Raw genomic sequence first — 111,396 nt, 5'->3', positions numbered from 1 at the left:
AGGTGTCGACCCGCTCGGCGAGGGAGCGGACGGTGAGGTCCCACGGCTCCCACAGGACGAACGTGGCGGGCAGTCCGGTGCGCAGGGTGCCGGGATGGCGCCTCCCGGCGACCCGCTGGCCGCCGCGGCTCGCGGCGAGGAAGGCGGCGCGGTCGCTGAGGCGCTGCGCGGCGGTGGCGGTGCGGGCGGCGGCGCGGACCCAGGTCCACGGATCGGCGGCCTCGTCCCGGCCCGCGGAGCCGAAGGCGAGCGGGGCGCCGTCGCTGACGAGGTCGAGGAACGCGGCGTCCTCGGTGACGGGGGCGATCACCTGCACACCCTCGCGCGTGCCCGTCGGCCCGGGCAGGCGCAGCACGATCCCGTGCGCGGCCGCGGCGGCGTCGCCGGCCGGGTCGGGGTCGGTGCCGTCCGCGGTCGCGGCGGCGTCGACGAAGCCGGGGGTGACCAGGCAGCCGGTCGCATCCACGTGCTCGGCCTCCGGGTGGAGCACGAGGGCGCTGTCCTCCGGGCCGGTCCAGGCGATCAGCCCGTCGGCCACCAGCATCGCGGAGGCCTCCGGGTCGTCCGCGCTGTACAGGACGATGCCGGTGTAGAGGACGGCCGCCGTGGGCTGCGCGAGGGGCCGTGCGGGCTGGTTCTGGGCTCTCACACGCCCCATCCTCCCCGCTCCCCCTGGGAGAACGCTCATCGACCGATCTCCTGGGCGACAAGGCCGCGGCGCACGCCGTCGATCGCGGCGCGCGCGGTCCTGCCCAGGCGCTCGTCGGCGGTGAGCTGGTCGAGCAGGTCGATCACCTGGCGGCAGTGGCGCACGAAGTCGCCCGGCGGCAGGTCGTTGCCCTCGAGCGCGGCGGCCAGGTGCGCGCCGCGCGCCCAGCGGTGCACGATCGCCGCGATCGCGGGATCCGGCGGGAGGGTGGGGTCGATGCCGTGCCGCGCCTCGGCGGACTGCAGCTCGGCGGCGATCCGGCTCGAGGCCTCGAGCGCCGCGCCGACGGCAGGATCGGGGATCAGCTCCGGCGCACGGTCGTCGCGGCGGGTCTCGTGGACGGCGGCGGAGACCACGGCGGCGAGCCCCGGCGCGTCCAGACCGTCCCAGGCGCCGTGCTCGAGGCATTCGGCGATCAGCAGGTCCCGGTCGCTGAACAGGTGTCGCAGCCGCATCCCGCTCGTCGTGGGCACGAGCTCCTCCCCGTCCTCGCCCGTGTGCTCGAGATAGCCGAGCTCGAGCAGCAGGTCGGTGAGGCGGTCGAAGCGGCGGGCCAGCGAGCTGGTGCGACCGCTGATGCGGCGCTGGACGCCCTCGAGCTCCCCGCGGGACTTCCGCCACCGGCCCACCCAGCGCAGGTGCGACTCGAGATCCGGGCAGGCGGCGCAGGGGTGCTCGGCCAGCTGTGCGCGCAGCTCCTGCAGGCGGGGGTCCTGGGCGGCGGTGGAGGGGGTGCGGCCGGCGCGCCGGCGCACCTCGCGGCGGACGTCGTCGTCCTGGCCCGCCAGGCGCTGTCGGAGCGCGGAGGCGGTGTCCTTGCGCGCCTTGCCGCTGCCGAGCGCCTCCTGGCGCGGCAGGCGCAGGGTGTCGATGACCGCGGGCGGGGAGGGCACGTCCCCGGGGCGGAGGCTGCGGCGGCGTCCCTCGGTGTCCAGCAGATCCACCTGGGGGCCGCCGAGGACGTGCCGGTCCACGTCGAGCACGACGGCGTAGCCGCGGCGCTTCCCGCCGGGCAGTGCGATGATCTCGCCGCGGCGCAGGTCGCCGAGGACGCTGCGGGTGCGGTCGCGGTCCGCGGCGGCCCGGGCCTGGGAGAGCTCCTTCTCCCGCGCGCTGATCGCCTCCTGGATCCCGGCGTACTCGAGCAGGTCGCCGCGCTCGCAGGTGACCGCCGCGCGGTAGTCCTCGACGGTGTCCTCGAGCTCGCGGGCGCGCCGGGCGAGCCCCACCACGGATCGGTCCGCCTGGAACTGGGCGAAGCTGGTCTCGAGGGTCTCGCGGGCGCGGGAGAGGTCGAAGCGGTCCAGCAGGTTCACCGCCATGTTCGGGGTGGGGCGGAAGGCGGAGCGCAGCGGGTAGGTGCGGCGCGAGGCGAGGGAGGCGGCGGCCGGGGCGTCGAAGCGCGGCCCGCCGACGATCACGGCATGCCCCTCGGTGTCGATGCCGCGCCGTCCGGCACGTCCCGTGAGCTGGGTGTACTCCCCGGGCGTGAGGTCGGCGTGCTCGACGCCGTTGAACTTCACGAGCTTCTCGAGCACCACGGAGCGGGCCGGCATGTTGATGCCGAGGGCGAGGGTCTCGGTGGCGAACACGACCTTGAGCAGCCCGCGGGCGAAGAGCTCCTCGACGACGGTCTTCAGCAGCGGCAGCATCCCGGCGTGGTGGGCGGCGTAGCCGTCCAGGACGGCGCGGCGGAAGGCGTGGAGGCCCAGCACCTCCTCGTCCTCGACGCCGATCTCGGCCAGGCGCTCGTCGAGGACGGCGCGGATCTCGCCCCGCTCGTGGTCGTCGGTCAGGCGCAGCCGGGCCCGGGCGCACTGCTGGACGGCGCCCTCGCAGCCGGCGCGGGAGAAGATGAACATGATCGCGGGCAGCAGCGCGGCATCATCGAGCAGCTCGACCACCTCGGGGCGGCGCATCGGACGGCCACCGGCCCCGCCGCGAGAGCCGCCGTGCCGACCGCCCTCGTGCCGCGAGCCGTCACGTCCCGAGCCCGGACCGTGGTGGCGCGGCCCCTCGTGCTCGCCGCGCCGGTCCCCGCCCCGCTCGCCGCGCGGCGAGCCGTGGCGTCCGGCGCCGCGGGGGCGGTGGCGGCCGCGGGTGCCCTTCCGGCCGCGATAGCCGCGGCCGCGCTGTCCCCCGCTGCGCTCGTCCACCGGCAGGGAGAAGGAGGTGATCCGCTCGATCTCGGGGTTGACCTGACGATCGCTGCGGGCACCGGGGCCGTGGGAGACGACGGCCTCCCCGTCGGCGTCGACGAAGAGGTCCAGCAGCTCCTCGCCGACGATCACGTGCTGCCACAGCGGCACCGGCCGCGTCTCGGAGACGACGATCGAGGTCTCGCCCCGCACCTCCTGGAGCCAGGCCCCGAACTCCTCGGCGTTCGAGACCGTCGCCGAGAGCGCGACCAGCTGGACGGAGCGGTCCAGGTGGATGATGACCTCCTCCCACACGGGGCCGCGCAGCCGGTCGGCGAGGTAGTGCACCTCGTCCATCACCACGAAGCCCAGCCCGTCCAGCAGGTCGGAGTCCGCGTAGAGCATGTTGCGCAGCACCTCGGTGGTCATCACGACCACCTCCGCGGTGGGGCGGATCGAGGTGTCGCCCGTCAGCAGGCCGACGCGCTCCGCGCCCAGCCAGTCCGCGAGCTCGCCGAACTTCTGGTTCGACAGCGCCTTGATCGGCGCGGTGTAGAAGACCTTGCGGCCCTGCGCGAGCGCGAGATGCACCGCGAACTCGCCGACGACGGTCTTGCCGGCGCCGGTCGGGGCGGCCACCAGCACGGAGCGGCCGTCCTCGAGGGCGCGGCCGCCGGCGAGCTGGAAGTCGTCCAGCGCGAAGTCGTAGCGGGCGGTGAACGCGGCGAGCTCGGAGTTCTCCCGCCGCTTCTCCTCGGCCCAGGCGGCGTACTTCTCGGAAGGAGAGGTCACTGCGCTCCCCCGTCGACCGCCCTCTCGCCGCGCAGCGCCGAGAGATCGGCGAGCAGGCGCACGGCGCCGGGCAGCACACGCGCGGTCAGGGGCAGCAGGGAGCGAGCCTCCCCGTCGGCGTAGGCACGCAGCGAGCGGCCGTGGCGCAGTCCCACGGTCACCTCGCGCACCGGGCGGATCCGCACGCCCTCGAGCCCGGTATGGGTGCCCTTGAAGACGCGGGGGAAGAAGCGCAGTAGATCGCGCCTGCCCAGTCCCTCGACGCTGAGCAGCTCGAGCTGCCCGTCGTCGATGCGGGCGTCCGGGACCATCTGCATCCCGCCACCGTAGACCCCGGAGCTGCACAGGGACAGCAGCGTCGCGTCGATCTCGAACCGCTCGCCGCCGTCGATCTCGAGCCAGTACGGCAGCGGGGTGAAGGTGGGCAGCTCCCGCAGCACGGCGGTGGTGTAGCGGACGGTGCGGGACGCCCGGGAGCTGTTGGCCCGGGCGTTGACGATCGCGTCGAAGCCGAGGTTGACGTTGCCGAGCGCGAGGGACCGGTGGGGCAGCGCGTTCTCCCCCGCGGAGGTCACCTCGATCGCGTCGATGGTGACGACCGGGCGGGACAGCGCGTGCAGCAGCGCGCGGGTGGACTCCTCGGGATCGTTGATGCTGAGCCCCAGCGAGCGGGCGAAGTCGTTGCCGCTCCCGGCGGGCACGATCCCGAGCCGCACGGGGGTGCCCGCGACGATCTCGGCGCCGAGCGAGACGGTGCCGTCCCCGCCCACCACCACGAGGGCCGTCAGCGAGTCGCGGACCTCCTCCGCCCGGGCCCGGGCGACGTGCGCGCTGGGACCGGAGAGGTCCACGACCGAGATGCCCGCGAGATGGAGCAGATGCCCCACCTGCCGGCCCACGCGATGGGCGGTGCCCTGGGCGGCGGTGGGGTTCGCGAGCAGGCCGACGCGGAGTCTGCTCACCGTCCGCCCTCGTCGGGCTCGTCGAGCCGGGAGGGGCCGTCGATCTTCTCGACCTCGTCGTCGATGCGGCTGGCCTCGTCGTCGTCGAGGTCCTCGTCGCCGCTGCGCTTCGCCCGGCGCCGGTCGTGGAGCATCGAGATGACGATCGCTCCGAAGAAGAGGCTGGCGATCGTGGCGGACATCGCGATGAGGGTGATCGGCTCGGGCGTGGGCACCATGACTGCGGTGAAGGCGAAGCTCAGGAAGATGATCCAGCGCCAGGCCTTCAGCATCGCGCGGCCGCTGACCAGGCCCATGAAGTTCAGCAGCACCATGACCACCGGCACCACGAAGGCGACGCCGAAGGCGAGCATGGTCTTGACCAGGAGCGAGAGGTACTCGTCGTAGCGGATCAGCTGCTCGACCTGGTCCGTCTGGGGCGTGAACGTCAGCAGCACGGGGACGAGCTGGTTCACGGCCCAGTACCCGGCGAGGCAGCCGAGGAAGAACAGCGGGATCGCGGAGCCGAAGAAGCCGATCGCATACTTGCGCTCGTTCTTGTGCAGACCCGGCATCACGAACAGCCAGATCTGCAGCATGATCATCGGCGAGGAGAGGATCAGACCCACGTAGGCCGACATCTGCAGGCGCACGTTCAGCCCGGTGCCGACGCCCTGGAAGTTCAGGTAGGCGTTCAGGCCCTGCTCGGAGGCGAGCTCGAAGGGTCGCTTGAGCGCCTCGAACACCCACGGGAAGACGATCCATCCGACGATCGCGAGCAGCAGCACCGTGACCGCGCTGATGACCAGGCGGTTGCGGAGCTCGGTGAGGTGCTCGCCGAGGGACATGCGTCCCTCGGGATCGCGTCCCCTCTTCGTCGCGGGTGCGCCCTGCGCCTGGTCGTGTCCCTGTGTATCACTCGCCACGGATCAGTTTCCTCCCAGCCCGGCAGGACGGGACGGGCTCACGGCCCTGCCTCGTCCCGGCGCGGAGCTCAGTCGCGGCGGTAGGGCTCGTCGTCCTCGCGCGGGGCGCGGACGGTCTCGCGGTCCTCGCGGAGATCGCGGTCGCGGGGGTCGTACTCACGGTCCTCACGGGCACGGTCGTCACGGGCGCGGTCCGAACGGGCGGGACGCTCGTCCTCCGTCTCGTCGTCCCCGCCCTTGTCGTCACCGCGCATCTCCTCGACCTCGCTCTTGAAGATGCGCATGGACTTGCCCATGTTGCGCGCGAGTCCCGGAAGCTTGTTGGCCCCGAACAGCAGGATCACGAGCACGATCAGCAGCACGATCGCCCAGGGGTTGCGGAAGAAGTTCATGGAAGTCCCTTTCAACAGCGCCATGACTCAGCGCAGGCGCGCCCATCATCCCACAGCGGACTGGGCGTCGGACGGGCCGCCACGGCGACGGCTCGGCCCACCGCACGGCGGGTCGTCCCAGGGTAGCGCCTAGCGAGGGGTGTGACGTGCAGCGCCCGCGCGCGCCACAGTCACGATCGTGTCTCTGAGCGCGGCAGGGGACAGCACCTCGGCGGCGCCGGCGGATTCCAGCACCGCGTCCACGAGCGGTGCCCGCACCGGGCCCTCGAGTCGGGCGTAGGTCGCGCCACCACCGGCGCCGGCGCCGTCCGTGCCGTCCTCGCCGGGGCCGCCCCCGCCGTCGCGCAGCTGGGTGGCGGCGAAGGACTCGGCGATCCAGTGCCCGGCAGGCTCCAGGCGCAGCCACACCTCGCCCTCGACACGGCCGGAGAGGTCGGCGTCGACCCCGGGAGCGGGCCTGCTCATCGGGGTCCCGGCCGGCAGGATCTCCACGATCCGGTCCAGGCGGAAGCGGCGGCGGCCGCCGGCGAGCTCGCAGTCGGCCACGAGATAGGAGCGCGCCCCGTCGGACTCGATCCGCTCCGGACGGATCCTGCGCACGCTCGTGCCCGAGCGGTCCGTCGAGGAGTAGCGGATGGTCAGCGTCGCCTCGTCGGAGCCCTGCTCGGCGCGCAGCGCGGCGCCCACCGCGGCGAGCACCGTCTCGGCACGGTCGGCGGTGCGGGCGGCCCGCTCGTCGGCCGAGATCGCCTCGGCGATCTCCTCGCGGCGCGGGACGGGCGGGGCGGGGGCACCCTCGGCCGGCGCCTCACCGGACATCGCAGCCAGCAGCTTCGCCCGGGCGGAGTCGACGACCTGCTCCGCCTCGCCCGCGGCGGGCTCGAGGGCGGCGAGCCCGGCCAGCAGCGCCGTGATCTCGACGGCGCTGAGGCTGAGGGCACGGCGCAGCGGCTCCGCATTGCGCACCCGCACGGTGCCGTGCTGCCACTCCGCCTCGATGAGGTCCTCCCAGCCGGCGCCCATGTCGCCGCAGACGAAGAGCACCTGCAGGTCGTCCACCAGCTGCTTCTCGCTGACGCCGAGCGCCTCGGCGAGCTCGGCCAGGTCCGCCTCGCCGCGGCTCATGACGAAGGACGCGGCGGAGATCAGGCGCGAGAGGTGGTCGCCGCTCTGCGGGCTCACCCGGATCCGGGGGGCGGGGCGCGGCGCGGCGGCCTCGAGAGCCTCGAGCGCGGCGGTGCCCTCGTGGCGCGCGGCGACCGCCTCCAGCACCTCGGCGATCTCGGCGCGCCAGGCGGCGGGCTCGAGCAGCTCGACCCAGCGCACGTCGGCGAGGACCAGGCGGCGGGTCGCCGGGCGGGGCAGCTCGGGCAGGCGCAGCTGCTCGGCCTCGAGCGGGGCGACGGCGCGGTCGCGCAGGGCGAGCGCCTTGTAGGGGGCGGCCTGCAGCAGCGCGGAGGCCCGGTCGTCGCTGTCGAGCATCCGCTCGAGCACGTCGGCGAGGTCGATGTCGTCGCGGCGGGGCGCCTTCGCGGCGGGGCCCTCGGCGGGGAAGGACTCGATCCTCGAGGCGCGGAACACGCGGGGCGCGTCGCGGTCGCGGTCGTGGCCGTAGACGTACCAGTGCCCGTCGTGGACGCCGACGACCCACGGTTCGACATGGCGCTGAGCGGGGGCGCCGTGCGTGCCGCGATAGGTGAAGCGCACCGAGCGCCCGGTCACCACGGCGTCCAGCAGCGGGGAGAGCACGGGCAGGGACTCGACGGCGCCGCGCGGTGTGCGCCGCAGCAGGTCGGGGTCCGCGTCGTGGCCGAGGCTCAGCAGCTTCGCGCGCACGCGCCGGGCCGCTCCCCCGGCGGTCGCATCGTCCCAGGCGCGGCTCGCGGCGAGCAGCACCGTGTACTCCTCGGTCGTGAGATCGAGCACCGCCGTGGAGGGCGAGGCGTCGATCCGGTAGTGCACGGTGTTCTCGTCGAGCACGTCCCGCTCGGCGACGAGCGGGAGCCCGAGCTCGAGGATCGCGGCCTTGTCGCGCTCGAACATCCGCTCCGCAGCCTGCTCGGACGTCGCCTCGGCGTAGTCGGGGATGACGGAGAAGAGCTTCGCGCGGTCCATCCGCCGTCGCGAGCCGATCGTCATGATGACGTTGAGCAGTCTCTCCACGTTCTTCGAAGCCACCCGCCCAGACTAGCCGGACGGGATCACGGGGATGCGGAGCTTCCGCCGCGCGCCTCTAGGCTGGGGCCATGCTGCGATGGGAACGGGGCACCGTGAGTGCCGTGACCAGCTCCTGGCCCGGAGTGGACCGACTCGAGATCGATCTGGACGACGGGGAGGGGACGCTCAGCGCGATCGCCTACGAGGAGCTCACCGGGCGTCCGCGCGCCGGCGAGCAGGTGCTGCTGAACACCAACGCCGTGCGGCGCGAGCTCGGCACCGGCGGCGACGCGATGGTCGTGGCCCGCACCGAGGTGCTCCCCGAGGCCGCCGAGGTGCGAGGCCACATGGTCAAGGCCCGCTACACGCCGATGCAGACCATGGTCGACGCGCTCGACGACCCGGACAGCGAGCACTACGAGACGGTCCGGGCGGCCACCGGCATCGACGGGATGCCCGTGGTGGTCGCGGACCTGCACTCCTCCCTCCCTGCGATCGTCGCCGGGATCCGGGCGCGGCGCCGCTCGGCCCGGATCGCCTACGTGCACACCGATGCCGCGGCGCTGCCCGCCGTCTACTCGAGGAGCGCGGCCCGACTGCGCGAGGCGAACCTGCTCACCGCAGTGATCAGCGCCGGGCAGTCCTTCGGCGGCGACCTCGAGGCGGTCACGGTCCACTCGGCGCTGCTGGGTGCCCGGCACGTGGTCGGCGCGGACGTCGCGATCGTGATCCAGGGCCCGGGCAATCTCGGCACCGGCACCGGCTGGGGCTTCTCCGGCATCCAGACGGCGGAGTCGCTCCACGCGACCTCGGTCCTCGGCGGCGTGCCGATCGCGACCCTGCGGGTCTCGGAGGCCGACGAGCGGGAGCGGCACCGCGGCCTGTCCCACCACTCCTCCACCGCCTACGGGCGGGCGCTGCTCGCCCCGGTGCACCTGCCGGTGCTCCCCCGGACTGACTCCCGGTACAACTCTTTTCATGAGTCAGTGCGGAAACAGGTCAAGAGCACGATCCTGAAGCCGGCGAAGAAGCGCGGCGTGCTGCACCACCTCACCGAGGTCGATGCCAAGGGACTGCGCGATGCGCTCGAGGAGATGCCCGTGCGGATGACCACGATGGGACGGACCCTCGCCGAGGACTACGCCTCCTTCCAGTACGCGGCCCTCGCCGGGCGCTGCGCGGCCGAGCACGTCCGCGGCGCCGGCGGCGGCTCGGGCGGCGCGAAGGGCGAGTCCAAGGGGCCCAAGGGAGGCGCGAAGCGCTAGAGGCCCCGGCGCCGGCACGGGCCCGACGGGGTTGCCGGGACAGGCGACCGACGGAGTTGCCGGGACAGGCGACCGACCGAGTTGATCGACTCGAGGTACCAGGAAAGTGGTACCCGACGTCGAACAACTGGCCGTCCTGCCCTGCGCCGCGGCCGGCGGGGCCGTCCCGTGAGGTTGATCGACGTGAGGTACCAGGAAAGTGGTACCTGAGGTCGAACAACTGGCCGGGCGGAACCGCGGCGGTGCGAGCCGGGCTGCACCGTGGGGTTCTTCGACGAGAGGTACCAGCAAAGCGGTACCTGAGGTCGAACAACTGGCCGTCCGGCCGACCGATCCATGTCGGCCGTCCGATCCGCGTCAGCCGCGTCAGCCGCGTCAGCCGCGCTGGGCGTCGCCCTCGCCGTGGGCCTCGCCGCGCTCCTGGACCAGGTGCAGCAGGCGGTGCGCGGCGGAGATCGCCCGCTCCCCGTCGTAGCGCTGGATCGCGTGCAGCGGATGGGTGCGCCCGTCCGCGAGGTCGAGATGGGCCCAGGGATCGCCCATCGGGAAGCTGATCCCGAGCACCTCGGGCCATTCGAAGGTACGGGTGCGCATGAGGTTGCGGACCTCGAGCCCGTCGGGGCGGGCGACCACGCGCACCGAGGCCTCGAGATGGCAGAATAGCGCGATGAGCAGGCCGATCATGAGCAGGCCGAGCCGTCCGCCGAGCTGGAAGCTCGTGATCATGACCGCGCCGCCGATCATCCCGGCCATCACGATGGCGGCGGTGATGTAGGCGGCCCAGCGCACCGCCCGCGGACGGAACACCTCGACGGCGCGTGCGTCGTCCAGGCCCGGGGTCCCTGCGGCACTGCTCATCGGGATCTCAGATGCGGCAGGCCTGGATCGCCGTGACCAGGATGGCGCGGGCGCCGGCCTCGTAGAGCTCGTCCATCATGCGGTGCGCGGAGCGGCTGTCGACCATGGCGCGCACGGCCGACCACTCCCCGCCGTGCAGCGGAGAGACGGTCGGGGACTGCAGGCCGGGGGTGATCTCGACCGCCCGCTCCAGCAGCGCGGAGGGGATGTCGTAGTCGAGCATGACGTACTCGCGGGCGACGAGCACGCCGCGGATGCGCCGCTCGAGCACCTCGAGCGCGTGCTGCGCCTCGTCGTCCAGCTCCATGCCGGGGCGGGAGAACAGCACGGCCTCGCTGGTCATGATCGCCTCGCCGAAGGGCTCCAGACCTGCCTCGCGCAGCGTGGTGCCGGTCTCGACGACGTCCGCGATCACGTCGGCGACGCCGAGGCGGATCGAGGACTCGACCGCGCCGTCGAGGTGGACCACCTCGGCGCTGATCCCCCGCTCGGCGAGGTAGTCCTCCACGAGGTTCTCGTAGCTGGTGGCGATGCGGGAGCCCTGCAGCTCCTCGACGGTGCTGTGCGTCCCGGCGGGCGCGGCGAAGCGGAAGGTGGAGCGGGCGAAGCCCAGCGAGAGGATCTCCTGGGCCGGGGTGCGGGAGTCCAGCAGCATGTCCTGGCCGGTGATGCCGACGTCGACCGTGCCGGAGCCGACGTACACCGCGATGTCCCGGGGACGCAGATGGAAGAGCTCCACCCCGTTGTCCTCGTCGACCACGACCAGCTCCTTGGAGTTGCCGCGGCGGCGGTAGCCGGCCTCCTGGAGCAGGTCGGCGGCGGGGTCGGACAGGGCGCCCTTGTTGGGCACGGCGATGCGGAGCACGGATCCTCCTCGGCCGATGCGGCGGCCTCGAGACGGGTGGGACGGGAAGTCGGGGGCGAGCGGCGCGGGGCCGGCTCAGAGATGTCGGTAGACGTCCTCGAGGGAGATGTCCTTGGCGATCATCATGACCTGGAGGTGGTAGAGCAGCTGGCTCATCTCCATGGCGGCGTCGTCGGTGGACTCGTGCTCGCAGGCCATCCACACCTCGGCGGCCTCCTCGACGATCTTCTTGCCGATCTGATGGACGCCGGCATCGAGCTCCGCGACGGTGCCCGATCCCTCGGGTCGGGTGCGTGCCTTCTGGGTCAGCTCGGCGAACAGTGCCTCGAAATCCTTCACGGGACCAGGGTACGCGTCCCGGCAGGTGCTCCGCGGTGCGGACCGCCTGCCGGGCACGCGCCCCGCCCGTGGCTCAGCCGCGGCGGACCGTCGGGTCCAGGTGCGCGGTCTCGACCGTGACCCGGTCGGCCTCCGCGTCGCGGCGACGGCGCACCCGCCACCAGACGAAGAAGCCGGTGAGGGTGAACGCGCCGTAGAAGAGGTACATGAACGCGCTCGCGTAGTAGCCGGCGCTCCACAGCAGCGGCACGCCGACGAGGTCGACCGCGACCCAGATCAGCCAGAACTCGACCCAGCCCTTGGCCATGCCGAAGGTCGCCAGCAGGCTGCCCATGAAGATCCAGGCGTCGGCCCAGACCGGCTCGTAGGAGCCCAGCGCCCGGAACAGCGGGGTGAGCGCCGCGGTGCCGCCGACGAGCACGACGAGCAGCAGGGCGCGGGTGCCCCAGGAGGCCCAGACGGGCTCGACGGCGGTGCCGTCCTCGTGCTTCGCCTGGCGCCAGCGCACCCAGCCGTAGACGCTGGTGGCGATGAACATGATCTGTCGGCCGGCCTGGCCGAGCAGGTCGACGGAGTTCGGGTTGCCGAAGACGCTGCCGAGGAAGACGGTCAGCAGCAGGGCGTTGCCCAGGATGCCGATGGGCCAGGCCCAGACCTTGCGGCGCATGCCGCCGAGCGCGCTGAGCAGTCCGAAGACGTTGCCGAGCACCTCGCGGAGCAGGAGGAACTGGCCTCCGCCGAATTCGATCTTGGTGTCGAAGAGCCACTGCAGGAGATCCATGTCGGTCCTTTCACCTCGGATGCAGTGGCTCCGGGGGAAAAGGGTTGCCTGCGGGGCTCGGGGAGGCGTGCGCCGTCCCGGGACCTGCGGGACGTGCGCCTCTCATCCAGGCTGTACTGTCGGTGCCGGAGTTCCACCGGCTCCACCGCAGGATGCGGGTCGCGGACTGTCACCGCCGGCTCGGACTTTCACCGACCCCGGAGCACGTCACAGGATGTGACGGAGCAAGGATAGGTCAGTGCGAGGCGTGGGCGCCCGCCAGTTCGCGCAGGGCGGAGATCTCCTCGGCGGCGTCCTGCGCCTTGTAGATCGCGGAGCCCGCGACGAAGACGTTCGCGCCCGCCTCGGCGCAGCGCTCGATCGTCTCGCGGCTGACGCCGCCGTCGACCTGGATCGAGACCTCGAGGTTCGCCTCGGAGATCGCGCGGCGGGCCCGACGGATCTTCGGGAGCATCGTCTCGAGGAAGCTCTGCCCGCCGAAGCCGGGCTCGACCGTCATGATCAGCAGCATGTCGAACTCGCCGATGATGTCGATCAGCGGCTCGACCGGTGTGGCGGGGCGGAGGGCGACGCCGACCTGGGCGTTCTTGCGACGCAGGTCGCGGGCGAGCTTGACGGGGGCGCGGGCGGCCTCGAGGTGGAAGGTCACCGAGGAGGCGCCGGCCTCCGCGAAGACGGGGGCCTGGTTGTCGGCGTCCTCGATCATCAGGTGCGCGTCGATCGGGATGGGGCTGCGCTCGACGATCTGCTCGACCATGCTCGGTCCTAAGGTCAGGTTCGGCACGAAGTGGTTGTCCATGACGTCGACGTGGACGCTGTCGGCGCTGGAGATCTTGTCGAGCTCGGCGCCGATGGACATGAAGTCGGCGTTGAGGATGCTGGGGTGGATGAAGCTGGAGTCGGTGGAGTACGAGATGCTCACGAGCTCGGGGTTCCTTCCTCGGTGGGGACGGGGAGCCTGCGCAGCAGGCAGATGAACATGGCGTCGGTGCCGTGGACGTGGGGCCACAGCTGCACGTCGGGGCCCTCGCCCAGCTCGACCTCCTCCCGCACGGCGGGCAGCAGGCCGGCGCGGACGGCGGGGCGGGCGTCGAGGCGCTCGACGTCGTCGCGGCGCTTGAGGACGTCGGCGACGATCAGGCGGGTCTCGGCCAGGTGCGGCGAGCAGGTGACATAGGCGACGACGCCGCCGGGCGCGGTCGCGTCCAGCGCGGAGGTCAGCAGGTCGCGCTGGATCGCGCCGAGCTGGCCGACGTCCGCGGGGGTGCGGCGCCAGCGGGCCTCGGGCCGGCGGCGCAGCGCACCGAGCCCGGAGCAGGGGACGTCGGCGAGGACGCGGGAGAACTCCCCGGGCCGCTCGGCGCCGATGGTGGTGCCGTCCGCGGTGAGGGTGGTGATCTCGCAGCCGGCCTCGCGCAGGCTCGCCACCGCGCGGTCCACCAGCTCGGTGCGGTGCTCCTGCAGCTCGACGGCGAGGAGGTCGGCGTCGTGGTCGATGGTGAGCCCGCCGAGCAGGGCGGTCTTCCCGCCGGGGCCCGAGCAGAGGTCGAGCCAGTGGGCGTCGTCGGTGAGGACGAGGTCGTCGGCGCCAAGCGCGAGGGAGAGGGCCGCGAGCTGGGAGCCCTCGTCCTGGACGGCGACGCGGCCCTGCTTGACCAGGTCCATGCCGCCGGGGTCGCCGGAGGGCCAGGCGGCGGCGAAGACGGAGAGCCGGCCCTGGCTCGCGCCGTGGTCGATCAGCTCGTCGAGGTCGGTCAGCCCCGGGCGCATCACGAGCGAGACCGCGGGGGCCTGGTTCTGCGCCTCGAGCAGCTGGTCGATCTCGTCGCGGGAGCGGCCGTTCCCGGCGAGGGCGTCGGACAGGGCCCGCACCACCCAGCGGGGGTGGGAGTGGACGACGGCGAGATGCCCGGTGGGGTCCTTCTCGCGGTCCGGGGCGACCTCCGCGATCCAGGTGGCGAGGTCCTTCTCCCCCACCCGGCGCAGCACGGCGTTGGCGAAGCTCGCACCTCCCGCGCCGACCTCGGCGCGGGCCAGGGCCACGGTCTCGGAGGTCGCGGCGTGCGGGGCGACGGTCATGTCCAGCAGCTGGTAGGCGCCGAGGCGGAGCACGTCCAGCAGCGCGGGCTCGACCTTCGCCAGCGGTCGGTCCACGCAGGCGGCGATGATCGCGTCGAGCCGGCCCTGGGCACGCAGCGAGCCGTAGAACAGCTCGGTGGTGAAGGCGGCGTCGCGGCCGGAGACGCGGTGGCTGCGCAGCAGGCGGGGCAGGACGAGGTTCGCGTAGGAGTCCTCCTCGCGCACCAGGCGCAGCCCTTCGAGGGCGACCTGGCGGGAGGGGGTGGAGGCGCGGGAGCGCTCGGAGGGGCGGGAGGAGGACCAGCCGCGGCGCGGGCCGCCCTGACCGCGGGAGCCGGAGCGCTCACGGCCCTGCGCGTCGCGGGGTAGATCACGACGGTCGTCCCGCCGACCGCCCCGGTCATCGCGCCGGTCGCCGCGATCGTCCCGTCGACTGCCGCGGTCGTCCCGGCCTCGGCGATCGTCGCGGCCTCCGCGGTCGTCCCGGCCGCGCCGGCTGTCGTCGTGGCGGCGCCCGCCGCGTCGGTCCTCGCTCATGCGCGTGCTCCGTCCTGCTGGTCGTCCTCGAAGCGGGCGTCGGGGCCGAGTCCCGCCCCGCGTGCCCAGTCCGCCGCGCGCATCGGACGCTTCCCCGCCGGGGCGAGGGTCGCGATGGCGAGCGGGTCGGTGCCGGTGCCCACGAGCACCTGTCGCTTGGTGGCCGCGAGCGCGCCGGGGTCCGACGGGGCGCTCGCGCGCGAGGCCTCCTCGACGGACTCGAGGCCGAGGATCTTGGTGCGGGCCCCGTCCAGGAGCGTCCACGCGCCGGGCTGCGGGCTCATGCCGCGGATGTGCGCGGAGACCTCGTCCGCCGAGCGGGTCCAGTCGATCCGGGCCTCGGCGGTGGTGAGCTTCGCGGCGTGGGTCGCGGCCGCGTGGTCCTGCGGGGTGAGGGTCGCGGTGCCGTCCTCGAGCGCGTCGAGGGCCTCGAGCAGCAGCGCGGCGCCGTCCTCGGCCATCCTCTCGAGCAGCTCTCCGGAGGTCTCGAACTCGCCGATGGCGGTGGGGGCGGCGGCGATCACGTCGCCGGTGTCCAGGCCCTTCTCGAGGCGGAACACGCTCATCCCGGTCTGGCGGCGGCCGGCGAGCACGGCCCGCTGGGCGGGGGCGGCGCCCCGCAGCTCGGGCAGGAGGGAGAAGTGGAGGTTCACCCATCCGTGGCGCGGGATCTCGAGAGCCGCGGGCGGCACGAGGTTGCCGTAGGCGACCACGGGCGCGGCGTCCGGGGCGAGATCGCGCAGCTGCTGCTGCACCGCCTCGTCCCGCAGCGTGGCGGGGGTGAGCACCGGCACCCCGGCCTCGAGGGCGAGGGACTTCACCGGGGACGGGGTGAGCCTGCGCCCGCGGCCGGAGGGGGCGTCGGCGCGGGTGAGCACGCCGACCACCTCGTGGCGGGAGTCGAGCAGGGTGCGCAGGGAGGGGAGGGCGGCCTCGGGGGTGCCGGCGAAGATCAGACGCATGATGGCCCGAGTCTACGGTCCCACCGGCGGCTCCTGCCGGGCCGTGCCTACAGTGGAGGCCATGAGGCAAGCGCGGTGCGAGGGATGAGCGGGATCGACCCGATCCCGGGCCATGCGCTCGGCTCCCCCGCCTATCGACGGATGCAGCTGGCGCTGGTCTGCGCGGGCATCGCCTGCTTCGCCCAGCTGTACTCCCCGCAGGGGATCCTGCAGCTGATCTCCGCCGATCTCGGCATCGGGCCGGAGCAGGCGGCGCTGACGGTCTCCGCCGCGACCGCCGGGCTCGCGCTGGCGGTGATGCCGTGGTCCTTCGTCGGCGATCGCCTCGGCCGGCGTCCCGCCATGATCCTCGCCGTGATCGCGGCGACGGTGCTGGCCCTGGCAGCGGCCTGGTCGCCGAGCTTCCCGCTGCTGCTCGTGCTGCGCCTGCTGGAGGGGATGGCGCTCGGCGGGGTGCCGGCCCTGGCCATGGCGTATCTCTCCGAGGAGGTCGATGCGCGCTCGCGCGCGGTCGCGGCGGGCTGGTTCGTGGCGGGGACGACGCTGGGCGGCCTGTCGGGCCGGGTGCTGGCCACCCCGGTCGCCGATGTGCTCGGCTGGCGGGCGGGGATGACCGCGGTGGTGATGCTGGCGGTACTCGCCGCGGCGGGATTCGTGGCCCTCGCCCCGCAGGAGCGGCGCTTCGTGCCGCGGCGGCGGGCATCGGGCGGGTCCGTCCCGGGTGGACGGGCGGGCCGGCTGCTCGCCCCGCTGCGTGATCCGGGCCTGCTGGCGCTGCTGGCCTGCGCGTTCCTGCTGATGGGCGGGTTCGTCGCGGTCTACAACTATCTCGCCTTCCACCTCAGCGGCCCGCCCTACCTGCTGCCCGCCTCGCTGATCGGGCTGATGTTCCTCGCCTACCTGGGCGGCACCGCCTCCTCCCCGCTCGCGGGCCGGCTCGCGTCCCGGCACGGGCGCCTGCCCTTGATGCTGGGCGCGATGGCGGTGATGCTGATCGGCCTGCTGCTGACGCTCGCCGCTCCCCTGCCGGTGCTGATCCTCGGCCTGGTGCTGATGACGGCGGGCTTCTTCGGCGCGCACTCGGTCGCCAGCGGCTGGGCGGGCACGCGCGTGCCCGGCGCACGGTCCCAGGCGACGGGGCTGTACAACCTCGCCTACTACGCAGGCTCGAGCGTGCTCGGCTGGGCGCTCGGCTTCGTGCTCGCCGGGGCCGGCTGGGGCGGGGTGGTCGCCGCGGTGAGCGCGGCCGTGGTGCTCGCGGGCCTCGTCTCCGCGGCGCTGCTGCGCGACGTGGACCGGCCCGCCGCGTCGGCCGGGATCTCCTGAGCACCCGCACGCGGCGCCGTGACCCGTCGCCCGGGACCAGGGCGCCGACGTCACGGCCCCGGGCGTGCCCGTCCCGGCTCAGTACACGAGAGAGAACACCCACACGGCAAGGGTCATGGTCGTGGCGCAGATCAGCACGATGCCGATCAGGTTCAGCCACAGCCCGGCCGCCGCCATCTGCGGGATCCGCACGTAGCCGGAGCCGTAGGCGATGGCGTTCGGCGGCGTCGCGACCGGCAGCATGAACGCGCACGTCGCGGCGAGCGCCACGGGGATCGCCAGCAGCATCGGGTCCACGCCGATGCCGACGGCGACCGCGGTCGCGACCGGGAGGAAGGTCGCGGCGGTGGCGGTGTTCGAGGTGAGCTCGGTGAGGAAGAGGATCCCCGCGGCGACGATCGCGACGATCAGGACCACGGGCAGGCCGCCGATCCCGGCGGTGACCTCGCCGATCCACTCGGTCAGGCCCGAGGAGCTGAACTGGGCGCTGAGGGCGAGACCGCCGCCGAACAGCAGCAGCACGCCCCAGGGCAGCTTCACGGCCGCGTCCCAGTCCAGCAGGCGCACCCCGCGGGCGGCGCCGGCGGGCAGCACGAACAGCAGCAGCGCGACGACCATGGCGATGCCCGCATCGCCGATCGGCGGGTCGCCGGCCCCTGCGATCTGCCAGATCAGCGGGATGAACACCCAGCTCAGCGCCGCGAGCACGAACACGGACAGCACGCGCACCTCGCCGGAGGAGATCCTCCCGAGTCCGCGCCGCTCCTCGCGGATCAGCTCCGCACCGCCGGGGATCTCGGAGATCTCGGGCTTGAACACGACCTTGGTCAGCAGCAGCCAGGCGATCAGCAGCAACACCACCGCGATCGGGGCGCCGACGACCATCCAGCGGCCGAAGCCGATCGTCACCCCGAACTCCTGGCTCATGTGGGCGGCGAGCAGGGCGTTGGGCGGGGTGCCGATGATGGTGGCGAGGGAGCCGATCGAGGCCGCGTAGGCGATGCCGAGCATCAGGGCGGTGCCGAACTTCGAGCGGACCGCTGAGCTCGCGGTGCCGGCCGATCCCTCGGCCTCGAGGTCGGGGTCGACGCCCTCCCCCGGCTCCTCGCCCTTGCGGGCGGCGTCCTCAAGCCGCAGCCGGTTCACGAGCACCAGCACCGAGACGCCGATCGGCAGCATCATCACGGCGGTGGCGGTGTTCGAGACCCACATGGAGATGAACCCGGTGGCGATCATGAAGCCGAGGATCAGCAGGGAGGGGCTGGTGCCGATGGCGCCGACGATCGCCAGCGCGATGCGCTTGTGGAGGTTCCAGCGCTGCATGGCCAGGGCGAGCATGAACCCGCCCATGAACAGGAAGATGATGTTGTTGCCGTAGGAGGCGCCGACGTCGTCGAAGCGCACCTCGGGGTTCAGCACCGGGAAGACCACCAGCGGGACCAGCGCGGTCGCGGGGATCGGCAGCGCCTCGGTCATCCACCACACGGCCATCAGCACCGCGGTCGCGGCGGTCAGCTTCGCGGCGTGCGGGACGTCCGCGGGCATGACGAGGTAGACCAAGAGCGCGGCGACCAGGCCGACGGCGAGGCCGAGGCGGCGCACCAGCAGCGTCCGGTGGGTCTCGGCCGGGGCGCGCTCACCTTCGGAGACGTCCGAGCGTCCCTCCGGCGCGGTGCGGTCCTCGGGGTCGGCGGCGGGGTCCGGGGCGTGGTGGTCGGACGTCGGGGAGGCGTTCGAGGCCATGGTGGGGGTCCCTTCAGCGCATCGTCGCGGCGGCAGGCGGTGACCCAGAACACTAGCGGATCGTTCAGAACACGTCCGGCGGATCGAGGCGGACGCGCAGGGAGCCGCGGTCCTTGCGGGCGCTGCGGGCCGCGACGCCGGACCGCAGCGCGGCGGCGAGCTCGCGGGAGCGGCGCGGCTCGATCCGCAGCACCGCACGAGCGCGTCCGGCCTGGTCGGGGCCCTCGAGGTCCACGGGGCCGAGCACCTCGGTCCCGTCCGGCAGCTCGGTCGTCTCGAGGAAGCCGCGGCAGGCCTCCCGCTCCCCCACCACCTCGGCGACACGCCGGAACGGGGGCAGGTCCAGCTCGCGCCGGTCCTCCAGCACCCGGTCCAGGAACAGCGCGGAGCGGTGGGCGACGAGGTCGCGGATGGCGGGGAGGGTCGAGGTGCCGACGACGAGCACCTCGCCGCCCTCCTCCGCGGTGCGGACCAGGGAGATGGCGCCGCGCCAGCGGCGGACGGCCTCGACGTCGGCGTCGAAGGCGGCGCGGCCCAGCATCGCGTCGGCGTCGAGCAGCAGGCAGGCGCTGTACCGGCCGGGCGGGGCGGGCTCGGCGCCGGGGGTCGCCACGACGATCCCGTGCTCGGGCACGGCCTCGTCCTCGAGCGGGCCGTGGGCGCCGCCGGCGACCTTCAGCGGCGCGTCGGGGAAGGCGCGGTGGAGCTCCTCGGCGGTGCGGGTGGAGCCGATGACCATGGCGCGCACGTGGGTGCGGTCGCACTCGGGGCAGCGGTAGCCGTCCTCCCGTCGGCCGCAGACGGTGCAGTGCAGAGGCCCGTTCCGGCCGCGCTGCGACAGGGGCGCCGCGCACTCGGGGCAGCGGGCGCGGGTGCCGCAGAAGGTGCAGGCGATCGCGGGGGCGTAGCCGGTGCGCGGCACCTGGACGAGCACGGGGCCCGTCGCGAGGCCCTTGCGCAGCACGCGCATCGCCTCCTGCGGGAGGCGGGAGCGGCCGGAGGGGCCCTCGCGGTCGCGGAGGTACTGGTCCATGGCCACGATGCGGGGGCGGACCGCGGTGACGGGGGCGGGCACGGGATCTAGGCGTGCGAGATAGCCGGCATCGGTGAGGGCGCGCATGGTGACCGACTCGCTCGCAGCGAGGAAGAGGAGGGCGCAGCGCTCCTCGGCGGAGCGGCACTGGAGCACGGTGCGGGTGTGAGGGTAGGGGGCGCGGGGCTCCTCGAGAAGATCGTCGGCCTCGTCCCAGCAGATCACGACGGCGAGGTCCTGCACGGGGGCGAAGGCGGCGGAGCGGCTGCCGAGCACGACCCGGGTCGCGCCGCGCAGGATCCGGCGGAAGGTGCGATAGCGCTTCTCGGGTCCCTCGGTGCCGGCGAGGACCTCGTGGGCGATGCCCCGCTCCGTCAGGACGCGGGAGAGCCGGGCGACGTCGCGCTGATCGGGGGCGATGACGAGGGCACCGCGGTCGGGGCCGAGCGCGGCGATCGACTCGGCCGCGATCGCGGTCCACGGGTCCACGGGGTCCAGCACGAGGGAGGCGCGGGGCACGGGGCCCTCCGCGCTCCCGGCACGGGAGAGCAGGGCCGCCAGGCCCGGGTAGCGGTCGCCGTGGCGCGGTGCGGCGAGGGTATCGGGAGGCGCCGCGGCCCGGTCGTCGCCGTCCGACGCCGCCGGCTCCTCCCCCGACGCGGCCTCATCGGCCGGCGCGAGCCCTGCGGTCGCCGCAGTCTCCTCGGAGGTCGCGGTGACCTCGTCCTCGGCAGGTGCTGGTGCGTCTGCGACCGCCTCCTTCTCCGCCGCGGCGCGGTCGGCCTTCTCTGCGCGGGCGTGACGGGGCGGGAGGGCGAGGCGCAGCACGTCGCCGACGGTGCCGGCGCTGCGCTCGGCGACGTCCTCGCACACCCGCATCATCGCGGGCGGGACGACGACGTCGTCGGAGACCAGGCGGTGCAGCGGGGCGAGGGCCCGGTCGGTGGTGGGCTCGGCGCGGCGCTCGAGCACGATCCCCTCGGTGTCCTTGCCGGAGAAGCGCACCCGCACACGCATGCCCGGACCGGCCGCGGCGGTGTCGGGGGTGACCGCGTACTCGAAGGGACGGTCCAGGTGGGGCAGCACGCCGACGAGGCGCACGCTCGCGACCGGCAGCTCGCTCACGACCTCGAAGCCGGCGGTGGTGCGCAGGCCGGGACCCCGGACCGTATCGGGGCGGTCCGGGGAGGTGGTGGCGTTCTCCGCGGCGGCGGGGACGGAAGCGGCGGGGGCCGCGAAGAGGGGTGCCTGGCCGTCGGCCGGTCCCTCCTCGCGCTCCCCCGCCGCTCCGTGGGCGGTGCTGGTCAGCGCTTGTGCACCGCCACCAGGTCGCACACGAAGATCAGGGTCTCACCGGGGGCGATGACCGGCGGGGCGCCGCGATCGCCGTAGGCGAGGTGGGCGGGGATCTCGAGGCGGCGGCGGCCGCCGACCTTCATGCCCTGGACGCCCTGGTCCCAGCCGGTGATGACCTGGCCGACGCCGAGCTGGAAGCGCAGCGGCTCGCCGCGGTCCCAGGAGGCGTCGAACTGCTCGCCGGTGGAGTGGGAGACGCCGACGTAGTGGACGTCCACGACGTCGCCGCGGCCGGCCTCCTCGCCCTCGCCGAGGATCTCGTCGGTGCTCACGAGCTCGGTGGGTGCGGGGCCCTCGGGGGCGTCGATCTCGGGCTTGGTGCGATCGCTCATGCGATGTTCCTCCTGTGGTGGATGAGAGGGTGCAGGGGTCAGTCTGCCGTGTGGGCGGCGTCGAGGACGTCGACGACGAAGATCAGAGTCTCCCCGCCGAGCTCGTGCGCCTCGGCGTCCTCCCCGTAGGCCTCGGCGGCGGGGATCACGAGCATCACCTGGGAGCCGACCTTGAGGTCCAGCAGGTTCTCGTCCCAGCCCTGGATCACCTGGCCGCCGCCCTGGACGAAGGAGAAGGGCGCGCCGCGCTCCCAGGAGGAGTCGAACGCGGAGCCGTCGGACCACTTCCAGCCGGAGTACTGCATGGTGAGGTAGTCGCCGGCGAGGGTGGTGTCGCCGGTGCCCTGGATCAGCAGCTCGCGGACGGTCTTCGCGGGCGGCTCGCCCTCGCCGGGGCCGGCGATCGACGGCACGCCGTTCCCGTCGAGGGACACCTCGGGATAGGTGCCGGAGGGCGAGCCGGCCGTGCCCTCCGCGCGCAGCGGGGAGACGACCCGGTCCACGTCGGCGACCTGGAGCAGGGAGCGGGCCTGGCCGCTCGAGTCCTGCTGCCATCCGGCCATCACGAAGCGGGAGCCGACCGTCGTGGTGGTGAGCACGTCGAAGGCGGCCTGTCCGATCGTGTCGACCGTGACCTGCACGCCGCCCGCCGGTGCGCCCTGCCACCACGACTGCAGCACCTCGCCGGAGCTCGCGTCGACGTAGAGGTCGCGCCAGATCACGGTGTCGCCGTCGGCGATGGTCGCGCCGTCGCCAGGGACCACGACCTGGGCCTTCGCCTCGGAGATCTCGAGCGGGGCGGTGAACTCGACCGTCGGCTCGGCGCCGAGGTCCTCGCTGACGGTCACGCCCGACAGGGCGTCGCCCCCGCCGTCCGAGGCACCGCCCGCGTCGGAGGCGTCGGAGCTGCTCCCGTCGTCGGTGCAGGCGGCGAGGCCGATGGCGGCGGTCGCGGCGAGGGCGGTGGTCAGCAGCGTGCGGCGGCGGATCAATGGAGGACCTTTCGGATCGGCAGCCCGTGAGCGGGCACCGCACCAGGGTACGGGGCGCTCGGTGGGCGGCGCCTGGGGCAGGGAGTGGCTGTCGTCTCAGGCGGCATGCGCCCGACGGCGGTGCTCAGGCGAGCGGCGGCTCGGCGGCGGGAGCGTCCTGCTCCCGGATCTCCGCCAGCAGGGCGTCGACGGCGGGCAGCTCGGTCGCGAAGGGGTCCATGACCTGCACCGGCATCGCGCCGCGGCGGGTGAGCCGCAGCGTGGTCCAGTCCACGACGTGGTCCACGCCGTGCTCCTGGGCGGCGGTGACCACCTGGCCGCGCAGGTGGGCGCGGGTGGTGGTCGGGGCGACGGTGCGGGCCCGCTCGATCCGCTCCTCGGGCAGGATCGCGGGGGCGAGGCCCCGTCGCTGCAGCGCGAAGAACACGCCGCGGGCGGGGTCGATGTCGTGATAGGCGAGGTCGAGCCGTTCGATCGCCGGGTCCTCGAGGTCGATGCGGCGACGCTCCCTCACCTGGGTGAACAGCCGCTCCTTGATCGCCCAGTCGAGGTTCTGCGCCGCCCAGGTCCGGTCCCCGGTGCGCACCGCGTCCAGGGCCTTCTGCCAGCTCTCGAGCACCTCGGTCTCCTCCCCTTCGGCGAGGTCGGCGACGTGGTCGAGCCAGCGCTGCTGCACCTCCAGCGCGCTGGTCGTGCCGCCGCCGGCGGTGGGCAGGGGTGCGGCGCCGGTGAGGTCGCGGGCCACGGCGCGGATCGCGGCGATGTCGTCGGCCAGGCCCAGCTCGGGCAGGGCCCTGCCCGATTCGATCGCGCGCAGCACCAGGTCGGTGGTCGCGAAGCGCAGGTGTGTGGAGACCTCGCTCATGGTCGAGTCGCCGACGATGACGTGGAGGCGGCGGTAGAGGTTCGCGTCCCCGTGCGGCTCGTCGCGGGTGTTGATGATGGGGCGGGTGCGGGTGGTGGCGGAGGAGACCGCCTCCCACATGTGGTCGCTGCGTCGGGAGAAGACGAACTGCGCGCCCGCCCCCTCGCCCGCCTCGCCGGGGACGGCGGGGGCGACGCCGCCGGCGCCGGTGACGATCTGGCGGGTGACCAGGAAGGGCAGCAGGTAGCGGGGCAGGCGGGTGAACTCGCCGCGCCGGTCCACGAGGAAATTCTCGTGGGAGCCGAAGGCGTTGCCGGCGGAGTCAACGTTGTTCTTGAGCAGGTGGATGCGGGCGTCCTGGCCGGCCTCGGCCAGGCGCGCATCGGCCTGGGCGGTGAGCTCGGCGAAGATCCGCTCCCCCGCCCGGTCCTGGGCCACCAGGTCCCACCAGTCGTCGCACTCGGCGGTCGCGTACTCCGGGTGGGAGCCGACGTCGAGGTAGAGCCGGGCGGCGTTGCGGAGGAACACGTTCGAGGAGCGGCCCATCGCGACGACGGGCCGGAACAGCTCCCTCGCGGCCTCCTCCGGCTCGAGGGCGCGGCTGCCGTCGGCGCGCACGCACACGAGCCCGAACTCGGTCTCCAGACCTCCCACTCGGCGCTTCATCGGGTCACTGGCCGCCCTTCTGCACGAAGGAGCGCACGAAGGTCTCGGCGTTGGACTCGAGGACGGAGTCGATCTCGTCGAGCAGGTCGTCGGTGCCCTGCACGGAGGCGAAGGTCTGGCCTCCGGTCAGCGTCTCGTCGTCGGGCGCGTTCTCGTCGGGGCCGCCGCCGGGGGCGTTCAGGGACTGCTGGGACATGGCGTCCTCCTTCAGGGGTGCGGGTGGGTCAGGATGCGGTGACGGCCCGGCGCAGCGCGTCGAGCACGTCGTCGAGGTCGGAGTCGGGGTCGATGCCGTGGCGGGCGCACCACTCGGCGCTGCCCAGGCGCGGGTCCGCCAGGCGCAGCCGGTGTCCGCCCGCGGGGCCCGCGACGGTGATCGCGTCCCAGCCGGCGGAGGGGACGTGAGCGCCGTGGGCGGAGATCAGCCCGCCGCGCAGGTGGGCACGGGTGCTGGTCGGGGCGGTGGTGATCGCGTCCTCGACCTCGTCGGCGCCCACGAGGGTGCCGACGGCGCCGGCGGCGCGGAGCCTGTCGAACAGGCCCTTGCCGGGGCGGAGGTCGGAGTACTGCAGGTCGACCATGGCCAGCCGCGGATCGGACCAGTCCAGGCCGTGCCGGGCCCGGTAGCGCTCGAGCAGGGAGAGCTTGGCGACCCATTCGACGCGGGAGGCGGCGCGCATCGGGTCCTCCGCGAGGAGGTCGAGGATCTCGCCCCAGGCGCGGAGCACCTGCGCGGTCTCCTCGTCGGCCGCATCGGCCGCGGCGGAGAGCGCCTCGAGATGGGCGCGCTGGATCTCGAGGGCGGTGAGCTCGCGGCCGTCCGCGAGCGGTACCGTCGCCCGCAGGCTCGGGTCGTGGCTGATCGTGCGCACGGCGGCGACCGGGTCGGCCAGCGCCAGGTCCGGCAGGATCCGCTGCCCGGTGCGATGCTCTGCCTCGAGCGCGGCGAGGACGAGGGAGGTGGTGCCGAGCTTGAGGAAGGTGGACTCCTCGAGCAGGTTCGCGTCCCCGATGATCACGTGGAGGCGGCGGAAGCGGCCGGGGTCCGAGTGCGGCTCGTCGCGGGTGTTGATGATCGGGCGGTTCAGGGTGGTCTCGAGCCCGACCTCCGCCTCCATGAAGTCCGCGCGGGAGGAGAGCTGGAAGCCGGGCTCCTGCCCGCGGGTGCCGAGGCCGACGCGGCCCGCACCGACCAGCACCTGCCGGGTGGCGAAGAAGGGCAGCAGCGCCTCGACGATCCGCTCGAAGGGCACGTCCCGGTCCACGAGGTAGTTCTCGTGGGTGCCGTAGGAGGCGCCCTTGCCGTCGGTGTTGTTCTTGTACAGGGCGACCTCGGGGATCCCGTCGGCGCCGGCGAGGATGCCCATCGCCCGCCGGGCGATCTCCTCCCCTGCCCGGTCCACGACGACTGCCTCGCGGGCGCGCAGGACCTCCGGGGCGGAGTACTCGGGATGGGCGTGGTCGACGTACCAGCGGGCGCCGTTGCGCAGCACCGCGTTGCCGATGGACCGCTGCGAGGCCCAGGCGAGGACCTCGGCGTCATCGCCCTCGGGCGCGACCTCCGGGCCCGTCACGGGCGCGTCGAGCTCGACGCTCGGCACATGGGCGTCGCGCACCTCGTCCGTGAGCTGGGTGGGATGGGCGGCGGCGCGCTGCATCTCGAAGCCGCGCGCGTCCCGCAGCGGGGTCTCGTCGCCGTAGTCCCAGCGCACGCGCCGGCCGCGCTCCCCCTCGGCGGGGTCGAGCAGGGCGTAGGCGCCGACGACGAGATGGGACAGCAGGATCGAGCTGCCGGCCCCGGCGCGGGCGCGGTCCTCGACATCGGCGTGCAGCACGCCGAACTCGGTCTCGATGCCCATCACCCGTTCGGTGGTGAGGGCGGGTCGGTTCTGCTCGGTCACGCGGAGACCTCCTCGGCAGCGGCGGCGTCCTCGGGCCGGCTGCGGTCCTGCAGCGGGACCACGGCCTCGACCCGGCGGCGGGAGCGGCCGGGCAGGCCGGTCACCCGCGCCCAGTCCTCGGCGTGGGCGGCCGAGGGCATGTCCTCGTTCTCCGCGAACTCGACCCGGATCGCCTCGGTCAGGTGCTCGGAGCCGACGCCGACCTCGCCCGTGGCGATCTGGTCCTTCACGGCGAGCTTCTTCGCCCGGTCCACGATGTTGCGCAGCGTCGCCCCGGAGACGAAGTCGCGGAAGTGAAGTGTGTCGTGGCCGCCGTCGGCGTACTCCACGCGCACGTAGGCGGTGGCGGGGCCCTCGGCGTAGATCTCGCGCACGGCGAGGTCCAGCAGCGACTCGCGGTCCTCCCGCACGGGCACGTCCTCGCCGAGGTACAGGCCGAGGATCTCCCGTCCGGCGCGGGCGTTCGGGCGGCGCACCCGGATCTTCACGTCCAGGCGGCCGGGCCGCAGGATCGCCGGATCGATCATGTCCTCGCGGTTCGAGGCACCGATGACGATCACGTTGTCCAGGCCCTCGACGCCGTCGATCTCGGCGAGCAGCTGGGGCACGATCGTGGTCTCGACGTCGCTGGACATGCCGGTGCCGCGGGTGCGGAACAGCGCCTCCATCTCGTCGAAGAAGATCACCACGGGGTGGTCGGCGGCGGCCTTCTCCCGCGCCCGCTCGAACACCAGGCGGATCGACCGCTCGGTCTCGCCGACGTACTTGTTCAGCAGCTCCGGGCCCTTGACGTTGAGGAAGGCGGAGTTCGCCAGCGCGTCGTCGACGCTCACCCCGCGCACCTCGGCGCTGCGCAGCACGAGCTCGTGCGCGACGGCCTTCGCGATCATGGTCTTGCCGCAGCCGGGCGGGCCGTAGAGCAGCACGCCCTGCGGGGGCCGCAGCCCGTAGGTGCGGTAGAGGTCCTGCTGCAGGAAGGGCAGCTCGACCGCGTCGCGGATCGCCTCGATCTGCTCGCCGAGCCCGCCGATCTCGTCGAAGGACACCTCCGGCACCTGCTCGAGCACGAGGTCGGTGATCTCGGCGCGGTCGATCCGCTCGAGCACGAGCTGGCTGCGCAGGTCCACGAGCACGTGGTCACCGGGGTGGAGGGTCTCCTCGGCGAGGGCGCCCGCGCGGCGCAGCACGCGGGTGTCGTCGGGCGCGACCGCGACGAGGACGCGCGAGTCCGCGAGGGCCTCGACGACCGGCACGACGTTGCCGGAGTCGCCCTGCGGCACCGCCTCGACCGCGGCGAGGGCCTCGTTCAGGCGCAGCTCGGTGCCGGGGGTGAGGGCGTCGAGGTCGAGGCTCGCGGCGGTCGCGACGCGCAGTCGTCGGCCGTTGTGGAGCACGTCGATGGTGGTGCCCTCGCAGCGGCGCAGGAAGGTGGCGTAGGAGTTCGGCGGGTCCCCCACCCGCTCGAGGTCGTTCTTGAGCTCGACGATCTGGGCGCGGGCGGAGCGCAGCCCGCTGACCAGTCGCTCGTTGTGGGCGGCGAGCTTCTCGAGCTCGGCGGTCATCTCCGCGTAGGTCATCATCGTCGTCTCCTCCCCGTGGGGCGGGTTCCTCGGTGGTCTGTGATGGTGCCGCTCAGCGGTCCCGGCCCTGGCGGATGTCGCGCAGGGCGCGCTTGAGCTTGCGGGGTGCGACGCCGCGCTCGCCGACGTCCTGGGCGGTCCACTCGCCCGAGCCGCCGCCGAAGCCCTCGTTGTCGGGGTGGTTCAGCTCCTCCTCGTCGCGGGAGCCGGGCGCGGGCCGGGTCGCGCGGCGCAGCGCCTGGGTGCCGTGGGCGGTGCGGCGGGCGGTGAGCAGGAAGCCGGTGTGAGCGTTCATGCGGTGCTCGGGGCGCACGGCGAGGCCCTCGAGGTGCCAGGGACGCACGAAGGACTCCCAGGCGTGGGGCTCGGTGAACTCGCCGTGGTCGCGCAGCGCCTCCGCGGTGCGGGAGAGCTGGGTGACGGTGGCGACGTAGGCGAGGAACACGCCGCCGGAGACGAGCACGTCCGCCGCGGCCTCCACGCACTCCCAGGGGGCGAGCATGTCCAGGACCACACGGTCCACCGCGGCAGTGCCGAGGGTGGGGGCGACGTCCTGGAAGTCGCCGACGGTGAGGTCCCAGCGCGGGTGCAGCGCCTCCTCCTCGAGCCCGAAGAAGGTGCCGACGTTCTCGCGGGCGACCTCGGCGAAGTCCTCGCGACGCTCGATGGAGTGGACGGAGCCCCCCGGGCCGACGGCGCGCAGCAGCGCGGTGGTCAGCCCTCCCGAGCCGACGCCGGCCTCGAGCACGCGCGCCCCGGGGAAGATGTCGCCCCACATGAGGATCTGCGCGGAGTCCTTGGGGTAGATGATCGCGGCGCCTCGCGGCATGGCGAGCATGTAGTCGGCGTACAGGGGCCGCAGCGCCTGGTAGCGGATGCCGTGGCTGTTCTCGACGACGGTGCCGTCCTCGGCGCCGATCAGCTGGTCGTGGTGGAGCACGCCGCGGTGGGAGTGGAACTGCCCGCCCGGCTTCAGGGTGATGGTGTGCAGGCGGTTCTTGGAGTCCGCGAGCTGGACCTTGTCGCCGAGGGCGAAGGGTCCGGTGCGGTCGAGGCCGCGACGGGGCGCGCGGGGCGCGGGGCCCGACGCCGTGTCGTCGGCGGCGGGCGGCGGCTGAGAAGTCATGCTCTCCAGCATAGGGCCGGACCAGCGCGGTGACCGGGCCTGTTCACCGTCCGCGCAGGAGCGTGTTCACGTCGGCGCTGAGGATCACGCCCTGCGGCCGCCCGTCGGGGTCGACCACGAGGTAGACCGGCGCGGGGCGCGCGAGCATCGCGGAGACCAGCTCCTCGCCGCCGAGGCCCGTGCGCAGCGCGACCACGTCCCCGACGGGCTCGGCGACGGCGGAGGCGGGGACCTGCTCGCGGTGCTCGGGCGGGACCGCGGCGACGGCCTCGGGCTGGAGGCGCAGCGCCCGGCCGACGGTGCCGGGGCGCGGGGAGGCGGGATCGAGCAGCAGCACCTGCTCCGCCCCCGGCGCGTCGGGCAGGCCGGCGAGCGGGGTGTGCGGGGCGAGCAGGCGCACCGGGCGGGCGAGCGCGGCGGCGTCGAGCGCCCCCACCCGCTCCTGGGCGCGCGCCTCCTCCAGGGCGCGGCTCGCCCCCTGCCAGAGCAGGCCCGCGATGAGCAGCGCCCAGACCAGGGTGAGCAGGGAGAACCCGCCCGCCCCGCCGAGGCGCACGATCCGCGACAGCGGCAGCACCACCACGCCGACGGCGATGGCCCGTCCGATCCAGGCGGTGATCCGGGTGCCGAGGACCGGACGGCGCAGGACCGCGCCGAGCAGGGACTCCAGCGCCCGCCCGCCGTCCATCGGCAGGCCGGGGAGCAGGTTGAACAGGGCGAGGACCACGTTCAGCCAGGTCGCGAAGGAGGCGGCGACCGAGAGCACCGTGCCCTGTGCCGCGATCGCGGCCAGGGCGCCGGTCGCCGCGGCGAGCAGGCCGTTGCTCGCGGGACCGGCGAGGGAGACCAGCACGGACCCGATCGCGGGCATCCGCTCGGCCCGGTACTGCGTGTGCCCGCCCCATAGGGTCAGCGCGATGTGGTCGACCCTCGCCCCGAAGGCGCGGGCGACGAGCGCATGGGCGAGTTCGTGGACCAGCACGGAGAGGATGAGGAACAGGCCCAGGCCGAGGGCGACGAGCGCGCTCCGCCCGACGGAGAGGCCCGGGCCCTGCAGGGAGGGGAACATCAGCACGGCCACCAGCAGCACCGTGACGAGGGTGGCCGGGCTGACCTGGAGCGGCGGCAGCGCGCCGATCCTCAGCATCGTCCGTGGCATGGGGCCTCCTCGATCGCGGGGCGGCTCCCCGGTGCAGGGCGAGGATAGTCCCTGCTCCTGCGTCCCGGCTCAGGACGGGCCGGCCCCGGCAGGAGGGGCCGACGAGCCTATGATGGAGTGATGAGTCGAATCGCCATCACGGCCTTCAGCGGGTGGAACGACGCCGGCGAGGCGGCCACCGGGGTGATCGAGCATCTCCTCGAGGTGTGGCCCTCGCGGCCCGTCGGCGCGGTCGACGCCGAGGAGTTCATCGACTTCCAGGTCAACCGGCCCGAGATCCGCACCACCGAGGAGGGGCTGCGGGTCGTGGACTGGCCCGACACCCGCCTGCACCTGATCACCCCGCCGCGGGGTCCGGAGATCGTCGCGGTGCTCGGACCGGAGCCGTCGCTGCGCTGGAAGAGGTTCTGCGACGAGGTGCTCGAGCAGCTGCAGGCGCTCGACGTCTCCTCGGTGGTATCCCTCGGCGCGCTGCTCGCCGACTCCCCGCACAGCCGTCCCCTGCCGGTCTCCTCGCAGGTCGAGCCGGTGCCCGCGCAGCGGGTCGAGGACTCCGAGCTGTACTCGGGACCCATCGGGGTGCCGACGATCCTCGCCCGCCGCACCGCGAGCGCGGGGCTGAGGACGACGAACATCTGGGTGCAGGTCCCCCACTACGTCTCCCAGAACTCCTCCCCGAAGGCGGTGCTGGGACTCGTGCGCGAGGTGCAGGAGCTGATCAGCGCGCCGATCCCGGTCGGCGAGCTGGTGGAGGACGCCGAGGCGTGGGAGCGCGGGGTGGACGAGCTGGCCCGCACCGACGAGGACGTCGCCGAGTACGTGCGGCGCCTCGAGCGGGCGCAGGACGCGGCCGAGCTGCCCGAGGCGAGCGGTGACGCGATCGCGAAGGAGTTCGAGCAGTTCCTGCGGCGCCGCCGCGAGACGGACTGAGCCCCTCCCCGCAGGCTCAGCCGGCCAGCGTGATCCCGAACAGGGCGTCGACCGCGGCGGCCACATCGCCCGGGGCGTCCGCGGGCAGCTCGCGGCCCGCGGTCCCCGGGAGCTCGTCGCCCGCGCACCAGGCGTCGAGGGCCGCGAGCGCCGCGGGGGTGTCGAGGTCGTCGCGCAGCGCGGCGCGGAGAGCCTCGACGACGTCGGGGCGGAGGTCGCGGCGACGGGAGGCGGCGCGATAGGCCTCCAGGCGCTGCTGCGCGCCCTCGAGCTCCGTGTCCGACCACTCCCAGTCGCTGCGGTAGTGGTGCGCCATGAGCACCAGGCGGATCGCCATCGGGTCGACGCCGTCGCGGACGAGGCGGTGGACGAAGACGAGGTTGCCGAGCGACTTGCTCATCTTCTCGCCCTCGTGGGCGACCATCCCGGCATGCGCGTAGGAGGTCGCGAAGGGACGGCCGAGGCCGACCGCATGGGCGGCGCTGAGGTCGTGATGGGGGAAGACGAGGTCGCTGCCGCCGGCCTGGATGTCGAAGGGCAGGTCCAGGCCCTCCTCGGCGATGGAGACGCACTCCACGTGCCAGCCGGGGCGGCCCCGGCCGAGGGCGCCGCCGTCCCAGGCCGGCTCCCCCTCGCGCTCGGCGCGCCACAGCAGCGGGTCGAAGCGGCCCCGCTTGCCCTCGCGGTCGGGGTCCCCGCCCCGGTCGGCGAAGACCTCGAGCATCTGCTCCTCGGTCCAGCCGGAGACGTCGCCGAGGGCGCCGTCGAGGGAGAGGTCGTGGTACCAGTCGTCGCCCTCGGCATCGGGGGTCGGCACCTGGTAGGCGCGGCCCCGCTCGCGCAGGGTGTCGACGGTGGCGATGATCTCGTCCATCGCCTCGCTCACGGAGCGGTAGGTCTCCGGCGCGATGATGCGCAGCGCCGCCATGTCCTCGCTGAACAGCGCGACCTGGGACTCGGCCAGCTCGCGCCAGTCGACCCCGTCACGGTCGGCGCGCTCCAGCAGCGGGTCGTCGACGTCGGTGATGTTCTGGGCGGTGGTGACCCGGAGTCCGGAGTCCACGAGCGCACGACGCATGAGGTCGGCCGCGTGATAGGTCGCCGCATGGCCCAGGTGGGTCGAGTCGTACGGGGTGATCCCGCAGACGTAGAGGCGGGCGTGTCCCGGCACGAGCGGCGTCACGGGGGCGATGCGCCCGGTGCGGGTGTCGAACAGCCGCAGCGGCGTCGTGGAGGCGGGCAGCGGGGTCAGCTCAGGGGTGGTCCAGGATTGCACCACTCGATCATACGGTCGACGCCCTCGACGTGGGATCAGGCACCGCCCAGCGGTTCCACCGCCCCGAACCACAGCAGTGCGAGGAGCAGCAGACCCGCCACCACGCGGTAGACCACGAACATCATGTAGGAGTGGTTCTCGATGATCTTCATGAACCACACGATCACCGCGAAGCCCACGCCGAAGGCGACCACGGTCGCGACCAGGATCGCCAGCAGCGAGGGCTCCCCCGCCGCCGCGGCGGCGGCGCGCCCGTCGGCCGTGAAGAGCACCGGGACCTCCTTGGCGGCCTTGTAGAGGCCGGAGGCGAAGACCGCGGGCACGGCGAGCAGGAAGGCGTAGCGGGCCGCAGCCTTGCGGGTGTATCCCATCAGCAGACCGGCGGTGATGGTGCCGCCGGAGCGGGAGACTCCGGGGATGAGCGCGAGCGCCTGGGCGAGGCCGAACAGGATGCCGTCGCGCACGCTGAGCTCGGTCAGCTCCTTGCGCTGGGGAGCGAAGCGGTCCGCGAACCCCAGCAGGATGCCGAAGACGATCAGCATCGTCGCCGTGATGTAGAGATTGCGCAGGTTGTGGTCGATCTGACTCTCGAAGAGGAGGCCGAGCACGCCGATCGGGATCGAGCCGAGGATCACCAGCCAGCCCATCCGCACGTCGGGATCCGAGTGCGGGACCTTGCCGGCCAGGGCCCGGAACCACTTGCCGATGATCCGGGTGATGTCGTTCCAGAAGTAGATCAGCACCGCGGTCTCGGTGCCCAGCTGGATGATCGCGGTGAACGCGGCGCCCGGGTCCTCCCCCGGGTTCATCAGCTCCCCGACCACGCGCACGTGCGCGCTGGAGGAGATCGGGAGGAACTCGGTCAGACCCTGGACCAGGCCCAGGATCACCGCCTCGATGAAGGACATGGACTCTCCTCGATGGACTCGCGCTCGGGGGTCGCCGCGGACGGCGTCGCGGTCGCGGCAGCGCCGCGATCGACCCCGCACAGCGTACGCGGCGCCGGGCCGATGCCCGGCGCCGCGCGGCGCTGATGAGGTGAAGACTGCGTGGAGGTCCGGCGGACGAGCTGGGACCGCCCGCCGGGCGGTGCGCCCGGACCGGCCGGAGCCTCAGCCGAGCGCGACCTCAGCGGTCCTCGTCGTCGTCCTCGTAGTCCTCGTCGTCATCATCGTCGTAGTCGTCGTCGTCCTCGAAGTCGTCGAGATCGTCGAAGTCGTCGTCCTCATCGTCCTGGTCGTCATCGTCCCCGTCGAAGACGATCAGCGGGGTGGCGATGTCGTACGCGTCGAAGAGGGCGTCGTCGTAGGTGTCGAAGGCCGTGGAGAGCTGCTCGGTGGCGGCGTCCAGGGCCGGGTCGTCGTCACCGCGGGAGGCGGCGGCCGCCTCGTAGTGACGCTCGAGGGCGGCGATCAGCGCAGCGAGAGCGGAGCGAGGATCCGTGTTCATGGTTGGACCGTACATCGTCCGAGGGCACAATGGACAGGGGAGAACGGCGGGCCGTCCCCGTGATCCCGCGCCGGGATGCGCAGGCGACCCCCCGCACCGCAGCGACCGTGCCGCATCTCACGCCGCGACGGCCCCGTCGCAGGTCATCGCACTCAGGAGGAACTGTTGATCCGACCCCGCACCCCGCTCACCGCCGAGGTCCAGCACGTGAGCGATCCCCGTGGCCGTCGCGACCTGCCCGTGGAGCGAGGGCGCCGGCTCGAGGACTACGAGTACCAGATCATCACGGTCCCCCGCGGCAGCTCGATCGGCCAGGTCCGCGCCGAGCTCGCCGAGCAGGCGGAGTACGGGCGCTGGGAGCATGCGCGCACCCGCCTGTACATGGGCGGCGGGAAGAAGGTCTGGATGCGGCGGCGGATCATCCGGGTGCAGTCCACGCTGTAGGGCAGTCTCCGGGCGGCGGCAGCCCGTCGTCCACATCCCTCGCGCCGGCCGGGCGCGGACCGTGCGGATCTGGTGGGATGGGCCCGTGCCCGTCCCCTCCCCGCTCCTCCTCGCCGTGCTGCTGGTGGTCTACCTGCCGCCGGCGGCGGTGCTCGCCTGGCACGACGGCACCTCGCACCGTCTCCCGAACCGCTGGGTCGCCGGGCTCACCGGCGGGGTCGGCCTCGCCCTCGCCGTTCTCGCGCTGCTGGTCCCCGCACTGCGTCCCGCCCTGTCCGCGGCGTCGGTCCTCGCCCTGGTGCTCGGGGCCGGGGCGATCCTCCTGGGGCTCCTCGCCCCGTCGCTGCTGGGGATGGGGGATGCGAAGACGGTGCCGGTGGTGGTGCTGATGGCGGCGGCGCTCGGCGGGGAGGTGCTCCTGGCGGGGCTGCTGGCAGGGATGCTCCTGGCGGGGGTGCTGGGCGGCATTGTCCTGCTCGCGACCCGCCGTGCGGGGGCGCGCATCGCCGTCGGACCGGTGCTGCTGGCCGTCCCGTTCCTGGGGCTGCTGGGCGCTCCCCTGGTCGCCGCGGCGCTCGGCACCGCCTGAGCGGCAGCACCCGGACGGCAGCGCCTGGACGGCACCGCTCGGACGGCACCGCCTGGGCGGTCGCGGGCGGGCCCGGGCTCAGCGGCCGCGCCGGCGCTGCCGGGCGACCTCGTAGAGGGCGAGGGACCCGGCCACGGAGGCGTTCAGCGACGAGGCGCTGCCGCTCATCGGGATCTCCGCGATCGCGTCGCAGGCCTCCCGCCACCCGGCGCTCATCCCCACGGTCTCGTTGCCGACGACCAGCAGCGTCGGACCGGTCAGGTCGACGTCCGCGACCTCGTGACCGCCTGCCTCGTCCAGCCCCAGCACCGTCCACGGCTCCCCCGCGGCCCGACGACCCTCCACCCACTCGAGCACCTCGCGGTGCGAGGGCGCGCGCAGGACGGGCACGGCGAAGACCGAGCCGGTGCTCGCCCGGATCGCGGCGGGATCCCAGGGATCGGCGGCGTGGCCGGTGACCACGAGCCCTGCGCCGCCGAGCGCGTCGACGGAGCGGGCGAGGGAACCGATGTTCCCCGGCCCCGTCGGCCGGTCGAAGACGACCACGGTCGAGCGCGGCCCGGCCTCGAGGCGGGAGAGGTCGTCCTCGGGCATCGCGGCGACGGCCAGCAGCTCGGGGGCCCCGTCCTCCTTCTCCCCCAGCTCGGCCATCAGCTCGGGGGCGAGGTGGACGACGGGCGCCGGCGAGGACTCGAGCAGCTCGCGCGCCCAGCGGGAGGGGTTCTCCCTCGAGTCGGTCAGCAGCGCGCGGATCTCGTGGCCGTGGTCGATCGCCTGGGTGATCGGGCGGACACCCTGGACCAGCATCTCCCCGGCCCGGCTGCGCTTGGTGCGGTTGGTCAGCAGGGCCTGCCACTGCTGGAACTGCGCGTTGCGGCGCTCGACGCGGCGCGCGGTGCGGTGCGGGGCGCGGCGGGGGTCGCGAGGGCTCATGCCCCGGCCCCGTCGTAGCCGAGCTGGCGCCAGGCCTCGTAGACGGCGATCGAGACCGAGTTGGCGAGGTTCAGGGAGCGGCGGGCCGGGAGCATCGGGATCCGCACCCGGGAGGTGATGCGCGGATGGGCCATGACCTCCTCCGGAAGCCCGGTCGGCTCGGTGCCGAAGAGCAGCACGTCCTCCCGCCGGTACCGGACCTGTCCGAAGGCGGTCTCGGTGCGCGCGGTGAAGGCGAAGACCCGCGCGTCGGGCACCGCGGCGAGGGCGGTCTCGAGATCCGGGTGGATGCTCACCTCGGCGAGGTCGTGGTAGTCCAGTCCTGCTCGGCGCAGCTTCGCGTCCTCGAGGTCGAAGCCGAGCGGCTCGATGAGGTGGAGGCGGGCGCCGGTGACGGCCGCGAGACGGATCGCGTTGCCGGTGTTCCCGGCGATCGCCGGCTCGTGGAGGAAGACGTGGACCATGGGGAGGATTCTCCCACGCACCGTCCCCGTCCCCTCACCAGTGCGCCGCCTGCCGGATCCCGGCGTCGCGCAGCGCCTCCCACCACTGCCCGTCGCGCAGCAGCTGCGTCTCCCGCTCCCTCACCGCAGGGACCCCGGCGCCCGCTGCGGAGGGATGCATGACGAGCTCGGAGGTCCCCGGCGGGAGCAGTGCGAGCCCGCTCGTGAGCGACGTGCGCAGCGCGTCGACGGAGGGCGCGGTGCCGTGGTGGGAGAGCAGCGCGGCAGGCAGGGGCACGCCGAGGGCGTCGGCGAGGTGCACTGCGGCGGAGTGGACCCCGCGGGCCGCGACGGGGAGGGCGTCCGTGCCCGGGAAGGGGTCCATGCTCCGCGGCAGGCGGAAGCCGAGTCCGTGCCGGGCGCACCAGCGCAGCGTCGCCTCCAGCAGCGCGCCCGACCGCAGGCTGTACAGCGCCGTGGTGTGGAAGTCCGCCGCGCCGGGCTCCAGGCCCCGCCCCCGCATCCAGGCGAGCTGGGCGTCGAACTCCTCGACCGCCTCGTCGAGGTCGAGCTCCCTGGCGAGGCGTCGCGGGTCCGTGGTCATCGCGCCGCCCCGCTCCCGCAGGCTCGCTCCGTCGGACAGCGGCCGCCACGGGGGCAGGTCCGCCTCGCCCATGAGGGCCAGGTGCAGACGGGGCGTGAGGCCCGCATCGCGCAGTCGTGCCGCGGCGCGCGGCGACTCCTCGGTCACGGTGAGCAGCGTCGCCGCGCTGATCAGCCCCTCCTGTCCGAGGGCGATGATCACCGCGGTGCCGGCGGGGTCGCGTCCGAGGTCGTCGGCGGTGACGACCAGGCGCCGCTCGTGCTCCTCGGCCCTCATGCACGCCGCCCGGTCCGCACGGCGACGTCCGCGGACGGCTCGGCGGCGCTCCGCTCCGGCGAGGGGACTCTGACCAGGTGCGCCGAGAGAGCGCCGAGGGCGCAGAGCAGGAAGGGATAGACGCAGAGATAGACGCGGAAGGCCTGGCCCGGGTCAGTGCCGGGGCTGTTCCCGGAGTGATACCCGAAGAAGGTGCCCAGAGAGGCGAGGGCGAGGCCGCTCACCGCGCCGCTGAGGCGTCCGAGGGCACCGGTCACCTAGAGGAACAGGCCCTCGCGGTGCAGGCCGTGCACCGCCGCGTCCCGGTCCACGACGCGGGCGACGACGAGGTCGTTGGTGGCGAGCAGCCCGGCCCAGCCGATCCCGAGCACCGCTCCGGCCAGCAGCGCGGTGGTGAGATCGCGGGCGAGGTACAGCAGGGCGAAGGAGCCGGTCAGGGCCCAGAAGGCGAGGCGCCAGGTGCGCAGCGCACCGAGCCTGCGCACTGCCGCGAGCCAGGCGAACAGCGCTGCCGCGCAGGTCAGCAGCACCACGCCCTGGACGAGGAAGACGGTCGCGACGGGCAGGCCGAGGGTGTGGCGGACGTACAGCTGCACCCCGGAGAGCACGATCGCGACCGCGCTGCCGTAGCAGAGGCTGGGCAGCGCCACCTTCCACAGCAGCGGGGTGCGGAGGATCTGGATGAGGGAGGGCAGCAGACGCGGCCGCTCCCCCTGCCCGCGAGCCGGCACCTCGTGCGCGCCGAGCGTCATCACCACGATCGCGGCCACGGCGATCACGGCGTACAGCGCCGCGGTGCGGGAGAAGCCGCCCACCTCCTCCTCGGAGCCGAGCAGCGAGGTGGTCAGGACCGGGGTGAGGGCGAGCGAGATGACCATCGCCACGAGCTGGAACCCCTGGCGCAGCACGTTCGCCAGCGCGCGGCTCCGCTCCTCGGGGAACAGCTCGGGCAGCAGGGCGCCGTAGTTGGCGTTCAGCATCGAGTCGAAGAGCTCCGACAGGATCGCGAAGAGCGCGAACCAGGCCACCAGCCCCGGCCCGTCCAGGGAGCCCGGCGGGCTGAACAGGGCGATCATCGAGGCGGCGAGCAGGGGCGCGCCGAGCAGGAGCCAGGGGCGGCGTCTGCCGAGCCGGGTGCGGGTGCGGTCCGAGAGGTGGCCGAGGACCGGGTTGTCGATCGCGTCGATCACGGCGTAGACCGCCATCACGGCCGCGTAGGCGCGCACGTCCATGCCGAGGATGTCGACGTAGAGCAGCACGATCGAGCCGCGGATCAGGTTGATCGGGATCGAGGTGCCGAACATCCCCAGCGCGTAGCGCCAGGCGGGGGTGCGCACCGGGGCGGGCGCGGGGAGCGGGACGTTCGAGGACGCTGCGGCCACGGCGGCCTCCTCGACCTCGGGGCGATGCTGCCCCACTCTAGACCGGCGCCCGCTCCCCCGCGTCCCGGCCCGCCTCCTGCTCAGAGGATCAGGAACAGGGCTCCGGCCATGACGAACCCGATCACGGACTCGAGGGTCTGCTGCACGGTCCAGGTGCGCAGCGTCGTGGCCACGTCCATGTTCAGCAGCCGGCCGACGAGCCAGAAGCCGGAGTCGTTCACGTGCGAGGCGAAGACGGAGCCCGCGGCGGTCGCGACGGTGATCGCGGCGATCTGTCCGGCCGAGTAGCCGGCCGCCTCCACCGCCGGCGCCATCAGGCCGGCGGCGGTGACCAGGGCGACGGTCGCCGAGCCCTGCGCCACGCGCATCACCACGGCGATCACGTAGGCCGCGAGGATCAGCGGAAGGCCCAGGTCGCTGAGCACGCCGGAGAGCGCGTCGCCGATGCCCGAGGAGCGCAGCACCCCGCCGAACATGCCGCCCGCGCCGGTGATCAGCACGACGGAGCAGATCGGGCCGAGGGAGGAGTCCACGATCTTCTCGAGCGCGGAGCCGTGATCGCCGCGGCGGGAGCCGAGCACCACGAGGGCGACGAGCACGGAGATCAGCAGCGCGACCGCGGAGGAGCCGAGGGTGGTGAGCACGCCGTACCAGACGGCGTTCTCGTCCACCACACCGGCGGCGCGCAGGAAGTCGAGGCCGGTGTTGAGGAAGATCAGCGCCATCGGGAGCAGCAGCACCGCGATGACGGTGCCGACCTTCGGCGGGTTCGCGACCGGCTCGCCGTCGCCGCCGCCGAAGATCCCGCCCATGGTCTCGGGGGTGAAGGGGAACTTCCTGGCGGTCACGCGGCCCCACAGCACGCCGGTGAGGTAGAAGGTGGGGATCACGCAGACCAGGCCGATCAGGAGCACGATGCCGAGGTTCGCGCCGTACAGCTCCGTCGCGGTGACGGGTCCGGGGTGCGGCGGGACGAAGACGTGCATGGCGGAGAAGGCGACGGCCGAGGGCATGGCGTAGAGCAGCACGGGGCCGCCGAGCCGTGCGGCGACCGCGAAGACGATCGGGAGCATGACCACGAGCCCGGCGTCGAAGAACATGGGGAAGCCCATGAGCAGGGAGGCGACGCCGAGGGCGAGCGGTGCCCGCTTCTCGCCGAACATGCGGATCATCGTCTCCGCCAGCACGGTCGCGCCGCCGGAGTGCTCGATGAGCTTGCCGAGCATCGCGCCGAGGCCGACGAGCAGGGCGACGCTGGCGAGGGTGCCGCCGAAGCCGTCCAGCATCACATCCACGACCGAACCGGAGGGGATGCCGGTCGCGAACGCCGTCAGCAGGCTGACCAGGACCAGCGTGAGGAAGGCGTGGAGCTTGAACCGGATGACGAGGACGAGGATGAGCGCGATGGCGCCGGCCGCGATCGCGAGCAGCGGCGCGGCCCCGAGCGTCTGGGACCAGCCTTCGATCTCCATGGGGGTCTCCTTGGGGAAGGGACGGAGGGACGCCGCACGGCGCGGGGTCCTGGGAACGCGGTCGGGCTGCGGGCCGGCGCCGACGCCGGACGGGGCAGCCGCCGACTGCTCATCCTGTCAGACAGGTCGCCTCGCCGCCCGGGACCGGTCGTCCCCCGGGACGCAGGGCCCCGGACATTCGGAAGGCCCCGGCTCATCGAGTGAACCGGGGCCTTCCCTGTGGTGTCCGAGGGGGGACTTGAACCCCCACGCCCTAAAACGGGCACTAGCACCTCAAGCTAGCGCGTCTACCAATTCCGCCACCCGGACAGGTGATCGTCGTGCTGACTTGAGAACCGTAGCACGGTCCGGACTTCGCTCCGCACCAGAAAGCGCCTCTGCCAGGGTGAACGTGAAGACAATCACGCCGGGGCGGCCACCCGGCCCCGATCCATCACGGCGTGAAGGAGGACGAGGGCGAGCTCGATCCGCACCTCGAGGCCGGCCGGCGCCGGGACCGGCAGGCGATCGGCGAGGTCCTGGAGCGCAGCGGCGGCGAGCACGACCATGGTCGGATCGGGGTCGACGAGTTGCGACGCCTCCCAGCTCCCCATCTCCTCGAGGAGCGCGGCGAGCTGGGCGGCGGCCTCCTGCCGGCTGCGCGTGAGCAGATCGGCGCGGGCGTGGGCGGCAAGGGCGGTGCAGCGGCGCAGCGCGGCCGTCGAGAGCTCAGCGGGGATCGATGTCGCGGTCACGGCATCCGCGGAGGGGATCACCTGCCGCGCGGCCTCCGCCCCCTCGGCGCCCTGCGCCGTCGCGCCGCCGTTCAGGCCGTCCTTCGCCAGCTCCATGCCGCCCGTCCCCTCCCGTTCGTCCCGGGGCCCGGACGGGCCCCTGCGACGCACGTCACTTTACTCCGTCTTTACCTGAGCGGGCAAGAGCGGCCCGGAGGGCGTTCAGCGCCCGGCGCTCCCCCGGCGCCGTGCGAGCTCGTCCCGGGCGGCGGCGAGCATCGTCGCGACCGGGGCGGCGGGGACGTGCAACATCGAGCGCACCTGCATGTCGGCCTGGTGGGCGAGCATCTCGAGGCCGTCGGCGACCTCTCCCCCGGCCCGCTGCGCGACGGCGGCGACGGGGGCGGGCCACGGGTCGTAGAGCACGTCGAGCAGCACCCGCGGCGGCGTGATCCCGGCGTCGCCGCGGGCCTCCCAGGCGGCGGCGACGGCACCGGCGCCCTCGGCCGCGAGGGCGCTGACGACCGCATCCGCCCAGAGTACCTCGTGGTGCGAGGACCAGGGGATCTCGACCGCCTCGGCGCCGGCCTCCTCGGCGAAGCGGTGCAGCGTCGCGAGCTTCTCGGCGCTGCGGGCGGTGAGCAGGACGGTGGTGGCGCCGAGGTCGAGCAGCGCCGCGAGCGCGCTGAGCGCGGTCGCCCCGGAGCCCAGCACGCCGCCGGTGGTCACGGACGGCGCGCCGTGGTCGCGCAGGGTCGCGGCGATCCCGTGCACATCGTGGTTCTCGGCCCGCCAGGTGCCGTCGGGGCGGCGCAGCAGGGTGTTGGCCACGCCGAGCCGCCGGGAGACCTCGTCGTGCTCGGCGGCGAGGGCGAAGGCCTCGGGCTTGCCGGGCATGGTGACCGAGAGGCCCTCGAGCTCGCGCCCGGGCCCGTCGGCGAGGAAAGCGGGCAGCCCCCCGGCCCCGACCTCGAAGCGCTCGTAGCGGGCGTCGTCCACGCCGAGCGCCCGGTATGCGGCGCCGTGCAGCACCGGGGAGAGCGAATGGCCGACGGGAGACCCGATCACCGCGAAGCGGCGCAGTGGGGCCGCGGAGGTCATCCCTTCGACGCCGCCCATGCCTGCCACTCCTTGACGTTCTCCTCATGCTCGGCCCAGGTGGCCGCGAACTTGGTCTCGCCGGTGTCGGTGTTGACGGCGACGAAGTAGAGCCAGTCCCCCTCGGGCGGGTCCGCGGCCGCGTCGAGCGCCTGGGCGCCGGGCGCGGCGATCGGCCCCGGCGGCAGGCCGTCCTCGAGGTAGGTGTTGTAGGGGCTGTCGGTGGCGCGCTCCGCATCGGTGGTGCCGACGCTCGCGGACTTCCCCGTCACGTAGTGCACGGTCGAGTCGAACTGGAGCTTCATCGGCGAGCCCTTGGCCTCGCCGGTGCCCTCGAGGCGGTTGTGGATCGTGCGCACGACCTTCCCGTAGTCCTCCGGGTTGCGCACCTCCATCTCCGCGAGGGAGGCGTAGGTGAGGGTGGTGTGCCACTGGTCCTTCGGGATCTCGCGCTCGGTGAGCTGCTCCTCCATCCGGCCCCACATCATCTCGATCACGTCCTCGGCGGTGTGCTCCTCGAGGATGTCGTAGCGGCCGGGCCAGAGGTAGCCCTCGAGGGTGCCTGCCTTGTTCTTCGGGATGCCGTAGGAGGTGTAGTCCTTCGCGGCGGCCTCGAACTCCTCCACCGGGATGCCGGTCTCCTCGGAGAGCAGGGCCCAGATCTGGGTGAGGCGCAGCCCCTCGGGGACGATCACGCGGTGCCCGGCGAGGTTCTCCGGGTCCATCAGCATGGTCAGCGCATCGGCGGAGGTCATCTCCTGCTTCAGCCGGTACACGCCCGGCTCGATCTTCGAGGCGTCCTGGGTGGAGGAGAACAGCGTGACGAACGGCGCGGAGGACTTGATGACGCCTTCCTCGACGAGGGTCGCGGCGATGTCGGTGCCGGTGTCTCCCTCGCCGACCTCGACGAGCACCTCCCCGCTGCCGGGCCCCTCGAACTCGGGGGCCTCGTCCTCGACGCTGACGTTCGCGGTGACCCACCGGTACCCCTGGAAGCCGCCGACGGCGAGGGCGCCGACCACGGCGAGGACGAGCAGCACGGGCAGCAGCGAGCGGAAGAATCCGCCGCGTCGGCGGCGCGGCTCGCCGCGGTGCCCGCCGCGGCGGGGACGAGGAGCGCCCGACCCGCCGTCCTCGGAGTTCTGCGCCTCGGCGAGGTCGTCGAAGGAGTGGTGCTCGTCCTTCATCAGCTGTCCTCCTCGGTCGGGTCCTGCGAGGTCGCGCCCGGCGGCTCCTCGACGAGCTCGCCGCCGCGCCGCCCGGTGGACCTCTCGAGGTCCAGGGCCTGCTGGAGGATCATCACGGCGGCGACCTGGTCCACGACCTGGCGATGGCGACGCCCCTTGCGGCCGGAGCTGTGCAGCGCCCTGTGCGCGGACACGGTGGTCAGTCGCTCGTCGATCAGACGGACCTCGGTCTGCCGTGAGGCCGCGACCAGCAGCGTCACGAGCTCCGCGGCGAACACACGCGCCTTCGTCGCGGCTGCGCCCTCGGTCCCGTCCAGGGACCTCGGGAGCCCGACCATGATGACATGGGCGTCGAGCTCGAGAGCCTCCTGGACGACCCGGCGCGCCGCCGTGTCGCGCTCGAGGGTCTCGACCGGTGTGGCGATGAGCCCGTCGAGATCGCTGCGGGCGAGCCCGACGCGGACGTCTCCGACGTCCACGCCGAGCCTCACCCCGCGCGGGAGGCCCGTCGGCGCCTCGGCGTCGACCGGGCCGCTCATGCGGTCCGCGTCTCCTCGATCGCGCCGCGCACCGCGCCGAGCGCCTCGGCGATGCGGGCCGGCTCGCCTCCGCCGCCCTGGGCGAGGTCGGGCTTGCCGCCGCCGCGGCCGCCCATGGCCTCCGCGCCGGTGCGCAGCAGGGTCCCGGCCGCGAGGCCGAGGTCGCGGGCGCCGGCGCTGGTGGCGATCACGAGGGCGGCGCGACCGCCCTCGTGCCCGGCCACGGCGACGACGACGGGCGCGTCCTCGCCGAGGCGGGCGCGCAGGTCGGTGGCGAGGGTGCGCAGGTCGCCGGCGGCGACCCCCTCCCCTGCGTCGTGCAGCAGCACGCGCACGCCGGAGACGTCCTGGGCGGTCTCGACCAGGCGGCCCGCCTCGGCCTGCAGCTGCTGGCCGCGGAGCGTCGCGAGCTGCTTCTCCATGTCCTTCATCCGCTGGGTGAGGGAGCGGACGCGCTCGGGCAGCTCCTCGGCGGAGCCGACCTTCAGCATCTCGGAGAGCTGGGAGACCAGGGCGTGGGACTTGGCCTGGTGACGGTAGGCGGACAGGCCGACGAGCGCGTCGACGCGGCGCACGCCCGAGCCGATCGAGGCCTCGCCCATCAGCTGGACGGTGCCGATCGCGCCGGTGCTCGCGACGTGGGTGCCGCCGCAGAGCTCGCGGGACCAGTCCCCGCCGATGGAGACGACGCGCACGATGTCGCCGTACTTCTCGCCGAACAGCGCCTGGGCGCCGAGCGCCCTCGCCTCGTCGATCGGCATCTGCTGATCGGTGACGGAGAGCTCCTCCTGCAGGAGGGTGTTGACGCGTCCCTCGATCTGCTCGAGCACGGACTTCGGCACGGCCTGGCCGTAGCGGAAGTCGAAGCGCATCCGGCCGGGCGAGTTCTCGGAGCCGGCCTGGGTCGCGCCGTGGCCGAGCTCCTCGCGCAGGGACTCGTGGACCATGTGCGTGGCGGTGTGGGCGCGGGCGATCGCCCCGCGTCGGTCGCGATCGATCGACGCGATGGCGGAGACGCCGGGGGCCAGCTCGCCCTCGACGAGGCGCCCGCGGTGGACGATCAGGCCCTTCACCGGCTTCTGCACGTCGTCGACCTCGATCAGGCCGCCGCCGGTCAGGGCGATGCTGCCCTGGTCGGCGAGCTGGCCGCCGGACTCGGCGTAGAACGGGGTCGAGGCGAGCACGACCTCGACCTGCGCGGGCGCCCGGACGGAGTCCACGAGCGCGCCGTCGACGAGCACGGACTCGACGGTGGTGGCGACGGTGTCCTCGGTGTAGCCGAGGAACGGGACCTCACCGCCGCGCTCGGAGAGCAGGCGGTTGTAGAGACCGGTGTCGGTGTGGCCGGTCTTCTTCGCGGCCGCGTCGGCGCGGGCGCGCTCGCGCTGCTCCTGCATCGCGGAGCGGAAGGCGTCCTCGTCGACCTGGAGCCCGACCTCGGCGGCCATCTCCATGGTCAGGTCGATCGGGAAGCCGTAGGTGTCGTGGAGCTTGAACGCCTCGTCGCCGGGCAGCACGCGCCCGCCGTCGGCCGCGGCGCTCCTTGCGACCTGGTCGAAGATCGCGGTGCCGGTCTCGAGCGTGCGCCGGAAGGTCTCCTCCTCCGCGTAGACGATCTCGGCGATCCGCGGGAAGTCCGCCTCGAGCTCCGGGTAGGACTCGGCCATGAGGTCCTTGGAGATCGGCAGCAGGTGCGGCATCGACGGCTCGGCGTAGCCCAGCAGGCGCAGGGAGCGCACAGCGCGGCGGATCAGGCGGCGCAGCACGTAGCCGCGGCCCTCGTTGCCGGGACGCACGCCGTCGCCGACCAGCATCAGCGCGCTGCGCACGTGGTCGCCGATGATGCGCAGGTGGACGTCGTCCTCCTCGTCCGCGCCGTAGCGGCGGCCGGAGAGCTCCTGCGCCTTCTCGATGACGGGGAAGATCTGGTCGATCTCGTACATGTTCTGCTTGCCCTGCAGCAGGTAGGCGAGGCGCTCGACGCCGAGGCCGGTGTCGATCGCCTTCTGGTCGAGCTCGCCGAGCAGCTCGTAGTCCTTGCCCTTGCCCGGACCGCGCAGGAACTGGTCGAAGACGAGGTTCCAGATCTCGAGATAGCGGTCCTCGGCGCGCTCGTCGCCGGGCCACTGGGGCAGGCGGCCGGTGGGGGCGTCGGGGCCGTACTCCGGGCCGCGGTCGTAGTACCACTCCCCGGTGGAGCCGGCGGGGCCGGGCTGGCCGGTGTCCCAGCAGCTCTCCTCCCAGGGCAGCTGCACGATCCGCGCGGGGTCCAGGCCGACGACCTGCACGAGGTGGTCATAGGACTCCTGGTCCTGCTCCCACAGGGTGATCCAGAGCCGCTCGGGCTCGAGGCCGAAGCCGCCGTCGTCGACGGAGGAGGTCAGCAGCTCCCAGGAGAAGTCGATCGCACCGGTCTTGAAGTAGTCGCCGAAGGAGAAGTTCCCGGCCATCTGGAAGAACGTGCCATGGCGGGTGGTGCGCCCGACGTTCTCGATGTCGTTGGTGCGGATGCACTTCTGCACGCTCACCGCACGGTCGTAGGGCGCCTTCTCGGTGCCGACGATGTACGGGATGAACGGGACCATGCCGGCGATCGTGAAGAGGATCGAGGGGTCGTTCGAGACCAGCGAGGTGCTGGGCACGACCTCGTGCGCCTTCTTCTCGAAGTGGGCGAGGAACCGCCGGTGGATCTCGGAGGTGCGCATGGGTGCGGGATGTCCTTCCTGGAGCCGCGTCGGCGGCGCGGCGGGATGCTGTGGGGCGGACGGCCGTGATGCGGCCGGCACTGCGGACACGAAGGCCCCGGTCAGGGTACCGGAGTACACCCGCCGGGGCCTGCCGCGCCGCGGAGAGGAGAGGTCAGCGCGCGTAGTACTCGACGACCATCTGGACGTCGACCGTGACGGGGACCTCGGCGCGCTTGGGGCGCGAGACGAGCTGGGCCTTCAGCTCGGGCAGCTCGACGGAGAGGTAGGAGGGGACCGAGGCGAGCACGTCGGAGTTCCCGCCCTCGGCGGCGATCTGGAAGGGCTCCATGGCCTGCGACTTCGGCTTGACCTGGATGGTCTGGCCGGGCGCGACGCGGAAGGAGGGGCGGTCCACCAGCTGGCCGTCGACCAGGATGTGGCGGTGCACGACGGCCTGGCGGGCCTGGAGGATGGTGCGGGCGAAGCCGGCGCGCAGGACGAGCGCGTCCAGGCGCATCTCCAGCAGCTCGACCATCGACTCGCCGGTCAGGCCCGGCTGCTTCTTGGCGTCCAGGTAGGCGCGGTGCATCTGCTTCTCGCGCAGGGCGTACTGCGCGCGCAGACGCTGCTTCTCCTTGAGGCGGACCGCGTAGTCGGACTCGGTGCGGCGACGGGCGCGGCCGTGCTCGCCCGGGGGGTACGGGCGCTTCTCGAAGTACTTGACCGACTTCGGGGTGAGCGGGAGCCCGAGGGCTCGGGACAGACGCGCCTGGCGGCGCGCACGGGTGACGTTGGTCACGAGGTATACCTCTTGTTCGCGTGTGGTGAATCCAGTCTTGCAGCCGCGGATTCAGCGACCGACTCTACCGCACGCCCCCGTCCGGGTCCATGTCCGACGGGGCTGGTCACCCCGGGCTTCCTGTGCAGTGCCTCACGCGCCCGCGCCGGGCGGGGGCGGAGCCTGGTCCAGGATGCGGCGCAGCGCCTCGACCCGGCGGCTCGTGACCTCCTCGTGCCCGTGGCCCTTGGGATGGTAGTAGCGGGTGCCGACGAGGTCGTCGGGCGCGTACTGCTGGGCGACCACGGCGTGCGGGGCGTCATGGGCGTACTGGTACTCGACCCCGTGTCCGAGCTTCTTCGCTCCCGAGTAGTGGGCATCGCGCAGGTGGGCGGGGACGCCCTGGCCCTTCCCGGCGCGGACGTCCGCGATCGCGGCGTCCAGCGCCTTGTAGGAGGCGTTGGACTTCGGGGCGGTGGCGATGTGGACGACGGCCTGGGCGAGCGGGATGCGCCCCTCGGGCATGCCGAGCATCTGCACGGCCTGCATCGCCGAGACCGCGACCTGCAGCGCGGCGGGGTCGGCCATGCCCACCTCCTCGCTCGCGGCGATCACGACGCGTCGGGCGATGAAGCGGGGATCCTCCCCCGCCTCGATCATGCGGGCGAGGTAGTGGAGGGAGGCGTCGACGTCGCTGCCGCGCATGGACTTGATGAAGGCGCTGGTGACGTCGTAGTGCTGGTCACCGCCGCGGTCGTAGCGCAGCGCGGCCCGGTTCACGGCCTGGGAGAGGGTGGCCGCGTCGATCTCCTTGGACTCCTTCATCAGGGCCGCGGCGGCGGCCGCCTCGAGGGAGGTGAGGATCTTGCGGGCGTCCCCGCCGCCGAGCCGCAGCAGCGCCTCGCGGGCGTCGCCCGTGAGGGTGACGGCGCCGCCGAGCCCTCGCTCGTCGGTGAGCGCGCGGTCCACGAGGGTGTCGAGGTCCTCCCGCGCGAGCGGCTCGAGGGTGAGCACGATCGAGCGCGACAGCAGCGGGGAGATCACCGAGAAGTAGGGGTTCTCGGTGGTCGCGGCGACGAGGGTGACCCAGCGGTTCTCGACGCTCGGCAGCAGCGCGTCCTGCTGCGACTTCGAGAAGCGGTGGACCTCGTCCACGAAGAGGACGGTCTCGCGGCCGACGGTGCGCAGCCGGGAGCGGGCCTGGTCCACCACGTCGCGGATGTCCTTGACCCCGGCGAGCACGGCGGAGACCTCGACGAACTCGCGGTCGCCGGACTGCGCGACGACATAGGCGAGGGTGGTCTTGCCGGTGCCGGGCGGTCCCCACAGGATCACGGAGCTCGGCGCGGTGCGGGAGTCGTCGGTGGAGACCAGGCGGCGCAGGGGGCTGCCGGGCTCCAGCGCCGCGTGCTGGCCGACGATCTCCTCGAGGGTGCGGGGGCGCATCCGCACCGCGAGCGGGGCGCGGTGGTCGACGTTGCGGTCCGACAGCGTGCGCGGCGCGGGCGCATCACCACCCAGCGAGAAGAGGTCCTCGTCCATCCCTCCAGGGTAGGCCCGGCGCCCGGGCGGGGAGGGCCTCGCCCGCGGTGACTCCCGTGACGGCAGGGGTCAGCGGCGCAGGGCGCGCGCGATCCGGCCGGGCCAGGACGGGCCCTCGTAGATGAAGGCGGTGTAGCCCTGGACGAGGTCGGCGCCGGCGGCGAGGCGCTCGCGGACGTCCTCGGCGGTGGTCACGCCGCCGCAGCTGATGACCACGGCCTCCTCCCCCAGCTCGGCGCGGAGCAGTCGGAGGATCTCGAGGGAGCGGCGGGCCAGCAGCGGGCCGGAGAGCCCGCCGGCGCCGATCCGCGCGATCTCGGCGCGCTCGGCGCGCAGCTCCTCGGGCCGGGAGATGGTGGTGTTGGTCGCGATGACGCCGGCGAGCCCCACCTCGGCGGTGAGGCGGGCCACCGCTGTGACGTCGGCGTCGTGGAGGTCGGGGGCGATCTTCACGAGCACCGGCACCTCGCGGCGCAGGCGACGGGCGGCGCTGCGGCTCTCGTCGACGACGGCCTCGAGGATCGGGCGGAGCATCTCGACGCTCTGCAGGTCGCGCAGCCCCGGGGTGTTGGGGCTGGAGACGTTGATGGCGAGATAGGAGGCGTAGGGCGCGAGCAGACCGGCGGAGAAGCGGTAGTCCTCGGCCGCGTCCTCGAGCGCCGTGATCTTCGACTTGCCGATGTTCACGCCGATCACCGCGCGCTGGCCGCGCTCGGTGCGTCGGGCCGCGGCGAGGCGGTGGGCGAGGGCCTGGGCGCCGTGGTTGTTGAATCCCATGCGGTTGATCAGAGAGCGGTCCCCCACCAGACGGAAGGAGCGCGGGCGCGGGTTGCCGGGCTGCGCCTTCGCGGTGACGGTGCCGACCTCGACGTGGCCGAAGCCGAGGTCGAGGAACGCGAGCGGGAGCTCCCCGTCCTTGTCGAGACCCGCCGCGAGTCCGAGCGGGGAGGAGTGCTCCGCGCCGAGCACGCGACGACCGGTGCCCGCGGGCCGCATCGGGTCCGGCGTGCCCGTCGCGCGGCGCAGGAGCCGCGGCGCGCCGGGGACCGCGTGCGCGAGCGACAGCGCCCGCAGGGTCAGCAGGTGCGCCTGCTCGGGGTCGAGACGGGCGAGCACGTGACGGAACAGGACGTCGTAGGGCCCGCGACGGGCGGCGGTGTCGGTGGTCACGGACATACGGTACGCGGTCCGGGCCCCGCTCCCCGGGTCCTAGGGCTCTTCCGGACGCGCCGCAGGGGTGCTCCGGCCGGGCCGCAGGGGCCCGATCGTCAGGCCTCGGGGCGCTTCCGGGCCCCGAGGAGCATGTAGACCAGCGCGAGCACGGGCAGCGCGAGCGGCACGTAGCCGTAGCCCTGGCCGTACACGCTCCACACGGTCGCCTCGGGGAACAGCACGGGGTCGAGCACGGTCAGGGTGCCGACGGCGAGCACGCCGATCAGCTCGATCACGACGAGCACCCGGGCGACCCTCGAGCGCCGTCCGCCGCGCACGAGGGCGACGGTCACGGCGATGTAGGTCGCCGCCGCGAGCAGCGAGAGGGAGTAGGCCACCGGTGCGCGTTCGAAGTCCCGCAGCACCTGCACCAGGCTGCGCGCGGTCGCCGAGAGGGCGAAGATGCCGTAGACGGCGACGAGGACGATCTCGAAGCCGCGCCCGCCGCGGCTCCTGCCCGCCGCGGTACCGCGTCCGTCGCGGCCCGCAGGGCGGTCGTCGGTGCGCGGTGCGGTCATGCGAAGCCTCCCGGCCAGATCTGGTGGATGCGCATCAGGAGCACGAGGGTCACCGCGCAGGTCACGGCGATCACCACACTCCCCCAGCGCGTGCGCTCGAAGGCGCCGAGCCAGCCCCCGCCGACGACGAGCATCAGCCCGGTCAGCACGTACCCGTAGAGCGTCACCCGCTCGGGCGGCGGGCCTGCGGAGGTCGCATCGCGCACGCCTAGGGTGATGCCGAGCACGATCCAGCCGATCGCGGTCAGCGCCGCGGCGCCCAGCAGCACGAGGTCGGCGCTGAGATCCTTCGCGGCGTAGTAGATCGCGAGCGCGGCGGTCAGACCGCCCAGCACGGCGACCACGATGCTCAGCAGGCTCATCGGTGCGGCTCCCTCATCGTGCGGTCGGTCCTCCTCCACGGCCGCGGACGGTCGGTCGGTCGGGGCCGAGACCTACGATAGGCCCATGCCGATTCTGGAACTGACCGCTGAACCCTTCGTCGACGTCGCCGCCGACGTCCTCGTGCTCCCCCTGGTCGCCGGCGCGGGCGATGCCCCCGCCTCCGTCCCGGGATCCCCCGAGATCTCCGAGGCCCTCGCGGGCCTCGCCCCCTCCGCCGCGCGCGGGGACCTGCACCGTCTGCCCTCCACGGGCCTCGCCGCCGCGACCACCCTGCTCCTCGTCGGCGTGGGCGAGGAGGATCTCTCCGCCGTGTCCGCCGAGGACCTCCGCCTCGCCGTCGGCGCCGCGACCCGCTCGCTGACCGGCGTCGCCCGCGCCGCGCTCGCCCTGCCCACCGCCTCCGACGCCCAGCGCGCCGCCGCCCTCGAGGGCGCCGCGCTCGGCGCCTACGCCTTCACCGCCCACAAGACCGGCACCGGTGAGAAGGCCCCCAAGGGCGCCCTGGCCGAGATCGTCCTGCTCGCCGGCGAGGCCGGGACCGATGCCCTCGAGCCCGCGCTCGAGCGGGCCCGTGTGCTCTCCGGCTCCGTCGACCTCGTGCGCGACCTCGTGAACACCCCGCCGAACCTGCTGCCCCCGGCGGAGTTCGCCCGCCGCGCGGAGGAGCTCGTCGCCGACCTCCCGATCACGGTGACCGTGCTGGACGAGGCCGCCCTCGCCGAGGGCGGCTACGGCGGCATCGTCGGCGTCGGCCAGGGCTCGACGCGCCCGCCGCGCCTGGTCCGCCTCGAGTACGCGCCCGCCGGGGCGAGCCGCTCGGTCTCGCTGGTGGGCAAGGGCATCACCTTCGACACCGGCGGCATCTCCCTGAAGCCGGCGCCCGGCATGGAGGACATGACCTCGGACATGGCAGGCGCGGCGACCGTGCTCGGCGCGACCCTCGCCGCGGCCCGCCTCGGGCTGGACGTGAAGGTCACCACCTTCCTCGCCCTCGCCGAGAACATGCCCGGCGGCGGCGCCCAGCGCCCCGGCGACGTGGTCACCATGCGCGACGGCACCACCGTCGAGGTGCTGAACACCGACGCCGAGGGCCGCATGGTCATGGCCGACGCGCTCGTCGACGCGGTCGCCGCGGAGCCGGACCTGGTGATGGACGTCGCGACCCTCACCGGCGCGGCCGTGGTCGCGCTCGGCAAGCGCACCGGCGGCGTGATGGGCACGGAGACCGGCCGGTCGGCCGTGGTCGCGGCCGCCGAGCGCTCCGGCGAGCCCTTCTGGCCGCTGCCCTTCCCGCAGGAACTGCGCGCCGACCTCACCGGCCGCGTCGCGGACCTGCGCAACATCGGAGAGCGTCCCGGCGGGGCGCTCTCGGCGGGCATCTTCCTCAAGGAGTTCGTGGGGTCGACCGAGTGGGCGCACCTGGACATCGCCGGCCCCGCCTTCGCGAGCGCACCGCTGGGCTACATGGGCAAGGGGGCCACCGGGATGAGCGTCCGCACCGTCCTGCAGGTCCTCGAGGACCACGCCGGGGCCGCGGGGGCGTGATGCTCGCCGCATCGACACCCTGACCGTTGCGCGCAACAGGTCCGCCCGGCGCCGCCCGGTGCCCTAGCATGGGGCACGCAGGCGGCGCCGTCGGCCATCCGGGTCCGAGTGCGCTGCGGAACACCCAAGACACCGAGGAGCACACAGGTGGCGGACACAACCACTGACCAGTTCGACGTCGTGATCCTGGGCGGTGGCAGCGGCGGCTATGCGGCCGCGCTGCGCGGAGCCCAGCTCGGCCAGAAGATCGCCCTCGTGGAGAAGGACAAGCTCGGCGGCACCTGCCTGCACCGCGGCTGCGTCCCGACGAAGGCCCTGCTCCACGTCGGGGAGCTCGCCGACGCACCGTCCGAGGCCGCCGCGGCCGGTGTGGACCTCACCCTCAACGGCGTCGACGCCGCGAAGGTGCTCGGCTTCAAGGACAAGATCATCGGCCGCCTGTACAAGGGTCTCCAGGGCCTGGTGAAGTCCCGCAAGATCGACTACGTCGAGGGCTTCGGCAAGCTCACCGGCCCGAACACCGTCACGGTCGAGACCGAGTCCGGCACCCGTACCCTGACCGGCAAGAACGTCATCCTCGCCTCCGGCTCCTACTCGAAGACCCTCCCGGGCATCGACCTCGGCGGCCGCTTCCTCGACTCCGAGACGGCGCTGCAGCTGCCCGAGCTGCCGAAGAACCCGATCATCCTCGGCGGCGGCGTGATCGGCGTCGAGTTCGCCTCGATCTGGAAGTCGCTCGGCGCGGAGTCCGTGACGATCGTGGAGGGTCTGCCCCACCTGGTCGCCAACGAGGACGAGGCGATCTCCAAGGCCCTCGAGCGGGCCTACAAGAAGCGCGGCATCGCCTTCTCCCTCGGCGTCTTCACCGAGAAGGCCGAGCAGACCGAGACCGGCGTCAAGGTCACCCTCGCCGACGGCAAGGTCTTCGAGGGCGACTACCTCCTGGTTGCCGTGGGCCGCGGCCCGAACACCTCCGGCATGGGCTACGAGGAGCAGGGCATCGAGATGGATCGCGGCTTCGTGCTCGCGAACAAGGAGACCCTCGAGACGAACGTCCCCGGCGTCTACGCCGTCGGCGACATCGTCCCCGGCCTGCAGCTCGCCCACCGCGGCTTCGCCCAGGGCATCTTCGTCGCCGAGCGGATCGCGGGCCTGAACCCCGCCCCGATCGTCGAGTCCGGCATCGAGCGCATCACCTACTGCGAGCCCGAGGTCGGGTCCGTCGGCGTCACCGAGAAGCAGGCCAAGGAGCAGCTGGGCGAGGACGGAGTCGAGGCCTACGAGTACAACCTCGGCGGCAACGGCAAGTCCCAGATCCTCGGCACCACCGGCTTCATCAAGCTGGTGCGCGAGAAGGACGGCCCGATCATCGGCGTCCACATGATCGGCTCGCGCACCTCGGAGCTGATGGGCGAGGCTCTGCTCATCGTCAACTGGGAGGCCTACCCCGAGGACGTCGCCTCCCTCATCCACGGCCACCCCTCGCAGCACGAGGCCATGGGCGAGGCGGCTCTCGCCCTCGCCGGCAAGCCGCTGCACGCCCACGCCTGAGTCTTCCCAGAGGAGAGAACCCCATGTCTGAAACCGTGAAGATGCCGGCACTCGGCGAGTCCGTCACCGAGGGCACCGTCACCCGCTGGCTCAAGGCCGTCGGCGACACCGTCGAGGTCGACGAGCCGCTGCTCGAGGTCTCGACCGACAAGGTCGACACCGAGATCCCCTCCCCTGTCGCGGGGACCATCGAGAAGATCCTGGTCGAGGAGGACGAGGACGCCGAGGTCGGCGCCGATCTCGTCGTCATCGGCGACGGCTCCGGCGCCGAGGGCTCCGGCTCCGACGACTCCGGTGCCGAGGCCCAGGCCGAGCAGGCTCCCACCGAGGAGCAGGGCGAGGACCTCGCCTCCGACGAGACCGTCGCCCCCTCGACCGACGAGGAGACCCCTGCCGGGGAGTCCGAGAAGCCCGCGGACGCCTCCGGCGATGCCGGTTCCGGCGCCTCCGGCGGCGCGGCCGAGGGCGAGGAGGTGACGATGCCGGCGCTCGGCGAGTCCGTCACCGAGGGCACCGTCACCCGCTGGCTCAAGGCCGTCGGCGAGACCGTCGAGGTCGACGAGCCGCTGCTCGAGGTCTCGACCGACAAGGTCGACACCGAGATCCCCTCCCCCGTCGCGGGCACCGTGCTCGAGATCCGCGTCCAGGAGGACGAGGACGCCGAGGTCGGCTCCGTGCTGGCGATCGTCGGCTCCGGCGCCGCCGCGGCCCCGAAGGCCGAGGAGCCCGCCGCTCCCGCACCCGAGGAGAAGAAGGCCGAGGAGAAGCCCGCAGAGGCCCCGAAGGAGCAGGCGCCGAAGCAGGAGGCGCCGAAGGCCGAGGCCCCGAAGCAGGAGGCGCCCGCGGCGCCCGCCGCTCCCGCCCCGCAGGCCGCCGATGCGGTCTCCGGCGCGGAGTCCTCCGGCTACGTCACCCCGCTGGTGCGGAAGATGGCGGCCGAGGCCGGCGTGGACCTCTCGAGCGTCAAGGGCTCCGGCCTCGGCGGTCGGATCCGCAAGCAGGACGTGCAGCAGGCGATCGACGCGCAGAAGGCCCAGGCGGCACCTGCCGCCGCGGCCGCACCTGCCGCCGCGGCCGCCGCTCCCGCGGCGCCGAAGGTCGAGGTCTCCTCGAAGCGCGGCACCGAGGAGAAGATGCCCCGCATCCGCAAGGTCATCGGCCAGCGGATGATGGAGTCCTTGCACGGCATGGCGCAGCTGACCACCGCGGTCGAAGTCGACGTGACCCGCATCGCGAAGCTGCGCGCGAGGGCGAAGGACGAGTTCGCCGCCCGTGAGGGCGCCAAGCTCACCTTCCTGCCGTTCCTCATGATGGCCGCGATCGAGGGTCTGAAGACCTACCCGCAGCTGAACTCCACCATCGACGACGACAAGATCGTCTACCACGGCTCGGAGAACATCGGCATGGCGGCGGACACCGAGCGCGGTCTCGTGGTCCCGGTCATCAAGAACGCGGGCGACCTGAACCTCGCGGGCCTCGCCCGCCAGATCGGCGACCTCGGCGGCCGGGCGAAGAGCAACAAGCTCGTCCCCGACGACCTCTCCGGCGCGACGTTCACGATCACGAACACCGGTTCGGGCGGTGCGCTCTGGGACACCCCGATCGTGCCCGCCCCGCAGGTCGGCATCCTCGGCACCGGCACCATCACGAAGCGTCCCGCCGTGGTGCAGAACGCCGAGGGCGACGACACCATCGCGATCCGCTCGATGATGTACCTGTTCCTCTCCTACGACCACCGCATGGTCGACGGCGGCGACGCCGCCCGCTTCCTCACCTACATGAAGAAGCGGCTCGAGGAGGGTGCGTTCGAGGGCGAGCTCGGCCTCTGATCCCGTCCCCGCGCGCAGCCATCGGCTGAGCCTCGGCAGGGCCCCGGCACCGTCACGGTGTCGGGGCCCTGCCTCGTCCCGGCCCTCCTCGGGCGTCTCACGCGGTGCGCGTCTCGAGGATCCTCCAGCGGGCCCCGTCCCAGACCAGCACGAGATCGACCTGCGCCGCACCGCTGTTCGGAGTCTCCTGCACGAGGCCGGAGCCCTCGCGCACCTGGCCGGCCTCGGTCGAGACGAGCACGCGCAGCACGGCCCTGCCGTCCTCGTCGGGTCCCTCGATCAGATCGGCCTCGTGCACGACGGGGCCGCTGCCCTGCACCTCGTAGCCCTCGTAGGCCTCGCGGATGCGCTCGTCCTCCTCCTGCGCGGCACCGCCCTCGGCGGCGACGGGCACGTCGGAGGCGCCGGTGAGATAGGAGTGGCGGGAGCCCGCGAGCTCCGCCGCCAGCGCCCACGGGTCCTCGATCGCGGGCACCGGCCCCTCCTGAGAGCTGCCGGCGCCCGCAGGAGCTCCGCCGGCGACGACCGCGGGGGCCTGTCGCGCCGGCGCCGGACGGTCCGTGGTCAGCGTGATCGCCGCCGCCGCGCCGAGGCCGAGGGCGAGCACCACGGCCCCGCTGAGCAGGGCGGTGCGCCGGTGTCGCCGCTGCCCCAGCACCGCGGAGAGCGCGCCGCCGGACCTGCGCCGACGAGATGACCCGGCGTCCGCTCCGCCCGCGGCCCGCGCCTCCGTCCGCGCTCTGCGCAGCCGGGGCGCCGGAAGCGGCGCCACAGGTCCTGCGTCGGCCGCGTCGACCTCCTCCTCTGCCGCCTCCTCCTGTCCCGCGTCCGGCCGCTCCGGCTCCCCCTGGTCTCCCGGCAACCCCGGCGGATCCGCCGGACCCGCCCCCGCGGGGGCGTCGAGGAGTCCGGGCAGGTCGAGCGAGGGCGCATCCCCGCCCGGGAGGGCGTGGACCCGTCGGCGCAGCGTCCGCTCCTCGTCCTCGAGCACGGAGTCGATCCAGTGCAGATCCGCGCTGCGCACGGCGAGGGACTGCTCGCGTCGCAGGCCGCTGAGGTCGAGCACCAGCACGCTTCCGTCGGCCCGGACCCCGAGCCCGCGGCCCCGCGGTGCCCCGAGCACCCAGCCGCGCTCGTGGAGCGCCGCGACGAGGGCCTCCAGGTCCTCCCGAGCCCGGGCCTGCGCCACCCGCTCCCCCGTCGCGGGGGCACCGCCGTCGGCGGCGCGTCGTCCGCGGCGTCGCGCGAGCGGCGGGGCGGTCTCGCGGATGTACCCGTACTCCTCCATGCCGATCACGTCCGGCGCTGCGCTGATCCCGGCCACCTCGAGCGCGGCGAGCAGCTGCATCTCCGCGGTGACGGACTCCCGCCCTTCCGGCCCCCGCCACCGCACCCGCAGCGCGTCCTCCCGCCCCAGCGCACCGAGGCTCTCCTCCTCACGCCCGGTCCGGTCCCCGGCGGCACCGTCCAGGCCGGCGCCGGCGGGTCCCGGGCCCTCCCGGCCCGGACCGTCGCGGCCCGGACCGTCGGCCGTCGGCCCCAGGACGAACCTGTGGCGCCCTCCGCTCCTTGCGTGCTCCCCCTCGTCCATGGCCACAGTGAACCCCACCGCGACGCGCACCCCTGCTGGTCATCCACAACGCGCAGGTCGCGGCAGGAGTAGCCTGGAGCGATGCTCGACGTGATCCGTCTCGGCCTCAGCGAGCCGCTCCTCCACGAGGACCGGCACGCACAGTTCGACCTGCCCCCGGGGCCGGTGGACTACCGCGCCGCCTGGGACCTGCAGCGCCGGATCCACGCCGAGGTTGTCGCGGGCGAGCGGCCGGACACGCTGCTCCTGCTGGAGCACCAGCCGGTCTACACCGCGGGCAAGCTCACCCAGGACCACGAGCGCCCCCGCGACGGCGCCGAGGTGGTGGACATCGACCGGGGCGGGAAGATCACCTGGCACGGGCCGCAGCAGCTCGTCGGCTACCCGATCGTGAAGCTCCCGATCCCGATCGACGTGGTCGGATTCGTGCGCGCCCTCGAGCAGGCGATCATCGGCGTCTGCGCCGGGCTCGGCCTCGAGACCGTCCCGATCGAGGGGCGCAGCGGGGTGTGGGTGGCTCCCGAGGGCGAGGAGGAGCGCAAGGTGTGCGCGATCGGGATGCGCGTCTCGAAGCGCGCCACGATGCACGGCTTCGCCCTGAACTGCGCCAACGACCTCTCCTGGGCCCAGAACGTGATCCCGTGCGGGATCGACGACGCCGGGGTGACCAGTCTCAGCCGGGAGCTGGGCCGCAGGGTGCCGGTCGCCGAGCTGCTCGACCCGGTCGCCGAGGCGATGATCGACCTCGTGGCGCACCGCACCTCCGCACGGGCACTGTGAGCACCGCGCGCGCAGGCGGGATCGATAGACTTCAGGGACGTCGAGACGAGGAGGCATCACGGTGACGATCGCTGCCGAGGGCCGTCGCATGCTGCGCATCGAAGCGCGCAACGCCGAGGTCCCCATCGAGCGCAAGCCCGAGTGGATCAAGACCAGGGCCGTCATGGGCCCCGAGTACACGGCCATGAAGCAGCGCGTGCACGGCCAGGGCCTGCACACGGTCTGCGAGGAGGCCGGCTGCCCGAACATCTTCGAGTGCTGGGAGGATCGGGAGGCGACCTTCCTGATCGGCGGGGACACCTGCACCCGGCGCTGCGACTTCTGCAACATCGCCACCGGCAGGCCGATGGCGGTGGACCCGATGGAGCCGTTCAAGGTCGCGCAGTCGGTCAAGGAGATGGGCCTGCGCTACTCGACGGTCACGGGCGTGGCCCGCGACGATCTCGAGGACGGCGCGGCGGGGCTGTTCGCCCGCACCTGCCAGCAGATCCACGCGATGAACCCCGGCACGGGCGTCGAGCTGCTGATCGACGACATCAAGGGCCGCGGCGAGCACCTCCAGCAGGTGTTCGAGGCGAAGCCGGAGGTGTTCGCGCACAACCTGGAGACGGTGCCGCGGATCTTCAAGCAGATCCGTCCCGCCTTCCGCTACGACCGGTCGCTGGACGTCATCTCGATGGGCAAGGACGCCGGGATGATCACCAAGTCCAACCTCATCCTCGGGATGGGCGAGACGGACGAGGAGATCCTGGAGTCGATGCAGGCCCTGGTCGACGCCGGCTGCGACATCCTCACCATCACCCAGTACATGCGGCCCTCGAAGCTGCACCACCCGATCGACCGCTGGGTGAAGCCCCAGCAGTTCGTCGAGCTGTCCGAGGCCGCGAAGGAGATGGGCTTCCTCGCGGTGATGGCCGGTCCGATGGTCCGCTCCTCGTACCGTGCCGGGAAGCTCTGGGCGCAGGCGATGCGCGAGCTCGGCCGCGAGATCCCGGAGAACCTCCGCCACCTCGACTCCGATCAGCCCGCCCGTCAGGAAGCTGCGAGCGTCGTCGCCCGCACCCAGCAGGCCGCCGCGAGCTGACGCTCCGCCGGCCCCGAGAGGACACATCCCCCATGGCTCGCACGTCCGAGACCACGTCCACCAAGGACGACACGAAGAAGCGCGGCAAGCGCAACGCCGACGGCACGAAGAAGCCCGGTCGCCTCAAGCAGATGCTCGAGGTCTTCAAGTACACGCAGGAGGTCGACCGGTCGACCCTGCCGCTGATGATCCTCGCGGTCGTGGGCGCGATCGCCGTCGGCGTGCTGCTGACCGTGCTGATCTTCGACAGCCCCTGGTACGGCATCTTCATGGGCCTCGCCGTCGGCGTGCTGGTCGCGATGATCATCCTGGCGCGCAAAGCGGAGCGAGCGGCCTTCGACCGCATCAAGGGCCAGACCGGCGCGGCGCTCGCCGCGATGCAGTCGATCCGCCGCGGCTGGAACGTCGAGGATGAGCCGGTGCAGATCGATCCCCGCAGCCAGAAGATGCTCTTCCGTGCCTCGGGGCGGGCGGGCATCGCGGTCGTGGCCGAGGACTCCACGGGCATCTCGATGAAGCTGCTGGAGAAGGAGCGGCGCAGCATCCGGCGCGTGCTGCAGCACGACAACGTGCCGGTCCATCAGATCGTCGTCGGCGACGGCGAGGGCGAGGTGCCGCTGCACAAGCTCCCCACCTACATGCAGCGCATGAAGAAGCAGCTGACCAAGCAGGAGTCCGCACAGGTGACCAAGCGCCTGAACGCGCTGCACCGCTCGCTGCGCCAGCAGGTCCCCAAGGGCGTGGACCCGATGCGCGCCCGTCCGAACCGCAAGGCGATGCGCGGCCGCTGACCCGGCACCCGCCCTCTCGGCGACGCCCCCTCCCGCTCCGGCGGGAGGGGGCGTCGTGCTGTGACAAGGCTGACCGTGGGGCCGGAAAGTGGCCGTGACCTTCTCGTTATCTGCGTGACCTTTTCGTGACATTCGGCGTCGATGCAGGTCAGCGGGATGAAGTGGGGGTCGTCCTGCGAGGCGACAGGGCACGTCCGGAGACGCAGGAGCGCTCACTCCCGCGGCGCAAGCGAGGCGACGGACTCCGTCAGAGGGTGACGACCGCGGTGCCCGCGACGACGTCGTGCAGGGGCTGGGTGTCGCGGTTCCAGACCACTGCCGGGAGCACCAGCAGCATCAGCGCGGTGCGCACCACCGCGCGCAGCAGCATCGGGCTGCGGCCGCTGACGGGGACGACCCGCACCCGCAGCAGGAACTGGCCCGGGGTCACGCCGAAAAGCGTCAGGAACAGCACGTTCACCGCCGCGAAGAGGACCAGGTTCGCCAGCGGGTCGCCGCCGAGCAGCAGGGCCGAGATGCCCACGCACAGTCCCCAGTCGACGATCAGCGAGAGGGGTCGGCGCCAGAACGGCGCGACGGCGCCGCGGCCCGTGGCCGGCAGTCCGAGAGCGGAGCCCTTGACGTAGCCGGCCTCCCCTGGCGGGCCGTCCATCCAGGAACCGAGGTCCTTGCGATCGATCACGGGCGGAGCCTACGCGGCCGTGCTGGGAGTCGCCGGGCTCCCCGGGCGCGGGGCACCACTGCCCCTAAGCTTGGTCTCACCCGAGTCCGGGCCCGACGCGGTCCCTCGGCACTCGAGCGGTTCGGCCCCTCGGGGTGAGACAGCACTTAACGCGCCGCACGGCGCGGATGGAGGAGATGTGTTCAACAATCCCAGCGAGGTCGCGAAGTACATCGAGGAGGAGGGCGTCGAGTTCATCGACATCCGCTTCTGCGACCTTCCCGGCGTCATGCAGCACTTCAACATTCCGGCGAGCACCTTCGACGAGGAGGCCATCGCGACGGGGCAGCTCTTCGACGGCTCCTCGATCCGCGGGTTCCAGGCCATCCATGAGTCGGACATGAAGCTCGTGCCGGACCTGGAGACGGCGTACCTGGATCCGTTCCGGGAGCGGAAGACCCTGATCGTCAACTTCTCGATCGTGGATCCGTTCACGGACGAGCCCTACTCCCGCGATCCCCGCACCGTCGCGGCCCGCGCCGAGGAGTACCTGAAGTCCACCGGCATCGCCGACACCGCGTTCTTCGCGGCCGAGGCCGAGTTCTACATCTTCGACGACGTCCGCTTCAAGACGTCGGTCAACTCCGGCTTCTACTCGATCGACTCCGACGAGGCGGTGTGGAACACCGACCGCGACGAGACCGAGTTCGGCGGCAACCAGGGCTACAAGACCCGCCTCAAGGGCGGCTACTTCCCCGTCCCGCCGAACGACCAGATGGCGGATCTCCGCGACGAGATCGTCTCCGTGCTCGAGGACACCGGCCTGCAGGTCGAGCGTGCCCACCACGAGGTCGGCACCGCAGGCCAGCAGGAGATCAACTACCGCTTCAACACGCTGCTGCAGGCGGCCGACGACGTCATGAAGTTCAAGTACGTCGTGAAGAACACCGTGTGGGACGCGGGCAAGACCGCGACCTTCATGCCCAAGCCCCTGTTCGGCGACAACGGCTCGGGCATGCACACCCACCAGTCGCTGTGGAAGGACGGCGAGCCGCTGTTCTTCGACGAGCGCGGCTACGGCGGCCTCTCTGACATCGCCCGCTGGTACATCGGCGGCATCATCGAGCACTCCCCCTCGCTGACCGCGTTCACCAACCCCACGGTGAACTCCTTCAAGCGCCTGGTGCCGGGCTTCGAGGCGCCGGTGAACATGGTCTACTCGGCCCGCAACCGCTCGGCCGCGATCCGCATCCCGGTCACGGGCTCCTCCCCGAAGGCCAAGCGCGTCGAGTTCCGCGCCCCGGATCCCTCGGCGAACCCGTACCTCGCCTTCGCCGCGCAGCTCATGGCGGGCATCGACGGCATCCGCAACCGGATCGAGCCGCCGGAGCCGATCGACAAGGACCTCTACGAGCTCCCGCCGGAGGAGCACGCCCAGATCCAGCAGCTGCCCGAGTCCCTCGGCGCGGCGCTGGATGCGCTCGAGGCCGATCACGACTACCTCACCGAGGGCGGCGTGTTCCCCGAGGACCTCATCTCGACCTGGATCGAGCTCAAGCGCACCACGGAGATCGATCCGTTCCGCTTCCGCCCGCACCCCCACGAGTTCGAGCTGTACTACGACATCTGAGCCGACAGCGCTCACACAGCAGAGACCCCCGTCCCGCCGACCGGCTGGACGGGGGTCTCCGCGTCGGTGCTCCGCGCGGTCTCAGCGGCCGGAGCGGTACTGGTACGAGACGACGGCGCCGTCTCCGGGGGCTCCGCCCTCGCCGAACACGCCGGTGGTGGCGTAGACGGTGCCGCGCTCGAGCTCCACGTCGGCCGGCGAGGCGGCCTCGAAGAGGGTGCGGGCCCTCGAACGGCCGGGCGAGATCGTGGAGATCTCGTCGCCGAACATCTCGGCGACGAGGATGTCGCCGTTCGGGGCGACGGCGAGGCCCGTCGTCCCCTGCATGCCGCGGTCGGCGATCGCCCGGGTGTGTCCGGAGCGGGGGCTGACCCGATAGACCGTGCTGAGCGGGAAGGCCTCGCCGAGAGCGCCCTGCAGCGTGGAGACGTAGAGCCTGCCGTCCTTCCCGATCTCGACATCGGTCGGGACGGGCTCGGGCGTGTACGACGCGCCTACCACGCAGTCCGGCAGTGTGGCACCCCCGAGCATGCCATCGGCGAACGCCCTGTGCTCCTCGGTGAAGGTCACGGCGCTCCCGGGGATAACGGCGAGCGTGGAGATCTCGCCGGTGCGCAGGTCGACGGCGAGGATCGCGTTCGCCGCCGCATCGGCGACATAGGCGGTGCCGCGGTCGACGGTGAGCTGATAGGCGTTGGACTCGATGATGCCGGGGTACTCGTTCAGCAGGATCGGGCCGCCCTCGGGGACGGGCGGGGCCGACTGCTCGACGGCGGTGACCGCGGCGGCGCACTGGTCGTCCAGACCCGTGAAGCCGTAGGTCTGGTCGCCGTCGGGGTTGTCCGCCTTCTCATTCGCCCAGAGGTCGTCGCTGACGACGGTGCGGTGGCCGTCGCGGTCCACGCGGATCACGTGGCTCTCGGGGCCGGTCGCCCCGACGGTGGTCTCGAGGTGGTAGGTGGCGCCGTGACGGCCGTCGGCGGCGCCGGAGATCCTTCCGCCGGCAGGATCGGGGACCTGGTAGCGGAGGCTCTGCTCGCCCCGTCGGTCGACCTGGGTCACGGCCCCGGCGAACGCCTGGGTGACGGTGATCGTGCCGCTGTGGCCGACGGCGAGGGAGAGCGGGCCGACGAATCCGTCGGCGACGACGTCGGGGCCCCGCGGGTGATGACGGTGGGGGCCGCCGGCGGAGGCGGGTGCTGCGGTGAGGGCGACGGCGAGAGCCAGACAGCAGGCTCCGGCGGCCGCAGAGGACAGGCGCATGACTTCCTCCAGGCGAGACGGCATCGTCCGGGCCGCCTCGGACGGGGCGGTCCGTGCCGGGCATGCGGAGCCGCGATCGTCACGGCGTGCGGGCGACGGCAGAGCATGCCGTGCCTCACAGTGCCGTCAAAGCCCGGGCGGTCACTTGTCGTCTACCTGCACTCCTGCTCATGACGGTTTTCGGCGGCCGGACCCGCTCCCCCGGGTTCAGCTCTCCGGGTCGTCCCCGAAGACCCGCACCTCCCGGGCGCAGCGGCACGCGACGGCGATCCGGCGTTCCCATTCCAGGGCCTCCTCACGGGTGGCGACGTCGAGCACGGAGTACCCGCCCTCGATGCGGCGGGTCTGCTCGTAGGTGGTCTCCAGCACACTGCCGCTGCCGGTGACCATCACCGGGGGCACGGACTCGTCGACCCCGCCGCCGAAGACCCACACCCCGGCGGCCTTCGCCTCGCGGACCACGGCATGGGAGTCCTCGGACGCGGCGGCGAGCTCCTCGTCGGACAGGTTCATCGCGCTGCTGGGGAAGGAGATCAGGTACTTCGCCATGGTCGGCTCCTCTCGTCGGCCTCCGCGCCGTCGCGGGGCTCGCCCCCGAGTCTCCTCGCCCGGAGCAGGCGCCGCCACCCCGACGACCACCGGCCCTCAGCCGGCGGCGAGGTCCCGGCGGCGCAGCAGAGCGAGCCCGAGCAGGGCCAGCACCGCGGCGGTGACGCCCATCACGACGAGCGGCATCGCCTCGAGAGCCTCGGAGGGCACGAGCGCGATGTGCCGCAGGGGCGAGAGGTCCATGGCCCAGTCGGGCAGGCCCAGCATCTGACCGAGGAAGGTCACCAGCGCGGTGTACACCACGAGCAGCCAGGCGAGAGGGGCGAGGCGGGACCCGAGCCCGTAGAGGGCGAGCGCGATCGCCGCATACAGCGCGACGGCGGGGAGATAGGTGAGCGCCGCGAGGGTTATCTCGCCGATCCAGGCCGTGTCCTCGGTCGCGCTCCATACGCCGATCCCGACGCCGAGGCCGAGCAGCACCTGCATCGCGGCGGTGCCCAGGAGCACGACCAGGAACCACTGTCCGGCCAGGCGCGCCCGGGAGGTGCCGGCGACGAGCACGCCGGCGAGGCGTCCCGCGGTCTCCTCGGTGCGCATCCGGAGCATCCCGGAGACGGCGAGGGCGACCGGGCCGATCGCGAGCATCATCAGCACGAAGGCGGAGAACGAGCCGGTGAGGTCGTCGAGCCGGATCGGGGCCATGCCGGCCAGGTCCGGGAGGTTCTCCGCGAAGTCGGTGAGCGAGCTGGCGAGGGAGCCGAAGGCGAGCGCGAAGAGGAACAGTCCGATGCCCCAGGCCAGATGGGTCCCGCCGACCAGCCGCCGGGTGAGGCCGCCCGGGGCGAGCAGCGCGGCCGAAGCGGCGGCGCGTCCGGCGGCGGCAGGGCGGAGACCGGCCCCCAGGTCGCGGCGGTGCGAGAGCCGGCCGGCGATCACCAGCAGCACGGCGACGGCGGCGAGGGAGGCGAGCAGGGGCCACCAGCGCAGGTCCACGAAAGCGCGCATCTGCTGCGCCCAGGCGAGCGGCGAGAACCAGGACAGCCACGAGCCGTCGCGTTCGATCACGTCGCCGATGCCGCGCACCATGAAGGAGAGCGCCAGGATCCCCAGCGCCGTGCCGGAGGCGGTGCCGGCGTGCTCGGTGAGCTGGGCGGTGACCGCGGTGACCGCGCCGAAGACCAGTCCTGTCAGGGCGGTCGCGAGCCCGAGCGCCAGCGAGTCCGCCGTCCCTCCCCCGCCGATCAGCATCCCAGAGGCCACCGCGGCGCCGAGGGCGAGGTTCGCCAGCGCCACCACCAGCAGGGCGGAGACCGACGGGGCGAGGCGGCCGGTGGGCAGGGAGCGCAGCAGCTCGAGCCGTCCGGACTCCTCCTCGCCGCGGGTGAGGCGGGCGGTGAGCAGGATCGACATGATCGCGGCCGGGACGAGCAGGTAGAGCAGCAGCTCGTTGGCGACCATGGCCCAGAAGGTGTAGTGGTCGGCGGCGAAGAACGGGCCGGTCATCATCACGGCCGAGGGGTTGTCCAGCAGCGTCGCGCGGGCGTCGAGCGCGGCCTGATCGGGGTAGACGTCCTCCATCGCGTAGATCGAGGCGGGCACGAGCACGAGCACGGCCAGGGTCCAGATCAGGATGCCTCGCCGGGCGAGGCGGAGGTGGAGGCGGAGCAGGGAGCGCAGCCCGGTGAGCGGGCCGACCGCGCGGCGCTGCCCGCGATGGGTGGGGGTGGCGGTCGCGGCGGTCATGACGCGTCCTCGGTCACAGGCTCGAGCTCGTCGCCGTAGTGGCGCAGGAAGAGGTCCTCGAGGGAGGGCGGGGTGATCGTGAGCCCGGTGACGCCGAGGGCCGTGAGCACGGGGAGCACGTCGTGCAGCGCCCGGTCGTCCACGTCGAAGCGGAGCCGCCCGTTCTCGGCGACGAGGTCGTGGACCCCGTCGAGCCGGGTGAGCGGCGCAGGATCGGCGTCGGTCGTCGCGGCGACGGTGGAGCGGGTGAGGTGGCGCAGCTCGGCGAGGGTGCCGGACTCCACCGCCTTCCCGGCGCGGATGATGGTGACGGTGTCGCAGAGCTTCTCGACCTCGGCGAGGATGTGGCTGGAGAGCAGCACCGTGCGACCGTCGGCGCGCAGGCGGGCGACCTCGTCGGTGAAGATCGCCTCCATCAGCGGATCGAGGCCGGAGGTCGGCTCGTCCATGATGTAGAGGTCCACGTCGCGGGAGAGCGCGGCGACGAGCGCGACCTTCTGGCGGTTGCCCTTGGAGTAGGTGCGGGCGCGCTTGGTGGGGTCGAGCTCGAAGCGCTCGATCAGCTCCTCGCGTCGGCGGCGGTGGCGCTCCCCGCTCTCGCCGCGGGTGAGCACGTCGATCGCCTCCCCGCCGGTCAGGCCGGGCCAGAGGTTCGTGTCGCCGGGGACGTAGGCGAGGCGGTGGTGGATCGCGACGGCGTCCCTCCAGGGGTCCTTGCCGAGGACGCGGGCCGTCCCGGAGCTCGCCCTCAGCAGGCCCAGCAGCACGCGGATCGTGGTGGACTTGCCCGCGCCGTTGGGGCCGAGGAAGCCGGTCACCTCGCCGTGGGGCACGGTGAGGTCGAAGCCGTCCAGCGCCCTCGTGGCGCCGAAGGTCTTGGTGAGGTCGCGGACGTGGACTGCCGGTTCCGGGCTGGTCATGTCGGGCTCCCGTCGGTCGGTGAGGTGGAGTCGGTGGTGTGCGCGCTCTCGTCGGCCGCGGTGTCCGCGTCGCCCTGTGCGGCGAGATAGGCGTCCAGCAGGCTCGCGTCGGTGAGCAGCGGGGTGGTGTAGAGCTCGAGCAGGGGCAGGGTCAGCGAGTCGGTGTACTCGCGCATCCACCGCGGGAGGTCCTCCAGGTCCATCGGCGCCCCCTGGCCCGGCATCTGCAGCACGAGGGAGCCGAGCGCCATGTGCGCGAGCACCCGCACGCGCGCCTCGGGGTCGCGGCTGGGGCTGAGCACCCCTGCCCGCTCCCCCTCCTCGTAGTAGTCCCTCGCATTGGCGATGAAGTCCTCGATCAGCCGCTGGGCGAGCGGGCCGCCGGCCTGGAGGCGGCGCAGCACGTAGCCCGTCTCGGGCGCGTACTGCTCCACGGCGGCGAGCTGGGCGAGGATCGTGCCCACGCCGCCGGTCACCGCCGCCCTCTTCTGCTGCCGGGTGACCTCGAGGGCGCGCCGGTCGCAGGCCTCGAGGAGATTCTCGCGCGAGCCGAAGTGGTGGATGATCAGGCCCGCGCTGACCCCGGCGTCCTGTGCGACGGCGCGCAGCGGGGCGCCCAGGCCGTCGACGGCGAAGCGTCGCATCGCGGCCCGGAGGATTCGCTCGTCGGCGGGGGCGGGCTCTGCCATGCGGCTCTCCTCGGGCATCGGGCCCGCTCCGCGGGAGCGCGCAGGCCCTGCATTGAACTGACGTTCAACACGCTATACGTGTGTTCAATGCGGGGCAAGGGATTCTTCGCCCGGAGATGCGAGCGCGCCGGCCCCGAAGGGACCGGCGCGCGGAGTCGGAGGGCGTGAAGTGCTCAGCCCAGGGCGTCGAGCCCGCCCTTGGTGCGCAGCAGCGAGAGCACGAGGCCTTTGGGGTCGGCGGCGGGCTCGAGCGCGCACTCGTCGGGCTCGAACGACCATGCCGCGCGCAGCGCCCGGAACACCTCGAACTCCTCCTCCCCCGTCCTCAGCGGCACGGCCTGGTAGCCGCCCGCCTCGGGGAGGTGGATGATGAACGCTCCGGTCAGCTCCGGCATCTCGCGGGTGGAGCCGTCGTCGTCGAGCAGCAGCTCGGCACGGCACACGGCCACCCCCTGCAGCGCGTAGTCGCCGCGCACCTTCTTCGAGGTCTTGATGTCGGCGCTGAGCAGCGTGTTCCCGATCCTCACGATCGCATCGGTGGTGCCGGCGTAGCCGACAGAGTGGTTCACGACCGTCTGCTCGACCTCCACGAACTCGGGCTGGAAGTCGTCGAGGAAGCGGGCGTAGCCGTCCAGTCGCACCTCGGCGCGGGCGACGAGGCCGCGGAGGTCCTTCTCCGTCGCGAAGGCGCCGGAGCCGGTGCGCATCCCCTCGATGATCCCGCCGATGTGGTCGGCGTCGGGCCGTGTGCCGCTGGTGCCCCAGTCCTCGCAGGCGGAGTGGACCAGGGTGCCGAAGTCCGAGGCGGCGGCGGTGTACTCCGGCGCGGCCGCGGCGATCTTCTTCTGGGTGCCCCAGCGGTCGCGGGTGACGCGGGAGATCTCCGACGCGGCGCGATCCGGGTTCCGCTCGAGCCAGGCGTACATGTCCAGCGCCCGCTTCGAGGCCATGGTCGCGTACCAGCCCTGCAGGAAGTCCTTGGCGCGCATCCCGGCCACGGTGGTGATCGAGGGGTACATCAGCGGGCCCTCGGGCTCAAGGCGGTACATGCGGCCGCGCGGAGTGTCTGCGCTCAGGGAGGGGGTGGTCATCGGTCCTCGGAGGGGTGCGGAGGTCGCGCGGGGCGACGCGGGCGGACAGCCTCCCACGGTACGCGCTCGGCCGCCCCAGGCCTGTCCGGGGAGGGGCCGACGCGCCGGGGGCGGGCGCGTCTCACGTCGGCGGGTCGGCTCAGCCGTCCTCGCCGAAGATGATCTGCTCGGCGAGGGTGCGGGAGCGGCGGGTGACCTTGAGATAGCGGTCCTCGAGCTCCGCCGCGGTCGCGTCCTCGCCGTCGATGAGCAGGGCCAGGGCCCGCAGGTCGTTCCGGTCGCTGGGGAGCACCTCCCCCTCGCGCCCCTTCCACAGGAACAGCCCGCGCCGCAGCTGCCAGGCGAGCGTCCAGGCGGCCCGCAGCTCCTCGGCCTCGCGCCCCTCGAGCAGCTCGGCGGCGACCGCGGCCTCGAGCTGGGCGAGGGTCGAGGTGGTGCGCAGGCCCTCGACCGCGTGGCCGTGCTCGAGGGCGAGCAGCTGTGTGCACCATTCGACGTCGGTCATCCCGCCGCGTCCGAGCTTGAGATGCCGGGCGGGGTCGGCGTTGCGGGGAAGGCGCTCGGACTCCACCCGCGCCTTCATTCGCGTGATCGCCCGACGGTCCTGCTCCTCCAGACCGCCGTCGGGATAGCGGTGGCGGTCCATCTCCTCGGTCAGCCGCTCGCCGAGGGCCTCGGAGGAGACGACCACGCGGGCCCGCAGCAGCGCCTGCTTCTCCCAGGTCTCGGCGTCCCGGCGGAGGTAGTCGATCCAGGACTCGGCGGTGCGGGTGAGCGGGCCGACCTTGCCCTCGGGGCGCAGGTCGGCGCTGACCTTCATGTCGGAGCGGGCGACGGGGGCGTTGAGGATCTTCTGGATCTGGGTCGCGACGGCGTTCGTGATCTCGACGGTGTCGTCGCCGGCGCCGCGGTCCACGGCGATGAACTGCACGTCCGCATCGGAGGAGTAGCCCATCTCCCGGGCGCCGAAGCTGCCCTGGGCGATGATCGCCAGCTCCACGCCGAGTGCCCGCGCGGGATCCGAGCGTCGCTCGCGCAGCTCCTGCGCGGTGGTCTCGTCGACCTCGTCGACCCCGTCCAGCGGCTCGGCCTCCTCGCCGACCACCTTCCGCTCGCGGGCCACGACGTGATAGGCGACCAGCAGCCCGGCCTCGAGCACCGCCTCGGCGAGGTCGGTGAGGGCATGGGCGACCTCCGCGGCGGAGGCGACGTCCGTGAGATGGGCGAGCGCGATCCGCAGCAGCTCCCGGCTGCGGGTTCGACGCAGCACGTCCCGCGCCTCCTCGACGGTGTCCACGCGGGTGATCACGGCGAGGAACTCCCGGCCCAGCACGTCGCGGGTCAGGGGGCGCAGCTGCTCGTCGCGGGCGAGCCAGCGCACCGCCTCCGGGATCCGCTCGAGCTCCTCGCCGACGTACCTGCTCGCGGCCAGCACCTTCGTCAGCCGCTTGGCGGCGAGACCGGAGTCGCGCAGCAGCCCCATGTACCAGTGGGCGGAGCCGATCTCGTCGGAGAGGCGGCGGAAGGCGAGCAGTCCCAGATCCGGGTCGATCCCGTCGGCGAACCATTCGAGCATCGCCGGGAGCAGCTGGCGCTGGATCCTGGCGCGGCGGGAGATCCCCTCGGTGAGGGAGGAGATGTGCGCGAGCGCCCGGCCGGGGTCGCGATAGCCGATCGCAGCCAGGCGCGCCTGGGCGTCCTCGGCGCTCAGCGCGATCTCCCCGTCGGACAGCTGCGAGGCGGTCAGCAGCAGCGGTCGGTAGAAGATCTCCTCGTGCAGCTGGCGGACGCGTCGCCGGGTGCGCTGGTAGCGCTTCGCGAACTCGTCGGGGCCGAGGCCCAGACTGCGGGAGAGGCGGCGCAGGTCCGAGGCGGCGGTGGGCAGCACCTGGGTGCGGCGCAGGCGGTGCAGCTGGAGGCGGTGCTCGACGCAGCGCAGGAAGCGGTAGGCCTCGTCCATCTCGGCGACGTGGGTGCGGGAGATGTAGCCGCCCTCGCCGAGCCGGGCGAGGGAGTCGAGGGTGGAGCGGCCCTGGAGCTGCTCGTCGGCGCGGCCGTGCACCATCTGCAGCAGCTGGACGGTGAACTCGACGTCCCGCAGTCCGCCGGGGCCGAGCTTGATGTTGCGGTCCACCTCGGCGCGAGGGATGTGGGCGACGACGCGGCGGCGCATCGCCCGGGTGTCCTCGACGAAGCCCTCGCGGGTCGAGGCCTGCCACACCCACGGCTCGACCATCTCCTCGTAGGCGGCGCCGAGGTCACGGTCGCCGGCGGCGGCGCGGGCCTTCAGCAGCGCCTGGAACTCCCAGGACTTCGCCCATTCGGTGTAGTAGCGGCGGTAGGAGTCCAGGGTGCGCACCAGCGGGCCGTCCTTGCCCTCGGGGCGCAGGTTCGCGTCCACCTGCCACAGCGAGCCCTCGGCGGTGCGCTCGGAGCAGGCGCGGGCGAGCTCCCTCGCCAGCGCGGCCCCGATCGTGATCACGTCCTCCTCCTCGCACCCCTCGTGCGCGGGGGCGACGACGTGCATGACGTCGACGTCGGAGATGTAGTTGAGCTCCCGCGCGCCGGTCTTGCCCATCGCGATGACGGACCAGCGCACGTGCTCGTGCCCCTCGACGGTGGCACGGGCGATCGCGGAGGCCGCCTCGAGGGCGGCATCGGCGAGGTCGCTGATCGCGACGGAGACGCGGGGCTGGAGGGCGGCGGGGTCGGCGGCGACGGCGTCGGCCGCGGCGATCTGGGCCAGGCGAAGGTGGTAGGCGGCGCGCAGCGCGTCGCGCTCCTCGCGGCCGCCGGAGCCCGCCACGGGCACCTCGGCCGACGCATCGGCGCCGACGGCCTCGAGCAGCGCCTCGCGCACCGCGGCGGCGGGGACCGCGAGCTCGTCGTCCCCCTCGCGCAGGAGCCCCAGGCGCTCGGGGTGGCGGGCGAGCACGTCGCCGAGCGCGACCGAGACGCCGAGCAGGCGGATCAGCCGGTGCCCCGGGGTGCCGGCGGTGCCCACCCCGGCGAGGAACTCCTCGAGCAGGGCGTCCTGTCCGGCCTCCCGGGCGGACTCCGCCAGGCGCAGCAGGCCGAGGACGGCGTCGTCCCCGTCGGCCGTCGCGCCGAGGGCCTCCGCGGCCCCATCGCCGAGACCTCGCAGCGCCGGTTCGGAGAGGAAGCGGCTGACGCGGTCGGTGCGGCTGAAGCCGAGGCGGGCGAGGGCGCCGGTGGTGGTCGCCGGCTCCTCGCTCGCACCGGACTGCTCGGGCGGTGCGGGCTCGGACGACGGCGCAGTCGGTGCGGTCGGTGCTTCCTGCTCCGGGGAGCCGTGCTCCTCGGGCGGTGTCGCGGCGTTCACGGCGTCCCCGTCAGACCCGGCTGAAGGTCGAGCGGAGCTCGTGGTCGGTCACCTGCTCGCGATAGCGCTGCCACTCCTCGCGCTTGTCGCGGAGGAAGTACTCGAAGACCTGCTCGCCGAGCGTGTCCGCCATCAGCTCGGAGCCCTCGAAGACCTCCAGGGCGCGGAACAGGTCGGTGGGCAGCGGCTCGATGCCCATGGCGCGGCGCTCCCGCTCGGTGAGCTCCCAGACCGCGTCCTCCGCGCCCTCGGGCAGCTCGTAGCCGCCCTCGACCCCGGCCATCCCGGCCGCGAGCAGCACCGCGAAGGCGAGATAGGGATTCGCCGAGGAGTCCAGTCCCCGGAACTCGACCCGGGAGGAGGTGGTCTTGGTGGGCTTGTGGAAGGGGACGCGCACCAGCGCGGAGCGGTTGTTGTGGCCCCAGCAGATGTAGCTCGGCGCCTCCTGCGCGCCCCAGAGCCGCTTGTAGGAGTTCACCCACTGGTTCGTCACCGCCACGTACTCCGGGGCGTGGCGCAGCAGCCCGGCGATGAACTGGCGACCGGTGCGGGAGAGGCCGTACTCGGCACCCGGCTCGTGGAAGGCGTTCTTCCCGCCCTGGAAGAGGGAGAGGTGGGTGTGCATGCCGGATCCGGGCTGGTCGATCATCGGCTTGGGCATGAACGAGGCGACCTGCCCCATCGACAGCGCCACCTCCTTGACCACGGTGCGAAGGGTGACGATGTTGTCGGCCGTGGTGAGCGCGTCGGCGTAGCGCAGGTCGATCTCGTTCTGACCCGGACCGTTCTCGTGATGGGAGAACTCGACCTGGATGTTCATCGCCTCCAGGTGCTGGATGGCGGAGCGGCGGAAGTCCTGGCCCTGGCCGCGGTGGACGTGGTCGAAGTAGCCGGCCTGGTCCACCGGCCGCAGCGGGGACCCCTCCTCGTAGGGCTGCTCGAAGAGGTAGAACTCGATCTCGGGGTGGGTGTAGAACTCCAGCCCCTTCTCCTCCGCGCGGGCGAGGGCATCCTTCAGCACGCGGCGCGGATCGGAGGCCGCGGGCTCGCCGTCGGGGGTGAGGACGTCGCACATCATGCGGCCGGTCGCGTTGGTCTCGCCGCGCCAGGCCAGCAGCTCGAAGGTCGCGGGGTCCGGGCGCAGGATCATGTCGGACTCGTAGCTGCGGGTGAGGCCCTCGATCGTGGAGCCGTCGATGCCGATGCCCTCGGTGAAGGCGATCTCGAGGTCCGCCGGCGAGATCGCGATCGACTTCAGCGTCCCCGCGATGTCGCTGAACCACAGCCGGATGAACCGCACGTCCTTGTCGGAGACGGTGCGGATGACGTCGTCATGGAGATGTCCCATGGGGCCAGTCTGCCTCAGGTCCCCGACCCGGCGCGGGCTCCGTTCGCCCTCGGACGGCATGCGCCCCGGTCTCCTGAGGGAGGCCGGGGCGCATGACGTCCGCGTTGCTCGGCGCGGATCCGATCGGCTCAGATCAGCTCGGCGGAGTTGACGTACCACTTGCCGTCATCGCCCTGCACCATCGAGATGCCGGCGTCCTCGCCCATGAAGCTGACGGCCACCGTGCCGTCGCCGTTGTCGCTGGTCTCCACCATCGAGCGGTCGAGGGCATCGGCGATCGAGGGATCGAAGGCCGTGCCCTCCTCCTCGGCGCTCTCCTCGTACCCGGCGACGCACGACTCGGCGGACGAGCCGCTCATGCCGCTCCCGGTGGTGGGGTCCAGGGCCAGCGCGCAGGTGCCCTCGGCGTCCCCGGAGGCGGCGGCCTTGACGAACTCGAAGGCCCGGTCCCCCGCGGCGGTGAGGTCCTCCTCGGAGACGGGCTCGCCCTCGGACCCCCCGGCGGCGTCATCGCCCTCGGTCGACTCGGACTCGCCCTCGGAGCCCTCGCTCTCGGAACCCTCGGCGCCCTCGCTCCCGGCGCCCTCGGACTCCCCGCCCTCGGACTCCCCGCCCTCCTCGGCGGGCTGCTCGGCCGAGGGGTCGTCGCCTCCCTCGCCTCCGCCTGCGAGATCACCGATCGCGCCGCAGGCCGACGCCCCTGCGATGAGCGCGAGGGCGCCCAGCCCGGTGGCCGTTCCCCTGACGGTCTTGCGCATGATCGAGTTCATGGTCCTGTCCTCCCTCAATGTCGGGGCCGTTCCCCTGACCAGAGAAGAGTGACACGGGAAGGGCGCCGCTGTCGCTGGGGAGAACTCCCCATTCCCGTGACCGCAGCCAGCGGGGCAGGGATCAGAACGGGATCGAGAGGTACCACTGCCCGTCGTCGCCGCGGGCCATCGGGACCTCCACCGGCTGCTCGAGCAGGCTCATCGAGATGGTGCCGTCGTCGGCGGGCTCGGCCTGGACCATCGAGGCGTCCAGCTGGTCGAACACGCCCGGCTCCAGCATCTCCTCGTAGTCCGCCATGGCGCCCCGCGCCCCGTCGGCGCACTGCTGCAGGCGCTCACCCTCGGGGGCGGCGCCGGTGCCCGGGTCGAGCACGTAGCCGCACGCGGCCTCCCAGTCCTGATCGTCGATCACACCGAGGAAGCCGAGGAAGCGGTCGGTCGCCGCGGCGAGGTCCGCCTCGGTGACCTCGCCGCCGTCGCTCGCCTCCGGGGCGGCGTCGGCCGAGGAGCTCGGCGACGCGCTGGGGGTCTCCGGGGCGGGCTGCTCGTCGTCCCCGCCGGTGCAGGCGGCGGCGCCGAGCACGAGAGCGAGGGCGGAGGCACAGGCGGCGATCCGACGGACGGGGCCGCGCAGGGGATGCGGTTCCATGGTGACCTCTTCTCGGCGACGTCTGCGCACGACGCTCCAAGGGTGGCACATGCCGGGCCCGCACCGCACCTGACCGGCGGGAACCGGTTGCCCCGGGGCGACGCGGACGGCGCTAGGCTGGAGCGCCGGATCCCCGTCCCCGTCCAGGAGCCCGCTGTGAGCACTGAGTCCCCCGCCGCCGTCCCTGCCGCTCCGGCGAAGATCCGGCTGCGCCACCTCCAGCAGGCCAAGGAGCAGGGCCGCCCCTTCGCGATGCTGACCGCCTACGACCAGTTCTCCGCCCGCGTCTTCGAGGAGGCCGGGATCGAGACCCTGCTGATCGGCGACTCCGTGGGCACCACCGTGCTCGGCCACTCCTCGACCACCTCGACCACGCATGCCGACATGCTCGTGTTCACCGCGGCCGTCGCCCGCAGCGTCACCCGCCCGCTGATCGTCGTCGACCTCGCCTTCGGCACCTACGAGACCGGGCCGCGGGATGCGGTGCTGCACGGCATCGAGCTGGTGCGCGCGGGCGCCGAGGCGGTCAAGCTCGAGGGCGGCGCCGAGGTCGTCTCCCAGATCGAGGCGCTCGTCGCCGCGGGCATCCCCGTGATCGGGCACCTCGGCTTCACGCCCCAGTCCGTCAACGCCCACTCCGGGCACCGGGTCCAGGGCCGCGACGAGCAGGCGGCGAAGAAGATGCTCGCCGACGCGCTCGCGATCCAGGAGGCCGGGGTCAGCGCGATGGTGCTCGAGCTCGTGCCGGCCCGCGTCGCCGCCGAGGTCACCGCCGCGCTGCGGGTGCCCACGATCGGGATCGGCGCCGGGGCCGGCTGCGACGGCCAGGTGCTCGTGTGGCAGGACATGGCGGGCCTGTCCGGCTTCCGGGGGAAGTTCGTCAAGGCCTTCGCGGACCTGCGCGGCGAGCTGCTCGGCGCCGCGACCGCCTATCGCACCGAGGTCGAGGAGCGCAGCTACCCGGGGGCCGAGCACTCCTTCGACTGACGGGACCGACGGGCCGGCCGCCCGCGCGGGAACGGCCGGCCCTCACGCGGCTGCGGTCAGCCCGCGTGGACGAGGGCTCAGCCCTCCTCCCACTGCTTGTCGTCCTGCTCCCACTCCTCATTGCGCTTCGCGGCGGTGCTCAGCGCGCGCTCGGCCTCCTCGCGCGTGGCGTAGGGGCCCATCCGCTCGGTGGCCGGGGACTGCGCCCCCTCCTCGACCGCGCCAGTGCTCAGGTTGTAGTAGTACTGCGTGCCCTCGGTCACGTCGGTCTCCTTCGCTGTCGGTGAGAGACTGGTGGACATGACTGTAGAGCAGGATTGGATCCGTCCCGAGGGGCGCGCGCTGCTGGTGCCCGGAACCCTCAGCCCCCGTCGGCCCGTGCCCGCGAGCATCGAGCGCCCCGAGTACGTGGGCAAGGACGAGGCGGTCTCGGACACGGGTCCGTTCGTGCAGAGCGCCGACGTGATCGCCCGCGTGCGCGAGGCGTCCCGCGTCGCGGCGCTCGCCCTCCAGGCCGCCGGCGAGGCCGCGCAGCCCGGCGTCACCACCGACCACATCGACGCGGTGGTCCACGACGTGCTGCTCGAGAACGGCGCCTACCCCTCCACGCTCGGCTATCTCGGCTTCGAGAAGTCCTGCTGCACGAGCCTGAACGAGGTCATCTGCCACGGCATCCCCGACTCGACCGTGATGCAGTCCGGGGACATCCTCAACGTCGACGTCACCGCCTTCCTGCACGGCGTCCACGGCGACTGCAACGCGACCTTCCTCGTCGGCGACGTCGCCCCGCGCGCCCAGGAGCTGGTCGAGGTCGCCCACGACGCGATGCTGCGCGGGATCAAGGCGGCTCGGCCCGGCCGCGAGGTCAACGTGATCGGCCGCGTCATCGAGAAGTTCGTCTCCCGCCACGGCATGGAGTCGGTGCGCGACTACACCGGCCACGGCGTCGCCGAGGGCTTCCACAACGGGCTGGTCATCCCCCACTACGACTCCGCGCCGATGTTCGACGACGTCATCGAGGAGAACATGACCTTCACCATCGAGCCGATGGTGACGCTCGGCTCGCAGGCCTGGGACCAGTGGGACGACGGCTGGACGGTCGTCACCCGCGACGGCTCCTACTCGGCCCAGTTCGAGCACACCATGCTCATCACCGACGCGGGCCCCGAGCTCCTCACCGTCGTCTGAGACCGGTCCGTTCCCGGACCCCGCGGACCGCTCCCTGCGACCACCGCGGGGCCGGCGGCGGCGCGGGGCCGTCCCCGGACGTCCCCGTCGCGTGCCTGCGCAGCCCGGGTATCGTGGGCGCCCGAGAGAGGGCGCCGAGGACGGTGCCCCGGCACCGGGCGGGGCCTTCCCGCATCGCACGACCAGGGAGAGATGATGAGCAAGAAGGCCTTCGGGATCGACATCGGCGGCAGCGGCATCAAGGGAGCGCCCGTCCACCTCGGCAAGGGCGAGCTCGCCGCCGACCGGGTGCGGATCCCGACCCCGCAGCCCTCGACCCCCGAGGCCGTGGCGGACACCGTCGCCGAGCTCATCGGCTCCTTCGACGTCGCCGAGGACATGCCCGTCGGCGTCACCTTCCCGGCCGTGATCCAGGAGGGCGTGGCGAAGACCGCCGCGAACGTGGACAGGTCCTGGATCGGCACCGACGTGGACGCCCTGTTCACCGAGCGCACCGGCCACGACGTGTTCGTGGTCAACGACGCCGACGCCGCCGGCATCGCCGAGATGGAGTTCGGCGCCGGCCGGAAGAGCTCCGGCGTGGTGCAGGTGTTCACCCTCGGCACCGGCGTGGGCAGCGCGACCTTCGTCGACGGCCGCCTGGTGCCCAACACCGAGCTCGGCCACGTGCTCCTGCACGGGGACAGCGCGGAGAAGTACATGGCATCCTCCGCCAAGGAGCGCGAGGACCTGGACTGGGAGACCTGGGCAGGCCGGCTCCAGGAGTACTTCTCCCACATCGAGTTCCTCTTCAGCCCCACCCGCATCATCGTCGGCGGCGGCGTCTCGAAGAAGCACCAGAAGTTCCTGCCGCTGCTGGACCTCGAGGCCGAGATCCTCCCCGCCGAGCTCCGCAACGAGGCCGGGATCATCGGGGCGGCGGTGCTCGCCCACCGCGAGGTGAAGGCGCTGAAGGAGGGCAAGAAGAAGGACGACAAGCACCACGCCGGCAGCTGAGCCCGTCGACCGGGGCCGTCCCGCGGCCGGAGTGCCCCGTCGACCGGAGTGCCGCGTCGGCCGGGGGATTCCGTCGCGAGCGCTCCCCTCGGGCGCCGCGCCCGTCGGGCGCGACCCGCGCGGGGTTGCCCCGCGGGGCGGACCAGCCGGCCTGTAAGCCGGGTTCTGTGATCGGCAGCCATCCCTCTCGGGTCGCCGTTGCCGACGACCTCCAGCGGTCTACCCGGGAACTCGGGCCGGCGCCCTCATGCGTTCCCTGTCTGACCTTGCTCCCGGTGGGGTTTACCGTGCCGGTCTCGTCACCGAGACCGCGGTGGTCTCTTACACCACCCTTTCACCCTTACCGCCCCGCCCGAGGGCGCGGCGGCGGTCTGCTCTCTGTGGCACTGTCCCGCGGATCACTCCGGGTGGGCGTTACCCACCACCGTGCCGGATGGAGCCCGGACTTTCCTCGGCCCCGCGGCGCAAGCCGCGGGGACGCGGCTGCCCGGCCGACTGGTCCGCCCGGCAGTCTACGCTCCCACCTGCACCTCCCCCTCCCCCGTGGGCAGGCTCCCGCGCCGACGTGCCGAAGCTCTCGCGGCGCCCTCCCTCGCCCCTGCCCTGCCACCTCGGAGAATGGTCTGATGCTGATCCTGCTCCCGCCCTCGGAGACGAAGACCCGGCCCGCCGAGGTGGGGCATCGTCCGCTCGACCTCGACGAGCTCGCGCTGCCGGCGCTGCGGGAGGCGCGCGGGACGATGCTGCGGGCCGCGCACCGCACCGCCGCGGGGTCCGACGCCGCCTCCCGACTGGGGGTCCCGGCCTCCTCCCCCGAGCTCGTCGGGCGCATGCTGCACCTCGAGCAGGAGCCCGCCGCCGCGCCGCTCGACGTCTACTCGGGGGTGCTCTTCGACCAGCTCGAACCGGGCACGGAGATCCCCGGCGACCGTCGCGTGCTGGTCCAGAGCGCCCTGCTGGGCCTGGTCGACGCCGGGTGCGACCGGATCCCCGCCTACCGCCTCTCCGCCTCCTCGCAGCTCTCGCGGCTGGGGAAGGCGGGGTCCTGGTGGGCGCCGCGGCTGACGCCGGTCGCCGCACAGCTGCGCGAGGAGGAGGCCGCGGGGTCCTCACCGCTGGTGGTCGACTGCCGCTCGGGCTCCTACCGCTCGATGATGGCGATGCGCAGCGGGGACGGGGTGCGGGTGCTGGAGGTCGCGCCGGTGCAGGAGAGCGGCGGGGTCCGCAAGGTCATCTCCCATGACGCGAAGCGCTACCGGGGCCTGGTGACCCGTGTGCTGCTGGCGGCGCAGGCCGCGCCCACCACGGCGGAGGAGCTGGTCGACGTCGTCGGCGAGGGCCTCGTCGGGATCTCGGGGCGCGGCAGCTCCCGGCTCGGCGTCGAGCTGGACGGGGACAGGCTCGTCGTGGTCGACCGGGTCGACTGACTCCGCCCCGACGGGCGTGGGCCGCCCGGCCGCGTCCCGCGGGTCCGGCCGAGCGCCGCGGCCCCGGCTCTCGGGCGGCCCCGTCGCGTTCGGCCTGCCCGACCGGGTTCGGCCGGCCCGACCGGGTTCAGCCGGCCCGGCCGCCCCACGGGTCGGTGACCTGCGCGGTGATCTGCACCTCGAGGCCCGGCAGCGCTTCCGTGAGCAGCTCGCGGGCGAGCGGGAGCCACAGCGCCTCGCTCGCGGCGTGCGGCACGTCGATCAGCGCCGGCACGGCGTCGGGGTCCGCCGCGGACTCGAGGTGCTCGAGCGCCGGGTGGTGGCGCAGGTCGGAGGTGATGTAGACGTCGGCGCCGCTGCGCGTGGCGGCCTCCAGGAAGGAGTCGCCCGCCCCGGGGCAGACGGCGACGGTGCGCACAGGGCGCTCCGCCTCGCCGGTGTGGAGGATCCCGCGCGCGGTCGCGGGGACCAGGGCCGCGATCCGCTCGGCGAGGGCGCCGACGGTGGTGGGCGTCGCCGGCTCGCCGACGGCGCCGAGGCCGAAGCGGGTGGAGCCGTGGCCGGCCGCCTCCCCCTCGTCACCGGGCAGCAGCGGGCGGGGGTCCTGCAGCGCGAGCGCCCGCAGCCAGGCGCCGACGGTGCCTCGCGTGGAGCGGTCCACGTTCGTGTGCCCGCACCACAGCGCCGTTCCGGCGCGCAGCAGGTCGGTGACCACCGCGCCCTTCCCGTCGTCGGCCGGCAGGAAGCTGGCCCCGCGCAGCAGCAGCGGATGATGCGTGATCAGCAGCTCGGCGCCGGAGGCGACGGCCTCGCGGGCGACCGCGAGCGTCGGGTCGACGGCCAGCAGCAGGCGGGATACCGGCGCCTCCCGCTCCCCGAGGACGAGGCCTGCTCGGTCCCAGTCCTCCGCCCAGGCGAGCGGATAGGCGGCCTCGAGCACGCCGACGACGTCGCCGACGGTCACGCTGGTCTCGGATGTCGCCGGGGTCCGGGCGCTCAGGGCGCTCATCCGCGCAGCGCCCGCGTCTCGACGAGCGCCGCCTGGTAGGCCTTCCACGGCATGAGCACGCACTTGACCCGTGCGGGGAACTTCGCCGCGCCCATCAGCGCGACGCCGTCGCCGATCAGCTCCTCGTCGCCCTCGATCCTGCCGCGGGAGCCGATCGCCTGCTCGAAGTGGGTGCGCACCGGCTCCACCTCCTCGACGCCGTGGCCGATCAGGAGATCGGCCATGATCGAGGCGGAGGCGCGGCTCATCGCACAGCCGACCGCGTCGTAGGAGACGTCCTCGATCCGCTCGGCGCCGTCCTCGGACAGGTGCAGGCGCAGCGTGATCTCGTCGCCGCAGGTGGGGTTCACGTGATGGACCTCGGCCTCGAACGGCTCGCGCAGGCCGGCATGGAGGGGCCGCTTGTCGTGCTCGATCACGAGCTCGGTGTAGAGCGCGGAGAGATGAGTGCTCATGAGAGGGCTCCGAAGAACTCGACGGTGCGGGCGACGCCGTCGACGAGCGCGTCGACCTCGGCGTCGGTGGTGTGGACGGAGAAGGACGCGCGGGTGGTGCCGTGGAGCCCGAAGCGGCGGTGCAGGGGCCAGGCGCAGTGGTGACCCACCCGCACCTCGATGCCGTAGGAGTCCAGCACCTGCCCGACGTCGTGCGGGTGGCGGCCGGCGACGTCGAAGGCGACTGCTCCGGTGCGCCGCGGGGAGGCGGCCGGGCCGATGATCCGCACCCCGTCGATCCCGGAGAGCCCGTCGATCGCGCGCAGGGTGAGAGCCTGCTCGTGCGCGGCGATCTGCTCCATGCCGAGCGCATCGAGATAGTCGCAGGCGGCGGCGAGGCCGACGGCCTGGGAGATCGGCGGGGTGCCGGCCTCGAAGCGGGCGGGCGGCTCGGCGAAGGTGCTGGCCTCCATCGTCACCGTCTCGATCATGGATCCTCCGGTGAGGAAGGGCGGCATCGCCTCGAGCAGCTCGTAGCGGCCCCAGAGCGCGCCGATCCCGGTGGGGCCGAGCATCTTGTGCCCGGACAGGGCCGCGAAGTCGACGCCCAGCGCGGCGAGGTCGAAGGGCATGTGCGGCGCGGACTGGGCGGCGTCCAGCACGGTCAGCGCACCGACCGAGCGCGCCGCCTCGACGAGCCGGCCGACGGGGTTGACCGTGCCGAGCACGTTGGACTGGTGCGTGAACGCGAGGACCTTCGTGCGCTCGGTGAGCAGCGAATCGAGGTCCGTGAGGTCGAGGGTGAAGTCCTCGGCCATGGGGATCCAGCGCAGGACGGCGCCGGTGCGGCGGGCCAGCTCCTGCCACGGGACGAGGTTCGCGTGGTGCTCCATCTCGGTCACGAGGATCTCGTCGCCCTCGCGCACCCGCAGGCGCTCGGGGGTGGAGGTGTCGCCGTCGCCGAGGGAGCGGGCGACGAGGTTCAGCGCCTCGGTCGCGTTCTTCGTGAAGACGATCTCCTGCGCGGAGGGGGCGCCGAGGAAGGCGGCGAGCCGCTCCCGGGAGTCCTCGTAGGCGTCGGTCGCGGCCCCCGCCATCCGATGCGCGCCCCGCTTGACCGCGGCGTGGTCATGGGTGAGATAGGCGACCTCCGCGTCGATGACCTGCTGGGGGCGCTGCGAGGTGGCGCCGCCGTCGAGGTAGATCATCGGGGTCTCGGGGTCGAGCATCCGCTGCAGGATCGGGAAGTCGGCCCTGATCGCGTCGACGTCGAAGGGTCTGGTCGCTGCGCTCACCTGCGGGGCCTCCTGTGGTCGATGGCGGTCCGGCCAGTATAGGAACGCCCAGGTTCCGGAGGCGGGGCCGTGAGACCCTGTGCACAGTCCGCTCGACCCGCGACCCCGGAGGTGCCCGTGGAGACCCTGATCCTCGCCGCGATCGGTGTGTCCATCGCGGTCTCCCTCATCGTCATCATCGGCCGCATGCTGGTGCGCCGGCGCGAGGAGCGCGAGAAGTGGGAGCGGGACGGCCGTCCCGAGCCGCGCGAACGGACCCCCGAGGAGAAGGAGCGCGACCGCCGCAGCGCCATCACCTGGGGCTGCCTCGTCGTGGCCGTGCCCGTGGTGCTGGTGCTGGCGTACTGGGTCAGCCGCTGAGGCTGCGGCCCTTCGCGCGCCGGCCGCCCGCGTCGGCCCCGCGACGGAGGCGGACGCAGACCGAGTGGCGTACTTCGACCGGTACTGCTGAGGAATACCGGTCGGAGTACGCCACTCGGTGCAGGGTCGGCCGGACGGCGACGACGGGGCGTGTGCGCCGGGGCTCAGCACGGCCGCAATGATCGCGGGAGTCGTGCTCGGACTGTGCTCCACTCCGCGAGAAAGCCCCCGACCCAGCACTGTCAGTGCAGGGCGGGGGCTTCTCTTCGGGTGGGTCGTGAGGGGCTCGAACCCCCGACCTTCTGGGTGTAAACCAGACGCTCTGACCAGCTGAGCTAACGACCCGGAACGGGGTCTCCCCCGTCGAAGCGGAGCGACCCCGCCGGAACGGGGACTGCCCCTTCAGCGCGGGGTGTCCCCGCCGTGACGGGGTGCCCCGTCGGTGGTGGCGATCAGTTGGTGCGGCTGGCCAGGCGGGTGCCGGTCCAGTCGGCGGCCAGCGACAGCGAGCTCATCACGCGCAGGCCCGCGATCTCGGCGCTCTCCTGCACCTCGCCCGGGGCGACATGCCCGGGCCGACCGGCCTTCGGCGTGAGGAGCCACACAGGGGCGCCCGCCTCGATGTTGCGCAGGGAGTCCACGAGGGCGTCGGTGAGGTCGCCGTCGTCGTCGCGCCACCACAGCACCACGGCGTCGACGATCTCCTGGGTGTCCTCGTCCTCCATCTCCTCACCGATCAGGTCCTCGATCGCGTCGCGGAGGTCGTGGTCCACGTCGTCGTCGTAGCCGATCTCCTGCACGATCTGACCCGTGGTGAGGTTCAGCGCCTCGGCGATGGCGCTGGGCGTGGGGGCGTCGGCCGACGGTGACAAGAAAGAACTCCTCAAGACGTGGTGTCAGTGCGAGCGCAGCATACCGATCGGCCCTCACGGACCCACCGCAGGTGCTGCGCGCGCCGATTCTATGCCACGGCGCACTCTCCTGCATGTCCGGCGCGGGACGTCGGTCCCCGCGCAGGCGGCAATGTCCCGAGCGTCACAGATGAGGAGGGTCTGTGAAGGTCCTCGGCGCGTCGCACGACGGTAGTCTGGACGGAACCGAGGCCGACAGGAGCCGGGCCCACCGGCGTTCTTCAGCTCCCGCGGCCGGTCCATCGACTCCGGTAGAGAGAAGGACAGTGTGACTTCGCACGAGACCCCTCGTCCCATCGGCATCAACCTGCCGAGCCACGCGCAGGATCCGGACCCGGAGGAGACCCGGGAGTGGCTCGACTCGTTCGACGGACTCGTCGAGCACCGCGGCGTCGACCGCGCCTCCGAGGTGATGCAGAGCCTGATCCAGCACGCTCGCGACGAGGACCTGCACCTGCCGGACTCGCTCACCACGGACTACGTGAACACGATCCCCGCGGATCAGCAGCCCGAGTACCCCGGTGACGTCGAGCTCGAGAAGGAGCTGCGCAACATCAACCGCTGGAACGCGGCGATGGTCGTCCATCGCGCCCAGCGCCCCGGCGTCTCCGTCGGCGGGCACCTCTCCTCCTACGCCTCCATCGCCACGATGTACGAGGTGGGCTTCAACCACTTCTTCCGCGGGCGCAGCCACCCCGGCGGCGGCGACCACGTCTTCTTCCAGGGACATGCCTCCCCCGGCATCTACGCCCGCGCCTTCGCGATGGGCCGCCTCGGCCAGGAGGACCTCGACGGCTTCCGCCAGGAGGTCTCCTCCGAGCACGGCATGCCCTCCTACCCGCACCCGCGGGCGATGCAGGACTTCTGGGAGTTCCCGACGGTCTCCATGGGCATCGGCCCGGTCAACGCGATCGAGCAGGCCTCCTTCGACCGCTACCTGCACAACCGCGGCCTCAAGGACACCTCCGAGCAGCACACCTGGGCGTTCCTCGGCGACGGCGAGATGGACGAGGTCGAGTCCCGCGGCGCGCTCCACATCGCCGCGAAGGAGCACCTGGACAACCTCACCTTCGTCATCAACTGCAACCTGCAGCGCCTGGACGGCCCGGTCCGCGGAAACGGCAAGATCATCCAGGAGCTCGAGAGCCAGTTCCGCGGTGCGGGCTGGAACGTCGTCAAGGTGATCTGGGGCTCGGCCTGGGACCCGCTGCTCCAGGAGTCCACCGACGGCGCGCTCATCGACCTGATGAACGCGACCCCGGACGGCGACTACCAGACCTACCGCGCGGAGAACGGCGCGTTCATCCGCGACAACTTCTTCGGCCGCGACCCGCGCACGAAGGCGCTCGTCGAGGACCTCTCCGACGACGACATCTGGTGGAAGCTCAACCGCGGCGGCCACGACGCCAAGAAGATCTACGCGGCCTTCCAGCAGGCGATGACGCTGAAGAACGGCAAGCCGACCGTCATCCTCGCCCACACCATCAAGGGCTACCGCCTGGGCTCGAACTTCGCCGGTCGCAACGCGACCCACCAGATGAAGAAGTTCACGATCGAGGACCTCAAGGCGCTGCGCGACACCCTGCGCATCCCGATCTCCGACGAGCAGCTCGAGTCCGGCAGCGTCTACGACGCGCCGTTCTACCTGCCGGGCGACGACTCCCCGGTCATGCAGTACCTCAAGCAGCACCGCGAGGCGCTCGGCGGCCCGGTCCCCTCCCGCAGCACCGAGCACAAGGCGCTCGAGCTGCCGGGCGACAAGGCCTACGAGGTCGTCAGGCGCGGCTCCGGCAAGCAGGAGATCGCCTCGACGATGGCGCTCGTGCGCCTGCTCAAGGACCTCATGCGTGACAAGGAGACCGGCAAGCGCTGGGTCCCGATCGTGCCCGACGAGGCCCGCACCTTCGGCATGGACTCGCTGTTCCCGACGGCGAAGATCTACAACCCGGACGGGCAGAACTACCTCTCGGTGGATCGCGACCTGCTGCTGGCCTACAAGGAGTCCGCGCAGGGCCAGATCAAGCACATGGGCATCAACGAGATCTCCTCGACCGCGGCCTTCACCGCGGCAGGCACCTCGTACGCCACGCACGACTACCCGATGATCCCGTTCTACATCTTCTACTCGATGTTCGGGTTCCAGCGCACCGGCGACTTCTTCTGGGCCGCCGGCGACCAGATGGCCAAGGGCTTCGTCATCGGCGCGACCGCCGGCAAGACGACGCTCGCGGGCGAGGGCCTCCAGCACATGGACGGTCACTCCCCCGTCCTCGCCTCGACCAACCCCGGCGCGGTGATCTACGACCCGACCTACGGCTACGAGCTCGGGCACATCATCCGCGACGGTCTGAAGCGCATGTACGGCGAGGACGACCGCCTGCAGGAGGTCTTCTACTACATCACCGTCTACAACGAGCCGATGGTGCACCCGGCCGAGCCGGAGGACCTGGACGTGGAGGGCCTGCTCAAGGGTATGTATCTCCTCGACCAGGCGCCCGAGGGCGACGGCCCGGTCGCGCAGCTGCTCGCCTCCGGTGTGGGCGTCCCGTGGGCCAAGCACGCCCGCGAGCTGCTCGAGCAGGACTGGGGCGTGCGCGCGAACGTGTGGTCCGTGACCTCGTGGACCGAGCTGCGCAAGGAGGCCCAGGAGGCCGAGAAGCACAACCTCCTGAACCCCGAAGCCCCGCGGACCCCGTGGATCTCCCAGCGTCTCGAGGGCGTCGAGGGCCCGTTCGTGGCCACCTCGGACTACGACTTCATGGTCCCGGACATGATCCGCGAGTGGATCCCGGGCCGCTACGGCGTGCTCGGCGCCGATGGCTGGGGCTTCTCCGACACCCGCCCGGCCGCCCGCCGTCATCTGAAGATCGACGCCCACTCGATGGTCGTCAAGACGCTGCAGATGCTCGCCCGCGACGGCAAGGTCGACCCCTCGGTCGTCCGCCAGGCCATCGACAAGTACGACCTGACGAACGTGAACGCCGGCGAGTCCGGCTCGTTCGGCGGCGAGTCCTGATCACCCCCGTCGGGCCGCTCCTCCGTGCGAGGGGCGGCCCGACGGCCGCTCTCCCCCTCTCCGCGGCCCGTCTCGTCCCACGAGCGGGCCGTCCCTCACTCCCCTGGAGGTACCTGTGCTCGCGATCGTCTGCCCCGGCCAAGGGGCGCAGAAGCCCGGCTTCCTGACCCCCTGGCGCGAGCTGCCGGGCGTCGAGGAGCTGCTGGGCTCGCTCTCCGAGCCGGCCGGCATCGACCTGCTGCGCCACGGCACCGAGTCCGACGCCGACACGATCCGCGACACCGCGGTCGCCCAGCCGCTGCTGGTCGCCGCGGGCATCGTCGCCGCGTCCCAGCTGCGCTCCGAGGAGGACGTCCCCGCGGCCGACGTGCTCGCCGGCCACAGCGTCGGCGAGCTGACCGCCGCGGCGCTCGGCGGGGTGCTCTCCGACGAGGACGCGATGCGCCTGGTCGCGGTGCGCTCGCGCGCCATGGCCACCGCCGCCGCGGCCGAGCCCACCTCGATGGCGGCCGTCGTCGGCGGCACCCGCGAAGACGTGCTCGCCGCGATCGACCGCCACGGACTCCACCCCGCGAACATCAACTCCGCCGCCCAGGTCGTCGCCGCCGGCAGCGCCGAGAAGATCGCCGCGCTCGGAGAGGACGGCCCGGCGAAGGCCCGCGTCATCCCGCTGCAGGTCGCCGGGGCCTTCCACACGCCGTACATGGCCGCCGCCCGCGAGGAGCTCGCCGCCTTCGCGCCGACGCTCTCCCCCGCCGACCCGACCCTCCCGCTGGTCTCCAACGCCGGCGGCGAAGTCGTCACCTCGGGCGCGCTGTACCTCGACGCGATCGTCACCCAGGTCGCCTCGCCCGTGGACTGGGAGGCCTGCATGGCGACCTTCCGCGACCGCGGCGTGACCGCGATGATCGAGATCGCCCCCGCGGGCACGCTCACCGGGCTCGCGAAGCGGGAGCTGAAGGGGATCGCGCTGGCGAACCTCAACACGCCCGACGACCTCGAGGCCGCCCGCGCCCTGGTGCGCGAGCACGCCGGTCTCGCGCCGTCCGACCAGGAGGCCTGACATGGCGATCACCCTCACCGCCCCGCGGACGGTCCCCGGCTCGCAGGTCCTCGCCTACGGCGCCGCCCGCGGCGACCTGGTCGTCCCCAACGACGACCTCGTCGGCCCGATCGACTCCTCCGACGAGTGGATCCGCCAGCGCACCGGCATCGTCACCCGCACTCGTGCGAGCGCCGAGGTCGGCGTCAAGGACCTCTCCCTCACCGCGGCGAAGGAGGCGATCGAGCGCTCCGGCATCGCGCTGGAGACCCTCGACGCGATCATCGTCTCGACGATCTCCTTCCCCTACCCGACCCCGTCGCTCGCGACGCTGCTGGCGGGCGAGCTGGGCCGGTCCGACGTCATCGCCTACGACATCTCCGCGGCCTGCGCCGGCTTCGCCTACGGCATCGGGCAGGCCGACTCCCTGATCCGCTCGGGCGCCGCCCGGAACGTGCTGGTGATCGGTGCGGAGAAGCTCTCCGACTTCGTCTCCCCCACCGACCGCTCGATCTCGTTCCTGCTCGGGGACGGGGCCGGCGCCGCGGTCGTCGGCCCGTCCGACACCCCGCGGATCGGCCCGACGGTCTGGGGCAGCGACGGCGACCACTGGGACACGATCCGCATGACCGGCTCGTCGATCGACTTCCGCGACGGGAAGGCCGAATGGCCCACCCTCGAGCAGGACGGCCGCACGGTGTTCCGCTGGGCCGTCTGGCACACCGCGAAGAAGATCCGCGAGATGCTCGAGCTCTCCGGCATCGGCATCGAGGACGTGGACGTGTTCGTCCCCCACCAGGCGAACATGCGCATCATCGACGAGCTCGCCAAGCAGCTGAAGCTGCCGGAGGACGTGGTGATCGGCCGCGACATCGCCGAGACGGGCAACACCTCCGCCGCGTCGATCCCGCTGGCCACCCACCGCCTGCTCGAGGAGGGCGCTGCGAAGAGCGGCGACGTGCTCGTGCAGTTCGGCTTCGGCGCCGGGCTCGCCTACGCCGGCCAGGTGCTGGTCCTCCCCTGAGCCCCGCCCGGACGACTGTCACCCGCATCACGACCGGGAAGTAACATCGTTCGGCCTGACCGGAACAGCACAGCGTCCCGGGTAGTCTGTCCCCGCCACACAATCCGAACATCCCTAAGGAGCACCCATGGCACACACCGAGAACGAGATCCTCGAGGGCCTCGCCGAGATCGTCAACGAGGAGACCGGTGTCGCCACCGAGGACGTGAAGCTCGAGAAGTCCTTCACCGACGACCTCGACATCGACTCCATCTCGATGATGACCATCGTCGTGAACGCGGAGGAGAAGTTCGACGTGCGCATCCCCGACGAAGAGGTCAAGAACCTCGCCACCGTCGGCGACGCCGTCAAGTACATCGCGGGCGCCCAGAACTGAGTCCCGCCTGACGCCCGGGACGGGTTCGTCCCGGGCGTCGCCGTTCCCCGTCTGCCCCGACCCGGAGGTCCGCATGTCCGCTTCCCGTTCCCGAGTCGCCGTCACCGGCCTCGGCACCGTCAACCCGCTGGGCGCGGATGTCGCCTCGACGTGGGAGGCGGCCCTGGCCGGGACCTCCGCGGCCCGCACCCTCGAGAACGACTGGAAGGAGTCCTACGGGCTCTCCGTCGACTTCGCCTGCCGTCTGGTGCCCGGGGCGCTGGACTCCCTGAGCCGTCCCGAGTCGAAGAAGCTCGACCCCTCCGGCCAGTACGCGATGGTCGCCACCCGCGAGGCATGGGCCGATGCGGGCGCTCCCGACGTCGACCCGACCCGCCTCGGCGTGGTCGTCGGCACGGGCATCGGCGGCATCTGGACGACGCTGGACCAGTGGGACGTCGTGCGCGAGCGCGGCGCCCGCCGCGTCAACCCCTTCACCGTGCCGATGCTGATGGCGAACTCCTCCGCCGCGAACATCTCCATGGAGCTCGGTGCCCGCGCCGGCGCCCACACCCCCGTCTCCGCCTGCGCCTCCGGCTCGGAGGCCGTGGCGCTGGGCATGGGCATGATCCGCGACGGCCGGGCCGACGTGGTCGTCGTCGGGGGCACCGAGGCGTCCATCCACCCGATGACCATCGCGGCCTTCGCGAACATCCGGGCCCTGTCCACGCGCGTGGCCGATCCCGAGCACGCCTCGCGCCCCTACGACGTGGACCGCGACGGCTTCGTGCTCGGCGAGGGCGCGGCGATCCTGGTGCTGGAGAGCGAGGAGCACGCGAAGGCCCGCGGCGCCCGCGTCTACGGCTACGCCGCCGGCCGCGGCATGGCCTCCGACGCCCACCACATCTCCGCCCCGAACCCCGAGGGGCAGGCCGCCGCGGTGCGCGAGGCGGTCGAGGACGCCGATCTCGCCGCTGCGGACATCAAGCACCTCAACGCCCACGGCACCTCGACGCCGCTGGGGGACATCGGCGAGCTGAAGGCCGTCTCGGACGCGCTGGGCGGCGAGACCGATCAGATCGTCGTCACCTCGACGAAGTCGATGACCGGCCACCTGCTCGGCGGCGCCGGCGCGCTCGAGACCGTGTTCTCGGTCCTCGCCGCGCACCATCGCACCGTCCCGCCGACGATCAACATCGAGAACCTCGACCCCGAGACCCCGATGGCGATCGCGAACGGCGCCCCGGCGCAGCTCCCCGAGGGGGATCTCGCCGTGCTCAACAACGCCTTCGGCTTCGGCGGCCACGACATCGCGCTGGTGGTCACCACGGCCTGACCGGCACCGCTGCCGCAGCGCTCGCGAAGGGCGCCCGCTCCCCTCGGGGAACGGGCGCCCTTCGCGCATCGGAGCATCGTGCGGCCGCGGCCGCCGCGCGCTCAGCTCACGCGGTGCAGCCAGCGCATCGGCACGCCCTCGCCGGCGTGGCGGTAGATCTCCAGCTCCTCGTCCCACGGCTCGCCGAGCGCGATGCCGAGCTCTCGCGGGAGAGCATGCGGGTCGGAGCCGGCGCGCTCCATGCAGCCGCGCACGTGGTCCTCGGTGAGCACGATGTTGCCGGCGTGGTCGGTCGCGGCGTGGTGGATGCCGAGCTCGGGAGTGCAGCTCCAACGGGCGCCGTCGACGGCGGCGGTCGCCTCCTGGGTGACCTCGAAGCGCACCTCGTGCATGCCGCGCAGCGCGCTGACCAGGCGTGCGCCGGTGTCCTCACGGCCGCGCCAGGTCATCTCGGCCCGCTGCAGGCCACGGCCGACGGGCTGGTCCTCCCAGCGGATGCGTGCGGGCATGCCGAGAACCCCGCTGGCCGCCCATTCGATGTGGGGCGTGAGGGCGCGCGGGGCCGAGTGGATGTACAGAACGCCCTGGGTCATCTCGTTCCTTCCGGTGTCCGATGCGTCTTCCCCAACGAATCGGAACCGTGGACGGAGCTGATGGCAGCGCGTGCTGGTCCGTGACGAGCTTAGAGGGTCTCCCTGATCTGGCGCAACGCGCGCTTCTTCACGGAGCGCTCGAGGCCGTCGATGTAGAGCTCCCCGTCGAGGTGGCCGACCTCGTGCTGGATGAGGCGGGCGAGGATCCCCTCGCCGGCCAGCTCGATCTCGTCGCCCTGAAGGTTCGTGCCCACGCAGCGGGCGTAGGCGGAGCGGGTGCGCGGGAAGAAGAGCCCGGGCACGGAGAGGCAGCCCTCGTCGTCGTGCTGCAGCTCCTGGGAGAGCTCGACGATGACGGGGTTGAGGATGTAGCCGAGCTCGCCGGTCTCCACGAGGTGCCAGGAGAAGGCGCGCTGGCCGATGCCGATCTGGTTCGCGGCCACGCCCGCGCGGGCGGGGTCGTCCACGGTGTCGAGCAGGTCCCGCACGAGGGTGCGGGTGCCGTCGGTGACCGTGCGGATCGGGTCGCAGGGGGTGCGCAGGACGGGGTCTCCGACGACCCTGATGGGACGGACGGTCACGCCTGCTCCTCCCCCGGCTCCGCGCCGAGCACCCGGTGGGTGACCTCGACGCCGGGGACGACGCTGCGCTCGACGGTGCAGCCCGCGGCGACGGCCCGGCGGAAGACATTCACGACCGTGGCGATCTCCTGCGCGGTGAGCCCCTCGAGCGGGAGCTGCACCTCCTCGGCGATCGACAGGTAGCGGTTCTCGGCCTCGTCGGAGGTGCCGTGGGCCCACAGGCGCGCCTCGAAGTCCTCGCCGAGGCGGCGGGCGAGGTTCACGTCGCTGCTCATCCCGGCGCAGCCGATCAGGGCGAGCTTGAGCAGCTCGCCGGGGCTCGCCTCGCCCTCGCCGTGGCCGATCGGGATCTCGACGCCGCGCTGGGTGCGGCCGACGAGGGTGCGGTGGCCGGTGCGGTCCGCCCACACGCTGCCGGGGCCGAAGTCCTCCGGGAGCGGGAAGCGGTCATCGGGCAGGGAGGGCATCGGGATGCTCCTTCAGGGGACCGGAGGAAGAAATGACTCAGCCCCGGACGAGGCCGGGGCTGAGTCGCAGGGGCTCCCGCAGTTGGATTCGAACCAACAACCCTTCGATTAACAGTCGAATGCTCTGCCGTTGAGCTATGCGGGATCGACCTGGACGACTGTAGCAGGATCGGGGCGGGGCTCGCATCCCGGAATCCCTTCACGACCGGCCACTATGACGAAGGTTACGCGCCCGCGCCGGGTCCCGTCGTGGATGCTGACGCGTCATCGCCCGGACCGCCGCTCCCGGATCGAAGAGGTCGTCATTCCTCCGGAGCATCTCGAGAAGGCGGGTGGCGCCGCGGCGACCGGACAGCCCGTCCGAGGCGGAGTGCCCGCGGAGCGTGGGGCGTTGCGTCGTGCCAGGTCATGCGGACGTGCGTGGTAGATTCGTCCGGGCCCTCTCGCAGGGCCACGGCCCAGTAGCTCAGCCGGTCAGAGCAGCGGACTCATAATCCGTCGGTCGCGGGTTCAAGCCCCGCCTGGGCTACCCCTCCCCCTCCGTCGGCATCCGGCGCAGCAGGTGGCGCAGCGCGTGCTCGAGCTCGGGGTGAGCAGGCTCGAAGCCGCTCCTGCGCAGCCGGTCGCCCGGGACGTCCTGGTCGGTGCGGATCAGCTCGTCGGCCCCGGCGCGGCCGAGCACGAGCGCCGGTCCGGCGGCGGGGACGGGCAGCAGGGCGGGGCGGTGCAGCACCCGCCCGAGGGTGCCGGCGAACTCCCCGGCGGTGACCGTCCCCGGCGCGACCGCGTTCAGCGGCCCCTCCGCCGTGCTCGAGAGGATCACGTGGGCGTAGGCCCGGACCATGTCGTCCAGCGAGATCCAGGAGACGACCGCGTCCCGAGCGGTGAGCCGCCCGCCCACGCCCGCGAGGAACAGCGGCAGCTGCGGCAGCAGCGATCCGCCGCCGTCGCTGAGCACCAGGCCCGTGCGGAGCAGCGCCACCCGCAGTCCGGCCTCGCGCGCCGGTGTCGTCGCGGCCTCCCAGTCGCGCACCACCTCCGCGAGGAAGCCCTCCCCCGGACCGGAGCCCTCGACCAGCTTCTCCCCCGGCCGGCGCGGCCCGTAGTACCCGATGGCGGAGGCCTGCACCAGGGCCCTCGGTCCGTCGGCCATGCCGGCGAGGGTGCGGGCGAGGAGCGCGGTCCCCGCGAGGCGGGAGGCGCGGATCTCCGCCCGTGCCGAGGCGGTCCACCGCGTCGCGATCGAGCGGCCGCCGAGGTTGACCACGACGTCCACGCCCTCGAGGTCGGCGGGGTCGAGCCGTCCTGCCTGCGGGTCCCAGGAGATCTCGCCCGGTGCCGTCGCGGCGCGCCGCACCAGCGGCCGGACCGTGTGACCGCCGGTGCGGAGCAGCGCCGTCAGCTGGCTGCCGATGAGCCCCGAGGACCCGGCGATCGCCACGGTGAGCGGGCGCCGGTCCGCTCGCGCCGCGTGGAAGGCGAGGTCCTCGCGCAGCTGGCGGGCGCGGAAGTGCATCACGCCGTGCACCAGCTGCTCGACGCGGGGCTCCCATCGCTCGAGGCGCCGCGGCAGCTCGACCTCGAGGCGGTCGTGCACCGCGGCGCCGGAGCGGCTCTCCTCGACCGCGTGCTCGTGCCGCCAGGTGCGCCAGGGGCCGCGCACCTGCTGGTCGGCGAAGTCGAAGGGCGGCTCCGCACCGGCGTGGCGCAGCAGCCAGCGGGGGCGCAGCGGCTGCGGGAGCAGCGCCGGGCCGAGGCGCACGCCGACGAGCCGGCCCTGCCCGGTGCCGCCCTCGGCGGCGTCCTCGGCCGTGGCGAGACCCGGCGGGGTGAGCCGGGTGAGTGCTCCGGGCCGTTCCAGCCAGGCGTTCACCTCGTCCCGGGGATGCTCGAGGTGGTAGCGGGTCTCGATCCTCACGGCGACTCCTCGATTCCGGAGCGGGCGGTGGGCCACCCGATCACATCGGCTCCCCTCACGCTACATCGCCGAGCTACGGGCGCGTGGAGCAATGCCGCGGCACGGTCCACGCTCGGCGGGACGCCATGCCGGGCAGCGCCCCCCGGGACGCCGCGGCCGCACCGTGCCCCGGGTGCAGGAGGAGGCACGGTGACACGGCACGCCCGACAGGGTAGTCCGAGGCCTCGCCGTCACCGGCGGGGTCATCGTCTGCGCGGGGCTGGGGCCGGAGATGACCGCTCGACCGAGGGGAGCGGCGCGTCGGAGCTGCTCTCGGCATCGAGCACCCCCGCGATGCGGCGGAGGAAGGCGGCGACCTCACCGCGTACCTCCTCGGGCACCTGCGCCGCCGCCTCCTGCATCCGCGCATGCAGACCGTCCAGGCGCTCCCGGACCTGCGTGTGTCCCTGGTCAGTCGCGACGACGACGCTCGAGCGGCGATCATCCGGGTTCGGGACCCGCTGCAGATGCCCCGAAGCGGTGAGACGGTCCAGCAGCTTCGAGCTGGAGGCGCCGGAGATTCTGAGCAGCCGCGCCAGGCCCAGAGGGGTCAGCGGCTCCTCGCGCCGCTCGTGCGCGATGACATGGCGCATCGCGTCCAGGTCGGTCAAGTTCATGTCCATCCCGGCGCTCGTCCGACGGCGCATGTCACCGTGTGCGGCCTGGTAGGTGCGCAGCGCCGCGAGCAGGTCGATCGCGGAGTCGTGCTCGGGGTACCAGTAGCCGTCGGGATGCACGCCCCTCGCCGCTTCCCCGAGCTTCTCCGTCCACTCGCCCGACGCGTCGGCGTCGGGCGCCGCATCCGCTGCGCCGGCCGCGACCGGATGCGCGAGCCCATCCCGTCGCGACTCCTGCGCGCCGCCACCTTGGTCCATCCCAGGATCGTAGCGTCCTGTCGGCGGCGGAGGTCCGCGCGGTCCGGACACCCTGCCGAGAGCCCTCCCGCCTCCCCGCGGCGCGCAGGGCCGGCACGCGCTGACGCTCCGCCGCCGATCTGCTGACCGCCGGCCCCGACGACGCGACGGACCGCGAGCACCGCGAGGCGGCGCGCGAGCGCGGACCCCGGGCCGGACGCGCCGCCTCGACCGGCGCCGTCAGTCGGAAGGTGCCCGCAGCAACCGACGCTTGATCTGCACCTCGGTCAGACGCGCCATGATCTGCTGGTAGCGCTCCGCGTCAGAGGGATCGGTGCGCTGGAGACGCTGCTTGAGCACGGAGTACTCGCGCGTGATCGACAGCTCGCTGAGACGGTCCAGGAGCGAGACGCCGAGCCGTCCCAGCGCCTCCTCGCTGCGGGCCGGCAGGTCGAGGTTCGCGATCTCCACGATGAGCGGCCGCACCGTCTCGCCGGCGATCTCGAGGACCTGCTCCAGATAGCGCGCGGCGGGCAGCTGCCCGCCCACGGCGTCCAGGAGGGTGCCCGCGGCGAGCATCACGTCCCACACCCCCTGCAGGGCAGGGACGTGGAAGGAGTCGTCCGGCAGGGCGGCCACCCGCTCCGTGTCCAGCAGATGCGGGGCCTGCAGCATCACGGCCAGCGACTGGGTCTCGACCTGGCCCACCGGGTCGCGGGGGCTGACCACGTCGGCCAGGCGCGGCATCGGCAGGGCGCCGCCGTCGTCCTCGATCGCCGGGGCGCCGGGCCGCTCCCCCGCCCGCTCGAGCGGCGCCTCGTGGGCGCGGTGCCCGCCGCCGCCCTCGGTGCGGGCGGCGTCGTGCACGGCGCGCAGCACGGTCCGCTCCTCCATCCCGAGCCAGCCGGCGAGCCGGCGCGCGTACTCGGGCCGCATCGCACGGTCCCGGATCCTCGCCACGACCGGCGCGGCCATCCGCAGCGCGGTGACCTGGCCCTCGACGGTGTCGAGGTCGACCTGGGAGATGGCGGTGCGGATCGCGAACTCGAACAGCGGCCGACGGGTCTCGATCAGCTCCCGCACCGCCTCGTCGCCGCGCTGGATCCTGAGCTCGCAGGGGTCCAGGCCGTTCGGCTCGACCGCGACGTAGGTCTGGGCGACGAAGCGCTGGTCCTCCTCGAAGGCGCGCAGCGCCGCCTTCTGCCCGGCGGCGTCACCGTCGAAGGTGAAGACGACCTCCCCGGCCAGGCCCTTCCCGTCGGTGTTCAGCCGCAGCCCGGCCGACGGGTTCGAGTCACCCATCACGCGGCGGACGATCTTCACGTGCTCGGCGCCGAAGGCCGTGCCGCAGGAGGCGACGGCGGTGGTGACCCCGGCCAGGTGTGCGGCCATCACGTCGGTGTAGCCCTCGACGACCACCACGCGGTGCTGGGAGGCGATCTCCTTCCGGGCGAGGTCGAGGCCGTAGAGCACGGAGGACTTGTGGTAGATCGCGGTCTCGGGGGTGTTGAGGTACTTGGGGCCCTGGTCGGACTCGAGCAGGCGCCGCGCCCCGAAGCCGATGGTCTTGCCGGTGATGTCGCGGATCGGCCACACGAGGCGCCCGCGGAAGCGGTCGTAGACGCCGCGCTGGCCCTGGGAGACGAGCCCGCTGGCGGTGAGCTCCTCCTCGGTGAAGCCCCGTCCGCGCAGCACCGAGGTCAGCGAGTCCCAGCCCTCGGGCGCGAAGCCGACGCCGAAGTGCTCGGCGGCGGCCTGGTCGAAGCCGCGCTCGGTGAGGAAGCGCCGCCCGATCTCGCCGATCGGGGCGGAGAGCTGCTCGCGGTAGAACTCCTCCGCGATCGAGTGGGCGTCCAGGAGGCGGCGCCGGGTCCCGAAGTCGGGCCGGTCCCCGCCCTTGCCGTCGCCCTCCTCGTAGTGCAGCTGGACGCCGTAGCGCCCGGCGAGCATCTCGACCGCCTCGACGAAGCTGAGGTGGTTGATCTTCTGGACGAAGGAGATCACGTCCCCGCCCTCGCCGCAGCCGAAGCAGTGCCAGTGGCCGAGCTGGGGGCGGATGTTGAACGAGGGCGTCTTCTCGTCGTGGAAGGGGCACAGCCCCTTCATCGAGCCGATCCCGGCGGTGCGCAGCGTGACGTGCTCGGAGACGACCTCGTCCAGGCGGGAGCGCTCGCGCACGAGGTCCACGTCGGCGCGGCGGATCAGTCCCTGTGCCACCCGCTCAGAGCTCCGATCCGAGGCCGGGCAGGGGCATGTCCGCGGCGGTGACGTGCGTGAGGGTGCGGTCGTAGAGCACCTCGTGCAGGCGCCTCGCGGTGACGTCGGTGTAGGAGGCGATCTGGTCGACGATCACGCGTCGCCGGGCGTCGTCGTCCTCGGCCTGCTGCCACAGCTCCGCGAACAGGGGGCTGAGGTGCTGGGTGCCGGTGTGCCACAGCCGGGAGTAGAGGTCGCGGATGATCTCCTCCTGCGCCTCGTAGACGGGCTGCTGGGAGGCGGAGGACATCACGTACGCGGCGGCCAGGCCCTTCAGCACCGCGATCTCGACGTGGGTCCCCTCCGGCACGATCACGTCGCCGCCGTAGCGGGACAGGGGCGCGGGCCCGTGCTCGGCGCGGGTGGCGGTGATCGCGGAGCGGGTGAAGCGGCCGATGAGCTGGCTGGCCATGTCCTTCAGCGCCGCGGCCGAGCGCATCGACCCGTCGAAGGCGGGCATCCAGGAGGGCTCGGCCTCGAGGCGGGTCAGCGCCGCGTCCAGCGCGTCGAGGCTCTCGTGGGGCATGTACCAGTCCTGGACGACGTACAGCGCGGCGGAGCGCTCCATCGGGTCGCGCAGGCGGCCGAGGTCGAGGGTGCGTCCGGTGATCGCATCCTCGATGTCGTGGACGGAATAGGCGATGTCGTCGGCGAGGTCCATGACCTGCGCCTCGAAGCACTTCCGTCCCTCCACGGCGCCCTCGCGCGCCCAGGAGTAGACGTCGTGGTCGTCGGCGTAGGTGCCGAACTTCGGGGAGTCCGGGTCCGGGCCCTCGCCGCGCGACCAGGGGTATTTGATCGCGGCGTCGACGCAGGCGCGGGTGAGGTTCAGCCCGTGGGGGCGCTCGGGTCCGATCACCTTGGGCTCGAGGCGGGTGAGCAGGCGCAGGGTCTGGGCGTTGCCCTCGAAGCCGCCGAAGTCCTTCGCGAGGTCGTCGAGGACCTTCTCGCCGTTGTGGCCGAAGGGCGGGTGGCCGAGGTCGTGGGAGAGGCAGGCGGCGTCGACCACGTCGGGGTCGCAGCCGAGCTCGGCGCCGATGTCGCGTCCCACCTGCGCGACCTCGAGGGAGTGGGTGAGGCGGGTGCGGACGAAGTCGTTCGCGCCCGCGCCGAGCACCTGGGTCTTCGCACCGAGACGGCGCAGCGCGGAGGAGTGCAGCACCCGGGCCCGATCCCGCTGGAAGGGCGTGCGGGCCTGGGACTTCGGCGGCTCGGGCACCCAGCGCTCGAGGTCGTGGGCGGAGTAGCCGACGGGCGGGACGGCCGCGGCGGGGCCGGGAGGGGCGGTGGTCGTCATGGCTCAGCCGCCCGAGATGTCGAGCTCGGCCTCGTGGAGGCGGGCCCGGTGCTCGTCGGACAGCTCGCGGGTGTCCATCCAGCCGGCGGGGACGGTGGCGTTGCGGGGGTGGCCGGTGCGGCCGCGCGGCCCCTCGACGTCGGCGCCCGGGTAGGGGGCAGTGAGGTCGAGCTCGGAGAGCTTCTCGTCGAGGTCCACGAGGGACTCCATGGTCGCGAGCCGGCGCCGCATGTCGCCGCCGACGGGATAGCCCTTGAAGTACCAGGCCACGTGCTTGCGCAGGTCCTTCACGCCCCGGTCCTCGCTCTCGTAGAACTCGGTGAGCAGCTCGGCGTGTCGGCGCAGGATCCGCGCGACGTCGCGGAGGCCGGGCCGGACCCGTTCGGCGCTGCCGGAGAACCCGGCGGCGAGGTCGGCGAACAGCCAGGGCCGTCCCTGGCAGCCGCGGCCGACGACGACGCCGTCGGCGCCCGTCTCGTCCATCATCCGCAGCGCGTCCTCCGCGGACCACACGTCGCCGTTGCCGAGCACGGGGATGTCGGGGACCGTCTGCTTGAGGTCCGCGATGGAGCTCCAGTCCGCGGTGCCGGAGTACTGCTCCTTCACTGTGCGGCCGTGGAGGGTGATCGCGGCGGCGCCGACCTCCTGGGCGATCAGGCCCGCGTCGCGGTAGGTGAGGTGGCCGTCGTCCACGCCCTTGCGGGTCTTGAGCGTCACCGGCACGTCCCCGGCGGCCTCGACGGCGGCGCGCAGGATGCGGGTGAACAGCTCGTCCTTCCAGGGCAGCACGCCGCCGCCGCCGCGACGCGTCACCTTGGGGACCGGGCAGCCGAAGTTCAGGTCGATGTGGTCGGCGCCGTCGCGCTCGAGGATCATCTCCACCGAGCGGGCGACGACCGCGGGGTCCACGCCGTACAGCTGGACGGAGCGGGGCCGCTCCCGATCGGCCATGCGCAGCAGGCGCCAGGACTCGCGGTGGTCCTCGATCAGCGCGCGCGTGGTGACCATCTCGGTGGGGAACAGAGCGCCGTCGTCCTCGCTGTGCAGGGCGCCGAACTCGCGGCACAGCACGCGGAAGGCCATGTTGGTGACCCCGGCCATGGGCGCGAGCATCACCGGGGTGTCCACGGTGAGCCTCCCGATCGTGAGAGGTCGCCGAATGCGCTCCCGTCCTGGGGCCGACGGGGCGTCGGCGGGGGCGGGAGCGGCGGTCACGGCGGTCACGGTGTCGGTCAGAAGGGTCATCGTCCCTGGATTGTCCCATCCTGGGCGGACGTTCGGGAGGATCCGTGAGGTGATGTGCATCGGGTCCGCCCGGGGAGGAACCGTCGGAGGCAGGGGCGCGGAGGGCCCTCGGTCCCCCGCCGGGCCCTCCCCACGGGGGAGAATCAGGCGACGGCACGACTCCCCGGCGCCGGGCGACCGTGCCGCCGAGGAACCCGCTCGAAGGAGGCGTGCGATGAGCACATCCGCAGCAGACCGATCCCCGGCCCGCACCGCATCGACGACCGGCACCGCACCCGCGCACGACGGCGCACCCGCGACCGGTGCCGCGACGGGCCGCCCCGCGCCCCGCATCGGCTTCGTCGCCCAGGTGGACCACTCCGCCCTGGACGAGGGCCGCTCGCTGTTCCGCAGCGCGGAGGAGCTCGGCTACGACGCGGGCTACGTGCGGGTGCGGCACCTGCAGGACGCGCTGCCCTCGCCGCTGCTGTTCCTCTCCGCCCTCGCCCAGCACACCGAGCGCATCGAGCTGGGCACCGCGGTGATCCCCCTGCGCTTCGAGAACGCGGGCCGGCTCGCGGAGGACCTCGCCACCGCCCATCTGCTCACCGGCGGGAGGCTCCGCGCCGGCCTCGCACCGGGCTACTCCGCGCACGATGCGATCTACGCCCGCGCCTTCGGGGCCCTGCAGGGAGACCATCGCGACCACGTGGACCGGATCCTGCACGACCTGCTCTCCTTCCTGGACGGGGAGATCGTCGCGGGGGCCGACGCGCACATCGAGGAGGTCGACCCCGGCACGCCGCTGCGCCTGCAGCCCCGCGCGCCCGGGCTGCGGGAGCGCCTGGCCTACGGGGCGGCGAGCCCGGAGCGGGCGGCGACGGCGGGCCGGCTCGGCCTCGGCCTGCAGCTGGCGACGATGGCCCCGGACGACGGCTCGGGCCGCTCCTTCGCGCAGCTCCAGCTCGAGGCGCTGCGCGCCTATCGCGAGGCGTCGCTCGGGGCCGGGCACGGGCAGGGCCGGGTCATGGTCAGCCGGCAGATGCTCCCGGTGCTCGACGAGGCGGAGCTCGAGCGCTTCACCACCCTGATCCCGCGCGAGCGCTCCGCGGAGGCGGGGGTGCTCGCCGAGCACCGCCGCACCGAGCTCGGCGGACGCGAGGCGGTCTACGGTCCGGTCGTGCTCGACGAGCCGGTCGCCGTCGCGCAGGCGCTGCTGGCGGACCCGGTGGTGCTGGAGGCCGACGAGATCGCGCTGGTGCTGCCGCCAGGCGCACCGCTCGAGGACAGCACCCGCACCCTGGGCACCTTCGCCCAGCACGTGCTGCCGCATCTGCTGGCCGCCCTGCCCTGAAACGGCCCCGGCACGCCCCGCGTGCACCGAGGACCGACCGCGCGCTTCCGCCCACAGCGGAGAACTCCCCCGCCGGCGCGGGGCGACCGTAGTCTCACCGCATGGAGACGCACCTCGAGCCGCTCTGGCGGGAGCTGATGGGGGCGGAGCTGCGGGCCGAGAGGCACCGTCAGCACCGCACCCTCGCCGAGGTCGCGAGCGCGGCCGGGGTGTCGATGCAACACCTCTCCGATGTCGAGCGCGGCCGCAAGGACCCCTCCTCGGAGCTGCTCGCCGCGATCCTCGGCGCGCTCGACGTCGACCTCCCGCTGCTCCTGCTGCGCACCGCCGACAGTGCGCTCGCCGCCGCCCCGTCGACCGGGCGCATCGCGCCGGTCCTCGAGCTGCACTCCTCCCCCGGAGGACGAAGCTCCTCCGCCGAGAGAGATCGCCGCTCCTTCGCCGGCCCGGGCTCCGAGCCCCGCGACGGCTCGGGGGTCACTCTGCTCGCGGCCGCCTGAGCAGCACCTCGTCGGCGAGGCCGTAGGCGACGGTCGCCTCCGCATCCAGCACCTGCTCCCGCTCGAGGTCCCGCCGCACCCGCTGCAGGTCCTGTCCGGAGTGCTCGGCGAGCAGGGCCTCGAGGCTTCCGCGCAGTCGCTGGACCTCCTCGGTCGCGAGGATCAGGTCCGGCACCGCGCCGCGTCCCTGCGCCTCGAGCGGGTGGAGGACGACGCGGGTGTGGGGCAGCACCCAGCGCAGCCCGGGCGTGCCCGCCGCGAGCAGCACCACCGGCGCCGCGACCACCTGGCCGATGCAGGTGACCGCCACCCGGCTGCGCACGAAGGCGAGCGTGTCGTAGATGGCGAGCACCGCCTGCACGTCCCCGCCGGAGGAGTTGAGGTAGAGGTGGATCGGTGCGTCGGCAGACTCGTTCTCCAGGTGCAGGATCTGGGCGATGACGGTGTTCGCGACGCCGTCGTCGATCGGGGTGCCGACGTAGACGATCCGATCGCTGAGCAGGCGGGAGAACACGTCGGCGCTGCGCTCGGCGCCGGTGTGGGTGCGCTCGATGACGGAGGGGATGGTGTAGCTGCTCATCGTGCGCCCCCGATCCCCGCGGCGCGGCCGCGGGCTCCGGACGGACCGAGCGGGAGGATCTCGGCGAGGTCCGCGGCGACGTGGTCGGCGAAGCCGTAGTCCACGGCGCCCTCGGCGTCCCAGATGCGGTCGCGCTCGGAGTCACGGGCGATCCGCTCCTCGCTCTGCCCGGTCCGCTCCGCGGTGAGGCGGATCAGCAGGTCGCGGTTGCGGCGCAGGTCCTCGGCCTGCAGCTCGATGTCGGCGGCGCTGCCGCCGAACCCGGCCGAGCCCTGGTGCATGAGCACCTGGCCGTGCGGGAGCACGTACCTCTTGCCGGGTGTGCCCTGGGTGAGGAGGTACTGCCCGGCGCTGTAGGCCATGCCGAGCGCGACCGTGCGCACGTCGCAGGGGACCAGGTCCATCAGATCGCCGATCGCGAGCATCGCCGGGACCAGCCCGCCGGGCGAGTTGATCAGCAGGGTGATGTCGGCGGCGGGGTCCTCGGCCGCGAGCAGGAGCAGCTGGGCGGCCAGCGACGATCCGTTGTCCTGCTCGAGCTCTCGGTCCAGCAGCAGCACGCGCTGATGCAGCAGCCGGGTCGCGGTGAGGGCGGCGAGGGGCTGCGGGGCGGTGGGGTCGGAGGTGTCGAGTCGGGGCGGTGGGGCGGTGTGCGCGGTCATGGCCCCAGCCTGCGCCGCCGCGGTCCCGTCCGGGTCGTTCTCCGCCGCGTGCTGATCAGCCCGCGACTGATCAGCGCAGGACTGTTCAGCGCAGGACGGAGAAGCCGGGGTGCCCCGCGGAGGAGGGTGCGGGCGGAGCGGGGCAGCGGGTGCTCACCCGCCGACCAGCCGCCTGCGCAGCACGGGGTCGACGAGCACGCTCACGTGGTCGCTGATCTGCTCGGCGGTGCCGATGCCGGGGCGCAGCGCGCGCACCGCAGGGTCGGTGATCTCCTCGACCAGCAGCTCCGGGAGCCCGCGCAGCCCCACATGGGGGCGGTCGAAGAAGGGCTCGGTCGCGGGGTCCAGGGTGGGCAGGCCGACCTGTCCCTGCAGCGCGGCGATCTGCTCGACCAGCGCGGCGAGGGCGCCCTGCCGGGTGCGCCAGTCCTGTGCCCGCAGCACCGCGAGCACGGAGCGGCGCAGGGCATCGCCGTCCGGCAGCGCGGCCGCCGAGCGGGCGAGCCACTTCCCAGAGGGCACCCAGCGCCGGTGCAGCAGGTGGGCGAGATGGAGCAGGGTGCGCACGTGTCGCGCGGCGATCACGGCGGAGCCGTCCTCGTCGCCGCGCAGCCCGGCCCGGCCCACGTCGGCGAGCTCCTGGCCGATGCGGGTCCAGTCCGCGCCGATCGCGTACCTGCGCACGTCCTCCGGGTACGTGCGCAGCCGCTCCCGGATCGCGGTGATCGCCCCGGTGCCGTCGTGGAACACGGGACCGGCGGTCACCTCGAGCGCCGCCTGCCCGGTCAGCTGCAGCCAGTCCACCAGGTCGAGCGGCGCGGCGCCGTCGAGGCGCTGCGGGGCGATCCCCACCCGTGAGGCGGCGAAGTCCGCGGCCGAGGCGACCTCGACGCGCTGGCGTACCACCGGCTCCCAGGTCGTCGCGAAGCGCACGGGATGGCCGCGCCACTGCGTCGGCAGCTCCCGCTCGAGGAGCGCGTCGACCTCCCCCGCGGCACCGCCCTCGACGAGAAGAGTGAGCCGCAGCCCCCAGTCGTGGTCCCTCGACTGCACGTCGTCGAACCCGAGCACGTCCGATCCCGAGCCCAGCCGCGCCGCGGCGTACGGGAGACCGGACAGCCGGCGCTCCAGCAGCGGCGCCACCACCTCCCGGTGGTAGGCGGCGGACAGCTCGAGGCCGGAGGTGCTGCTCATGCGGAGCACTCTGCCATCCCCGCGGCGCGACGTGTCACGGACGGGCGCGAGGCGGCACGAGATGGCGATACAGCCATCTCATGTCGCCACGCGCCCGTCGGCGACGCTCCGCGGCCTCGGACCCGCGCGGCCCCGGACACCCGCGGTCATGGACACCCGCGGTCCCGGACACCCGCCGGCTCGCCGGGACGAGGACGGGGCCGACGGGGAGATCCCCGTCGGCCCCGTCGGCCGTGCTGTGCGGCTCAGGCGCCGATCAGGCGCGCGGCGAGGTAGGACTCGACCTGGTCGAGCGCCACGCGCTCCTGGGTCATGGTGTCGCGCTCGCGGATCGTGACGGCCTGGTCCTCGGCGGTCTCGAAGTCGACGGTGATGCAGAACGGGGTGCCGATCTCGTCCTGGCGGCGGTAGCGGCGGCCGATCGCCTGGGTCACGTCCATCTCGACGTTCCAGTGCCTGCGCAGCGTCTCGGCGAGCTTCTCTGCGCGCGGCACCAGGTCCTCGCTCTTGGACAGCGGCAGCACCGCGGCCTTGACCGGGGCGAGGCGCGGGTCCAGTCCCAGCACGGTGCGCTTGTCGACCCCGCCCTTGGCGTTGGGGGCCTCGTCCTCGCGATAGGCGTCGACGAGGAAGGCCATCATCGAGCGAGTCAGGCCGAAGCTCGGCTCGATGACGTAGGGCGTGTAGCGCTCGTTCGCGGCCTGGTCGAAGTACTGCATCTTCGTGCCGGAGGCCTCGGTGTGGCTGCTGAGGTCGAAGTCGGTGCGGTTGGCGACGCCCATCAGCTCGCCCCACTCGCTGCCCTGGAAGCCGAAGCGGTACTCGAAGTCGATCGTGCCGGCCGAGTAGTGGGCGCGCTCGTCCTCGGGCACGTCGAAGCGGCGGAGGTTCTCCTCCTTGATGCCGAGGTCCACGAACCAGTTCCAGCACGCCTCCACCCAGGCCGAGAAGTGCTCGTCGGCCTCGGCCGGCGGGGTGAAGTACTCGATCTCCATCTGCTCGAACTCGCGGGTGCGGAAGATGAAGTTGCCGGGGGTGATCTCGTTGCGGAACGCCTTGCCGATCTGGCCGATGCCGAAGGGCGGCTTCTGCCGGGTGGCGGTGACGACGTTGAGGAAGTTGACGAAGATGCCCTGCGCGGTCTCGGGGCGCAGGAAGTGCAGGCCCGCCTCGGTGGAGACGGGGCCGAGGTAGGTCTTCACCAGGCCGGAGAACTGCTGCGGCTCGGTGAACTCGCCGCGCGTGCCGCAGTTGGGGCAGGCGATCTCCGCCATGCCGCCCTCGGGGGCGCGGCCCTTCTTGGCCTCGAAGGCCTCGATCAGGTGGTCCTCGCGGAAGCGGTTGTGGCAGCTGCGGCACTCCACCAGCGGGTCGACGAAGGTCGCCACGTGACCGGAGGCCTCCCACACCCGCTTGGGGAGGATGATCGAGGAGTCCAGGCCCACCATGTCCCCGCGGGACTGGACGAAGGTCCGCCACCACTGGCGCTTGATGTTCTCCTTGAGCTCCACGCCCAGGGGGCCGTAGTCCCAGGCGGAGCGGGAGCCTCCGTAGATCTCACCGGCCTGGAACACGAAGCCGCGCTTCTTGGCAAGAGCGATGACGTTGTCCAGCGTGCTGGCGGGGGCCTTGGCCACGGGGAGACTCCTGGTGACGGTGCGATCGGATCGCTCCCAGCATAGTCGTCGGCCCAGGGCGCCGCTCACGTGTGAGCGTCCCCACGCGCACCGGCTCCGCACGGCCTCTCGACTTGCACCCCGGCACACCCATTGGTGAGAATGATTGTCATGTCGCATGCCTCTCCCCTTCGCCGCCGCACCCTCCTTTCCGCCCTCGGCCTCGGCGCCGGTGCGGCGCTCCTGGCCGCCTGCGGGGAGGGCACGGCCGCCGACGGAGACGGCCTGTCGGTCGTCACCTCGGCCTACGCGCTGAGCTTCCTGGTCACACGGATCGGCGGCGAGCACGTCGCCCTCACGGACCTCACCACATCGGGGGCCGACGCCCACGGCCTCGAGCTGTCCGTGAAGCAGACCATGCTCGTCGAAGAGGCCGACCTGGTGCTGCAGATCCCCGGCTTCCAGACCGCGCTCGACGACGCCATCGCCTCCCAGGACGGCGACAACGCGCTCGACGTCTCCTCCGTGATCACGCTCCTGCCCGCCGATGCCGGCAGCGCAGAGGAGGGGCACGCCGGGGAGAGCGAGGAGGAGCACGCCGAGCACGCCGAGGAGGGCGACTCCCACGAGGGCCACGACCACGGCCCGAACGACCCCCACTTCTGGCACGACCCGCTGCGGATGGCGGATCTGGGCGACGCGATCGCCGCGCGCCTGGGCGAGCTCTCCCCCGAGCACGCCGAGGAGTTCACCTCCGCCGCGGCCACGGTGCGCGAGGAGCTCGAGCAGCTCGACGCCGATCTGACCTCCGCCTTCGAGGAGGTGACCGACGAGCGACGCACCTTCATCACCAGCCACGCCGCCTACACCTATCTCGCCGACCGCTACGACCTGCACCAGGTGGGGATCTCCGGGATCGACCCGGAGACCGAGCCGTCCCCGCAGCGGCTGCTCGCCCTCGAGACCGTGGTCCGCGACGAGGAGGTCACCACGATCTTCTTCGAGGCGACCGCCTCGCCGAAGGTCGCCCAGACCCTCGCCGACAACCTCGGCATCGACAGCGCCGAGCTGGACAACCTCGAGACCCAGCAGTCCCCGGAGGCGGACTACCCTGCCGTCATGAGAAGCAACTGCACCGCCCTCGCGGAGAGCTGGGCGTGAGCGCCGGGGACGGAGCCGGGGACGGACCGGTCGTCGAGCTCGTCGGCGCGAGCGTCTCCCGCGCCGGCCAGCGGGTCCTGCACGACATCGACCTGAGCATCGAGCGCGGCGAGCTCGTCGCGCTGCTCGGCGCGAACGGCTCGGGCAAGTCGACCCTGCTGCGCGCCGCGGTCGGGGTGCTGCCGCTCGAGAGCGGCACGGCGCACCTGCTGGGCCGCCCGGTCTCCCAGGGCCGCGCCCACGACGGCCTCGGCTACGTCCCCCAGGAGTCGGCCGACACCGGATCCATCCCCGCGACCGCGCGGGAGACCGTCGCCAGCGGCCTGCTCAGCGCCCGCCGCTGGTGGCCGAGCGCCCGCGACCCCCGGGTCGACGCCGCGCTCGAGGCGGTCGGGATGGCGGACCTCGCCGGCCGGCCGATCACCCGCATGTCCAGCGGGCAGCGCCGACGCGTGATGATCGCCCGGGCCCTGGTGCGCGATCCCGAGCTGCTCGTGCTCGACGAGCCGTTCTCCGGGGTGGACGTCCCCACCCAGCAGCTGATCGCCGAGCTCTTCCGGGAGCTCTCCGCCCGCGGCACCACCCTGCTCGTGGTCCTGCACGAGACCGGTCCGCTGACCGGCGACATCAGCCGCGCCGTGGTCCTGGACCACGGCCGCATGGTCCATGACGGCCCCGTGAGCGAGCGCCCGCACCTGGACCCCGGGCACGGACACCCCGAGGACGCCGCCCCGCTCGACGAATGCCTGGGACAGGAGATCCACCCCGCATGATCTCGATGCTGGACATCCTCACCTCCGACCTGCTGCGCTACCCGCTGATCATCGCGGTGCTCATCGGGCTCACCGCCCCGGTGGTCGGCACCTATCTGGTGCAGAAGCGGCTCTCCCTGCTCGGCGACGGCCTCGGGCACGTCGCGCTGACGGGCGTGGCCGTCGGCTGGCTGGTCGGCGCCTGGCTCGCCGCGACCCCCGCGGACCTGCTCGCGATCCCGGGGGCGCTGGCCGCCTCCGTGATCGGCGCCGTGCTGATCGAGTACGTGCGCGAGATCAGCCACACCAGCCGCGACGTGGCGCTGGCGATCCTCTTCTACGGCGGCATCGCCGGCGGCGTGGTCATCATCCAGCTCGCCGGCGGCACCTCGCAGAACCTGATGGGGTATCTCTTCGGCTCCCTCTCGACCGTGACCCGGCTGGACACCGTGATCGCGCTCGTGCTCGCCGTGGTTGTGCTCGCGATCGGGGTGGGGCTCTCCGGTCTGCTCGCGGCCGTCACGGCCGACGACGAGTTCGCCCGCGCCGCGGGGCTGCCGGTGCGGACCGTCAACGTCCTCATCGCCGTGATGGCGGCGCTGACGGTGACGCTGTCGATGCGGATCGTGGGCGCCCTGATGGTCTCGGCGCTGATGATCGTGCCGGTGGCCGCCGCGCAGCATCTGGTGGTCGGCTTCGCCCGCACGATGCGCACCGCCATGGTCATCGCGGTGCTGTGCGCCGTCGGCGGCCTGGTGATCACGGTCTACGTCGACCTCCCGCCGGGCGGCGTGATCGTGCTGCTGACGATCGCGGTGTACGTGGCCGCGCTCGTCGTCCGCTCTGTGCTCGCGGCACGCCGCAGCCGGCCGGCCGGCGGCCCCGGGCCCACGGCCGCGGACGCCGCCCCGGTGGCGGCGCGTGGTCCCTCTCACCGGTGATGGTGGTCCCTCCCACCAGAGATGGAGGTCCCGCACCAGGTGGGGGACAATGAGGGCATGCAGAGGAACACCCGCCAGCGTGCCGCGATCCTGGAGACGCTCTCCCGGCAGGTGGACTTCCGCAGCGCCCAGCAGATCCACGAGCAGATGCGCGCCGACGGCGAGACCGTCGGCCTCGCCACCGTGTACCGCAACCTGCAGGCGCTCTCCCGCGCCGGGCGTCTGGACGTGCTCGTGGCGGGGGACGGGGAGTCCCTCTACCGGCAGTGCGAGGACACCGGCCACCACCATCACCTGGTGTGCCGCGAGTGCGGCCGCACCGTCGAGTTCCTCGCCCCGAGGCTCGAGGCGTCCATGACGGCGATCGCCCGCGAGCACGGCTTCACCGAGGTGGACCACACCCTCGAGGTCTTCGGGCTGTGCGAGGAGCACTCGAGCACCGCCGAGCCCTCGGAGCACGAGGACGATCCCGAGGAGCCGGAGGACGAGGTGGCCGAGCGATGATGGACTGGGTCCAGTCGCTGCCGCTCCTGCCTGCGATCGCGTTCCTGTACGTGGTCATCTGGGCGCGCGCCGGCGGCACCTATCTCGTCGGCCGCGGGGCGCGGAAGGCCGCGAACCGCGGCCGGGTGAAGAAGCTGCTGGAGTCGACCTCCGTGCAGCGCGCGACCGAGCTCGTCAACCGCTGGGGTGCCTGGGCCGTGGCGCTGAGCTTCCTGACCGTCGGCTTCCAGACCGCCGCGAACGCCGCCGCGGGCCTGACCGCCATGCCTGCCCGCCGCTACCTGCCCGCCCTCGCCGTCGGCGGCCTGGCCTGGGCGATCATCTACGCGACCGTCGGCCTGGTGGCCGTGGCGGGCTGGTTCGAGCTGTTCCTCGTCTCCCCCGCCGGCGCCGTCGCCGTGCTCGCCCTGCTGGTGCTGCTGGTGGCCCTCGTGCTGCACCACCGCCGCCGCACGGGCGCCCGGGCCGCCCTGGTCGCGACCCTCGCCGAGAGCGAGGTCGGGACCGAGGCCTCGCCCGAGGCCGAGGGCGACCGGCCGACTACGACGGAGCCGGCCGCCGCTCCGGCTCGGCCCGCGAAGACCGCCGCGGCCGAGCGGGTCGCTCAGAGCCCTGCGGACGGACCCTCCGACGCATCGGGGGCGTCGACCGCTCCCCCGTAGCGCCGATCGCGCCGCGCGTACTCCGTGATCGCCCGCCACAGCACGCGGCGATCCACGTCCGGCCACAGCTCGGGGACGAACACGAGCTCGGCGTAGGCGGCCTGCCAGAGCAGGAAATTGGAGGTGCGCTGCTCGCCGCTGGTGCGCAGGAACAGGTCCACCTCGGGCATGTCGGGGTCGACGAGATGGCGCTGGATCGTCTTCTCGCTGATCCCGGAGCCCTTGAGCCGCCCTGCCCGCGCCTCCTCGGCGATCTCGCGCACCGCGTCGACGATCTCGGCGCGACCGCCGTAGTTCACGCACATGTACAGCGTCATGCGGGTGTTGTCGCGGGTACGCTCCTCGGCCTCCTTGAGCTCCCGGATCACCGAGTCCCAGAGGCGCTGCTCACGGCCGATCCACACGATCCGCACGCCCCAGGAGTCCAGGGTGTCGCGCTGGCGGCGCAGAACGGAGCGGGAGAAGCCCATCAGGAAGCGCACCTCCTCCGGGGACCGCTTCCAGTTCTCGGTGGAGAAGGCGTAGGCGCTCAGGTGCGTCACACCGATCTGGAGGGCGCCGGCGACGACGTCCAGCAGCGCCGCCTCCCCGGCCTCGTGCCCTGCCGTGCGGGGCAGGCCCTGACGGTTCGCCCAGCGGCCGTTGCCGTCCATCACCACCGCGACGTGGCGAGGGATCGTGGGAGGCGGCAGCTGCGGGGGCAGTGCGCCGCTGGGATGGGCGAACGGCTCCTGGTACCCGTGACGGGATGCACCGGGCATTCGGGGTCCTCCTGGATCGTGCGGGATCGTGCGGGCCGTGGACCCGCCCGGGATGGGGATCAGCGTTCGACGTAGTGCAGGGAGCGGACCGAGCGCTCGAGATGCCAGGTCACCGTGTCCGCGATGAGACGACCCGCCTCCTGCTGCACGGTCTCCTCCGCATCGGTCACATTCTCCCAGTCCCCGGCGAGCAGGAAGATCATGTGCTCGATCGTGGACTGGCGCACCGCGATGGCGCCCGGCCGACGGCACGGCGTGCAGACCAGGCCACCCGCACGCACGTCGAAGGCGTGGTGGGGGCCGTCGGCCCCGCAGGAGGCGCACACGCGCAGCTCGGGCGCCCAGCCGGAGACGGCCAGGGTGCGCAGCAGGAACGAGTCGAGCACGAGCGGCGGGGCGATGCGGCCCTCGGCCATGGCGCGCAGCGCGCCGACGAGCATGAGGAATCCGCGCTGGTTGGGATCGACCATCTCGTCGGTGAGGCGGTCGGTGGTCTCGAGCATGGCGCTGGCGGCGGCGAAGCGGGAGTAGTCCGCGGTGATGCCGACGGCGAAGGCCTCGATCGTGACGACCTGGGTGACGGTGTGGAGGTTTCGCCCGGCGTGCAGCTGCACGTCGACCAGCGTGAACGGCTCCAGCCGCGCGCCGAAGCGGCTGCCGGTGCGGCGCACGCCCTTGGCGACGGCGCGGACCTTGCCGTGCCGCCGCGTGAGCAGCGTGATGATGCGGTCCGCCTCGCCCAGCGGGTGGGTGCGCAGGACGATCGCATCGTCACGGTAGAGCTTGCTGGCCATGGTGCTCCGAGACTACGCCGCGGGCACGACGCATTCGCGGAGGCGACGGCCGAGGCGGACGGGACCTCGCTCACGCCGGGCCGCGCGGAGCTCTCACCGGACGGCGCCGCGCTCTCGCCGGGCGGGGCCGCCCCGTGGCCCGCGCCCGTCGGACTCCCCCACCATGTGGTCCGCCGGCACGCGCGGGCAGTCGCGGCACGGCATGATGGGCCTCGTGCCGCACCCGCCGCGGGCGCGGCACCGACCGCCGGACACCGACGACCAGGAGGACGCCCATGGGGATCTTCAGCATGCTGCGCCGTGACGACACCGCGAAGAGCACCGCCCGCGACGCGATGCGCGAGGCCCGCACCGAGAAGGCGGAGGCGAGCCCGAACGGCGCCGTGCAGCGCATGATCGACACCGTCCGCGACATCGGCCTGGACGGGAAGCTCACCTATTCCTCCGCCGCCGACGTCGCGAGGAAGGCGCAGCGCGGCCGCGCCCGGAAGCGGCCGGAGAAGGCGGTGCGCCGGATCGTCCGCAGGCACCGACGGGGCGTCACCGCCGGCGGCTTCCTCACCGGGCTCGGGGGCGTGGTGACCCTGCCGATCCTGCTGCCCACCAACGTGATGGAGTTCTACATCCAGGCCACCCGCATGGTCGGCGCCATCGCCGTCGTGCGAGGCTACGACCTGGACGACGAGGAGGTGCGCGTGCGGGTGCTCGCGACGCTGCTCGGCGAGGAGTCCGGGGACGTGCTGAGGAACATCGGCCTGAGCCCCGTCGCCGGCGCCGCCGCCCGCGGGGTGGCGGGGAAGCTCCCCGCGTCCCCGCACTCGGCCGTGGTCTCCGCGGTCGGCGGGCGGCTCATCCGACGCTTCGGCCTGCGCTCGGCGCGCCTGTTCGGCAAGGCGATCCCGGGCCTCGGCGGCGTGCTCGGCGCGCTCTCGGACCGCAAGCAGCTGAACCGGATCGCGGAGGCCGCGAGGAAGGGCTTCCCGCAGGTCGGCTGAGCCGGGTCCTGGCTGCGCGCCGGCGGGGTCGCGGGCGCGACGGCCGGCCGCTCGGTGCGCCCGCTCGTCTGCCGCCGCTCAGCCCCGGCGGCCGACGGCGAAGACGCGGCGGAAGGGCAGCACCACGCCATGCCCGTCGTCCGGATACGCGCGGCGCAGCCGGGCCTTGAACTCCTCCTCGAAGCGCGGCCGGAGGTCCTCGGGCAGC

Annotated in this window: 104 protein-coding genes, 4 tRNA genes, 1 other RNA gene and 1 riboswitch (2 of these 110 running past the window's edge); of the genes, 31 read left to right on the top strand and 78 right to left on the bottom strand. The window is 73.1% G+C overall.

Annotation, left to right across the window (positions count from 1 at the left end):
• The 6 genes from Y09_RS00775 to Y09_RS00750 all read right to left on the bottom strand — a co-directional run.
• A protein-coding gene (locus Y09_RS00775; protein WP_053915759.1) for a hypothetical protein crosses the window boundary here: on the bottom strand, positions 1–658 show its 5' portion. It extends 125 nt beyond the left edge of the window; the window shows 658 of its 783 coding nt (coding positions 1–658); it begins with the start codon at positions 656–658; the stop codon falls past the left edge of the window.
• A gap of 26 nt (positions 659–684) precedes the next feature.
• Positions 685–3,639, bottom strand: a complete 2,955-nt coding sequence (locus Y09_RS00770; protein WP_053915758.1) for an RNA helicase — start codon at positions 3,637–3,639, stop codon at positions 685–687.
• Positions 3,636–4,601: a diacylglycerol kinase family protein gene (locus Y09_RS00765; protein WP_053915757.1), complete on the bottom strand. Its 966-nt coding sequence runs from the start codon at positions 4,599–4,601 to the stop codon at positions 3,636–3,638. The genes Y09_RS00770 and Y09_RS00765 overlap by 4 nt, the downstream gene beginning before the upstream one ends.
• The gene (gene tatC / locus Y09_RS00760) at positions 4,598–5,506 is read right to left on the bottom strand and encodes a twin-arginine translocase subunit TatC (RefSeq protein WP_234695588.1); all 909 of its coding nucleotides are present in this window, start codon (positions 5,504–5,506) and stop codon (positions 4,598–4,600) included. Before tatC ends, Y09_RS00765 begins: the two co-directional genes overlap by 4 nt.
• 68 nt (positions 5,507–5,574) lie before the next feature.
• Complete coding sequence (gene tatA, locus Y09_RS00755; RefSeq protein WP_053915755.1) at positions 5,575–5,898, bottom strand: Sec-independent protein translocase subunit TatA; 324 nt, start codon at positions 5,896–5,898, stop codon at positions 5,575–5,577.
• A gap of 129 nt (positions 5,899–6,027) precedes the next feature.
• Positions 6,028–8,076: a WYL domain-containing protein gene (locus Y09_RS00750; protein WP_234695587.1), complete on the bottom strand. Its 2,049-nt coding sequence runs from the start codon at positions 8,074–8,076 to the stop codon at positions 6,028–6,030.
• Positions 8,077–8,144: 68 nt separating this feature from the next.
• Here Y09_RS00750 and Y09_RS00745 point away from each other — a divergent pair, with 68 nt between their 5' ends.
• Positions 8,145–9,320, top strand: a complete 1,176-nt coding sequence (locus tag Y09_RS00745; protein ID WP_053915753.1) for a DUF3866 family protein — start codon at positions 8,145–8,147, stop codon at positions 9,318–9,320.
• 375 nt (positions 9,321–9,695) lie between these two features.
• Here Y09_RS00745 and Y09_RS00740 read toward each other — a convergent pair whose 3' ends face one another.
• The 7 genes from Y09_RS00740 to fmt all read right to left on the bottom strand — a co-directional run bounded on the left by Y09_RS00740 (position 9,696) and on the right by fmt (position 15,741).
• On the bottom strand, positions 9,696–10,178 hold the full coding sequence (locus tag Y09_RS00740; RefSeq protein WP_053915752.1) for a PH domain-containing protein: 483 nt from the start codon (positions 10,176–10,178) through the stop codon (positions 9,696–9,698).
• 7 nt (positions 10,179–10,185) lie between these two features.
• Positions 10,186–11,043 carry an ATP phosphoribosyltransferase gene (hisG, locus tag Y09_RS00735; protein WP_010551581.1) on the bottom strand — a complete coding sequence of 286 codons (858 nt, stop codon included), beginning with the start codon at positions 11,041–11,043 and terminating at the stop codon, positions 10,186–10,188.
• Positions 11,044–11,118: 75 nt separating this feature from the next.
• Positions 11,119–11,382, bottom strand: coding sequence for a phosphoribosyl-ATP diphosphatase (locus Y09_RS00730; protein WP_010551582.1), 264 nt, complete (start codon positions 11,380–11,382; stop codon positions 11,119–11,121).
• Positions 11,383–11,455: 73 nt separating this feature from the next.
• Positions 11,456–12,163: a nicotinamide riboside transporter PnuC gene (gene pnuC / locus Y09_RS00725; protein WP_053915751.1), complete on the bottom strand. Its 708-nt coding sequence runs from the start codon at positions 12,161–12,163 to the stop codon at positions 11,456–11,458.
• A 90-nt stretch (positions 12,164–12,253) separates the two neighbouring features.
• Positions 12,254–12,372, bottom strand: a riboswitch (FMN riboswitch).
• Between the two features lie 26 nt (positions 12,373–12,398).
• Complete coding sequence (rpe, locus tag Y09_RS00720; RefSeq protein ID WP_053915750.1) at positions 12,399–13,085, bottom strand: ribulose-phosphate 3-epimerase; 687 nt, start codon at positions 13,083–13,085, stop codon at positions 12,399–12,401.
• Complete coding sequence (locus Y09_RS00715) at positions 13,082–14,779, bottom strand: RsmB/NOP family class I SAM-dependent RNA methyltransferase (protein ID WP_053915749.1); 1,698 nt, start codon at positions 14,777–14,779, stop codon at positions 13,082–13,084. Before Y09_RS00715 ends, rpe begins: the two co-directional genes overlap by 4 nt.
• Positions 14,776–15,741, bottom strand: coding sequence for a methionyl-tRNA formyltransferase (gene fmt, locus Y09_RS00710; protein ID WP_053915748.1), 966 nt, complete (start codon positions 15,739–15,741; stop codon positions 14,776–14,778). The genes Y09_RS00715 and fmt overlap by 4 nt, the downstream gene beginning before the upstream one ends.
• A gap of 84 nt (positions 15,742–15,825) precedes the next feature.
• On the opposite strand from fmt, the gene Y09_RS00705 reads away from it, so the two are divergent.
• A complete protein-coding gene (locus Y09_RS00705) occupies positions 15,826–17,067 on the top strand; it encodes an MFS transporter (protein ID WP_053915747.1) in 1,242 nt (413 codons plus the stop codon).
• 78 nt (positions 17,068–17,145) lie between these two features.
• Here the strand turns inward: Y09_RS00705 and Y09_RS00700 are convergent, their stop codons facing one another.
• The 10 genes from Y09_RS00700 to Y09_RS00655 form a co-directional block, all read right to left on the bottom strand.
• Positions 17,146–18,810 (bottom strand): DASS family sodium-coupled anion symporter, encoded by a 1,665-nt coding sequence (locus Y09_RS00700; protein ID WP_053915746.1) that lies wholly within the window; start codon positions 18,808–18,810, stop codon positions 17,146–17,148.
• A gap of 64 nt (positions 18,811–18,874) precedes the next feature.
• Positions 18,875–20,995 carry a primosomal protein N' gene (locus Y09_RS00695; protein ID WP_053915875.1) on the bottom strand — a complete coding sequence of 707 codons (2,121 nt, stop codon included), beginning with the start codon at positions 20,993–20,995 and terminating at the stop codon, positions 18,875–18,877.
• Positions 20,996–21,147: 152 nt separating this feature from the next.
• Positions 21,148–21,531, bottom strand: coding sequence for an FKBP-type peptidyl-prolyl cis-trans isomerase (locus Y09_RS00690; RefSeq protein ID WP_010551590.1), 384 nt, complete (start codon positions 21,529–21,531; stop codon positions 21,148–21,150).
• 38 nt (positions 21,532–21,569) lie between these two features.
• Positions 21,570–22,523, bottom strand: coding sequence for an FKBP-type peptidyl-prolyl cis-trans isomerase (locus tag Y09_RS00685; RefSeq protein WP_053915745.1), 954 nt, complete (start codon positions 22,521–22,523; stop codon positions 21,570–21,572).
• A gap of 124 nt (positions 22,524–22,647) precedes the next feature.
• Complete coding sequence (pafA, locus tag Y09_RS00680) at positions 22,648–24,054, bottom strand: Pup--protein ligase (protein ID WP_053915744.1); 1,407 nt, start codon at positions 24,052–24,054, stop codon at positions 22,648–22,650.
• A 4-nt stretch (positions 24,055–24,058) separates the two neighbouring features.
• Positions 24,059–24,250 carry a ubiquitin-like protein Pup gene (locus Y09_RS00675; RefSeq protein WP_010551593.1) on the bottom strand — a complete coding sequence of 64 codons (192 nt, stop codon included), beginning with the start codon at positions 24,248–24,250 and terminating at the stop codon, positions 24,059–24,061.
• 28 nt (positions 24,251–24,278) lie between these two features.
• Entirely contained in the window at positions 24,279–25,913 is a 1,635-nt protein-coding gene (gene dop / locus Y09_RS00670; RefSeq protein WP_053915874.1) for a depupylase/deamidase Dop, read from the bottom strand.
• 38 nt (positions 25,914–25,951) lie between these two features.
• Positions 25,952–27,535, bottom strand: coding sequence for a proteasome ATPase (gene arc, locus Y09_RS00665; protein WP_053915743.1), 1,584 nt, complete (start codon positions 27,533–27,535; stop codon positions 25,952–25,954).
• A gap of 52 nt (positions 27,536–27,587) precedes the next feature.
• Positions 27,588–28,661, bottom strand: coding sequence for a tRNA (adenine-N1)-methyltransferase (locus Y09_RS00660; RefSeq protein WP_053915873.1), 1,074 nt, complete (start codon positions 28,659–28,661; stop codon positions 27,588–27,590).
• 43 nt (positions 28,662–28,704) lie between these two features.
• Positions 28,705–29,820, bottom strand: coding sequence for a site-2 protease family protein (locus Y09_RS00655; protein WP_053915742.1), 1,116 nt, complete (start codon positions 29,818–29,820; stop codon positions 28,705–28,707).
• Positions 29,821–29,940: 120 nt separating this feature from the next.
• Between Y09_RS00655 and Y09_RS00650 the strand changes: the two genes are divergently transcribed.
• A complete protein-coding gene (locus Y09_RS00650; RefSeq protein WP_053915741.1) occupies positions 29,941–30,750 on the top strand; it encodes a PAC2 family protein in 810 nt (269 codons plus the stop codon).
• Positions 30,751–30,766: 16 nt separating this feature from the next.
• Here Y09_RS00650 and mshC read toward each other — a convergent pair whose 3' ends face one another.
• The 3 genes from mshC to Y09_RS17610 form a co-directional block, all read right to left on the bottom strand.
• Positions 30,767–32,026 (bottom strand): cysteine--1-D-myo-inosityl 2-amino-2-deoxy-alpha-D-glucopyranoside ligase, encoded by a 1,260-nt coding sequence (gene mshC / locus Y09_RS00645; RefSeq protein ID WP_053915872.1) that lies wholly within the window; start codon positions 32,024–32,026, stop codon positions 30,767–30,769.
• 35 nt (positions 32,027–32,061) lie between these two features.
• Complete coding sequence (locus Y09_RS00640) at positions 32,062–32,934, bottom strand: undecaprenyl-diphosphate phosphatase (protein WP_053915740.1); 873 nt, start codon at positions 32,932–32,934, stop codon at positions 32,062–32,064.
• A 220-nt stretch (positions 32,935–33,154) separates the two neighbouring features.
• Complete coding sequence (locus tag Y09_RS17610; RefSeq protein WP_053915739.1) at positions 33,155–33,475, bottom strand: hypothetical protein; 321 nt, start codon at positions 33,473–33,475, stop codon at positions 33,155–33,157.
• Positions 33,476–33,640: 165 nt separating this feature from the next.
• Here Y09_RS17610 and Y09_RS00630 point away from each other — a divergent pair, with 165 nt between their 5' ends.
• On the top strand, positions 33,641–33,919 hold the full coding sequence (locus Y09_RS00630) for a DUF5703 family protein (protein WP_010551602.1): 279 nt from the start codon (positions 33,641–33,643) through the stop codon (positions 33,917–33,919).
• An 85-nt stretch (positions 33,920–34,004) separates the two neighbouring features.
• Complete coding sequence (locus Y09_RS00625; RefSeq protein ID WP_053915738.1) at positions 34,005–34,508, top strand: hypothetical protein; 504 nt, start codon at positions 34,005–34,007, stop codon at positions 34,506–34,508.
• 78 nt (positions 34,509–34,586) lie between these two features.
• Here the strand turns inward: Y09_RS00625 and Y09_RS00620 are convergent, their stop codons facing one another.
• The 17 genes from Y09_RS00620 to Y09_RS00540 all read right to left on the bottom strand — a co-directional run bounded on the left by Y09_RS00620 (position 34,587) and on the right by Y09_RS00540 (position 50,254).
• On the bottom strand, positions 34,587–35,441 hold the full coding sequence (locus tag Y09_RS00620; RefSeq protein WP_053915737.1) for an RNA methyltransferase: 855 nt from the start codon (positions 35,439–35,441) through the stop codon (positions 34,587–34,589).
• Positions 35,438–35,905 (bottom strand): tRNA (cytidine(34)-2'-O)-methyltransferase, encoded by a 468-nt coding sequence (locus Y09_RS00615; protein ID WP_053915736.1) that lies wholly within the window; start codon positions 35,903–35,905, stop codon positions 35,438–35,440. The genes Y09_RS00620 and Y09_RS00615 overlap by 4 nt, the downstream gene beginning before the upstream one ends.
• A gap of 34 nt (positions 35,906–35,939) precedes the next feature.
• Positions 35,940–36,764, bottom strand: coding sequence for a ChbG/HpnK family deacetylase (locus tag Y09_RS00610; RefSeq protein ID WP_053915735.1), 825 nt, complete (start codon positions 36,762–36,764; stop codon positions 35,940–35,942).
• Positions 36,761–37,021, bottom strand: a complete 261-nt coding sequence (locus Y09_RS17605) for a hypothetical protein (RefSeq protein ID WP_053915734.1) — start codon at positions 37,019–37,021, stop codon at positions 36,761–36,763. Before Y09_RS17605 ends, Y09_RS00610 begins: the two co-directional genes overlap by 4 nt.
• Positions 37,022–38,146 carry an MFS transporter gene (locus Y09_RS00600; RefSeq protein WP_200716734.1) on the bottom strand — a complete coding sequence of 375 codons (1,125 nt, stop codon included), beginning with the start codon at positions 38,144–38,146 and terminating at the stop codon, positions 37,022–37,024. It abuts the gene before it with no gap.
• Between the two features lie 80 nt (positions 38,147–38,226).
• Entirely contained in the window at positions 38,227–39,612 is a 1,386-nt protein-coding gene (locus Y09_RS00595; RefSeq protein WP_053915871.1) for a GntP family permease, read from the bottom strand.
• A 226-nt stretch (positions 39,613–39,838) separates the two neighbouring features.
• Positions 39,839–39,927 (bottom strand) — tRNA-Leu (locus Y09_RS00590).
• Between the two features lie 92 nt (positions 39,928–40,019).
• A complete protein-coding gene (locus Y09_RS00585; protein ID WP_053915732.1) occupies positions 40,020–40,448 on the bottom strand; it encodes a hypothetical protein in 429 nt (142 codons plus the stop codon).
• 105 nt (positions 40,449–40,553) lie between these two features.
• Positions 40,554–41,450 carry a shikimate dehydrogenase gene (locus Y09_RS00580; protein ID WP_053915731.1) on the bottom strand — a complete coding sequence of 299 codons (897 nt, stop codon included), beginning with the start codon at positions 41,448–41,450 and terminating at the stop codon, positions 40,554–40,556.
• A complete protein-coding gene (mltG, locus tag Y09_RS00575) occupies positions 41,429–42,616 on the bottom strand; it encodes an endolytic transglycosylase MltG (RefSeq protein ID WP_053915730.1) in 1,188 nt (395 codons plus the stop codon). The genes Y09_RS00580 and mltG overlap by 22 nt, the downstream gene beginning before the upstream one ends.
• Positions 42,616–43,155 (bottom strand): Holliday junction resolvase RuvX, encoded by a 540-nt coding sequence (gene ruvX / locus Y09_RS00570; RefSeq protein ID WP_053915729.1) that lies wholly within the window; start codon positions 43,153–43,155, stop codon positions 42,616–42,618. The genes mltG and ruvX overlap by 1 nt, the downstream gene beginning before the upstream one ends.
• Positions 43,152–45,860: an alanine--tRNA ligase gene (gene alaS, locus Y09_RS00565; protein ID WP_053915728.1), complete on the bottom strand. Its 2,709-nt coding sequence runs from the start codon at positions 45,858–45,860 to the stop codon at positions 43,152–43,154. The genes ruvX and alaS overlap by 4 nt, the downstream gene beginning before the upstream one ends.
• A gap of 154 nt (positions 45,861–46,014) precedes the next feature.
• Positions 46,015–46,641, bottom strand: a complete 627-nt coding sequence (rpsD, locus tag Y09_RS00560; RefSeq protein WP_010551614.1) for a 30S ribosomal protein S4 — start codon at positions 46,639–46,641, stop codon at positions 46,015–46,017.
• A 132-nt stretch (positions 46,642–46,773) separates the two neighbouring features.
• A complete protein-coding gene (locus tag Y09_RS00555; RefSeq protein ID WP_053915727.1) occupies positions 46,774–48,162 on the bottom strand; it encodes a replication-associated recombination protein A in 1,389 nt (462 codons plus the stop codon).
• 69 nt (positions 48,163–48,231) lie between these two features.
• Complete coding sequence (locus Y09_RS00550; RefSeq protein WP_053915726.1) at positions 48,232–49,338, bottom strand: quinone-dependent dihydroorotate dehydrogenase; 1,107 nt, start codon at positions 49,336–49,338, stop codon at positions 48,232–48,234.
• A gap of 92 nt (positions 49,339–49,430) precedes the next feature.
• Complete coding sequence (locus tag Y09_RS00545) at positions 49,431–49,892, bottom strand: hypothetical protein (RefSeq protein WP_053915725.1); 462 nt, start codon at positions 49,890–49,892, stop codon at positions 49,431–49,433.
• Positions 49,889–50,254: a hypothetical protein gene (locus Y09_RS00540; protein ID WP_010551618.1), complete on the bottom strand. Its 366-nt coding sequence runs from the start codon at positions 50,252–50,254 to the stop codon at positions 49,889–49,891. The genes Y09_RS00545 and Y09_RS00540 overlap by 4 nt, the downstream gene beginning before the upstream one ends.
• 85 nt (positions 50,255–50,339) lie before the next feature.
• Here Y09_RS00540 and Y09_RS00535 point away from each other — a divergent pair, with 85 nt between their 5' ends.
• From Y09_RS00535 to sucB, 3 genes are all read left to right on the top strand, one after another.
• Positions 50,340–51,821, top strand: coding sequence for a leucyl aminopeptidase (locus tag Y09_RS00535; RefSeq protein ID WP_053915724.1), 1,482 nt, complete (start codon positions 50,340–50,342; stop codon positions 51,819–51,821).
• A 147-nt stretch (positions 51,822–51,968) separates the two neighbouring features.
• The gene (gene lpdA, locus Y09_RS00530) at positions 51,969–53,372 is read left to right on the top strand and encodes a dihydrolipoyl dehydrogenase (RefSeq protein ID WP_053915723.1); all 1,404 of its coding nucleotides are present in this window, start codon (positions 51,969–51,971) and stop codon (positions 53,370–53,372) included.
• Between the two features lie 23 nt (positions 53,373–53,395).
• Positions 53,396–55,201, top strand: a complete 1,806-nt coding sequence (sucB, locus tag Y09_RS00525; protein ID WP_053915722.1) for a 2-oxoglutarate dehydrogenase, E2 component, dihydrolipoamide succinyltransferase — start codon at positions 53,396–53,398, stop codon at positions 55,199–55,201.
• Between the two features lie 97 nt (positions 55,202–55,298).
• On the opposite strand, the gene Y09_RS00520 is transcribed toward sucB, so the two are convergent.
• Positions 55,299–56,792: a hypothetical protein gene (locus tag Y09_RS00520; protein ID WP_148639466.1), complete on the bottom strand. Its 1,494-nt coding sequence runs from the start codon at positions 56,790–56,792 to the stop codon at positions 55,299–55,301.
• An 81-nt stretch (positions 56,793–56,873) separates the two neighbouring features.
• Between Y09_RS00520 and lipB the strand changes: the two genes are divergently transcribed.
• The 3 genes from lipB (at position 56,874) to Y09_RS00505 (ending at position 59,447) form a co-directional block, all read left to right on the top strand.
• Entirely contained in the window at positions 56,874–57,572 is a 699-nt protein-coding gene (gene lipB, locus Y09_RS00515) for a lipoyl(octanoyl) transferase LipB (protein WP_010551623.1), read from the top strand.
• 61 nt (positions 57,573–57,633) lie between these two features.
• The gene (lipA, locus tag Y09_RS00510) at positions 57,634–58,656 is read left to right on the top strand and encodes a lipoyl synthase (protein ID WP_053915720.1); all 1,023 of its coding nucleotides are present in this window, start codon (positions 57,634–57,636) and stop codon (positions 58,654–58,656) included.
• A gap of 32 nt (positions 58,657–58,688) precedes the next feature.
• Positions 58,689–59,447 carry a DUF4191 domain-containing protein gene (locus Y09_RS00505; protein ID WP_053915719.1) on the top strand — a complete coding sequence of 253 codons (759 nt, stop codon included), beginning with the start codon at positions 58,689–58,691 and terminating at the stop codon, positions 59,445–59,447.
• A 247-nt stretch (positions 59,448–59,694) separates the two neighbouring features.
• Here Y09_RS00505 and Y09_RS00500 read toward each other — a convergent pair whose 3' ends face one another.
• Positions 59,695–60,129: an RDD family protein gene (locus tag Y09_RS00500; RefSeq protein WP_053915718.1), complete on the bottom strand. Its 435-nt coding sequence runs from the start codon at positions 60,127–60,129 to the stop codon at positions 59,695–59,697.
• Between the two features lie 178 nt (positions 60,130–60,307).
• On the opposite strand from Y09_RS00500, the gene glnA reads away from it, so the two are divergent.
• A complete protein-coding gene (glnA, locus tag Y09_RS00495; protein ID WP_053915717.1) occupies positions 60,308–61,738 on the top strand; it encodes a type I glutamate--ammonia ligase in 1,431 nt (476 codons plus the stop codon).
• Between the two features lie 81 nt (positions 61,739–61,819).
• Here the strand turns inward: glnA and Y09_RS00490 are convergent, their stop codons facing one another.
• The 10 genes from Y09_RS00490 to Y09_RS00445 form a co-directional block, all read right to left on the bottom strand.
• The gene (locus Y09_RS00490) at positions 61,820–63,001 is read right to left on the bottom strand and encodes a ScyD/ScyE family protein (protein WP_053915716.1); all 1,182 of its coding nucleotides are present in this window, start codon (positions 62,999–63,001) and stop codon (positions 61,820–61,822) included.
• 207 nt (positions 63,002–63,208) lie between these two features.
• Complete coding sequence (locus Y09_RS00485) at positions 63,209–63,550, bottom strand: YciI family protein (RefSeq protein ID WP_053915715.1); 342 nt, start codon at positions 63,548–63,550, stop codon at positions 63,209–63,211.
• 96 nt (positions 63,551–63,646) lie between these two features.
• Positions 63,647–65,293 carry an ABC transporter permease gene (locus Y09_RS00480; RefSeq protein ID WP_053915714.1) on the bottom strand — a complete coding sequence of 549 codons (1,647 nt, stop codon included), beginning with the start codon at positions 65,291–65,293 and terminating at the stop codon, positions 63,647–63,649.
• Positions 65,290–66,213: an ABC transporter ATP-binding protein gene (locus tag Y09_RS00475; protein ID WP_053915713.1), complete on the bottom strand. Its 924-nt coding sequence runs from the start codon at positions 66,211–66,213 to the stop codon at positions 65,290–65,292. Before Y09_RS00475 ends, Y09_RS00480 begins: the two co-directional genes overlap by 4 nt.
• Entirely contained in the window at positions 66,210–66,902 is a 693-nt protein-coding gene (locus Y09_RS00470; protein ID WP_234695585.1) for a TetR/AcrR family transcriptional regulator, read from the bottom strand. The genes Y09_RS00475 and Y09_RS00470 overlap by 4 nt, the downstream gene beginning before the upstream one ends.
• Before the next feature lie 173 nt (positions 66,903–67,075).
• Complete coding sequence (locus Y09_RS00465) at positions 67,076–67,993, bottom strand: hypothetical protein (RefSeq protein ID WP_053915711.1); 918 nt, start codon at positions 67,991–67,993, stop codon at positions 67,076–67,078.
• A gap of 139 nt (positions 67,994–68,132) precedes the next feature.
• Positions 68,133–71,336 carry a bifunctional [glutamine synthetase] adenylyltransferase/[glutamine synthetase]-adenylyl-L-tyrosine phosphorylase gene (locus tag Y09_RS00460; protein ID WP_053915710.1) on the bottom strand — a complete coding sequence of 1,068 codons (3,204 nt, stop codon included), beginning with the start codon at positions 71,334–71,336 and terminating at the stop codon, positions 68,133–68,135.
• Between the two features lie 10 nt (positions 71,337–71,346).
• Positions 71,347–72,684, bottom strand: coding sequence for a glutamine synthetase family protein (locus Y09_RS00455; protein ID WP_053915709.1), 1,338 nt, complete (start codon positions 72,682–72,684; stop codon positions 71,347–71,349).
• A 128-nt stretch (positions 72,685–72,812) separates the two neighbouring features.
• Entirely contained in the window at positions 72,813–73,454 is a 642-nt protein-coding gene (locus Y09_RS00450) for a hypothetical protein (protein ID WP_053915708.1), read from the bottom strand.
• A 121-nt stretch (positions 73,455–73,575) separates the two neighbouring features.
• The gene (locus tag Y09_RS00445; RefSeq protein WP_053915707.1) at positions 73,576–74,103 is read right to left on the bottom strand and encodes a hypothetical protein; all 528 of its coding nucleotides are present in this window, start codon (positions 74,101–74,103) and stop codon (positions 73,576–73,578) included.
• Between the two features lie 156 nt (positions 74,104–74,259).
• Here Y09_RS00445 and panB point away from each other — a divergent pair, with 156 nt between their 5' ends.
• Positions 74,260–75,090, top strand: coding sequence for a 3-methyl-2-oxobutanoate hydroxymethyltransferase (panB, locus tag Y09_RS00440; RefSeq protein ID WP_053915706.1), 831 nt, complete (start codon positions 74,260–74,262; stop codon positions 75,088–75,090).
• Positions 75,091–75,167: 77 nt separating this feature from the next.
• Here panB and Y09_RS00435 read toward each other — a convergent pair whose 3' ends face one another.
• Entirely contained in the window at positions 75,168–75,353 is a 186-nt protein-coding gene (locus Y09_RS00435; protein WP_010551639.1) for a hypothetical protein, read from the bottom strand.
• Between the two features lie 37 nt (positions 75,354–75,390).
• Here Y09_RS00435 and map point away from each other — a divergent pair, with 37 nt between their 5' ends.
• Entirely contained in the window at positions 75,391–76,278 is an 888-nt protein-coding gene (gene map, locus Y09_RS00430) for a type I methionyl aminopeptidase (RefSeq protein WP_053915705.1), read from the top strand.
• Positions 76,279–76,470: 192 nt separating this feature from the next.
• Positions 76,471–77,274, top strand: coding sequence for a polyphosphate--glucose phosphotransferase (gene ppgK, locus Y09_RS00425; RefSeq protein WP_053915704.1), 804 nt, complete (start codon positions 76,471–76,473; stop codon positions 77,272–77,274).
• 138 nt (positions 77,275–77,412) lie between these two features.
• On the opposite strand, the gene rnpB is transcribed toward ppgK, so the two are convergent.
• Positions 77,413–77,773: RNase P RNA component class A (gene rnpB, locus Y09_RS01400), an RNA gene on the bottom strand.
• Between the two features lie 127 nt (positions 77,774–77,900).
• Between rnpB and Y09_RS00420 the strand changes: the two genes are divergently transcribed.
• Positions 77,901–78,701, top strand: a complete 801-nt coding sequence (locus tag Y09_RS00420; protein ID WP_053915703.1) for a YaaA family protein — start codon at positions 77,901–77,903, stop codon at positions 78,699–78,701.
• A 127-nt stretch (positions 78,702–78,828) separates the two neighbouring features.
• Here Y09_RS00420 and Y09_RS00415 read toward each other — a convergent pair whose 3' ends face one another.
• From Y09_RS00415 to Y09_RS00405, 3 genes are read right to left on the bottom strand one after another with little or no spacing between them, the layout of a single operon-like run.
• Complete coding sequence (locus Y09_RS00415; protein ID WP_053915702.1) at positions 78,829–79,710, bottom strand: Nif3-like dinuclear metal center hexameric protein; 882 nt, start codon at positions 79,708–79,710, stop codon at positions 78,829–78,831.
• Complete coding sequence (gene sufU, locus Y09_RS00410; protein WP_010551644.1) at positions 79,707–80,165, bottom strand: Fe-S cluster assembly sulfur transfer protein SufU; 459 nt, start codon at positions 80,163–80,165, stop codon at positions 79,707–79,709. The genes Y09_RS00415 and sufU overlap by 4 nt, the downstream gene beginning before the upstream one ends.
• A complete protein-coding gene (locus Y09_RS00405) occupies positions 80,162–81,439 on the bottom strand; it encodes an aminotransferase class V-fold PLP-dependent enzyme (protein WP_053915701.1) in 1,278 nt (425 codons plus the stop codon). The genes sufU and Y09_RS00405 overlap by 4 nt, the downstream gene beginning before the upstream one ends.
• Positions 81,440–81,556: 117 nt before the next feature.
• Here Y09_RS00405 and Y09_RS00400 point away from each other — a divergent pair, with 117 nt between their 5' ends.
• Positions 81,557–81,799: a hypothetical protein gene (locus tag Y09_RS00400; protein ID WP_053915700.1), complete on the top strand. Its 243-nt coding sequence runs from the start codon at positions 81,557–81,559 to the stop codon at positions 81,797–81,799.
• Between the two features lie 271 nt (positions 81,800–82,070).
• On the opposite strand, the gene Y09_RS00395 is transcribed toward Y09_RS00400, so the two are convergent.
• A tRNA-Val gene (locus Y09_RS00395) sits at positions 82,071–82,144 on the bottom strand.
• 107 nt (positions 82,145–82,251) lie between these two features.
• The gene (locus tag Y09_RS00390; protein WP_053915699.1) at positions 82,252–82,671 is read right to left on the bottom strand and encodes a DUF3052 domain-containing protein; all 420 of its coding nucleotides are present in this window, start codon (positions 82,669–82,671) and stop codon (positions 82,252–82,254) included.
• A gap of 307 nt (positions 82,672–82,978) precedes the next feature.
• Between Y09_RS00390 and aceE the strand changes: the two genes are divergently transcribed.
• The 5 genes from aceE to Y09_RS00365 all read left to right on the top strand — a co-directional run bounded on the left by aceE (position 82,979) and on the right by Y09_RS00365 (position 89,483).
• On the top strand, positions 82,979–85,726 hold the full coding sequence (aceE, locus tag Y09_RS00385) for a pyruvate dehydrogenase (acetyl-transferring), homodimeric type (protein WP_053915698.1): 2,748 nt from the start codon (positions 82,979–82,981) through the stop codon (positions 85,724–85,726).
• A gap of 115 nt (positions 85,727–85,841) precedes the next feature.
• Positions 85,842–86,789, top strand: a complete 948-nt coding sequence (locus Y09_RS00380; protein ID WP_053915697.1) for an ACP S-malonyltransferase — start codon at positions 85,842–85,844, stop codon at positions 86,787–86,789.
• A 1-nt stretch (position 86,790) separates the two neighbouring features.
• On the top strand, positions 86,791–87,792 hold the full coding sequence (locus tag Y09_RS00375; RefSeq protein WP_053915696.1) for a beta-ketoacyl-ACP synthase III: 1,002 nt from the start codon (positions 86,791–86,793) through the stop codon (positions 87,790–87,792).
• Positions 87,793–87,919: 127 nt separating this feature from the next.
• A complete protein-coding gene (locus Y09_RS00370; RefSeq protein WP_010551652.1) occupies positions 87,920–88,168 on the top strand; it encodes an acyl carrier protein in 249 nt (82 codons plus the stop codon).
• A gap of 73 nt (positions 88,169–88,241) precedes the next feature.
• A complete protein-coding gene (locus tag Y09_RS00365; RefSeq protein ID WP_053915695.1) occupies positions 88,242–89,483 on the top strand; it encodes a beta-ketoacyl synthase in 1,242 nt (413 codons plus the stop codon).
• 101 nt (positions 89,484–89,584) lie between these two features.
• Here the strand turns inward: Y09_RS00365 and Y09_RS00360 are convergent, their stop codons facing one another.
• From Y09_RS00360 to Y09_RS00345, 4 genes are all read right to left on the bottom strand, one after another.
• On the bottom strand, positions 89,585–90,076 hold the full coding sequence (locus tag Y09_RS00360; protein WP_053915694.1) for a DUF3145 domain-containing protein: 492 nt from the start codon (positions 90,074–90,076) through the stop codon (positions 89,585–89,587).
• Between the two features lie 89 nt (positions 90,077–90,165).
• A complete protein-coding gene (locus Y09_RS00355) occupies positions 90,166–90,657 on the bottom strand; it encodes a peptide deformylase (protein ID WP_053915693.1) in 492 nt (163 codons plus the stop codon).
• Positions 90,654–91,124: an OsmC family protein gene (locus tag Y09_RS00350; RefSeq protein WP_053915692.1), complete on the bottom strand. Its 471-nt coding sequence runs from the start codon at positions 91,122–91,124 to the stop codon at positions 90,654–90,656. Before Y09_RS00350 ends, Y09_RS00355 begins: the two co-directional genes overlap by 4 nt.
• Positions 91,125–91,197: 73 nt before the next feature.
• Positions 91,198–91,269, bottom strand: a tRNA-Asn gene (locus tag Y09_RS00345).
• Positions 91,270–91,579: 310 nt separating this feature from the next.
• Here Y09_RS00345 and Y09_RS00340 point away from each other — a divergent pair.
• A tRNA-Ile gene (locus Y09_RS00340) sits at positions 91,580–91,653 on the top strand.
• Here Y09_RS00340 and Y09_RS00335 read toward each other — a convergent pair.
• The 5 genes from Y09_RS00335 to dusB all read right to left on the bottom strand — a co-directional run bounded on the left by Y09_RS00335 (position 91,651) and on the right by dusB (position 98,733).
• The gene (locus tag Y09_RS00335; protein WP_053915870.1) at positions 91,651–93,042 is read right to left on the bottom strand and encodes a TIGR01777 family oxidoreductase; all 1,392 of its coding nucleotides are present in this window, start codon (positions 93,040–93,042) and stop codon (positions 91,651–91,653) included. The genes Y09_RS00340 and Y09_RS00335 overlap by 3 nt on opposite strands.
• A 242-nt stretch (positions 93,043–93,284) precedes the next feature.
• Entirely contained in the window at positions 93,285–93,956 is a 672-nt protein-coding gene (locus tag Y09_RS00330) for a MarR family winged helix-turn-helix transcriptional regulator (RefSeq protein ID WP_082358554.1), read from the bottom strand.
• Between the two features lie 219 nt (positions 93,957–94,175).
• Positions 94,176–96,152 (bottom strand): DNA primase, encoded by a 1,977-nt coding sequence (gene dnaG, locus Y09_RS00325; RefSeq protein WP_053915691.1) that lies wholly within the window; start codon positions 96,150–96,152, stop codon positions 94,176–94,178.
• 4 nt (positions 96,153–96,156) lie between these two features.
• Complete coding sequence (locus Y09_RS00320) at positions 96,157–97,488, bottom strand: deoxyguanosinetriphosphate triphosphohydrolase (RefSeq protein ID WP_053915690.1); 1,332 nt, start codon at positions 97,486–97,488, stop codon at positions 96,157–96,159.
• Between the two features lie 3 nt (positions 97,489–97,491).
• Positions 97,492–98,733 carry a tRNA dihydrouridine synthase DusB gene (dusB, locus tag Y09_RS00315; RefSeq protein WP_053915689.1) on the bottom strand — a complete coding sequence of 414 codons (1,242 nt, stop codon included), beginning with the start codon at positions 98,731–98,733 and terminating at the stop codon, positions 97,492–97,494.
• A 214-nt stretch (positions 98,734–98,947) separates the two neighbouring features.
• Between dusB and Y09_RS00310 the strand changes: the two genes are divergently transcribed.
• Positions 98,948–100,066 carry an LLM class flavin-dependent oxidoreductase gene (locus Y09_RS00310; RefSeq protein WP_053915688.1) on the top strand — a complete coding sequence of 373 codons (1,119 nt, stop codon included), beginning with the start codon at positions 98,948–98,950 and terminating at the stop codon, positions 100,064–100,066.
• 101 nt (positions 100,067–100,167) lie between these two features.
• Positions 100,168–100,566, top strand: coding sequence for a helix-turn-helix domain-containing protein (locus Y09_RS00305; protein ID WP_053915687.1), 399 nt, complete (start codon positions 100,168–100,170; stop codon positions 100,564–100,566).
• On the opposite strand, the gene Y09_RS00300 is transcribed toward Y09_RS00305, so the two are convergent.
• From Y09_RS00300 to Y09_RS00285, 4 genes are all read right to left on the bottom strand, one after another.
• Positions 100,544–101,146 (bottom strand): ClpP family protease, encoded by a 603-nt coding sequence (locus Y09_RS00300; protein ID WP_010551670.1) that lies wholly within the window; start codon positions 101,144–101,146, stop codon positions 100,544–100,546. The genes Y09_RS00305 and Y09_RS00300 overlap by 23 nt on opposite strands.
• Positions 101,143–101,808, bottom strand: a complete 666-nt coding sequence (locus Y09_RS00295) for a ClpP family protease (RefSeq protein WP_053915686.1) — start codon at positions 101,806–101,808, stop codon at positions 101,143–101,145. Before Y09_RS00295 ends, Y09_RS00300 begins: the two co-directional genes overlap by 4 nt.
• 153 nt (positions 101,809–101,961) lie before the next feature.
• The gene (locus Y09_RS00290; RefSeq protein WP_053915868.1) at positions 101,962–103,002 is read right to left on the bottom strand and encodes a DUF4037 domain-containing protein; all 1,041 of its coding nucleotides are present in this window, start codon (positions 103,000–103,002) and stop codon (positions 101,962–101,964) included.
• A 245-nt stretch (positions 103,003–103,247) separates the two neighbouring features.
• Entirely contained in the window at positions 103,248–104,639 is a 1,392-nt protein-coding gene (locus Y09_RS00285; RefSeq protein WP_053915685.1) for a glycine--tRNA ligase, read from the bottom strand.
• Positions 104,640–104,789: 150 nt separating this feature from the next.
• On the opposite strand from Y09_RS00285, the gene Y09_RS00280 reads away from it, so the two are divergent.
• The 5 genes from Y09_RS00280 to Y09_RS00260 are packed head-to-tail and all read left to right on the top strand — an operon-like array spanning position 104,790 to position 108,638.
• A complete protein-coding gene (locus Y09_RS00280) occupies positions 104,790–105,779 on the top strand; it encodes a metal ABC transporter substrate-binding protein (RefSeq protein ID WP_053915684.1) in 990 nt (329 codons plus the stop codon).
• Positions 105,776–106,552 (top strand): metal ABC transporter ATP-binding protein, encoded by a 777-nt coding sequence (locus tag Y09_RS00275; RefSeq protein ID WP_053915683.1) that lies wholly within the window; start codon positions 105,776–105,778, stop codon positions 106,550–106,552. The genes Y09_RS00280 and Y09_RS00275 overlap by 4 nt, the downstream gene beginning before the upstream one ends.
• On the top strand, positions 106,549–107,472 hold the full coding sequence (locus tag Y09_RS00270; RefSeq protein WP_053915682.1) for a metal ABC transporter permease: 924 nt from the start codon (positions 106,549–106,551) through the stop codon (positions 107,470–107,472). The genes Y09_RS00275 and Y09_RS00270 overlap by 4 nt, the downstream gene beginning before the upstream one ends.
• 57 nt (positions 107,473–107,529) lie before the next feature.
• Positions 107,530–107,976: a Fur family transcriptional regulator gene (locus tag Y09_RS00265; protein ID WP_082358570.1), complete on the top strand. Its 447-nt coding sequence runs from the start codon at positions 107,530–107,532 to the stop codon at positions 107,974–107,976.
• Positions 107,973–108,638, top strand: coding sequence for a DedA family protein (locus Y09_RS00260; RefSeq protein ID WP_053915680.1), 666 nt, complete (start codon positions 107,973–107,975; stop codon positions 108,636–108,638). Before Y09_RS00265 ends, Y09_RS00260 begins: the two co-directional genes overlap by 4 nt.
• Here the strand turns inward: Y09_RS00260 and Y09_RS00255 are convergent.
• The gene (locus tag Y09_RS00255) at positions 108,581–109,399 is read right to left on the bottom strand and encodes an isoprenyl transferase (protein WP_053915679.1); all 819 of its coding nucleotides are present in this window, start codon (positions 109,397–109,399) and stop codon (positions 108,581–108,583) included. The genes Y09_RS00260 and Y09_RS00255 overlap by 58 nt on opposite strands.
• Before the next feature lie 59 nt (positions 109,400–109,458).
• Positions 109,459–110,193: a DNA repair protein RecO gene (recO, locus tag Y09_RS00250; protein WP_053915678.1), complete on the bottom strand. Its 735-nt coding sequence runs from the start codon at positions 110,191–110,193 to the stop codon at positions 109,459–109,461.
• A gap of 275 nt (positions 110,194–110,468) precedes the next feature.
• Here recO and Y09_RS00245 point away from each other — a divergent pair, with 275 nt between their 5' ends.
• Positions 110,469–111,188 carry an EcsC family protein gene (locus tag Y09_RS00245; protein WP_053915677.1) on the top strand — a complete coding sequence of 240 codons (720 nt, stop codon included), beginning with the start codon at positions 110,469–110,471 and terminating at the stop codon, positions 111,186–111,188.
• Positions 111,189–111,266: 78 nt separating this feature from the next.
• Here Y09_RS00245 and Y09_RS00240 read toward each other — a convergent pair whose 3' ends face one another.
• Positions 111,267–111,396 carry the final stretch of a methyltransferase domain-containing protein gene (locus tag Y09_RS00240; protein ID WP_053915676.1) on the bottom strand. It continues 635 nt past the right edge of the window, so only the last 130 of its 765 coding nucleotides appear in the window; the start codon falls outside the window, past its right edge — the gene reads right to left on this strand; it ends in the stop codon at positions 111,267–111,269.

It is taken from the genome of Brachybacterium sp. SW0106-09 (genome assembly GCF_001293905.1).
In the GTDB taxonomy this organism is placed as follows: Bacteria; Actinomycetota; Actinomycetes; order Actinomycetales; family Dermabacteraceae; genus Brachybacterium; species Brachybacterium conglomeratum.
This window is presented reverse-complemented; position numbering and strand designations above follow the sequence as displayed.

What these genes read in the sequence shown, in the direction of transcription:
- Y09_RS00245 (WP_053915677.1), top strand. Translation starts at nt 110,469, where the DNA reads ATGGGGATCTTCAGCATGCTGCGCCGTGACGACACCGCGAAGAGCACC.
- Y09_RS00310 (WP_053915688.1), top strand. Translation starts at nt 98,948, where the DNA reads ATGAGCACATCCGCAGCAGACCGATCCCCGGCCCGCACCGCATCGACG.
- dusB (WP_053915689.1), bottom strand. Translation starts at nt 98,733, where the DNA reads ATGACCCTTCTGACCGACACCGTGACCGCCGTGACCGCCGCTCCCGCC.
- Y09_RS00445 (WP_053915707.1), bottom strand. Translation starts at nt 74,103, where the DNA reads ATGGAACCGCATCCCCTGCGCGGCCCCGTCCGTCGGATCGCCGCCTGT.
- Y09_RS00490 (WP_053915716.1), bottom strand. Translation starts at nt 63,001, where the DNA reads ATGCGCCTGTCCTCTGCGGCCGCCGGAGCCTGCTGTCTGGCTCTCGCC.
- Y09_RS00260 (WP_053915680.1), top strand. Translation starts at nt 107,973, where the DNA reads ATGATGGACTGGGTCCAGTCGCTGCCGCTCCTGCCTGCGATCGCGTTC.
- Y09_RS00420 (WP_053915703.1), top strand. Translation starts at nt 77,901, where the DNA reads ATGCTGATCCTGCTCCCGCCCTCGGAGACGAAGACCCGGCCCGCCGAG.
- pnuC (WP_053915751.1), bottom strand. Translation starts at nt 12,163, where the DNA reads ATGGATCTCCTGCAGTGGCTCTTCGACACCAAGATCGAATTCGGCGGA.
- Y09_RS00620 (WP_053915737.1), bottom strand. Translation starts at nt 35,441, where the DNA reads ATGAGCCCTCGCGACCCCCGCCGCGCCCCGCACCGCACCGCGCGCCGC.
- arc (WP_053915743.1), bottom strand. Translation starts at nt 27,535, where the DNA reads ATGATGACCTACGCGGAGATGACCGCCGAGCTCGAGAAGCTCGCCGCC.
- Y09_RS00455 (WP_053915709.1), bottom strand. Translation starts at nt 72,684, where the DNA reads ATGGGACATCTCCATGACGACGTCATCCGCACCGTCTCCGACAAGGAC.
- Y09_RS00540 (WP_010551618.1), bottom strand. Translation starts at nt 50,254, where the DNA reads ATGAGCCTGCTGAGCATCGTGGTCGCCGTGCTGGGCGGTCTGACCGCC.
- Y09_RS00580 (WP_053915731.1), bottom strand. Translation starts at nt 41,450, where the DNA reads ATGGGCGGCGTCGAAGGGATGACCTCCGCGGCCCCACTGCGCCGCTTC.
- Y09_RS00365 (WP_053915695.1), top strand. Translation starts at nt 88,242, where the DNA reads ATGTCCGCTTCCCGTTCCCGAGTCGCCGTCACCGGCCTCGGCACCGTC.
- Y09_RS00265 (WP_082358570.1), top strand. Translation starts at nt 107,530, where the DNA reads ATGCAGAGGAACACCCGCCAGCGTGCCGCGATCCTGGAGACGCTCTCC.
- Y09_RS00485 (WP_053915715.1), bottom strand. Translation starts at nt 63,550, where the DNA reads ATGGCGAAGTACCTGATCTCCTTCCCCAGCAGCGCGATGAACCTGTCC.
- Y09_RS00700 (WP_053915746.1), bottom strand. Translation starts at nt 18,810, where the DNA reads ATGGCCTCGAACGCCTCCCCGACGTCCGACCACCACGCCCCGGACCCC.
- mltG (WP_053915730.1), bottom strand. Translation starts at nt 42,616, where the DNA reads ATGAAGGACGAGCACCACTCCTTCGACGACCTCGCCGAGGCGCAGAAC.
- Y09_RS00305 (WP_053915687.1), top strand. Translation starts at nt 100,168, where the DNA reads ATGGAGACGCACCTCGAGCCGCTCTGGCGGGAGCTGATGGGGGCGGAG.
- pafA (WP_053915744.1), bottom strand. Translation starts at nt 24,054, where the DNA reads ATGAAGCGCCGAGTGGGAGGTCTGGAGACCGAGTTCGGGCTCGTGTGC.
- Y09_RS00375 (WP_053915696.1), top strand. Translation starts at nt 86,791, where the DNA reads ATGGCGATCACCCTCACCGCCCCGCGGACGGTCCCCGGCTCGCAGGTC.
- sufU (WP_010551644.1), bottom strand. Translation starts at nt 80,165, where the DNA reads ATGAGCACTCATCTCTCCGCGCTCTACACCGAGCTCGTGATCGAGCAC.
- Y09_RS00415 (WP_053915702.1), bottom strand. Translation starts at nt 79,710, where the DNA reads ATGAGCGCCCTGAGCGCCCGGACCCCGGCGACATCCGAGACCAGCGTG.
- Y09_RS00740 (WP_053915752.1), bottom strand. Translation starts at nt 10,178, where the DNA reads ATGAGCAGTGCCGCAGGGACCCCGGGCCTGGACGACGCACGCGCCGTC.
- dop (WP_053915874.1), bottom strand. Translation starts at nt 25,913, where the DNA reads ATGGGCATCGAGACCGAGTTCGGCGTGCTGCACGCCGATGTCGAGGAC.
- Y09_RS00640 (WP_053915740.1), bottom strand. Translation starts at nt 32,934, where the DNA reads ATGTCCTTCATCGAGGCGGTGATCCTGGGCCTGGTCCAGGGTCTGACC.
- Y09_RS00505 (WP_053915719.1), top strand. Translation starts at nt 58,689, where the DNA reads ATGGCTCGCACGTCCGAGACCACGTCCACCAAGGACGACACGAAGAAG.
- Y09_RS00300 (WP_010551670.1), bottom strand. Translation starts at nt 101,146, where the DNA reads ATGAGCAGCTACACCATCCCCTCCGTCATCGAGCGCACCCACACCGGC.
- Y09_RS00330 (WP_082358554.1), bottom strand. Translation starts at nt 93,956, where the DNA reads ATGGACCAAGGTGGCGGCGCGCAGGAGTCGCGACGGGATGGGCTCGCG.
- Y09_RS00290 (WP_053915868.1), bottom strand. Translation starts at nt 103,002, where the DNA reads ATGAGCAGCACCTCCGGCCTCGAGCTGTCCGCCGCCTACCACCGGGAG.
- Y09_RS00370 (WP_010551652.1), top strand. Translation starts at nt 87,920, where the DNA reads ATGGCACACACCGAGAACGAGATCCTCGAGGGCCTCGCCGAGATCGTC.
- Y09_RS00550 (WP_053915726.1), bottom strand. Translation starts at nt 49,338, where the DNA reads ATGTCCGTGACCACCGACACCGCCGCCCGTCGCGGGCCCTACGACGTC.
- Y09_RS00660 (WP_053915873.1), bottom strand. Translation starts at nt 28,661, where the DNA reads ATGACTTCTCAGCCGCCGCCCGCCGCCGACGACACGGCGTCGGGCCCC.
- Y09_RS00585 (WP_053915732.1), bottom strand. Translation starts at nt 40,448, where the DNA reads ATGGAGCTGGCGAAGGACGGCCTGAACGGCGGCGCGACGGCGCAGGGC.
- Y09_RS00295 (WP_053915686.1), bottom strand. Translation starts at nt 101,808, where the DNA reads ATGACCGCGCACACCGCCCCACCGCCCCGACTCGACACCTCCGACCCC.
- map (WP_053915705.1), top strand. Translation starts at nt 75,391, where the DNA reads ATGACTGTAGAGCAGGATTGGATCCGTCCCGAGGGGCGCGCGCTGCTG.
- Y09_RS00650 (WP_053915741.1), top strand. Translation starts at nt 29,941, where the DNA reads ATGAGTCGAATCGCCATCACGGCCTTCAGCGGGTGGAACGACGCCGGC.
- Y09_RS00450 (WP_053915708.1), bottom strand. Translation starts at nt 73,454, where the DNA reads ATGAACTCGATCATGCGCAAGACCGTCAGGGGAACGGCCACCGGGCTG.
- Y09_RS00535 (WP_053915724.1), top strand. Translation starts at nt 50,340, where the DNA reads ATGCCGATTCTGGAACTGACCGCTGAACCCTTCGTCGACGTCGCCGCC.
- Y09_RS00480 (WP_053915714.1), bottom strand. Translation starts at nt 65,293, where the DNA reads ATGACCGCCGCGACCGCCACCCCCACCCATCGCGGGCAGCGCCGCGCG.
- Y09_RS00555 (WP_053915727.1), bottom strand. Translation starts at nt 48,162, where the DNA reads ATGGACGAGGACCTCTTCTCGCTGGGTGGTGATGCGCCCGCGCCGCGC.
- ruvX (WP_053915729.1), bottom strand. Translation starts at nt 43,155, where the DNA reads ATGAGCGGCCCGGTCGACGCCGAGGCGCCGACGGGCCTCCCGCGCGGG.
- fmt (WP_053915748.1), bottom strand. Translation starts at nt 15,741, where the DNA reads ATGCGTCTGATCTTCGCCGGCACCCCCGAGGCCGCCCTCCCCTCCCTG.
- Y09_RS00545 (WP_053915725.1), bottom strand. Translation starts at nt 49,892, where the DNA reads ATGACCGCACCGCGCACCGACGACCGCCCTGCGGGCCGCGACGGACGC.
- alaS (WP_053915728.1), bottom strand. Translation starts at nt 45,860, where the DNA reads ATGCGCACCTCCGAGATCCACCGGCGGTTCCTCGCCCACTTCGAGAAG.
- Y09_RS17610 (WP_053915739.1), bottom strand. Translation starts at nt 33,475, where the DNA reads ATGAACACGGATCCTCGCTCCGCTCTCGCTGCGCTGATCGCCGCCCTC.
- Y09_RS00610 (WP_053915735.1), bottom strand. Translation starts at nt 36,764, where the DNA reads ATGAGGGCCGAGGAGCACGAGCGGCGCCTGGTCGTCACCGCCGACGAC.
- Y09_RS00320 (WP_053915690.1), bottom strand. Translation starts at nt 97,488, where the DNA reads ATGACGACCACCGCCCCTCCCGGCCCCGCCGCGGCCGTCCCGCCCGTC.
- Y09_RS00255 (WP_053915679.1), bottom strand. Translation starts at nt 109,399, where the DNA reads ATGCCCGGTGCATCCCGTCACGGGTACCAGGAGCCGTTCGCCCATCCC.
- Y09_RS00360 (WP_053915694.1), bottom strand. Translation starts at nt 90,076, where the DNA reads ATGACCCAGGGCGTTCTGTACATCCACTCGGCCCCGCGCGCCCTCACG.
- Y09_RS00715 (WP_053915749.1), bottom strand. Translation starts at nt 14,779, where the DNA reads ATGAGCGAGGACCGACGCGGCGGGCGCCGCCACGACGACAGCCGGCGC.
- Y09_RS00520 (WP_148639466.1), bottom strand. Translation starts at nt 56,792, where the DNA reads ATGGACGAGGGGGAGCACGCAAGGAGCGGAGGGCGCCACAGGTTCGTC.
- Y09_RS00745 (WP_053915753.1), top strand. Translation starts at nt 8,145, where the DNA reads ATGCTGCGATGGGAACGGGGCACCGTGAGTGCCGTGACCAGCTCCTGG.
- Y09_RS00655 (WP_053915742.1), bottom strand. Translation starts at nt 29,820, where the DNA reads ATGCCACGGACGATGCTGAGGATCGGCGCGCTGCCGCCGCTCCAGGTC.
- lipB (WP_010551623.1), top strand. Translation starts at nt 56,874, where the DNA reads ATGCTCGACGTGATCCGTCTCGGCCTCAGCGAGCCGCTCCTCCACGAG.
- recO (WP_053915678.1), bottom strand. Translation starts at nt 110,193, where the DNA reads ATGGCCAGCAAGCTCTACCGTGACGATGCGATCGTCCTGCGCACCCAC.
- Y09_RS00350 (WP_053915692.1), bottom strand. Translation starts at nt 91,124, where the DNA reads ATGCCCTCCCTGCCCGATGACCGCTTCCCGCTCCCGGAGGACTTCGGC.
- Y09_RS00475 (WP_053915713.1), bottom strand. Translation starts at nt 66,213, where the DNA reads ATGACCAGCCCGGAACCGGCAGTCCACGTCCGCGACCTCACCAAGACC.
- Y09_RS00690 (WP_010551590.1), bottom strand. Translation starts at nt 21,531, where the DNA reads ATGAGCGATCGCACCAAGCCCGAGATCGACGCCCCCGAGGGCCCCGCA.
- Y09_RS00280 (WP_053915684.1), top strand. Translation starts at nt 104,790, where the DNA reads ATGTCGCATGCCTCTCCCCTTCGCCGCCGCACCCTCCTTTCCGCCCTC.
- tatA (WP_053915755.1), bottom strand. Translation starts at nt 5,898, where the DNA reads ATGAACTTCTTCCGCAACCCCTGGGCGATCGTGCTGCTGATCGTGCTC.
- Y09_RS00675 (WP_010551593.1), bottom strand. Translation starts at nt 24,250, where the DNA reads ATGTCCCAGCAGTCCCTGAACGCCCCCGGCGGCGGCCCCGACGAGAAC.
- Y09_RS00615 (WP_053915736.1), bottom strand. Translation starts at nt 35,905, where the DNA reads ATGGTCCACGTCTTCCTCCACGAGCCGGCGATCGCCGGGAACACCGGC.
- sucB (WP_053915722.1), top strand. Translation starts at nt 53,396, where the DNA reads ATGTCTGAAACCGTGAAGATGCCGGCACTCGGCGAGTCCGTCACCGAG.
- ppgK (WP_053915704.1), top strand. Translation starts at nt 76,471, where the DNA reads ATGATGAGCAAGAAGGCCTTCGGGATCGACATCGGCGGCAGCGGCATC.
- Y09_RS00465 (WP_053915711.1), bottom strand. Translation starts at nt 67,993, where the DNA reads ATGACCACCCCCTCCCTGAGCGCAGACACTCCGCGCGGCCGCATGTAC.
- Y09_RS00270 (WP_053915682.1), top strand. Translation starts at nt 106,549, where the DNA reads ATGATCTCGATGCTGGACATCCTCACCTCCGACCTGCTGCGCTACCCG.
- Y09_RS00470 (WP_234695585.1), bottom strand. Translation starts at nt 66,902, where the DNA reads ATGGCAGAGCCCGCCCCCGCCGACGAGCGAATCCTCCGGGCCGCGATG.
- Y09_RS00705 (WP_053915747.1), top strand. Translation starts at nt 15,826, where the DNA reads ATGAGCGGGATCGACCCGATCCCGGGCCATGCGCTCGGCTCCCCCGCC.